The sequence below is a fragment of the Paenibacillus gallinarum genome, assembly GCF_014836635.1.
In the GTDB taxonomy this organism is placed as follows: Bacteria; Bacillota; Bacilli; order Paenibacillales; family Paenibacillaceae; genus Paenibacillus; species Paenibacillus gallinarum.
Window position 1 is genome coordinate 57,672 of the sequence record NZ_JACSQL010000007.1, and the last position, 114,996, is coordinate 172,667.

A 114,996-nucleotide genomic window follows, 5' to 3' on the forward strand; every position below is an offset into this window, starting at 1 on the left:
GCAAACTTATAAGAAACATGCTCGTAAAGGAGAGCAGCATTTTTAATCGAATCGACATGGGATCCCCTTCTATAAACGCTATTTATTTAGTTAGTGCAAATGTTAACACAACTCCAACTGAATTGACCATATATTGGATTCCCTAAAATTTAATTCATAAATCTTTGAAATCAACGCAAAAAGTCCCCGTAACCATGTGACGGGGAGAAAACTCAAAAATTCATTTTATTCTGGTTTATCGCTACTTTATCTTAAAAAATCCATGAACATCAGCATTTCATCTGAATAATTGGATTTATTAGATTCTTAGCAGTAGTCTATCCGAATCGGGTTGATTAATTGATAATCACTCAAAAAATCTTCGACTTCTTCCATGGATTTCAATCCATTTTGACAAACAAAAGTCCCTGCGATATGTAAATCAGAATCTATGAAGGCAACCCCCTCATTTACTTCGAATACATCATTTTCAATAAGATAGATAAAAGGTGCTTGTGGTGTAAAGTGAATGAGTACACTGTAGAGACTTGGGTCTGTGCTTTGTTCTGTATATTTTGACGTTTCAAGGCCTTGAGATTCATTCCATAGCCCTTGATTTTCATATTCATCTTTCGATTCATTCCTTCCAAATATCCTTCCAACCATAAAAATCCCTCTATTCTAATTGATTTTTTCTTTTTAATAAATGAATCAATATCTAAACACCACGAATCCAATAAATGTTTCTTTCTTTAACAATAATTCTCTAATAATAAACTCCGTTATCATTTGCTATCTATAAATAATCCACACTATAAAGCATTAATAACAACCCAACAATACACATGATCCACGAAGCGAGTGAGCTTGAACTCTTCGACACCTGATTTTGGATGAACTTTAAAGGCTTCTGCATTACTGAACCTAATAACATATATAACATGTACAAAATGAATGGCGGGAGTACCATGACTACATTATAAGCGAACAGTAATGGGAGCCACTCATACCATACCAAACCTGAATTAGTCATAAGAGCAATGGCAGTGAAATAAGGAAGAGCTGTCCCCACTTCTACAAGTGACGTTGTAACACCTAGAGCAATCATTGTCGAATTCGTTTTGGTTATTGGACTTGTATAGGAAGACTTCTTTCTTTTCGGAACATAAAAACTCCAAATAAACAAAATCCCACCTACAATAAATAGCATCCAACTGACCACGCGATTCTGTAAGAACGTAGAGAACACTTCGAAAAAGAATCCAAATCCTAACTTGATTGCCACACCTGCGCTAAAATAAAATCCAATGACTGTAAATAAATATACCATTAATTTTAAGCCTACTTTTTTCTTTTCAGTTAGAAGTAAATATACAGTGATCCCTATTGTGGCAGGACTAAGGGTATCGAGTAGGGATAATCCACCGATCATGAGTAACAGTTCAGTGTTCATGTGTGCCCTCCCTCCTCGGTACTTGTTTGTTCAACGCTAGATATAAAAATTCCGTAAGCCTGGTCCATATATTCAAGGACTTCCGATTTAATGGGGTATAACCCCAGTTGTTCAGACGCTAATGGATTTTTTCGCATTTCCCATAACTTATCGATAAAGGCGTCTTGACCTCCATACTCCTCTTCTTGTTTCTCCAGCATTCTCCGAATAACATTTTGCACACAAGGTGATGATAACGGTTCCTTACACGTATAGTATTTCGTTATTAGGCCAACAAGGGCTATCCATTCCATAGACTCAGGATTGCCCGCACTCATTTTCGGCAGTTTAGTCCATAGACCCAGTTCAGCATCCGTAAATGTCGATTTTCTATATTGATCAAGTCCTCTTTTATCTTGCAAAGATAACTTAATCAGTTGTTGAATTGCTTTTTCCTGATTCCCTTCTTCGACGGCAATGCCACTTACTAACGCACGTAAGGTTTGCTCCATTTCATTTAACCTTGATTGCTCTTCCAAAATAAATGTTAACTGATTGGCTAACCCATCACTCCAATTCCACTCAGGATCAGTTAACATCTCTTTAATATCTGAAAGTCGATACCCCATGTTTTTATAAAATTGAATTTGCTGAAGCTTTTGTAGATCTCCCTCTGTATATAGCCGATGTCCGCCTTCCGTTTTGGAGGAAGATACCAAAAGTCCAATTTGTTCATAGTAACGCAGCGTTCTCACTGTAATATTTGTTTGCTCTGCTAAGTTTTTTATATGTATCATTTTCCTATGCCTCCAAACTTCAGTTTACTTCCTACTCATCATGAAATTAATTAGATACCCTGCTCCAAGACCGATACATACTGCTGGCAGCGGGTGATCAATAAAAAGACCAATTCCTGCACCGATAATTACACATCCATATATAATCATGTCTTCTTTCTTCATGTTCCCATCCCCTTTTATTAAGCGGTTTCTATTCAAGGATTATCAATAGTGCCATTATAATGAATGACGTTACGTCACTTTCAAGCTTTTATTTCGAATATGGTCAAAAGCTAACCTATGAAAGAAAATGTGTTAACAATCAAGTGGTCGTTTGACTATCCAAGATAATTGGTTGAAATCTTTCGTCAACCTAATAACAAAAAAGCGCCTCAGGATTAATTTCCTGCGACGCTTCATATTCGGTATTCTTTTTATCATATGAGGAAAATTAAAATCTCGTTAAATTCAGTGAAGAGTCAAGGACTCGAAGTGAACGCTTTAGCTGCATAATATCTTCATAGATCGAAGGGAATTCAGGCAACGCAGGCATGTCCATAACTGGTTTTTTGTTATTTTCAATTGATTCCGCAAGCACTGCAAAACCATGTTGATACTTCTCAATTCGATCACTTGAAACATGATTAATATTGTTATCATTACGAGACGCAGCTAATAACATGTAGCCAAGATGTAAACTATCACCTACAGCAGGCCATAAAATGGTGGTTCGTGCATTTCTTCTCATCGATTCAGCAAAAGCATTATCATACACGAGTCTCAGCTGAATGAGCGCATTTTGAAGCTTTTCTTCGATTGATTTTCTAACCTCTATACTTTCACAGTTTAAAATGGCAACTAAAAGCTCACCTTCTCTTTCTACCGCCTCTTTAAAAACAGAAGGTAATCTTTTCGAAGCCGTTTTCCTCCATAACCAGGTAATGCCGACCATAGCTACCGCACTTCCTATGATAATATCAACGATCCGCGCAGAAATGAAATATTCGCTTGTCAATTCTGGTTGTAAAGTCGAACCGATTAACAAAGTGCTCGGTGTAATAAAGATAACAGCTAATGAATAATTCCGACCATAGATTAGCTCGACAACGAACTGCAGACTGGCTAGTATTAACGGAACCGCTACGTATTGAGGGTGCAGCCATAATAAGATGGCTCCTACAATAATTCCGATGATGGTACCCAAAGAGCGCTGTATACCTCTATGAAGACTCGCCACATACGTTGCTCCGCCCATAACCGATGCGCTTGATAAAGGTACCCAGTAAGACCGGTCGAAATGAAAGCCATATGCAATCGCAGCTGAAATAACAAGTATGATTCCGTATCGAAGCGCGATAAAAGGAGCATTGGATCCAGATGTAAACACATTTTTCAATAGTACGCGAAATCCTGTTTTTGTTTTGTAGTCCTTAGGATCTGTTTTATAATCAATTGCGTTTGTTGAGCTTATCTCAAAAGCAACTTTAATGTTAAGATACAGGTTTTTTAATGAAAGATTTAATTCGTCTTCAAATGTTGGTACTGCAAAACCTACTTCGTTCTCTTTTCCAAGCAACTGATCACCTATGATTTGTAAAGCACTGCTGAGTTGTTCCTCTACTTCATGTTTTGGCATTAAGGAGATATCAAGTATGGAAAGGAATATCTCTCTTGCCTGTGTATTAAGAACTCTTAATTTCTCTGTGTATGGTTTGTCTTTTCGTCCGAACCACTTCGAATTCATTAATGTACGATCCGCCTGTTGCATGAGAGAGGCCGTTTGGTGCTGCAGATCCGTAAACTGCGCGGTCCCCACGGCAGACAGTAGATTTGCCAGACTATAATATACCGCAGAACTTGCTTTACTCTCCGTACGGTGCGGATTCATAATTACCCCAGCCATACCTACCATCCAAGCAAACATTCCGCCAAGAAATAGAATGAGACTATTATGCAAAATCACATTCAGATTCGCTGTCATGGAGGTACCTACTGCATACGCAAGAACAAAGAACATTCCGCTCGGTCCCGTGATCTGAAAAAGAGTAAACATAAGGGTAGATAATCCCCCTACGATACCGAACATAAGCACCGTTAAAATTGTATTGTAAGAGCATAATGCTCCTAGCGCAAAGGAAACTGCCAATCCAAGAGCAACCCAAAATAATCGAACAGCACGCTGTGCGTAGGTCTCATTAGATACATATAAAAAAGTGAATCCTCCTATAGAAGCCAAGATTCCTAAGGCAGGATTCCCCATTAATACGCCCAGCAGGGCTGGTGTACCGACACTAATTGCAGAGCCTACTCCTCTAAACCAGTTCAAAGGAATAGGCTTTATTTGAAAAGCTTCTTTGTACATGGGTCTCTTTGGGAACGTGTGTTTAGCACGCCGCCGAGAGCTATAAGCATTATGATTATTCATCTTGTCTACCTCGATTCAAAACTATATATCCATATCGTTCGTTGCATTTTTCTCAATCTGTTGAAGTACTTTAGTAAAAATCGTTAATTCTTCATTTGATATTCCTTCTAGAACTTGTTCGAATAGATGTTCCAAATGAACATAGACTTCATTTCTTAGGCCTGTTCCTTTTTCAGTAATAAATATGAAGTAGGAGCGCCGATCTGTGTGATTCGTTTTGCGAATAATGAATTGACCTCGTTCCAATATATCTAGGATCTTCGCCAACGTTGCGGGATCCTTGTCTGCGATGGAGGCGAGTTCTTTTTGTTTAATACCATCATTTTCATACACTCTTTTTAGTACGGTCCATTGCTCCGGTGTAATAGAATAACTTTTCAGATGTCCTGTTAAAAAACGAAGTAAGGATCTACTGGTTTTCGTTATGGAGTACCCGTACATTTCTTCTGTGCTGAGATTCATCTGCAACCTCCCTTTCTAATTCGTATGTATACAAATAATATGTATGCTAATTAATTATAGTTAAAATATTAATAAAGTTCAATCCTTCTTCAAAAAACACATTTAGCCCCCTTGATCCTTCAAGGGAGCTAGTAATTGCAAACAGGAGTAATGTGCCTTCATTACATAAATAATTTCATCAGTTTGACGCCGCTGATCGGGCCTTATTCCCTGCTTCCATCCGCCCTCTGAAAGCCAATACCAAAATCATGGCGGCAACAGAAAGAAGTGTGCAGATCGTAAACATCGTTGAATACGAGCTGCTTTGCACAACAAGTCCCATTACAAGTCCGCCTAGAGAGAAGCCCAAATCATATGAGGACATAAAAATGCCCATAAGCACATATCTGGATTCAGAGGGGAGCACAAAAGACAAATAGGTAGTTAATGTCGGGTAGAGAAATGCCACGGCAAAACCGCTGAGTACCGCGGACAGGTAAACTAGGGCTCCTATCGTCTCCATTAGTGCGAGTAGCTGGGTTCCCAGTGCAGCACATAACAGCAGACCCGCTATTAGCCAGGTGTTCCAGCTGCCGTCTGACGGGATTTTTTTACGCAGAATGAATCTGCATAGAATCACAATGAGCCCCTGAATCGTTAAAAACACTCCCGCACTCGCTTCCCCGATCGATACCATGTACAGCGGAAGAAAGGTCGCAGTTGCCCCAAATACACACGAAGCAAACAACATGACAACACTACTAACTAACAGTGGGGTGCTGTGCCAGATACTGCCGAACGAACGCATCATGTCCCTCAGCGTATATGATTTGTTTTGCACCGTACTTTGCGGCAAATCCACCTTGTGTCCAATGATAAGCGGGAAAATTGCTAGACCGATCATCAGCACAGTAAACCAGATGTTGTTTGCATCTTCCCAAATTTGAATAGCAAGTATGGGGATGACCAGAGAAGGAACCATCGTAAACAAGGTATACATCGACAGACCTTGTGCCCGGTCTTTATCCTCCAGCTTTTCTACAATCCCTGCCTGCATTGTCATGGAGAAAAACGCAGTAGCCACACCCTGCAGTGCCCGTAGCCAAAGATACATTTCCACTCCAGAGACGATAAACAATAGCAGCGTTGAAGCATGTAAGATCAGCAGCCATTTCATCACACGAAGCGGCCCATATTTCCCTAGAAGCCCCGCCGCAAACGGTCTTAGGAGCATACATGTAAACATGTACGCCCCCATCATCAGACCAATTTCAGCCTGGTTTAATCCCGCAGCCTCACTCCGCAAGGGAAGAATAATAGTCAGCGCCGAATTCGCAGCGAAAAACAAAAAAGCTAACATATAAAACCGGATAAAAGAAAAAGATACCGGATTTAATTTTCCATTGGTAGTTACAGAAGAATTCAAAACATCGTCCCCACTTTCTTTATCTAGCAGTCAATCCACAGACATAACTGTGATTGGTTTTCACCGTTTATGGCAAACCAGTCATCACTTCTGCTAGGATAGCATAATTTAACTACTTAAATGAATTGGAGGAAAATCCAGCGAACGTCCCATAATTACTAAAATATAAATTTTAGGATACTACCAAAGATTCGTCTGCGAATGTAACAGCAAAAAATCCGCTGATCATTTTAGCGAGATCAGCGGATTAATAATTCGATTATATTACATTATTCTTTTAGTTGAACTCCGTTATAAGAGGATCATCGTTTCAGCTAAATAAACGCTGAAGTTCTTCTACTTCAAGACGGGTTACGGGCTGATAACTTGGACTTTTCACATATTGAAGGAAGCTGTATAACAACTGTCTGCCTTCCAATGTAGTCAGTAATTGTTCAACATTTAAGGCCCCCATAAGAACTCTTCCATTCAAAACACGGCACTCCATCAACATTCCCAGTTTATGGTTTCTCTCAAAATTATCAATGGTTTGAACCAGAGGATTCAAATCTTTTTCCAAGTGATCCAGAATAATAGACGATGACTGGGAGACAATACTCCACCACGGATAAGTCGAATATTCGTCTGTGGCAAAGTGCTCAAATATAGGATGGTCTTTTTGGATTAGCAATCCCATGGTTCCAACAGCAACCTCCTTGTTCATACTCTCAGAGATAGAGCGAAACATTGGATAGGACCAAAAATCAGTACAATAGAACCCTTGAACCGCATTCTTTATGTGATCAGGCGACGGGAAAAGCATGATATCTTCTCCTCGCTCAAGCAGTTCTAAGGCTTTCTCTGAAATCTCGGTAAACAGGTGCACCCCTTTCCAGTCTACTTCCAGCCCATTCGGGTAGATCCAAAGCTCATAGGTCTTGTAAATATCTGTATCCGGAATGGACAATCGCAGGATCACTTTTGTCATGGTCGAGACATCCGGCATACGTATGCTAAGATCAGTTAGAACCATATAATGCTCATCATGACTTGAAGGTATTTTCGTATTACCGTCCGCTAGATTGTTACCTTCACATTGCAACTCCCATTTGAGGTCAAGTCCATCTAAAGCCTTTTTCCTAAAGTAACTCAGTTCAATTCGAGCCTCGAAGAGTTCGTCAGCTTCATAGTTATATTTGGAGAACCTCGCTAAAAGAACAGCGTCTGAACAGAAAGTTCTCCACTCCTCAGGTGTAATCATTCCCTTTGAATCCATAAAAGCATCTAGTATGCCTACTAACGCAGTTCCCTGCCCGCTAAAATCTTGTAGATCAAGCAGCTGGAACCCGGCAAGGCGTTTAGAACGAAAAGCTGCTTCCAGCTCTTCTTTGTAACATGCTACAGCCAGCTTACCGGAAGCTGTGAAATATTTAGCTGCTAGATGCCCCAACCCCTTGGATTCTAAACGTTCGCGGAATATCTCGAAATTTTTTGCTTTTAGTGAACCTGTATACTTATCGATCTCCTCAAAATTGGGGAAAGTGGCATACTGACCTATTTCATGTGAAATGACAGGTACACGGGAAACGAGTTGCTCACTTCCAGCTTCAGCGGTAACGGTTTTGAAACCTGTGCCATATTGAATCTGAATTTCTTGTCCTTCCGTCTTATTGGAATCGTCTGAAACGCTGTCTTGCTCCGGAAAAATATTCGAGTCATAGTCTTTCAAAGTGTTTGGTAAATCTGTTTGCACATGTCCAAGAGGGGCATCACACATCGCATACGAGCCTCTGAACAAGCGATCTGTAGAAAACCGTACTCCGCAAAAAAATTCACTTTCATCCAAGATGTCTGGAGCAAACTGAAAGTTATTGGATCCTTCTGTATATAAATGACGGCTGTCATGCTCTTTATAAGCTTTTAATATCGAATTCAGTTTGTCTTTACTTCCCCACAGTTCATTCCCCATGGACATCATTACGAACGAAGGATGGTTGCCAAAAGCCTGCAACATTGCATAGCCCTCACTAATCAAGTAATCCTGCTCCGCTTCATTATGTGAATCAGAGGATTCATCTGTGATCGTTCCCCAAAATGGAAGCTCAGGCTCCATATAAATTCCGAGAAGGTCCGCAGCGATAAATGCAGCTTCGGGAGGACAACAGGTATGAAAGCGGTAGTGATTAATCCCATAGGATTTGGAGATGCCAAGAATACGAATCCATTCATCGACGTCTGTTGGTGCAAAACCGGTAAGCGGAAAGATCAACCCATCATTCTTGCCGCGAAGAAATGTTTTATGCCCATTGATCGAAAACTTGTCACCTTCCGCTTTAAATTCTCGTAACCCTGTTATCATTTCTTCGGAATCGAGCGTCCTCCCACTGGAATCTTGTAGACAAATATGGAGTTTGTAGACGTGAGGTTCATCGTCACTCCATAACAATGCGTCTTTACCTAGTTCGTATGTAAAGTGCAGATCATTTGAGTCGGGGGTGAATATTTGCTCCCCTGGCGTATGAACTGAACTATTATTTATACTATGAGTTGATACAATGATGCGAATCCCTTGCGGATCGCCTGCAAGTTCTGCCTTGATATCAAATGAGCGGTGAGCAAGATTAGGATACACTTGGACATTTTTTAGAAAAACACGTTCATAAAATTGTAGTTCCATCTTCCCAGTAATCCCGTTCCAATTAGTCTGTGTATCTTCTGATGTAAGGTGTCCACCCTTTGTTGGATAATTGGTATTGTCTACCCGAATCGTAATCTTGTGTGTTCCTGCGGTTAGTCCTGATGCAATTTCGTAACGATGAGGCGTATTCAAGCTGTTTTGTGTCCCCCATAGTACTCCATCGATCCAGAGGGTTGTTACTCTTGTTCTTTCCAGATGAAGATAACAACGTTTACCAGCCAAGTGATCCGGAATAACAATTTCTCTTGAAAACCAAGCGTAACCCTCAAATAAATACTCGTCAGTTAAAGATCCGACTAAAGCCACATCATTTTTTCTTCCTTTTTTTGCATGAGAAGTAGTGTTAGGCAAGGAAATGGTGTCTGTGTATGTGGTTAAGAGCCCGTTATCGGTCTTTTTTTCATCCAGATGTAAACTCCAGGTTCCCTCCAGATTCATTTTAGTTAGCATAATGCTGTCTCCTTTTAAAGTTCATTTGTTTATGTATGTAATCGCTTTCTAAATAGGTGTTAGATTATCAAATTCCATCTTAATTATAAACTTAGTTCGTATAAAGCTTGCTTTTTTCGGGATTCATCTTTATCAATGTAACTGATCTAACTAGAAAAAGGAACAGAAATAAAACGCTTCTGCTCCTCCTTAATTTAAGAGTGGTTCGCAAGATTTAGCAACTCACTTACGGTCAAGAACCGATATCCATCAAGAGCAAGCTCTTCCACTAGTATCTGGACAGCCTCAATCGTTTGAGAACGCTCACCATATCCGTCATGAAATATCAAAATGCTGCCATTTTCGATGGTTGGTCTTGTATGATCCAAAATATAATCGACACCGGGCTGCTCCCAATCTTTTGCCCCACCGTTCACTGTACCAATCGCGGTGTATCCAAACTCCCCAGCAAGTGCGAGGATATCCTCATTAACAGAAAAGTACGGAGGTCTGAAATTCATTACAGGCTTTCCTGTTAATCGGCGAATTCTCTCATCCGCCTTTTGCAATTCTGCCCGCACTTCCTCTAGCTTTAGTGTGGTTAGATCAGGATGAGAGTAGGTATGATTCGCGATCTCATGCCCAGCAGTATGAACTTCTCTTGCAACATCCTCAAATGCATCCATCTCCTGACCGATCATAAAAAATGTCGCTTTGCCATTAACGTCATGAAATAGGTCCAGCAGTTGTTTTGTATAAAGCGGATGAGGTCCATCGTCGAACGTAAAGGCAACCACTTTTTCCTGTGTAGACACCTTATGTACTATAGATAGCTTGGTCATAACTAGTCCTCCAACTTTTTTGGTTATATTATCGAATCCATTTCATAACTCATATAGATATTCTCGCTTCAAAAGGTCTTATCCTTTAACAGCGCCAGCAATCATACTTTGCTGTACTTGTCTATTGAGCACCAAGTAAATAATAACCGTCGGGAGAGTAGTGATCATAAGTCCTGCTCCAATAATTCCCCACTGTGTGATATAAGTCCCTACCATAGACATCATCCCAACCGTAAGGGTCTGATAAGATTCTTTGTTAATGAACGTTACCGCAAACATAAGCTCATTCCAGCAGGATAGGAACGTAAATATCGCCACTGTGGCGATGGCAGGGCGTACGAGCGGTAATATAATGGAGAAGAAGGTTCTATAAATTCCGCTGCCATCCATGACCGCCGATTCTTCCATCTCCCTCGGGATCCCTTTATAGAAGCTGCCCAGTATGAATACCGCCATAGGGATTCCAAAAGCTACATACGGTATAATCAAGGACCAATAAGTGTTTAATAAATGCAGATTCTTCAGTACCATAAAGAGCGGCAGAAGCGTCGCCTGAATCGGTACCATCATTCCGAGAAGGATGATTGTCATCGTTAAACTGCTGAGTTTCCAGTTCATTCTTGTGATCGCATAACCCGTCATAGAGGAAAGAATCAGAACAAGAAGGATCGAAACAGAAGTTACAAGTACACTGTTGAAAAAGTAAGTTAACACATGACCGTCTGATAGAGCCTTCGAGTAGTTACTCCATAGAAATTTGTCAGGCAGTCCCAAAACATCTCCGCTGTATATTTCACTATTATCTTTCAGGGAGAAAAAGGCCAGCCAGATCAGGGGATAGATCTGTACAATAGCAACAACAATTAAAAAAGCCTGTATTATTATGTTCCTAATAAATGTCGTTTTCTTTCGCAATCGTACTTCTGCTGTTCTCATTTTTCTCCCTCCTATTCTATCTTGAAAAATTTATTGATAAGAACAGTTACTACTAAACATTCCAAAATGATAAAGACGGAAATAGCACTTCCGTAACCATATTGGTACGTTCCGAAAATGGTCGTGTACATCAAGGTGCTCGGCACTTCAGTTGAGAAAAGCGGACCGCCTCCTGTCAGTACATAAATCAGATCAAACACCTTAAAGGCGCCAATGACCGAAAAGACGAGGCAAACTTTAAGAATGGGTTTCATTAGCGGTATGGTAATAGAAAAAGCAGTCCGCATGCGAGAAGCCCCGTCCATTTTGGCAGCCTCAAATATATCTTGCGAAATTGACTTCGCTCCGGCATACATTAACAACATGTGATAACCCATATACTGCCACAAGGTAGGTATAAACGATGCAACAAGCGCTGTATCCTTCTGCCCGAGCCAGTCTTGTGCCAAAGACGAAAGACCAACGTTCTCGAGCATTGTATTTAAAAGACCATAGTCGGCATTATAAATTTTGGACCACAGCTGCGCGACGACAACCGTCGAAATCAGTACCGGCAAGAAATATACGGTTCGGTAAAAGCCCTCTCCTTTGACAGATGATGCCAGGATCAGTGCAAGTAAAAGAGAGATAGGCAGCTGAATGAAAATAGATGCTGCCGCAAACAACAATGAGTTTTTTATGGATTTTAATGCTCGCGAATCCTGAAACATCTGAGTATAATTGTCCAGTCCAATAAAAGTACCTTTGGAGATGCCATTCCAATCCAATAAACTGTAATATGCGGAGACAACGATCGGAATTAATACAATGGTACAGAATATGAGAAGGGTAGGCAGGACAAATATCATAATGGCCTTCTTGTTAGAAAACACCGAATTCATGATGATCGTTCTCCTCTCAAAGATGTGGTCAGGGACAGTCCCTGACCACATCTCATTTGGGTTTATTCACGGATCAAAGTGTTAGTTCTGTTGGTTTAAGCTGTGCCATCTGTTTGCAGAATTCTTCCGGAGTGATGTCTTCTGCCAAGAGTTGAGCGATTAAGTTTTTGTGTGTTTCTGCAGAATCTGCTGGGAGAATATTGTCCCACCATGCAATAAACGATGTTGCTGTTTTCATGATATCTGCTGCAGAGGTGTCGAGTGTGGAAAGGCTCGAAGTATCCAGTCCATCAATATTCCAGCTAGGAAGTCCTGCGCCGGCAAGATAGCCTTGTGTTCCAAGTTGCTCGCTCAAATACATCAAGAACTCAACTGCTTCTTTGGGATGCTTCGTGGTGTTGCTGACATAAAAACCGTCTACGGCTCCGCCGAATATTTCCGTGCTTTTACCTTTGCCGTCTTCAAAAGTTGGGAAAGGGATCACTTGGACGTTACCTTTAACCGCCGAAGACGGATCTTCGATGCCAGCATTAACCCAGTTGGCTTGGAACATCATAGCTCCATTCCCTGCGTTGAACGCGCCTAGCATTTCATCATAACTCATGCTGAACATACTGCTGTTGAAGGCTCCTGCCTTAGCCAGTTCTTGCATTTTGGTTGCGGCCGCCACAAAATCGGGAGAGTCCCATTTGGATGGATCTTTAAATGCCTCGACCACGGCTTCATTTCCAGCCTGGCGCATCGCAATAATGTCATACCAGTACATGCCCGGCCAGCGGTCCTTTTCTCCAATAAGAGCCGGCGTAATGTCCGCCGCCTTCAATTTCTCTACGGCATCGAGTAGTTCCGTATAAGTCGTCGGAACTTTGGCACCCGCTTTGTCAAACAGCTCGGTATTCACGTATAGATTGGCAATGTGCGTATAAACCGGCAGGGTATATATTTTCCCATCCACTTCAATGGCTTCCGCCATACCCGGTCCCATCTTCGACTTAATGTCATCTGTTAAGTAACTGGATATCTCTAGAACATTGCCTGATTCGATATAAGGCTGCATAAAACTGCCGCCTCCCATACCGTAAAAAAGATCAGGTGCTTCGCCTGCGGCGAGTGAAGTTTTTACTTTCGTTTTATACTGCTCACCTGTCGTTCCCGACCGATCAATCTGGATATCTGGGTGTTCGCTATTCCATTTCTCGATGATCTCAGGTAACAGCTTCGCTGACGGATCGGTATTTCCTACGGACTGATCCCACAGCGTCAGCTTTATGGAACCGCTTGCATCTTTATCTGCCGATTTACCTTCGGATGAGTCGGAAGAGCAGGCAGCCAGGCTGCCTGCGATCCCCATTGCCAGAACGAGGCTCATTGACTTTTTTAATAACGCTTTCATTTTTTGACCTCCCTAAGTGTTTTTACGCTTCTAAAGGACATTATAGGGAAGCTCCCCTGTTTACTCCATTCAAAATACGCACATTCCCTTTTAAAATTCGAACATCTTTTCCTTCATAATTTACCGATTCGATATTCGTTCATAGACCTTCCCATCGTTTTCTTGAATAAGACACTGAAATAATGCGGATCTATGATACCCACCCTTTCTCCTATTTCGTATCCTTTTAAATCGGTCGTTTTCAGCAGATGCTCCGCTCTTTTCATGCGAATATCTGTAAGATACTCGACAAACGTCTGACCGGTTTCCTTCTTCATAAGTCTTCCCAAGTGTCCTGGGCTGATAAAAAATACAGCAGCGGTGCTTGCAAGTCCCACGTTAGGATCCCTCATATGATTCTCTAAGTACGCTTTCACCTGACTGATCAGATTACCTGCTTTGGCCTGATTTTCCATGTTAATTGTATTTGAAACGGTAAGAACGTAACTTTCGAGTATTCTTTTTAGTTCTGGCAGATTATCCGCCGTCAGAATGGAAACGAGTGTCTCTGTATTCAGCGTATGCTCGTCCTCAATCCCCCGCTCCATCGCTGCGCGCTGGCACTCCGTAATCACATCCATGGCCGCCGTGCGGAACTTCGCTTTACTGGAAAATGAAACGTCAAATATTTGTGTTAACATCTGCGCCGCTCGTTCTGTCGAACCGACGCTGATATAGAATTGCAACTGCTGAAGAAGCTCGGGCTTAGACCGGTAATGATCTTCCCTGCCCTCAATGATATCTTCGAAGCAGACCACCTGATTATGACCTACAAAAACTTTGTAATGAAGTGCCCTGTTAGCTTCTTGATAACCCAGATGCGCTTCTTGGATATTGCCACGCTTTCTCCCGATTCCGATGTTTAGGAAGCATGGAAGTGAATCAATGAGAATTAATTTAAGGGACTCACAATCGTCGACAAGATCACCGCCCTCGCTAAATGAAATAATCACCATTCGGTCCTGGGCTTCCGATAATATAATTACTTCTGAATCCTGCGAAAAAAATGCCTCAATACGATTTCTGCACTCCATTCCCAGCAGAATCAGTTGTTCCTCCGTCTGTTCCTCTGAGGATGAAGAGATTTCTATAACAGCTACCTGGTATGCTGCTCTGCGGTTGAACATAGGAAATGTAAAGTATTCGGCTTTTTCATAAATTTCTTCTATAGAAAGAGTGCCTTTAAGCCATTGATATAAAAATTTTTCTCTGAGATATGGAAAATTGTTCTCCAGTTCTTGCTTCAGCTTCTCCAGTTCTAGATCACGTCTACGTTCTTCATCAATTTTACGTTTTAACTGTTCGGTAACATGGAGTAAATCGGAAGCTCGAATCGGTTTTAGAATAAAGTCTGAAATTCCAATTTTAATACTCTGTTGTGCGTATTCAAATTCATCATGACCAGTAACGACGACAATTTTAATATCCGGATACTTTTTTAGCACCCTGCTGCTAAACTCAATTCCGTTAATATACGGCATGTAAATATCCGTGAAAATGATATCAGGTCTATGTTTATCCACCATATCCAGGGCTTCCTGAGCATTTGAAGCTTCGCCTACGATTATCAGACCTTGCTCTTCCCAATTAATGCGCATCCTAAGGAGATTGCGAATCAAATATTCATCATCCACAATCAAAACCTTCAGTTTTCCCATGAGGTATCTACTCCATTCGGTATAGTTAGGGTAATATGAGTTCCCTTCCCCGGTACGCTGTTAATATGTATACAATCCTTATTCCCATAAAATATACGCAATCGTTCCATTGTTCCCCATAGACCAAAGCTCTTGATTTGTCCCTTTCTCTCCGTATTCAGAATTTCATCAATCTCTTCTTTAGACATGCCAATCCCATCATCAGATATGGTTATTGTCACTATACCCTCCGTACTTCGTGAGCTGATTCGGATCGTACCTTTTGTTCCACTGGGCCTTATACCATGATAGAGCGAATTTTCAACCAATGGCTGTATAATCAGTTTTGGAATCGGGGACTGACAGCTGTTTTTGTCTACATCAAATTGTGCCTCAAACACATCTTGATAACGTACCTCCTGAATTTTCAAATAATTACGAACCATCTCTATTTCTTCGCCGACCGTGATTACCTCTCGTCCTTTGCTAACACTCAAGCGGTAATAGCTTCCTAATGCTTCAACCAGCTCGCATACCTGTTCGTTTAATCCTGACATGGCCAGTGAAGATACGGAATCCAGCGTGTTATATAAAAAATGTGGTTTAATTTGAGACTGGAGTGCATTTAGTTCCGCCTTTCGAATTGTTTTTTGTTCTTCCATCATGTGCTTTAGCAGTTGATCAATTTTTTCTATCATGTGGTTATATCCGTTATAAAGCTGTTCAAATTCATAACTATTGAGTTCTAAGTTTATTTTCATAAAGTTACCGCTTTGCGCCCTGTTCATGGAACGAAGAAGCTTGTGAATTGGATTAATAATACTGCGTGAAATGATAAATGAGCTCAAAAAGAAGATCGTTCCATTAACCACCAGCAGAATCAACGCCAGAAGTACAAGCGATTTATTGGTAGACTTCGTAGTATTGTGCGGTGTGATGCTTACAAATTTCCATTGATTCTCCCCACCCGAAACATACGAAGTCGTATATTCCTGTGAATGTAAACTCATTGTAAGGACTCCTGATCTGTTTTGCTGGAATTGCTGTTCTAATCTCTCTTTGTTTGTCGCAAGAATTTCTTTAAAGACCGCATCACTTTGATCTTCAGCGGAATCAGCTACAATGATCTCATTGTTTTCATCTAAAATAGCAATTTCAAGTAGGTTTTGACGAAGCAAATTAGAATAGGCCTGTACAAATGCATCATCTTTAATATTAATAACAAGAATTCCAAGGCGAGATGTATTGTCTATGTCCCGAATCAAACGAATGAATGATACGAAGTTTCCATCAGAATCACCCTCTGAAAAGGTTCCGCTGCCATTTAATCTCAGCATATACTTTCCTTTATTTTGTACCACTTGCTCATACCATGGAGCATCGTCTAAGTTTACTCCCGTAAAATTTGGTAATTCCTCTGTCCCTACCGAGAAACGATGGCCTGAATTATCAAAAATATGAACAGAATCAATCACTGGAACCGCTTGCATAAGATTATACAAATATGCGCTGACTTTAGACTGGATTTGAAGGTTGGAATATACATTTCCTTGCCTTAACAAGCTTTGAAGGTTAGGATCTGAAAATATCATTTTGGAATAGTTATTTACGTTTTCGATCATTAAATCAACGTTTGCCTGTATAGAAGTAATCGTTTGCAGCGATGCTTCATTTACTTTTTTCTGAGCTGAATTTGTAGTTATTTGATACAAGACCAAATAACTGAAACCCACCGTAATTAAAATGACTAGAAAATAAGAAAAGGATATTTTAAAAGCTAATTTTCTAGGCTTGTGGTGAAATAAAGATTTTATACTTCTTATCATCTGATTTGTCACTATTAGATCCCCCGCCTCTTTGTTATATCTCGCCTTTTTAAATATAATCTGAATCAACTACATAGCACATTATGAGATTGATTCATTATCAAAATAATAAGAAAAAAGCCGCCATTAGCGACTTTATTTTGTATGTATTAAGATAAACAACCTTTTAAATAAATACGATCTAATTCAGTCTCTAATCACGCATTATCTCTACATTCGTCACCCTATCTTTTTCGTCAAAATCAAACACAAGCCACTCACTATCAATAGAAATGAATCCACGCTCGTTGCCAAGATAATACACCGACCGATCAGGTGCTTGGAAATAGGTAGTTTCCGTTTCTTTGCCAAGTATAGATTCTAACGATAATGCATCCATACCAACAAAGTCGTATTCTTCAAGCAGGTCATCTACCATCCAAACGCGGTTTTCCGGCTCAGCTACCCAATTAACCATCGTAAAATGAGATTTTTGCTCATGCACCCATAATTGATACACAGCACCCGTGAAAATAGTTACGCATATTACCAGTGCTACATGGGTGCCCCAACTACCTGCTTTCCGATTAACCATATATAACGCAATCAATAAGATAAAAGGCAGTACTATACCGGTTATACTGACCATATTAAAGCTGCTATGCATCAATTGAATCCAGCAATAATAACCCGCGAATAAGACAATGAATAAAAACACATATACTCTCCACATCATTTTCACAGCGAAGCCCACCTTTATAAGTTCAGATCTTTGAGCTAGGAACAGTATAAGCAAGATGATCATATCATCGTGAACCTTTTATTATAAAAATAGCGCTTATGGTCTTCTTATATAGTAATGAAGGAATTCTAATGTTCGAAGACCACAAACGCATATTCAGCTCAATGCTCATACCTCTATGAACATCAGCCTTTCTTCAAAGATTCTTTCACTCGTTCTTGTACTGCTTCTCTTACTGGTTCTTTCAATGACTCAGCAAGATTCTCCTCTTTTTGCACTTTTGCCTGCTGCTTAAGTACACTCGCTTCCTCGGATTCCTCTGCCGCCTGTGCTTTTCTTACTTTATGAAGCACTTCCTTCCCTGGAAGGAAATGCTGTGTTCGTATGTAGCGGATTGTTTTGGTTTTGACTCTCATGACAATCGAATGTGTCTCCGCTCGGTCATCAGCAAGATATCTCACTCCGCCAAGGATTTCACCAGGCGTAACTCCTGTAGCCGCAAAAATGACATCGTCCTTGCCGATCATGTCCTCCATCGTAAGCACTCGATAAGGATCTGCAATTCCCATCTTCAAGCAGCGCTGAAATTCATCCGCATTAGCAGGCATGAGTCTTCCTTGGATTTCTCCACCAAGGCAAGATAACGCAGCTGCCGCAAGTACTCCCTCGGGTGCTCCTCCTGAACCCACGTAGATATCAATGCCTGCTTCGGGAAATGCGGGTGCCATGGCTCCCGCCACATCACCGTCGCTCAAAAATTTAATTCGCACGCCCACTTTTCGCAGCGTCTTAATAATGCTTTCATGACGATCGCGATCCAAGATCATGACGGTCAGGTCAGATATATTCTTGTTTAACTCTGCAGCGGCTTTGCGAATGGTCACATCAATGGGATCCTCAATACTCACTTTTCCTACGAGTGCAGGACCAACAGCGAGCTTTTCCATGTACATATCAGGCGCATGAAGCAGATTTCCTTTATTCGCAACTGCGATAACGGAGAGTGCGTTGTTAAGGCCCTTCGCTACAATTTCTGTTCCTTCCAGAGGATCGACAGCAACGTCCACTTCAGGTCCCTCACTGTTCCCAACCTCTTCGCCAATGTAAAGCATGGGCGCTTCGTCCATTTCACCTTCTCCAATAACTACGGTTCCCTTAATAGATACAGAATCGAACATGGCGCGCATCGCCAAAGTCGCTGCCTCATCCGCACTGTTCTTATCACCTCTACCCATCCAAGGAGCTGAAGCCAGTGCTGCTAGTTCTGTTACCCTAACGATCTCAAGCGCCAATTCACGTTCCACTTATCTACACACCCTTTCACCCGTTTGAGACTTATGATAATAGAAGTAGAATCATAAATCTACCAATATGTTCCTTATTTTGCATTTAAATGGATGAATATTGGATGAATATTTCTTCATACTTTTTTAATATATTTATCTGTTTTCAGAATCACGATACCTCTTGATCTTTAAAATCCAATTCTAAACTGCTTACTTTTATGTAAATAGTTTAATAATAATAGACAGCTAAACTTATTCATTCTTCAGGAGGTTACTATGTATACAGAATTGGAAGGCAAAACAGTCATCATTACAGGTGCATCTACAGGATTAGGAAAAGCAATGGCACTAAGATTCGGCCAAGAAAAAGCAAATGTGGTCATTAATTATCATAGCAAAGAAGAAAACGTGAAAGAGATCATTCAAGAAATTGCCCAAAATGGAGGTCGTGCGATTAGCCAGAAAGGCGACGTTTCTAAAGAAGAGGATATAAAGGCACTTATTCAAAGTGCACACGAAAGCTTTGGATCAGTTGATATTTGGGTCAATAATGCGGGAATTGAGAATGAAGTTCCGTCCGAAAAAATGACACTAGAGAACTGGAAAGAAGTAATTGATGTAAATCTGACCGGTACATTTTTAGGATGTCGTGAAGCAATCAATTACATGCTGGATCATAAAATAAAAGGTAAAATAATTAACATATCTAGTGTTCACGAGCAAATTCCATGGCCTCATTTTGTCCATTACGCAACTAGCAAAGGCGGTGTCAAATTAATGACCGAAACGCTAGCACTAGAATTTGCACCTAAAGGCATCCGAATTAATAATATCGCGCCAGGTGCTATAGAAACCCCTATCAATGCGGTGAAGTTTGCAGATCCAGAATCGAGAGCTGCTGTTCAGGATCTGATACCGATAGGTTATATTGGGAAGCCGGAAGAAATTGCATCCGTGGCAGCTTGGCTAGCTTCGAATGAATCAAGTTATGTCACCGGTACTACCATTTTTGCTGACGGAGGAATGACGAAGTACCCTTCCTTCCAAGGCGGTAACGGTTAAGTTAACGTTAATGGATTCCATTTTAACGCACATAATTCACATAATTCACATGAAAAGCTCTACAGAATAGATAGATATATAACTTGATCTTCCTTCGAGTTGTATTCTTATAGAAGTGAGATTTGCTCATAACAGTTGGAAAGTATATGTGGGGTACGAATAATAACTATTAGTAGTTATTCGTACTCTTTTTTATTCTATCTTTATCGATCAGTTCCTCGTCAATTATTTTTTCTGCTTCTCTTTCTATACTATCAAATCTTTGTAAGACACCATTACCATCTATTCCTGTAAAATAAGTTCCTAGGTAGCTTTGTTTTCTTTTTTGCTCATTACTAATCCTCCAACCAAATTTCATCTTCATAGAACACCTACTTGCAACCTTTGTAATTATAAGTGTTTAATAGAATAACAAAGACCATTTGGGGCTTCTATATAACTTAAAAAATATGTTATGATCGTTGAATAAGGAGAGGATTTTATGCGTAAAAAGAAAACTTGGATCATCCTTCTAACTTGTTTCGTTGTGCTTTTCTTCGGAGGAAAGTGGGTATATAATACCGTCATCCATACGGCTGCTAATCAAATATCGGCAGAGCTTGCTAAGCCGGAAGTAGAACAAGCAATTAATCAATTAAAAGAACAATATTTAACAGGTGACTCCAAAAATATAACAAACGATTTAAAAGATATAATAAATAATGATACCAATGATATAACGAAAGATGATACGAAAGATACAACAAAAAATAGTACGAAAGAAAACTCAGTTGAGTCCTCAGATAAAGAGGATACGGTGTTTAAAAGTCAAGATGAAGCTTTAAAATTCGTTGTCAGCCGAGTATCCGTATCCGATATAAAATATGTCAAGGAGATCGCATCTGAAGGGCTGACCGAAGAAAACAAAGAGAAACTTCAAAATATGGCGCTTGAGAATTTCACAGTTGAAGAAATTGAGGCTGTACTCGAAGCGTTACAATAAAAATTCATACGAAGTGATACCAAGTCAAAAATTAAATGAGCAGATAAAAAGCAACCACACCTTAATAAAGTGGTTGCTTTTTACGTTTACTTTTGTAGCTTTTTATAAGATATATAATGTTACCGAATGGAGTTCATTAATATATACTCACGATCCAAGGGGTTATTATCTGAGAATAAATCCGGATTTGTTTCGAGCATTTCAGTGATGATGTTGGCAACCTTAGCTGCATCGCAAACCCTAACAACGGCATCTCCAAGCTGTCCCTTATACATCGCACCGTTATTTTCAAGAACCTCATCTACTTTCCAAAAATGCTCTGACCACGATAACCCACAATGTCTGCGGGACGGTACAGGAATTTCGGTTCCATCGGGTAAAACGGTGTAAAGCATCTCATGGGCATCCGTTAATCTGCCTGGTATGTCCACCCACTCTTCTACTCCATGAATAAAGGTGTTGCGTTTTAAATCGACCCCAACTAATAATATGGTCGCCTTTCGGTCGAGCAATTTCCCCCAGGCGGAACCTCTAGCACATGGAGTATCAAAACGATGATCGTCCTTAGTGAATTCTATAGCATCCTGACCTAATGCGGCCACCGAATGAGTGGGATGTAAGGAACGCACGACATCTTGCCGTTTGCGGAAGAGATCAGGCAGGATTCCAACGCAGGAAGGTGACTGTTCAACGTTAAATCTTGGATTATCTCCATTTATGTAAGACCATGTGTGGGTAGGCAACACCAATAGACCATCCTTCATATACTCTGTAAACGCATCCAAAGCTGTGTCCGCACCGCCCTCGACCGGCCCGATACTTTTCATCGAAGAATGTATCAACAACGTACCTTTCCTATCAATGTTCAGCTGTTCTAATTGTCCCATTAAACTTTCTACCGTGTACATATTTATCCCCCTCTCTGTGGGCTATTATATCAAACTTGCAGTACGGCGGTAATCTTTACTTAGGACACATAACCGAATCCTAGGATCGTAAATCGCTTATTTTCCTGTTTATCTTCCATTCTAATCTCAACCGTATGCTCGTCAGTGTCCTGTTCATCGTATAGTAAAATGGCATTACAGTGGGTCCAATTCACCTTATGGGGATCTGCTGTCCTCACCCGTTTACCATTGACCCATATACTTGCACATCCAAAATCGGCACTTCCCGAGTCCTTAAAAACCATGATAAGCCGTTTGCTTCGTATGGTCATCTTAAAATAGTGTTTGTCTGATGTGCCCCCATGCATCCAATTATTAGGGAATAATATGGTACCAAACGAGTGATCATCCATCTCTGCCTTTTGCAGATCGGTATCAATCTCCTGAAATCCACCCTCATCAATTACAGCAATACGGTCGCCATTCAGGCGATCCAGCAGTTTTATGCCTACAAAATCATTTCCAATCAATGGAGGCTTCTCATTTGTGTAATCTTCTTTGTCAGGAGTAGACCGGTCGACCTCTTCAAATAACTTTCCTAGACAATCGCTCATGATCTTATGCCCTGCATTCGTTGGGTGATAAATATCGTAGAAAAATTGCTTTTTAGAAATGACCTTTCCTTGTTCCTCGGTCCATTGAAACTGATCTACTACGGCATCCTTCACACTGACCATAGGCAGATGATAATGCCAGCCGACAGGAGCGAGCCGATCTTGAAGATTCCAGTCGCTCTCAAACACACTGAACAATAAGATGACCGCTGGCTTGTTCTCTGCACCAAGTGCTTTGAGCACAAGACTCTCGTAACAATTCCCTTTTGTCTCATCGTCAGCATCATTAACAGCAAACTCTATGATCACGATATCCGGATTGGCCCTGCCATCTCGCAGAACATCACGTTCATAACGGACGATCCCAAGCTCTGAGGATGTACCGCCTACTCCTGCTTTGATCAAGCGAATGGAACTCCCATCTTCTCCAGCGAACATACGCTTAAATAGATCATATGATCGATAAGCATAACAATTTAGATGAAGCGGTTCAGCTCCCGCTCCGTGAGTAATTGAACCCCCAATGAAAGCCATTGTGACAGGCTCGCCACGTCTCGCTTTATCAATCGCCTTTTTCAATCTATAAGTATTGCCTTTGTTTAAAAGCGACTTATCTATCATATTACGATAGGCTAGTGATTTGAAATCAATTGGAGGCTCATCCGAAGATGGAGGAACTTGATGCGGATCGCGCGGTGCTGTCGGACCCTTGGCTTCATTCATCGATCCCGGTGTAGGGTTAAACATGAATCATCATCCTTTCGCTTTCATCTTCAAAAGAGAGCTTCTAAGTAGCATAGAGGTTCTTCAGTATGCCGAATTTTTACGTTCACCGCATCATTGTAGCTCTTATTTCCAGTTACATCTACCTGTCAATAATGGTTGAATGATGAATCTACCACATATCAATAATTAGACAGGTTGTTGTCTTCTCTTGCTTGATTGTAAACTCCTTTTGTAAACGCATACAATATTCGATTATCTAATTGCTTTGTACTCCAAAATGACGTCACTGGATAATCACAGAATGGAGGTGATCTTACATATTCAAGCAGCTAGTCTTACTTACTGTCGAACGCAAAATATCATGAAGGAGTTGACTTATTAATGCAGAGGAGAACAATGATCTGGACAGTAAAATACTTATTGGTAGTAACCCTTATAATTTCATTATTGCTGAACGGACAAGTGGCAAATGCATGGGCAGGTGTGCCTGCATCTAAGCTTCATGTTAGTGGGAACCAGCTGGTAAACAGCAGTGGCCAAGCGGTTTTATTAAATGGATGGCATCAACCAGGGGGCTCTTACTGGACTTACCAGGGTAGTAATTACTATTTAGATCGCAACGGTGGCAACCGTCATGCGGCGATTTTAGAATATTTAAAGGATATTACGAATACATTTACCGACACTTCTCCGAAATATGGAAACAGCCATGGATGGTATATGAATCAGGTCCGCCTATTTATCGACAAAGAAGATATGGGTGATGTTGCAGCAGGCACATACAATTTTGCTGGTGCACAAGCATTTACGCAAAATGTCCTTATCCCTTATATCGAATATGCCAAGACTAGAGGCGTTTATGTAACGATTGGACTCGATTTCACACTGAAAGACAATCAAGCAACCACGCAAGCAAATCTCGATAAATTCAATCAAATCTGGGGCTACCTCGCCTCTGAGCCGAAGATTAAAAGCGCAGATAATGTGATGTTTGAACTCGTTAATGAACCCGTTCTGTCATATGCTAACGGAAAATGGGGAGGTCATCCCAGCCAATCTGATTTTGTAGCACACTGGGGCGCACTTAATGACTTTCAAAATTCGATGATCTCGACAATCCGAAGCAAAGGTGCAGATAATGTGATATGGGCGGCAGGCTTAGGCTGGGATCAGTACTATCAGCTGTGTGCATCTCACCCACTAACGGATCCACTGAACAACATTGGGTATTCTGTTCATTGGTATCCAGGCTACGGTGCCAAAGATGACTATACAACCTTGCAACAGCAATGGGATACCAATATCAAGCCTTGTGCTGATAATTATCCAATTAACATTACAGAGACGACTTGGTTCAAAACACTTCCTGGAGACTCTTCCTATTGGGAGCTATTCAATGGTTCAAATGAAGGTTTTGGCAAAAACTCAAAAGCGATCTTCACGACTGCAGGAAATGTGAGTATTGCGGTTCATATGAACGGATTTTTGCTGGGCACAGGCCCAAGAAGTACTTTTGCGGACCCAACGGCTGGTTTGTTGTATGACGGAAATACTTCTCGGGATGGCATGGCCCGCTTCATTTTCGAATGGTATTATGAGCGTGCGCAGATGAACCCTTGGAATGGGATCTGGAACGGAATTACATCCGGAAACACATATAAACTAGTGAATCGAGCTTCCGGTAAAGCCATTGACGTGCCAGGAGGACAAAACACAAATGGACTACAGCTTCAGCAGTGGCCTGATAATAATGCAACAGCACAGCGCTGGGTGGTGCAGGACCTAGGCACTTACAACAACTATTACAAACTCGGAAGTGTAAGTTCATCCGATAATAAAGTCATGGATGTACGAAATGGAACGAAAAACAACGGGGAAGCGATTCAGTTATGGGAGGACTTAGGCAATACCGCGCAACAGTTCAGATTAATTAAGCTAAGCAGCGGTTATTGGAGTATCCTTAATGTGAATAGCAATAAGGCTGTAGAGGTAGTTGGGTCCTCAACGGCTGACGGAGCAAAGTTGCAGCAAAATCTTTATCGTGGCAATCTTAATCAACAATGGCAATTAATTAAAGTAGATTGAGGAAATGATTTGGTTTGTAAAGATCACACAATGGAAAACGTAAATAAATACAAAGAAAATAACCGGAACCGAACCCCAGTTCCGGTTATTTTTCTATTTTACCTAATAGGCTTTACGCACCCATTCGAGAAATAAACAACTGATGTAACTCACTTCTCTTTTTTTAGTATCCAAACTCCATAGGGTTCCGTTTGTATGGCACCCGTCTGCTTGGAACCAGAGAGTAGCTCTTCCGCCTCAGCGCTCAGTATAATTTCAGCCGGTTCTCCACTGTAATTGAGAAGGAATACCAGTTCTTCCTCTGCATCTGCACGAACAGCCACTTCTACAGTAGAGGGAGCTTGGCACCATCCAGCTAATGGAGATTTCACAGGCAATCGCCCTATAAGTTCACTTGCTAATGCTAAATCAAACGCTGCACCCCAATAGTAGACAAGTCCCTTACCTATGCGATTGACGGTCAAAGCCGGCTTCCCATCATAATAGCTTGATGAATAGTGTGCTAATACCTCTACCGTATCGGATTGAACACGTAAGATGTCGTTGAAGTTTGGAGCTGTAAAATCAATATCTTGATCTGTAAACTTCACTGATACGGGTGATGCAGTTCCATTTACCATAGTGAAATCCTCAACATGTATGCCACACATCTCGGCTACTGGGCCTGGAAGCGGCTGCATGCGGCAGTGTCCGAATTCATTTTTATACCCTGTTCGGCAGCCGAATATAACAATCCCGCCACCCTCTACATATTTCTGTAACATCGCAGCTGTGCTGTCCCGTAGAATTGCTGGATGTGGGTAGATCAGTACTTTGTATTTGGACAACTCCGATTGTTGTTCTGACTCCATACCTGGCCGGATCATAAAGATATCAACAGGAATATGTCCGTATTGCAGAGCTTTATACCAGCTAAGCTCACTTTGCTTGGTCAAAGGACCATGCCACTGATCCAGCTCCCCATCCCATTCATTATCATAATCACGAACTAAAGCAACTTCTGCCACATTATGTTTACCTACAATTCGTTGTCCAACCTTTTGCAGCTCTTGTCCAATATGACTTGCTTCCGCTACCCGGCGATTCGGCTGATTGTGATAATCATTGATCCCATGCCAGTAAATTTCCGTACCGAACGTTGCCGTTCTCCAGCGGAAATACAAGATCATGTCCGCTCCATGAGCGATGCTTTGGTAAGTCCATAATCGCATTTGCCCCGGCAATGGAGATGGCATCTCCATTTTGTTCACCCATCCCCCAGGTCCAGATTGTTGCTCCATCACGCAAAAGTTCGGTGACATGGATCTGACGTTGCTTAAAGACAAGCTCCACTTACGGTCCAGTAACGGCTTATCTCCAAGGTCCGGATAAATGGTGCTGAACTGAGGATAGGAATCATAAGAAAAGAAATCAAGCAGGTCATCTGTCATCTGATGGCTGTCCAAATGTCCAAACACACCATTTGTTGTCACCCAATGATTAGGTGCTTCTGTTCGGAGTATATCTGCCTGCAGTTTTGCAAATGAGATCGTATTATCGGAAATAAACCGTTTTTCATCCAAAGCTTGATGCGGATTCGGTGAACCAGATACCGTGGGACGAGTAAGATACACCTGTTCCCAACTGGTATACGTTTGGTTCCAAAATACAGTACCCCATGCGGAGTTGAGCTGCTCTAGCGTATCATATTTTTTCTGCAGCCACTGACGAAATGCAAGATGATCTGCTTCCGAGTAGAAAACATTAATCTCGCAGTTGAACTCGTTATCGATCTGCCAGCCTACAATGGCCGGGTGATCTTTATAGTGTTGTGCCATCTTTCTAGTGATTCGTTCACAAAGTTCCAAATACACGGGACTGCTGTAGTTATAGTGCCTTCTCTGTCCATGTTGGTATGTAACCCCTTCCATAGATACGTTCAGTACCTCAGGATACTTATGAGTAAGCCATGCGGGCGGTGTAGCTGTCGGGGTTCCCATAATTACTTTTATACCGCTTATAGCTGCCTGTTCTAGAAAATCGTCAAACATCGTAAATTCAAACTTACCTTCCTCTGGTTCAAAGATGGACCAAGCAAATTCGCCAATTCGAATGATACTAAATCCCATCTCTTTCATTCTTCTTAGGTCGTCTGTCCAAAGTGATTTGTCCCATTGTTCTGGATAATAACAAGCACCTAGGTGAAAGCGTTTTAACGATAAAGTTTTGGTCATGGTACATTTCTCCCTCGCTAGAAGTCGTGATGCTAATCTTTGCTTTTTTACCTGTTCTTTGCAATACATAGATTACCATATCTAAAATTTATTGTTTTGACTATTAAACCTTTCTTATCGAGTCTTTCCACATAAGATCTGCAGGGGGCAGTTCTTCACTAATCGACATATAAATACGGTCAATCCTGAGTTCGGACTTTCTCGCAAGGATTGAAAATAAATGATCCCCCATCGTCAGTTCCAAATCGGAGATGTAGCACCAGTAATATAATTGAGCCGTGTTATAAGTATGAAGTTTCCCTTTACTTAGCTGCTCAGATAATGGTTTCACAATGCCGTCCAACGACAAATAACAAGAATCCGATTGATCATTATAATGACGAAGAAGCAGCCAAATATGATACGTTCCAGGAGTATGAATCCGTATTTGGTAGTTCATAGCTGGAGCAATCTTCGGATCTTCCCATAGGATACCAGGTTTAGGAACATGCATAGCAAGCCCCGTTCTGCCATTGGTTTCGGCCTGTAAGTGACTCCAAGAAAGAGCAGTCCCGTCCATACTTGACGTGAGATAAGCATTTTCTGAATTTTCTAACACATACTCCACCTCGATCGCAACAACACCATTTGTTTCTAGAAATTTTCCTGCACCAAATTCTTTAATTATATCTTTTCTAGAATCTAGATTAACACGGTTAGCATAGCGCTTCTTACCAAGTGATGCCTGCGGTATATTTACACCTTTCAAGAAAACATTGTGAATCGTTTTGTAAAAATCTCTCGTTGCATATAGTACATTCGGAAGAGGTACTTCACTCTCTTTTGTCTTATACAACTCATTACATAAGCGCTCAACTTCATTCCACTCTACGTCAGGGGATTCGAAACCATGTTCAGAAACCGGTATGTGATTATACCAACTGGTAATCGGACCTAAATTGGATGCGATATTCGGCTCGTCTGTATAGAGTACCATCTTGCTGATCGTTACATAATGATCAACCATATACAGCTTTAAAACATGCATACCTGCAGACAAGTAAGGGAGTTTAACCACCATTTTTTCTCCATTATTAAAGACGGATTCCTTCCAGTTCCCCATCCATTCATCACGGGTTTTTGATTCGACTATAATAGGCTCGGCATCATCTATTCCAATTTCAAACCGAATTCTCCCTGTAGAATGTAATGTGAGAAATCGATGTATCTCTAGTGCGAACTCTCCGCTCTCTTTTAATAAAATGTCGTATCCTAAAAAAGGATGTTTCTTCACCTCTCCATCAAGTGGTTGTAAGCTTGCGTTCCAAGCCATCACCGCTGCACCTTCATATCTTCCGATCCCCGGAACGGTCACCCAGCCGCACTTTAGCTCGGTATCAGTCTCACCGTGATGGTGATGGTATGAAGCTGCGGGAATAGCAATATAACCATCGGCTTCTATATATCCGCTGAACCCTTGCGGAACTTCTACATGTTCTTCTATTAGAACGCGTACCGAACGAACTGTCCCCTCCTTAAGGTTTTGGACGGTAATGAGTCCAGTCTTGCCCGCATGCTTCATGGGATCATTCACTGACACCAAGATTCTCTTCTCGGTTTGGATCGATCCTTCTTTTTCGGAAATTGAAATAAAGTCGGCTCCTTCGGTTATCTCGATTTGAAAAGGAAGCTTTCCTTCTCCTAGATTACCTATCTCAAACCATTTTTGTCTTCGTCCATAGATGGAGAAATGCAGCACATCCTCTTCATTCCATAGATGGATGCTCATGCCGGTTCCCGATATTTTTAATGCAGGTTTTCGCGCAGGATACATGGCAGTTGGTGGAGGAGGAAAGCTTTCAGGTGTGAGAATGCCTTCCCATTTACCACTGCTCATTTTTTTGTTATAAAAATGAAGCATGCCTCGCTTGTAATCCATCATTTTTTTGGAAAGTTCGACATAGTGATCTGCTGCCTGCATGTTTCCACGATCATACGAAAGGACACTCCGATCCGCATAATAGAATTCATGATTGGTATAATAGGAAGCGTGTATTTTCATTAGAAACAGTTGGAAAAATGCGTCTCGCTCTCCCTGTGGAAGACGATACAGAATGTTGTTTCCCCGTCTAAAGATATCCTCAAGCTTCATTAATCTACGGCCTGCTTCATCACCAAGTACGGTTTGTGAAAAGACATTAGAATTCATATGTTCAATTTTTCGTACATTCGTTACCTGTGCAAAAATTTCATATAATTCAGCTGCTTCCGCACCGTGATTTCCGGTAAAATTAGCGTTAATCCAGTGTTCAGTAAACTGTAATGCATTTTTTGTTAATGCCTTATCTTTGCCTGCTTCCCAGCCATATCGCAAGAAAAACTCCATATCCTGTTCAAGAGGCTTCAGCCCCCCTACATTTAGAATCCATAGTTTCCGTATTCCAGACTCATATGACTTTTTCAGCTCATTCCCCGTGTGAGCCAAAGGAATTGAATTTATAAATAGATAGCTCATTGCGGTTCCTGGAGTAGCCCAGTACGAATTATGGTAATATAACCCGTTTCCGCCCGTTCGTTTGCGTTCTGCTTCATTCGGATACCTGCGCACATGACCAAAGTTATCATTTGCCCATATTAAGGTCACGTTATCAGGTAACTCAAGTCCCCGATCATAAAGATTCAATACTTCTTTGTAAGGAATAAAGGTTTGTAACGAATGTTGTTCCCTTTCCTGACCAATGACGTCTCTAATGATTTCCCTTTGATTTTGAATGACTTCCCCTAGCAAAGAAACTCTCGCTTCTGTCTTCTCATCCTCGTTCATCGATTGATCTTCATCGATTGCCTGAGTATGAAAACCGGAATCGTGGATTCCGCGCATGCCAACGGTATAACACACTTCATAACTTTTGTTATTCTCGACGCTTTCACGCCAGTACTCTTCCAAGATCTCACGATTTTGTCCCTCGATAGAATAATCGTATACAGCATCCGTATAGCCTTTTGCCTCGAGCCAAGGTTCCCATTCGTTTTGATTACTGCGAAGCAGCATATCGCAATGCGATGTCCCTACCACAATCCCCATACGATCCGCGAGTGCTGCATTTTCGGGATTTTCATTAAAATAATTCACATGCATGGCTGGCCAGATGAAATTTGCTTTTAAACGGAGTAGCAGTTCAAAAATAGGTTGGTAGGTAGCTGGACCGATCGTACCATCCGAAGTATGAAGCTTAGCCCACTCATCCAGCTCTTCCTCATCATTTAAGAAGATTCCCCTGTACTTCACAGAAGGCCAATCTGCTTTTGAAAAATCAAGTGGCAGATGGAATGCATCTTTTGTTTTTACGGGAACATCTGCAAAGTAATACCATGGGGATACACCGATCGCCTCACATAGATCATAGATTCCAAAAACGGTACCTCGTCTATCCGTTCCTATGATATAGAATACGCCGTCTACTACTTCTTGAAGGAAAGCTTCCCAGTGATATGAACCATCTTCTTGCTTCATCTTATCAAGTGAAACCCCTTTTTCTAGTAGATAAGTTAGCAAGGACTGATTATTTGCAAGAGTACCAATCACGATACTGCCCTGTTCTATTTCTTTCGTAATGACGGCTTTACAGCCGCATGCCCTGTCTATATCTCGGGTTACATTTTTAACAGCAAGATGCACTGCACCATTTTCCGTATCAGAAACATAAACCATTACGGATTGATTTCTTTTCAATAATTCAAATTGATTGATCATTCCTTGGTTTGACTTCAAGATTGTGCCCCTCCTCCTATTCCACCCTTGGTAGCTAAACTATACCTGAATACCAAGCAATTATCTTTTAGTATTTTGCCATATTAAGGATTTGTTATATTATATTGCTATATAGAACGGAGGCTGAGCGATGAGTCCAGATTTGTTTCAATCGCATCCGCTATTTTCAATTGAATATGTAGTTCATGACAAGAGCCACGTGATGTCTAATGAGCATTACCACAATGCTTATGAACTCTATTTTCTAGAAGAAGGTTATCATCAGATGTTAACTAACGATTCCATTTATGACGTAACCATGCATGATGTTGCTCTATTTAAACCCAATTCTTTTCATCGAAGTTATAGAAATCAAGCTTGTGCTAGAACATGTCTTTATTTTACAGAGCGTTTTTTACATTTGTATTTTACGGAAAGATCCATAAATTCTTTATTAGGATGCTTCGATAAAGACATCATCTCACTGAACAAAGACGTATTTCCCAAGGTAAAAAAACAATTGTTGTTATTAGAGAAAGAAAACATCGATGACACGAACAATCGCATTTTTGTATATCTAGCTGATCTGTTAACTCTGTTGAATGATCATAAAAGTTCACTAAAAACTGATCAAACATCCAAGGACACTAACTTTGCGCAAATCCTTTCATATATCAATCAAAACTACAACAAGATAACGAAAATTGAGGAGATTGCAGAGCAGTTTTACATATCTAAATATTATTTATGTCATCGCTTTAAAGAAACGACCGGTCTTACTTTAATTCAATATATCAATAACATTAAAATTCAACATGCATGTAACCTGCTTATAAACACGAAATCATCCATTTTGGAGATCGGAATCGCATGTGGCTTTAATTCTTCCATGTACTTTTGTAGAGTCTTCAAACAAGCTTTATTCATGACACCAAGTGAATTTAGAAAACAAGCTACATAATGATGGTCAAGAACGGATTAGGACACCAACGTATCAAATAAATCACTCTAAAGTTTTAAAATTTGTACCTCTACAACAAAAAAATCCGCGCTCGGCACGAATTCCTCTTGAGATACACATTGTAAAATGGGGTTACATTATATCAACTTAAAAGACTCAGGATATCCCGCCATGTATGTAATCATTTCTTCGTTGATTTCCCATTTAAACGCTGCACTCAAAACGGGATCATGAAAAAAAGATTCTACTATCGTACGGTTTAAGTCGGTGTTATAGATGACATGACTGGTTTCATTATTCTGCTGTATGTTTATAATTATTTCCGTGGTTGCAAAGTTAATCTGTTGAAAACGGATTTCTTTTCGGTCAGGAAATCTATTGGATGTAAAATAAATATTCAAATGATCTATGTCGTAAACTAAGCTGAAAGCTGTATCCTCTCTTTCAATAGACTGAAGGACGTCATAAACAAATGAGACATCCGCTCTTGAATTTTCCAGTAATTCTGCAGCACGAGTGAATCGTTTCATAGAATTTATTTCATAATCGCTCCGTTCCTTTCTCCACTTTTCTTCAGGATCTTTAAACATCCTAAAGGCTTCTAAATATGGAGTATTAGCCATCACTTTTACAGGGAGACTTTCTTCAGAATATATTGATAACTTTCCATTTAAAAATTCGAATATTGCGCATTTTCCCGTTCTATCACAGATCATATAGTGGAGACGAGACAGCGGATTTACGATCTGAGTACATGTCGCTTTATTCTTTGCTTCTTCAACGGTTGCACAGGTATCAAGCATCAATTGAATCCATTGCAACTCACCGATGACAGGGAGATCTTTTGGTTCAGGATAACTTGATTCCCAGAGTGTTGTCTGTTCCACCACAAGACCCGCTTCATTCATTCCACCGTTTGGAAATTCTTTACTTACTTGTGAAACCGTCACACTGCCGTACTTAGAGACCCACTCCATCGGACGATCTGGCGGCATAATCATAGCTGTTTTGTGAACCCCTCTTTTATTTGTGAAAAAGTAAGCTCCATCATAAGGAACATCCTGGTTTTTACCGAGCAATCTCACTCCATATTGGTTTACAAAGACAGCGGTACTCATAAGCTCACCTTACTTCCTAAGTTTATTAGACAACTCATCCATTCTTCCTGACTCTAATTCATCAATAACCATATCTAATATATTTCCTGCTCTTTCATCACCTTTTTCCAATATGGTTGCCATTCTAGTAAGGCGAAGTTGATCCCTGTACTCTTGTTCGAGTTGCTTCTTTTTCTCCAAGAAAGGCCCGATGTCTTCTTCGCTCACTTCTTCCGCCTTAAGTTTTGTGAGTTTCTGATCTAATAACAACTTGTGCAGCTCGATTCTAGAGATAGGTGTAAGCGGCTTTACGAAGTACTGATGATCTATAAGTATGGTTTCTTCCACCCCAAAATAATTGCTGAGAAGTCGGACTCTTTCCTGTGGAATGGGTCTTCTTTTTTTGATCCAATCCGAGAATTGCTGTGGTGTAATGTTTAGTTCGCGGCCAATGCCAGAATAGGATTGATCGTTAATCATCACTAAATATTCCAAGACGGTTTTAGTAATTAAATTTTTCAAAGGAGCCTCCTTGACATAAATTATGTCAATAATATATACGATGACATAATTTATGTCAATATTTAGTATTTAAACGAAGGAAATGGTAAATAAAATATTATAAGAGCGTATGAAAAAAACAGTAGTCGGATACTTGACTACTGTTGCATTATTTAATCATTTATTTTGTTTATTGAGTTAGCATTTCTGGTTAGTTCATATATTGGCTCAATCGGGTAAACTTAAATCCCAATTTATCTTTACTTCTTATTCTTTTCATCCTAGTATTTAGAAGCTACTAATTATTGCGTTCCTGTATAAATGACCTTCAGGGAGATACAGAGGGGAATCAGGCTCATCCTGAAAGGCACCATGTATTTTATTCTCGCCTTCATTAGCTACAACAACAAATATGGTTTCATCTTCTCTATCCTTAACCCAATCTCCCACTTTTAAAGTGGACAAATTCGGGTCGGTAATAGCTACATTTATATTCTCCTCTGTCCAAGTTACGCCTTGATCTGTGCTAATCGTACACAGTTTGAAACGCGGCTTGTGTCGATGTTCATTTAGAAAAGAAAATAAATCTTCCCCAAAGATCCTCCCGACTTCATTGTCGTTCTGTTCGTTAACAAGACTACTATTTCGTACCTTTGCAGCAGCCCTGCGTTTTATTCTCCGTGCTTTTCGTTTATCTACTTTATGTATACTCATTGTTGTCTAAGCTCCTCTAAAGAATTAAAATAATCAACACCTATTAAAAACGTATTGTTGCTTCTGGCACGATATCACCTGTATTTTTGAGCCTAACTGCAACTTTATCATTATATTTGTCAACATTAAGCCAGCCGATAAAATCATCTGGACCATAGACATTTACATAATCAGCAAATGATATCTCTCCATCACTTTCCACAAATTCTGTATATATTCTAAATGGGTGATTTCCTTCGATCGTACTCATCCAGCTTCCAAACTCTTGTTGTAACTCCTCTAAATTAGTACCAATCTCATCGATTACATTATAGTAAAATGGATCCTCATGTATCATAATTGCAATAATCATAATAGTAATCACCTCAAGTCAGTTTTAGGATTTTCATTCCCTCAATTAATCCGGGAGCCAGGGTTACTCGGTGTAAAAAGAAATCCATTAACTCTTCATACGTAAGTAGCGCGATATACCTACTATGCTTATTTAGCAGTTCTTCATCATTCTCTTTAATTTCGATCTCAATAATTTCTATCGTGTTATTATAAAAATGATGTCTTTCCCCTCTTTCATGATATCCAATGGAAGCTACCGCATAAATAGTTTTCAAATCTTGAAGATCACAATTCGAAAGAACTTGTTTTAGCATCGATTTTTTGTTTGTAATATTTATGTTCTGTTGAACATTAGAACTTTGTTCTTGTGAAAACAAGACTTCTGATTGTCTATAAATATCAATGAGCTGATTAATAATTCCAACATTTTTTTGTGCGATCAGATACATTATCTTTTTTCATCTCCTTGCAGGAAGTTTATTCTCATCTTGTTTCTGATCTTCACTTTGGTAGATTAATATAAATGGTATTCTTATCTGACTGCCACTTGACCTCGGCTCCTAACGTTTCAGAAAGGAAGCGAAGAGGAACCATTGTCACGTAATTCACACTTATTGGTTTCAACTCGCCCGTTAAAGTCTCACCGTTCAGTTTCATTCCTTCGGAAGAAGTATTAATTTCAATCGTAATATCGTCTTTTTTCACCACACCCTTGAAGTTACCTTGATTCCATTCAATGGTAGCGCCTAGCGGTTCGAATACTCCTCGTAGCGGTACATAGCTAACATTGTTAATAATGATCGGTGGAATGACTAAACTTAGTGTTTCTCCTTTCATGACAACATTTATAGGAGCATTAACAGGTTTCGGTTCAGATGGCTCTCCAAGTTCCATGGTCCATTTCATAACTGTCCCGTTTTTGAGAAGTGCGTAATGACCACTAAACTGGCTGCTTGCCAGATCCACTGCATCATTGATCCCCTTAACTTGTAAAGCTTTGTAAGAAGGCCCATCCCAGTAACTGTCCCATGTCCATACTGTACCGTCTTTTTTAATGATGCTAATAAAAGAAGAACTGCTACCGCCGACAATCTGACGAGCATTTTCTGCCCTCTGGACTTTTACCGGAATTAGCAATTCCCCCGGAGTAGGAAACTGCTTTGAGTTGTTCCATGTCCATACGGTTCCATCTGTTTGTATAGCTGCTCCCCTCTGTCGAGATGTAGCAATTGCCGTATATTCCTGTGCTCCGTTTATTGCTGTTGGATTTCTTAATTTGTCTGAGTTCGTGTCATATAGCCTCGTCCCCCATACATGTACTTTCCCTCGATTATCCAGCATCATCGCCGATCCATTACCAACCGAAATTTCCAAACCAGAAGAAAGTCCTTCAACCTTAACGGGTTTATTGGAAGGGGGATTTACTCGATCTGTCTTTCCCCATTGCCACACTGTACCGTCTTCTAGCAACGCAAGGCTCTGATTACTTTCAGCGGCAATCGCCTTCACATTTACTAACTCTTTTATCTGTACAGGTTCTAATGCTTTGTCATAAGATGTAATCCCAATACCAAGCTGTCCATCTTCATTTGATCCCGTTGCCCAGACTGTGCCATCGTTTTTCAAGATCAGTGTATGTCTAGATCCGCTTGCAATATCTTTCGCGTTGTCGATCTTCATCTGAACAGGAGACGTAGATGGAACCGTGTATCCGTTTCCGAGCAACCCGCTATTTCGAAAACCACCCCATGCCCAGACCGTACCATCTTTTTTGATCGCATAAACTGCCCTCTCTCCTCCAGAGATTGCTACGACATCCGACAATATCTTCTCATTGTTACCTGATAGATCTGAAGCATAGAGGTTCGCGGGCATTAACAAAGTAACCACCGCTATCAGTCCGCTCAATATTGCTGTTTTAAAAGTTCCACGCCTCATCATACCCATTCCCCTTCCTGTAACTTTTAGTTGCCTTTTAGCCCATTAATCTAAAAAACTATAATTAACCACCAGATCTTCGGATAACATAAGTGCATATATACATGCCCAGTAACTTCTCTATAAAAGTTAACGACCTAGAATAAGAGAATGTTTCAAATAATATACAATCAGTAATAAAAAAAGAGCACCTCCCTATGATGGGTTACGGATGAGGTGAAAACCTCAATCCCCATCTGGAGAATGCTCTAATATGAAGTTTAAGAGGGAATCAATGACAGATATCCCCCTTAAACGATTCTAAATCCATGGCTGTCTAACTTATGTCTGTTGCTCTGTAATATATGTTTTGATTGCAGGAGGTTCGTAAGTATGGAATAGTTGAAGCAGTTCACCTATATCCTCTGTAGATATCGCCATTCCTCGGTATTTTTCCTGTAGAAAACCCTCTTTCACCATATGATCAAATAGGGTTAACAGCGGATCATAATATCGATTCACATTGAGAAAACCAAAGGGTTTTTGATGCAGTCCTAATTGAGCCCATGTAAAAATCTCAAAGAACTCTTCTAGAGTACCTGGACCGCCTGGTAACATGATAAATCCATCTGCTAGTTCAGCCATTTTCGCTTTTCTATCATGCATGGATTCTACTACAATGAGTTCTGTTAAACCTTTGTGAGATTTCTCTCTTTCTTCTAGAAATCTAGGCATGATACCAGTAACATGACCCCCGTTTTCTAAGACTGCATCTGCTACTGCTCCCATAACCCCTACACTGGCTCCTCCATACACTAGACCAATGTTATGTCTCGCTAACTCTTCTCCTAATCTCTTAGCTGCCTCCTTATACTCCATACTTGTTCCGTCGCTTGATCCACAAAATACAGCTATTTTTCTCATTTAACACTCCCCCTTATTACAGATTATTCCAATATTATCTTATGACCTTTTCCATTATTAGTGATGTTGATCGAAAAATTGTTTTTGCTGGCGGCGCAAGTTTCGCATCTTGGAGGTATGGTATAGGACTTCTTACTCCACTTCCATTGAATGTACTTTTTGCATCAGATTTATCGAAGAGAGAATTCCAACAATGATCACGATCAGTGCAATTAAATATAAAGTTCCAATGTTTAATGTCGCATTTACTAGAATGTTGCACATCAATGATCCAAGAAGAACGGCTGATACAATCGTAGTTGGGACTGATTTTTTATTAAATCCGATGGCAACTGCAATAATACCGATACTTGCAGATATAAAAGCCATAACAATTGTTGTTTTAAGAGCGAGAAGCATGAATGCCACAGTAAATGGTTCGTTTACGAGGGGTATAAATCTTTCTGTAACTCCAAATATGGTGAAAATAAGCACATCGCTAATGATTAATGAAAGAATCGTGAATATACTCACAACGCTTAATTTGGAAAGAAATATCTTTTTTCTGCTGACTGGATATGAGAACAGCAATAGAGGGCGTTTTCCGGAATAATCATCGATAATAAACTTGGAGTACATCACAGCCGATAAGACACAAAAAGCAGCCATATTGAGTACTGCGAATAAAGGAATAAGGTTGTTATAACCGATAAACAATTGCATGTCCTTATCATCAGGTTCAAGTTGGGGTAAATAAGCAAAAAGATACAGAATTCCTAACATGGATAATGCAATAATGATACTCGGCGTTACATATGTACGGACATGGTTTCTCTCTAATTCCAGCTTAATAAGCTTAAGCATCAACATCTCTCCCCATCATGATCGCCATAAAATAATCCTCAAGTCCTTTCGGAAATTTTGCTTTTATATCTGACATGGAAACCTCTCGAACTACGGTTCCATCAACAATAACACCGATGGTATCGGCAATATGCTCAATCACGGTCAGGATATGACTGGAGATAAGTATGGTCATATTCTCGCTCTTCACTAGGTCAAGGAATAGTTCACGCATTTCTCTAATCCCCATCGGATCAAGACCATTAATCGGTTCATCCAAAATCAACAATTGAGGTTTATGGGCGATAGCTCTCGCAATTGCTAATCGTTGACGCATGCCGAGAGAAAACTTGGAAACAGGCTGAGTACCTGTCTTTTTTAGTCCAACCATTGATAAGTAAGAACTTATATCTGTCGTATCCGCACCCATATATGCCAGATGGATTTCTAGATTTTTTGTAGCAGATAGATGCTCATAGAAGATAGGGATATCAATCAAGGTACCTATGTTTTGCAGAATTTCATTTCGTTGCTGTACCGTATCTTTCCCTAAAACAAGTGCTTCTCCCATAGTAGGTGTTAGGAGACCGGATAGCATTTTAAATACTGTTGTTTTTCCTGCTCCATTGGCCCCTAAGAATCCATAAATTGTTCCTTTTTGTACGGACATGTTACAGTTCTTAATAATATCGTTACCACCAAACGTTTTCGTTAAATTTTCTACTTTTACAGCCAGAGTATTATTCACGAGTTTCCCCTCCTTCACAACTTTAAAAGGATAGCTCTATACATTGATCAGAACTACCCTTTATTTGATACCGTATTATGCATCCTCTTTATGTAAGATTAGAACAACGTTAGAGTTCGTCCCCCAGGAATTTCAACAGGCTGTTCGTCGAGCAGCACCCATACACTCTGAGCAGAAGGGTTAAAGACCAAATGTTGATCTGCTGAAAACCTTAAATTCTTGTATGCCTTCACATAATCAACGATCTCTATATTTGTGGCGTACCATATATCGTCTCGCCCACCAATATACTCGCAAAACTGTTCCATGACTTCCCAATTGTCTTTATCATCAAATTCGTAACTATGACCCCATACATACATCAGGTTAATATTCTTTGGAGGCAGTGATACAAACGTTTCGGCATGTTGCATCAGATTCTGATTGTGGTGACAGGTCGCTTTCCACTCCAAAAAGTTTTCTGGAAGTTGGTATCCGCCCGTTGTCTGTACAACCCTTGCATATTCGATTCCGAAAATAGGTAACATTTCAATGATCTCCTGGCTGTACGAACCATTAGGATAAGACATTCCTCTAACCGGATACCCAAATAGCCGCTCCAAATTTTTTCGATCGTCCATGATTTCATAGAGGACTTGCTCCTTAGGACAGCGGGCAATCGAAGGATGGGTAACAGTATGTACGGATACTTCATGACCTTGATACACTTCGAGGGACTCTTCTTCCGTCAGCCGGGCCCGATACCTTGTATCGCCAAACATCCCCGAGTTAATATGAAAGGTTCCCTTGATTCCATTCTCATTAAAGATGGAGGCCAGTCTCCTGTCAGATAGGACACCGTCGTCATAACTCATCGTGAGGGCTTTCAGTTTACCTTCCGGATAACAGCTAAGAATTTTAGGCATACAAAATACAGCTCCTTTTCATATAATATTCACCTACAAATTGTATCACATAAATAAACCATAAATTACATAATAAGGTAGAATCAAATAAGGATACTGCATAAACTTCCTTGACTACAACAAAAGTGACTCCTCTACTTTTACATTCTATGGAAGGCCACCCTTAACTGGAGTCGTTTTGTGATGACTCTAGAAAAAAACGCCTATAAGTATCAAAATAAGCGGTCCAACAAATGAAAATCCAAATACGATCGCCATAATTGCAAATGGTGTCGACAGGCCTTTCCTGATATTTAGATTATCTAGTTTTTCGTTTATTCTTTTCAGTTCTTCTAGTATTTCCTTATTCATTTCATCTGACATGCTAACCCTCCATAATATAATGATTTCATAGCAATCGGAATCTGGTACTACATTTTATTTATATCGATGTGTTCAGTTACGACTAATTTAGCAAACTTTCTTTTTCCTGACTGAATAATGTCTCCATTGTTAATTTTGACCTGCTCAAAAGGATCTAGAATCTTGATTCCGTTTATTTTAACCGCCCCTTGAACCACACTTCGCTTTGCCTCGCTATTTGACGATACAAATCCAAGTTCGATAAGCAGCTTACAGATTGAAATCTTCCCTTGTTCAAGCAGTTCTTTACACACATGCCACTCCTCTATATTTTCCGGAATCAAACGCTTCTGAAATACGGTAATAAAGTGTTCCTCTGCTTGTTCAGCCGCCTGCTCGTTATGAAACATTCGAACATAATATTTCGCTAGCTGAATTTTAGCATCCCGTGGGTGTATATCCCCACTATGTAGACCTTGCTTCAGTTTCAATAGTTCATCATTCGAAATGTGGGTACTAAGTTCAATGTATTTAATCATTAACTCGTCTGGGATGGACATGGTTTTGCCAAACATTTCATTAGGTGATTCATCAATGCCGATGTAGTTTCCGAGGCTTTTGCTCATTTTCTGGACTCCATCAAGTCCCTCCATGAGTGGCATTAGTACAGCAACTTGACTATCTTTACAACCAAATACCCCCTGCAACGTTCTACCCATTAAAACATTAAATGTTTGATCGGTTCCACCAATCTCAATATCGCTTTCAAGCGCCACCGAATCATATCCTTGCATTAATGGATAAAAAAATTCATGAATGTGAATAGGCTGGCTATTCTTATACCTTTTTGCAAAATCATCACGCTCCAGCATTCTTGCAACCGTAACGTTCGCAGCTAACTGCATTACATCTTGAAAATTCATTTTCTCAAGCCATGTGGAATTAAAATGAAATTTCGTTCGTTTTGGATCCAGTATTTTATAGACTTGCTTTTCATAGGTAGCTGCGTTTTGTTTTACATTCTGACAATTGTTTTCTTGTCTCTGATTTCCCGGTAGGGTCTCCGATTCTACCTGTAAAATCGCCTATGATGAGCTGAACTTCGTGACCCAAGTCTTGGAATTGTCTTAGCTTTTGCAGAACTACGGTGTGTCCAACATGGATATCTGGTGATGAAGGATCGAGACCGAGCTTCACCTTAAGAGGTTTTCCAGACAGGACTGATGTTGCAATCTTATGAGTCAGGGCATCCTCTGGGATGATCTCTGCGGCTCCTCGCCGGATGATACTAAGTTGCCGTTCAACCTCTCGCAGTTGTTCCTCAGAAAGCTCCTGGTTTGTTTCCATGAAAACTCCTCCTTATAATTAGAAAACAAAAAGACAACCTTCTATCCCATAAAGGGACGAGAAGATTGTCTCGCGGTACCACCCTGATTAAAGAAGCATTCCTAACTTCTTTCACTTCATTTGATTAACGGCATGAGGATGCCGGGAAAAGTTACTTAAGATTCAATCATGTTCCCTTTTCCAACTCCGGAAGTGTAATTCGGAAAGATGTCAGCACCGGTTTACACCAACCACCGGCTCTCTGGAGCATTCGTTCATCTTTCTTACTTTGGTTATAAAAACCTTTCCATCACTGTTTTGTTTGATTTTCAATTTTTACCATTTAATCATACATATAGAAGTGTGTCAACTTTGATTTATCTCCTATTTTATTCTACATAAATACATAATCTATTTCAGAGAGGCAACATCATTTTCTACATTCACTTCATTCGAAAGCACCCACATAAAATAAAGTGCCTTCGCCGCCTTTTCTCGAGTAACGTGAGCTTTCGGGTCTAATTCATTTCCGTTCATCATCTTGCCCCTAGCAATTCCTTTTTCCGATCGGATAAGCCCAAGTTCATAAGCGTCCTTCACTTTTAAAATCCACTCGGGGTTAATTTCTGAAGTATCTATCAGCTGCTCCCACGATACTAAAGGATAGTACATAGCTCCTCTGAGCGCAGGATCTAGATTTGGATCATAATTAGGATCTCCGGGTATTACGCTCGCTCCGTTATAATCCGTCATATATTTCGGCTTCACCGGGAAGCTCCTATGATATGCATCACCTAACATGGAGGCCATCATTTCTCGTGACAAATCTCCATCTTTGTATTCTGAGAATTCCTTTTTCTTTATTCCCATCAGTTTGGAAAGGCTTTCAACAAATTCTTTTACTGTTATCGTCGATTCTGGATTAAAGTTACCACGACGGTCTTTACTCATCACACCGAGTTGAATTAATTTTTCAATCTGATTGCGGTAATATGCCCCTTTACCTGTCGTTGTGTCATTCGTTATCTCAGGAAAAATCTTAGTCCAGTCCCCTGATATAGCCGCGCGCCTTACATCTCCTTGCAGATAAGACACAAGGACAGCAGCAGTCGCATCCCCTTCTTGTTCCCTATTCAAAAGCTCTGTAACGATCATTCTTGCATATTGTTTAGACATCGTTTCTTTGAAGTGAGTCCCGTCATTCTTTTTCGATGGATGTCCGTTAGCATAGCTTCCGTCACTCGTTTTACCCGGTGTTTCTCCTGCTTCAATCGACATGAACATCGCTGTTGTCGCTTCTACACCGATCTCGTTATAATAAGCTACACTTGCAGAATTAAGATCAATCAGTGTTAACTCCTTATCTTCTGCAATTCGTTTCAGAATATCAGGAAATTGCCGAGTCTTGAAGGAGTTCGTGTATACATATCCAGGACTCGCATCCCCTTTAATTCGGGACATTGGTGTTACGAGAACAGGGATCATACCCTGGGCACGAATGGCGGGCAGGTAAACCTCTTCAAGATACGATTGATACATGGCTTCCGTTGATCCTCTGCCATAACGTCTGAACTCATCCGTACTCTCATCATTATGTCCGAACTGGATAAACACATAATCGCCGGTATTTCCGCTAAGCAAAATATCATTCAATCGACCTTCTGTGTACGCATTTTTAAAAGAACGGCCACCCATAGAGTAGTTTATGATATTCACTTTGTTTAAATGAAACATAGAATCAATGACTTGGCCCCATCCGCTCATCGGGGCTTCTTCGAAGGTATAGGACTTAACAGTGGAATCGCCGAGAAGAAATACAGTAGGACGATTCCCAGGTTCATGTTTTTGAGGTGAGATAGGCTGTAATACAATTTCTTCAATACCCACCGGCGTATTTATTTTATTCGGTTCGATTTCGATATCCAGAAAATTTCGTCCGTTAACATACGTATATGTCCACTCTTTATCTTTTGCCTCGGCAGTATTTTTTATAGGGATCAGTTTGGCTGCATCCCAATAACCACCTTTCAGCAAGCGGCTGGTCTGCATACCTGATACAGATACTGTTGTGTCCGCCGCAACAGATGTAGTTTTTACATATACACGATACGCGCCGGGAGGAGCCTGAATACGAAAAGCCATACCGTAATGATTATAATTGTCCTTTTCATACTTAAGTTCTTCATAAAAACTAGGTTCTGATATAAAAAAACCTGTACCATCCGAGGTAATCTGTTCGGTATGCACTTCCCGTGCTGGCATCGCACTGGTCTGCTCTATAAAGCCATAACCCGCCGATGCGTCATATAGAGGAGCACCATGTTCTTCATCATACACAACGGCCTTGTATCCAGGCATATCTTGATTAGTAAAATTAAACTTATACTCATTTTCAAGTGATATTGGAGTCTCACCCCCTGCTAAACTCGTTACAGGACTTGCGTTCGCTACACTCGAGATCGGAACAAAAAAAGTGGTAAGTAAAATGGTGGACAGTGTCCAAATCTTGAACTTTTTCAAACAATACACTTCCTTCCTGAATTCTCGAACCTTAGCCTTGACTTTGTCTCCCCCTAATTTTTGTAAAGTTCACCACCTTAGAATACTATTTTCGACTTTGATTTAATTCTATATTTTTGAATAATTACCTTTTATCAATAATATTAGATGGGTAGAATCAACATGTCTGCTTACTGAGGAAAAGAGATCAGTCAACATCCATTTCTATGATTAGTGTCACAATAAAAAAGAGAGCGTAATGATAATTATCATTCGCCCTCTCTTATCGTAAGATCTATATGATCATCATGCCACATCTAATAATCGTACAAAGCTTTTATCACAATAAATAAGAAAAATGATCCAATTCGTATAGATTACGATATCGTTCATTTGCCATCAGTGTTTGATGGCTTCCTCTCATTTTTACGAATCCATCCTCCATAAAAATAATCTCATCCATTTGCTCCAGTCCTGTTAGGTGATGAGTAACCCATACAAGTGAACGATCTTTCAGCAAGTCGAGTATGGTATCAATCAATTTTTTCTCTGTGATCGGATCTAATCCAACGGTAGGTTCATCTAATAACACAATTGGACGATCTTGGAGCAATACACGTGCCAGAGCAATACGCTGCCTTTCTCCACCTGAGAAACGGCTCCCTGCCTCCTGCATTGATGTATGAATCCCTTGTGGAAGACTATCGATAAGACGATCAAGTCCTACCATCTGAATCACTTGATGTATTTGCTTATCATCAGCGTCTGGACATGCCAATCGTATATTATTGGCAACAGAAGTATCAAATAGATAAGGAGACTGGTTCAAAAATGAGAATAACCTATTCTGGTTTGCCTGAGCAGTAACACCATTTATAAGTACGCTGCCTTCAGATGATAAAATCGAACCCTGGATCAGCTGAAGAAGTGTTGACTTGCCTGAACCGCTTCTACCTAGAATTGCGACCTTTTTTCCTTGAGGTATTTGTAAGTTCACCTGACGAACCGCCCATTCTTTTGTATCTGGATATCGAAAGCCAACCTCCTGCAATTCAAGCATAACAGACGCCATGTTATCAAAAGGTTTTATTTCATCTGCTGTGACTTGATATTTCATTTCCTGAGCAACCATGTTTGCGTCTTGTTCCATCTGCTTGATTCGCTCGATAGACCTGCGATATTCCGGAAGTTCCATAATGGCATTACTCGTCCGAAGCAGGGTATCCATTAACGGAAAGGCAATTAAGCCAAACGCAGCAATCCATACAACGTCAAGCTTTCCTGCTTCAGCAAATGTACCTGCCCATAAAGTCATACAAATGATAACTAGACCAGATAGGCTATAAACAAACCAGTTTAGTCGCCAGTCATATCTTCTTAAATAATGATTGATACGCGCAGATGCTTGCTGTGTTCTCTTGAACTTCTCTATAAATAAGCGGGACTGCCCGCTCATAACCCAATCAGTCAATCCTAATACGGCATCGGTAAGTTCCTGATAAGAACGGCTGCGCCGATCCTTCCATTCCTGTCTTCGTTTCATTGTACTGAAAAGTGCAATACATGGAATGATAAATGCCAGAAAACCTACAAAACATCCTAATAATAAAGCGAACTTCACATCATACATTCCAAGCGCAACAATGCCAACGCCAAAGATCAAAATGGAAGAACACAAAGGAAGAAGTGCTCTCAAATATAAATTTTGAAGCCGCTCGATATCCTCTGCTAACAGCCCTAACACTCTGCCCGTACTAATACTGCGCCGAACCGTCAGCACATGGGGTTCAATTGTTTGATACATTCTTACACGCATTCGCCCAAGCACCTTTAAAATGGTACTATGGCTCAGCAACCGTTCTGCGTACTGGATAACCCCTTTACCAAATCCAAAGGTTCGGACAAGTACAATGGGTACATAGATCATAAGTATATTTTCCGGACGCAGTGCAGCTTTTGATATAAGTGCGCCTGCTGTATACATCATGGCAGCGGCACAGCCTGCGGATAATAAGGACAGAATAATGATAAGCAAAAACAACCCCGCATATTCCTTAACATAAGGAGTAACCCACGATGGATGCTCTTTACTTTTCTTTTGTATGAATCTCCGCATTTTATATGCTCACTTCCCCTTCATCCACTCCAGCGCTCCATTTTGTCTTGGTCAGCCAAGTATTAGATGTTCCGCAATCTGTAAGCTCACCGCTGTTCATAAGCCATACACATTCCATCTCTTTCATCCAATGAAGGCGATGTGTAGCAAGTAGAAGATGTTTGCCTGAAAGCAGTTTTAGTATCATTTGCTTTAGTTCCCACTCGGTTTCAATATCAAGGTGAGAGGTCGGTTCATCCAAAATAAGAATAGGTCGCTTGCTGAGCAAAGCCCGCCCTAGAGCAATCCGCTGTGCTTGTCCCCCGCTAATACTTCTGCCGCCTTCCCCAATTGGTTCATGAATACCTGAAGGCAGTGCATCAATAAGTGAACGAAGGCCTACCACATCAATTATTTCTTCCGCTTGCTCGGTAGTAGCATCTGGACAATAAAATCGCAAATTATCCAGAACCGATTGGCTAAAAATATGAGGATGCTGCGGAATAAGAGCGACTTGCTGCTGCCACAGAAGCCGTACATCTCCTTCAATTTTGATTCCATTTACCTGAAACGATCCCTCTGCTGGTTCGATTAATCCTGCCAGTAAGTGCAGCAAAGTCGTTTTTCCAGCACCGCTCATTCCGATCAAGCCTAATTTAGCTGTCTGTGCTGAAAAACTCGCTGAAATTCTATTTATTACAGGATGCTCATTCTCACCCGTAACAACTACATCTGACAACGAAATCGAAAAACCGGAGGACAAATGAAATGGATCTGAATCAAGTGGCTGAACTCTCTCCCTATGATTAGGTTCAAGCTCTGATTTCTCTTTCATATCTTTTCTATTCGAATCTAGCGTATTTAGCATATTTCTAATAGCTTGCCATGCTTCACGTCCATCAAGCGAAGCATGGTAGTCGGAACCGAGCATTCTCACAGGTAAAAACACCTCAGGAGTCAGTAAGAGAACGGTGAGCGCTGCTGTAAAACCCATAGATCCGTCAATAAGTCTGATCCCTAAACTTACTGCAACCATGGCAATAGATAACATGCTAAAGAAATCAAGAGCAAAAGATGATAAAAAAGCAACTCGTAATGTTTTCATCGTCGCTTTTCGATAATTGTCACTGACTAAGCGAATCGTTTTCCCGTGATCTTTACTTCGTCCTAAATACTTTAAGGTCTTCAGACCACGGAGTGCATCGGTATAGTGATGGGACAACACCCGGTAAGATGTCCATTGTCGCTCAGCCTGTGTTTTTGCTGCAAGGCCAAGCAGGATAAAAAATGTAACAAGAAGAGGTAAAGTAACCGTTAGAATGCCACCCGATATAAGATCAAGCTTCATGGTCCATCCCCAGAGTACGAGTGTCAAAACCATCATATCTACGAACCTAGGAATTGCGAGCTCCAGATAAGTGCGAACCTTGTCTACCCCTTCCATGACTAGCGTAATCTTCTCCGCACTGCTGCCAGAAGTGAGCCATACCTCATGTTGTCCAAATATTCCCTCAATCAGCTGTTCCCTCATTCTCTCTGTTGCTTTCTCCGCAAACCGCCCAGCTACTTTACGCTGAATCCAGACGATCGTGTATCTAGCAAAGAGACAAACCAAAAAAAGAATGAATGGCTTATAAGCCATTTCTAGTGGATGTTCTTGAAATAACACGCTGATTCCTTGGGCAAGAAACAGAGCTTGACCTATAATAGCTGCACCAAGGAGCAAAGAGATCAGTCCGAGGACAGTCAGATGGATTTTAATCCCTCGTAAAGTGAACCATGATTTATCCATTAGTGCTCCGCAAGCTCCTTCTCAGATACTCTTTTACGAAATACATAATAGCTCCAGCACTGATAACCGAGTACGAATGGAAGGAAAATAACGGCCACTATCGTCATCGATTTCAAAGTATACGGACCAGATACCGCGTTGTAGATGGTAAGATCGAAGGCACTGTCTAAAGAACTAACCATAACACGTGGAAACAGTCCAATAAACAAAGTAGCAAAAGTGAGCACAACAAGAAGGCTTGTCGCGATAAAGCTTTGTTTCTCTAGTTTTTTTCGTAAAAATAATGCAGCAAGTACAAAAATAACAGCACCTAGAATAATTGCTGCAATGAGCCAGCCGCCGCGTTTTGTATACAAATCCGTGGAGATAGAAGCAAGGAGTGCCAACACAGCAAGAAATACTGCTGTGATCGGCAGCGTAATTAGTGCATATTTACGTGAACGTTCTCTGAGTTCCCCTTCTGTACGCAGGGAAATGAAGACAAGTCCGTGAAGCAGACATAACATAACCACTGCAAGACCAGCCCATACGGTAAAGAGATTTACCAGATTTCTTCCTTCGATTGCAATATTCATATCGCTACCGATGGGTACACCTTGAACAATTCCGGCAAGAATCATACCCATTAGGAATGGTGTTGCTAAGCTTCCGATCATGATACTAATATCCCATGTTTTTTTCCATCCATTACTTGACATCTTGTGACGAAATTCAAAAGCTACTCCGCGCAAAATAAGTCCAAGAAGAATGAATGTAAAAAATAAATAATAACCGCTGAGCAGAGTAGAGTACCAATGTGGAAATGCAGCAAACATAGCTCCGACAGCGGTAATTAACCATACTTCATTTGCATCCCAGAATGGGCCAATCGTACCAATCAGCATTCTTTTTTCCGTATCATTTCGAGGCAAGAAACCAAGAGACATGCCCACACCAAAATCAAATCCTTCGAGAAAGAAAAAACCTACAAAAAGAACAGAAATCAGTAAAAACCATAAATCATTCAGTGACATGACGATCTCTCCCTTGATGTGTATATGGATCCTCTATCGTCGGTATTGCATTGGCATCCTGATAAGGACTCTTACGAGCTTCACGCACGAACAGGAATGCTAAAACACCTAGTAAGATAAGGTACAGACTCGTAAAGGAAATGACAGAGAACAGAACCTGATTACTAGTGACAGAAGTGGATACAGAGTCTTCAATTGTTAACAGACCAAAGACTGTCCAAGGTTGGCGACCAATTTCTGTCATAATCCATCCAGCAGTGTTACCGATAAACGGCAGTGCAATCGACCAAAGCATTAATTTCAGGTACCAAGGACGTGCTTGGTCGAGACGTTTGCGCATCGCAAGATAAATACCGTAAAATGAAAGCAGAATCATTGCAGTTCCGCTGGCAACCATAATTCTGAAACTCCAGAATGTTGTTCGAACAGGCGGTATGTAATCACCTGGTCCATAAGTTTCTTCATATTGTGCCTGCAGTTCATTCATTCCTTGTACGGAGCCGGAAAATTTATTGTAAGACAAGAAGCTCAGCATATAAGGAATGTTAAGTTCAAATTTATTTTCTTGATTTTCTGTATCGATCAGAGCAAATACAGTCCAAGGAGCAGGATCATCACTCGTTTCCCAAAGTGCTTCACTTGCTGCCATTTTCATAGGCTGTGTTTCAACAAGATATTGAGCTTGTCCATGACCGAACATCGCTACACACATCGAGGAAATCCCAGCGATGATAACTGCTGTAATAAATGAAGATTTAAAAAACTCCACGTCTTTTTTGCGAAGAAGTTTCCAAGCACTAATACCTGCAACCAAAAATCCACTAGTTGCAAACGCAGCAAAAATAGTATGAGGGAACTCCCACAATACTTGTCCGTTCGTAATTACTGCCCAGAAATCTGTCATTTGTGCTCTTCCGTCGATTACTTCATATCCAACGGGATGCTGCATGAAAGAATTCGCCGTCAAGATCCAGAATCCAGAGAGCATTGTCCCGATAGCTACGAGCCATATACACATCAAGTGTAGTTTCTTAGGAAGTTTATTCCATCCAAATACCCAGAGTCCGATAAATGTGGATTCCAGAAAAAAAGCAAGCAAAGCTTCAATCGCAAGCGGTGTACCAAATACATCGCCAACAAATCGCGAAAATTCCGACCAGTTCATTCCAAATTGAAATTCTTGCAAAATACCGGTTACAACTCCAAGTGCGAAGTTGATCAGAAGAAAATGTCCCCAGAATTTAGCCATTTTTTTGTACATTTCTTTTTTGCGCACAACATACATAGTTTCCATAATGGCTATCATCAAAGATAATCCAATGGATATCGGCACAAATACAAAGTGCAGAATTGTAGTTGTAGCAAACTGAATCCTTGCTAAATCAAGCACATCCATGATGTACTACTCCCTTCTAGTGTAAATAACTACAACATTATACCTAGGAGTGAAGAATCACACATGGCTCGATAGGGGGATAAGAATTGACAAATAGCTGACAATGAAATGACAACTTTGTGAAATTAATAACTTACTTTGACAGGCAGTGACCTTCATCATATCTTTTTATAAAACATGACCAAATTAAAATGCCGCTTAACTAAAATAAATCAAAAATCATAGCAGTGCCTTAGATAAGTCCTTGCTCCACAGCATACCGGGTCAGTTGGACTCTGTTTTGAACTTGAAGCTTTTGCAGTATATTCTTAAGATGATTTTTTACCGTATATTCCGAAATTTCATATCTTAAAGCAATCTCTTTATTCGTCAAACCTCTAGCCACTTCATATAAAATATCCCGCTCTCTTGAGGTAAGGTGAGTTACCGTTTCCTTTCTTTCTGTAATATGCACTTCTTTCAAAATTTCGTATGCTAGTTCTCTACTTAGAGGTGCTGCTTCATTCATTACGCAGTCTAAATATTCGAGCGAAGTGGATTGATTGAGGTTCTTAAGCAGATAACCTTGAGCCCCGTATTTAAGTGCTTCAAGCAGATTCAGCATATCATCAGATACCGTAACCAAGACGATCTTAATAAAGGGATAACGTGCTTTAATATGTCTTGTGGCTTCAAACCCATTCATTTCGGGCATTTCAATGTCCATAAGAATAAGATCTGGAAGCTTTCGTTCCACAAATTCAATAGCTTGTAAACCGCTGGTGGCTGTACCAATGACTTCAAATCTCTCCACTGATCCTAACATCTCACATATTGCGTTCCTTGCCTGTGCGTGGTCATCAACCACCAGAACTTGGGTTTTCGTGGTGTCCATTAATGGGTCCCTCTTTTTCTCTCTTTATTATTAAAAATCCAGGTGACTTCATCAAACTCGCTTAAAAGGCTGCCGTGTACCGGCAGCCTTTTATCATTTTGCTAAGTATGAACCTATTCGTCAAGAAGAAAAAGCCGCCAACAGCGACTTTTCAGCATACTATTTCTTAAGCTCACGACTGAAACCAAACATAACATTGACGATGGTTGATAAAACTTTCTTCAAGTCCTCAGGAGACAAACATCCCATCTTTTCCTTTAGATTAGATATTGGTATTGTATTCATTGTATTTAACATAACGACTGCACGATCCGCTCCTATTGCTTGACCATCCACTTCTACTTCGAGAATATGATTAGATTTCCCACGCAAAAATTGAACTGTTACGATCTCCGGTCCTTCCTCATCTTCCGTTTCCTCACGTGTCACAATTAACTGAGTTACTATATAATCACGTGTGTGCGAAAGTCCTGACCAAATTTCTCCCCGTTTAATCTTTGACATATTCATCCCTCTCTATGATGACTTTTACTTACTCATTAATTTACGTAGGAGGGAAGCATTTGTACAGTGAATTAATACCGACATTTTGAATACTCTTATCAGTCCCAAAAGATAAATATTGTTTAATTTCTGTTAAAAGAAGTGTTTTGATTGTCCATCCTTAATGTTCCAGGTTAGTTGTGATTACCTAGACTTTGTGTACCAGTCTCGTTACTCGTCCCGAACTACACGAAAACCCTGATCAGCTCCAAATCCATTCGGATCAAATTTCCCTTGAAAAGATATCTCATTGCTGTTAATATCACCTATCCAACCGCCGCCTTTCACGATACGGAAAGAGTTGCTATTTTCCTGGTCCTCATACCAGTCCCAACACCATTCTCTTACATTACCTGACATATCATAAATTTCTAACTCGTTAGGCTCCTTAAGCCCTACTTCTTTTGCCTTAGTTCCGTTATTTTCGATCGCAGGCCAGTTCCAATCACCTGATAAGTATTTATCTCCAGCGTTTCTCCAGTACCAAGCTACTTCATCTGCTTGATCACTGCCGCTATATGTGTAGCCCTTGCTCATTTTGCCCCCGCTTGCGGCGTATTCCCATTCCGCTTCTGTCGGCAGTCTGTAACCGTTAGCTCCCTCATTCACCGTAACGGTCCATTTTATGGGATCATTCTCATTCCTATTGTTCGGATCTTTTTTGCTCTTATCTATATTATAAAATGGTTTCAAATCCTCTTTTTCACTTCTTGCGTTACAATACTCTATCGCGTCATACCAGCTAACCATTTCTACTGGTAATTGTTCCCCTCTAAAATTAGAAGGATTGCTTTCCATTACTTCCACCCACTCTTTTTGAGTCACTTCATATTTACTCATATAGAAGTTTGGGATGGTTACTTCCTCGCCATAATAATTGGAGTTTTTATTTAGAAATGACCCGCCTTCCACGAGTACAAAGTTATCATTTTTCACTGACTTTTGTTGCGAACAAGCACTAATTAGAACGAATAATAATGATAAAAAGAAAATCGATCGCTTTTTCATTCGCTTATCTCCTTTTTTCCGTATAGAAAAAAAGTTATAGGCCGCATGGACCTATAACTTTCCTCCTGCAAAGCCGAAAGACTTCCTCTTTTTTCGTTATATAAACTGTAATGATATACTTTCGGTTAAAGTGTTACCATACGGTTACATTCGAACTGCCGCTGCTTTGGTAACCCTCTGTTGCTAATACCTGATATGACCAACTGCTTCCTAAATTCATCCCCACATTCTTCCATGCGTTAACATGGTTGCCAAACGTAATTGACGCGTTAACTCCGGTTGGTCTTTTGGATTGACGGACACTCCAGTACTGAGTAAATGTTTGTGTTCCGTCTATGGAAGGTGCATTGTACCTTGTTGTCGTGTAAATATCGTAAGTACCTCCATCGCTAGTCATGCTGCCTTTATAGGTTCCCGTCGGTCTATAAGTACCCCAGCTATCAACGACATAGTACTCAATTAATGAGTTCCTAGTCCATCCATAGAGGGTTAAGTATCCGTTACCCGAAGGAGCAAAGACACCCGCATTATAATTTACGGTTCGGGTCGGTGATCCGGTGGTCCAGCCTTTGCCGACAACAAAATTGCCAGTATTACTCCAGTTGACGCTGTAATTCCCTCCAGAGCCATTGACCGCATTCACGGTTCCGCCGCCATCTGTCCAATTTTGCCAATAATCGGTTGCTGCACTCGAGGTTGCTGCAAATATTCCTAAACTCATGGACACTGCAAGGATTACCGCTCCAACTTTCTTTTTCATTTTAAACATAAACTACCTCCTGGCCTATTTTTGATTCATTTTTGCTTTACAACATGCAGCAGTATCTTGGTTGTTTTTTTGTTTCGAGTAGCAACATACCTATCTCTGCCTGTGTCATCATTCTTGAACGCTTAACCACCTCCTTTACGGAAAGATTATAAGTTGAAAGCGCATACAAAACTATTGTGCAAATTAAAGGTTTTACTTTACTTTTCACTGGTAAATCAACTCAAACAGAAAAAAGCCGCCCTTTAAAGGACGGCTCTAATGATATGATTCTTATCATTTAGAAGAAGATGAATAATTACTTAATTACTACATAATCCAGGTTTACGAGTTTAGCGTAAGTTACAATTTGATCTGTAGTTAAGTTAAGAGATACAACGGTATGGTGGCCGCCGCCATTTTCGATCCAAGCTTTAACCCCATCTTGGAAGTTTGGTTTCACGTTCCAAAGTACACGAGCTACTGGAAGTTTTGGAGCCGGAGTTGTTGGTTCAAAAGCAGTAACTTCGTTGATCAAAAGCTTGTAGTGTGTACCGAAGTCAGCCATGGATACAACGACACCGTCTCCTTGTTTTCCGTCGAATACCAAACGAGCTGGATCTTCTTTATCGCCAATACCGAGCGGTGAAACGACAACTTTAGGTTTGTTGCAAGCGAGTGTTGGATCCACTTCAAGCATGTGAGATTGAAGAATGGACTCTTGTCCAGCTGTGAGTTCATAAGTGTAATCTTCCATAAAGCCTGTAGACTTATTGTGGCTCATTACTTTGAGCAAACGATCCAGTGCTGCTGTCTTCCAGTCGCCTTCTCCCGCAAAACCATATCCTTGAGCCATCAAACGTTGGACGGCAAGTCCAGGAAGCTGTTTCATTCCATGCAGATCTTCAAAGTTTGTTGTGAAAGCATTGTAGCCGCCTTGATCCAAGAAGCGTTTGATCGCGATTTCATAGCTGATTTGTACTTTTACACTTGCTTCCCAAGCTTCTTTACTGTAATTACCGTATTCAAAATCATACAATTCTGCATATTCAGCAAACAGATCATTAATTTCTTCTTCTGTAACTTCATTGATAACCTGAACAAGATCACCGATACCAAAGTAATCAACCGTCCAGCCAAATTGAATCTGCGCTTCGACCTTATCTCCTTCAGTAACCCCTACATTACGCATGTTGTCGCCAAAACGAGCAACTTTGATATGGAAGCTTTCATTGTATGCAACCGCTACGTCCATCCATTCTGCAATTTGTTTTTGCACTTCAGGACGTTCCCAGTAACCTACAACAATTTTGTTTTGTTTGTTCAGGCGAGCATTAATAAATCCGTACTCTCTGTCTCCATGAGCAGCTTGGTTGAGGTTCATGAAATCCATATCAATGGTTGCCCAAGGAATACTTTCGTTATATTGAGTTGCTAAATGAAGTAAAGGTTTTTGCAACAGTTTTGTTCCGCGAATCCACATTTTTGCTGGTGAAAAGGTATGCATCCAAGTAATTACACCGGCAACTTCATCACGATAGTTAACTTCTTTCATAATGTCTGTAATCTTATCTGCACTTACTGCTAGATCTTGCAATACGAGCGGGTAAGGAAGAACACCGCTATTATTTAATGCATCCGTCATTTCTTGAGCGTGGGCTTTCACTTCTGCTAATGCTTCTTCTCCGTATAGATGCTGTGAACCAACAACAAACCAAAATTGTTTTGTGCTAACTGTTGTCATATGAATCCTCTTTTCTATTATTTATAGTGCAATCAATTTCAAGTTAGTAATACGATGTCCTTGATTCAGTTAACTTACTTTTGTCCGTAATAAGCGTTTTTTCCATGTTTACGTAAGTAGTGTTTATCTAAAATGCGCTGCGGCAATTCCTCTGCAAAATGATTTAACTCTCTAGCAAATAAATTCATTTTCGAAACTTCTTCTAGCACAACACTATTCATTACTGCTGTTTTTGCATCTTTTCCCCAAGTAAATGGTCCGTGACCCTTAAGCAAGACACCTGGTACTGCCATAATATCGATACCGCGATTCTCAAAAGTCTCGATGATCACATGACCTGTTTCGGCTTCATAACCGCGGTCAACTTCCTCTTGTGTCAAGAATCGTGCGCAGGGAATGGAACCATAGAATGTATCTGCATGTGTAGTTCCCATGACCGGAACATCAAGTCCCGCTTGAGCCCAGACGGTTGCCCATGGTGAATGAGTATGGACAATACCACCGATTTCTGAATATTTTTTATAAAGAACGGCGTGAGTTGGCGTGTCAGAAGATGGTCTATACTCACCTTCCACGACATTGCCATCTAAATCAACAACGACCATATCACTTGCTTTCATCGTTTCATAATCAACACCGCTAGGCTTAATAACAAACAAACCGCTTTCACGATCGATGGCACTTACATTGCCCCACGTATATTTAATAAGTCCTTGTTTAGGTAGATCGAGATTGGCTTGAAACACTTCTTCTTTTAGTTGTTCTAACACCGGATTCCCTCCCCTTTTAAGCTAAGTTGTCAACAGCAGCCTGCTCAATTTCCAGACCTTTTTTGTATCGTTCGATAAATATTTCAAATCCTTTAACGTCTACTTCATCCGGATGAACTTCCTCAGCCACAACATCTTTAAAGACTTTTTGGTCCAGGAAGTCTTCTAAACTTTCGTTTGAGTCTTTATTAATCATGTAAGATGCAAGAATAGCCATTCCCCATGCGCCGCCCTCTCCAGCTGTGCTTGTCACAGATACAGGAACATTCAGTGCCGCTGCAACCATCTTCTGTCCAACGAGAGGAGTTTTAAATAAACCGCCATGAGCTAAGATGCTGTCGATTTCTACATTTTCTTTCTTCGTCAGAATGTCCATTCCGATCTTAAGGGCCCCAAATGCAGTAAAAAGATGCGTTCTCATGAAATTAGCTAAATTAAAATTACTTTCAGGGGTGCGGACAAAGAGTGGTCGTCCCTGCTCTAATCCTGTAATATTTTCGCCGGAAAAATAACCGTAGCTTAGCAGTCCGCCGCCGTCTGGGTCCGCTTCTAGTGCCTTGTTAAACATGACACTGAATAGTTTTTCCGTCTCCACTTTATGACCCATTGCTTGTGAAAATTCGCGGAACAGCCCCATCCAAGCATTGATATCGCTAGAACAGTTATTGGCATGTACCATTCCAACAGGGCTACCATTTGGAGTCGTTACCATATCAATTTCCGGATGTAATTCGGAAAGATCATTTTCTAATACAATCATCGCAAACACGGAAGTTCCTACGGAGACGTTTCCTGTGCGCTTTTTAACACTATTGGTAGCAACCATTCCTGTACCCGCATCGCCTTCAGCAGGACAAAGTGGAATACCTGGTTGTAAATTTTCTGATTTATCAAGGATTTTGGCTCCAGCCGCTGTTAATTTACCAGCTTCTTCACCAGAGACATAAACTTGAGGCAGAATATCTTGCAACTTCCAAGGATAACCTTTGGCAGAAGTAAGATCATCAAATTGTCTCATCATTGATTCGTTGTAATCTTTTGTAGATTCATCAATTGGGAAAATACCTGAGGCATCACCGATGCCGATTGTTTTATGATCTGTAAGTAAAAAGTGAATGAATCCAGCCAACGTAGTGATAAAACGAATACGAGGCACATGTTCCTCTTCATTAAGAATAGCTTGATATAAATGAGCAATACTCCAACGTTCTGGAATGTTGAATTGGAACAGATCCGTTAACTCTTTTGCTGCAGTACCAGTTGTCGCATTACGCCATGTCCGAAACGGGACAAGCAGCTGATTATTTTCATCAAATGCCATATAACCGTGCATCATTGCAGAAAATCCAATAGAACCAATCGTTTGAAGTGTAACTTCGTATTTCTTCTCTACTTCTTGCTTCATTTCGCTATAGGCTGCTTGTAGTCCACTGAGAATATCCTCTAAGTTGTACGTCCAAAACCCATCGACTAACTTGTTCTCCCACTCGTAACTACCTGAAGCAATCGTTTCAAAGTTATTCGCAATGAGGACTGCTTTGATTCGTGTGGACCCAAATTCGATACCAAGTGAAGTTTCTCCCTTAGTAATTGCTTGTTTGATATTTAGCTGGCTCATTCTTACGTTTGTCCCCTCTCAGATAACACTTTTAGAAACCTTAAAATCGAAAGAAGGCGCTTTCCTTTTGACAGATTCAGTATATTTTTTGTTCGTACATTTGTCAACAAATTTAAAAGGTATACATACAAATTAATAACGGAAGTTCCTCTTTTTTGGTATTTATGTATACATAAAGATATTATGTGACATAAAGCTACGTAGATAATATAATTGTTTTGAACTTTGTACATAAATAAGATAAAATGATTTATTTGATTAGACATAAATGAAATTTGTACTTACAACTATTTTATATAAATTTGATATATTAACTAACAACGATGAAAGAAGTGAACTTTAGTGAAACCAAAATACCAATTTATTATTGACGATATAAAAAGCAACATTCTTTCAGGCGTTTATAACGTCGGCGAACAAATTCCTACGGAGTCTGCATTACAAGAGCAGTACCAAGTTAGCCGACAGACTGTACGAAAAGCGATTTTAGAACTGTCTAACGAGGGATTTTTAAGAAGTGAAAAAGGTTCTGGTACTTATGTCAGCAACCAATATCGATCTAAATCGAATGGAAATACCAATAATAAGATCATTGGCGTCATCACGACTTATATTTCCGATTACATTTTCCCCTCCATTATCCGTGGTATTGAAGGAAGGCTTAATGAGGATAATTACTCGCTGCTATTAGCAAGTACAAATAATGATGTCGCACAAGAGAAAAAGGCATTAGAAATGATGCTCTCTTATGGGGTAGATGGTTTAATTGTTGAACCTACGAAAAGTAATCTATACAATCCCAATATTGCTTACTACCTAACATTCAAAGAACAAGATGTTCCCTTCATTATGATCAATGCTTATTATGAAGAACTCGAAGTTCCTTTCTTTTGTCTTGATGACGTACAATCTAGCTATCTAGCTACAAAAGAATTAATCTCAAGAGGACATAAAAAAATTGGGATTATCTCGAAAATGGATGACCTACAAGGTAAATATCGAATGAAGGGGTATATTAAAGCGCTGGGTGAAGCTAAATTACGGTTTCAACCTGAACAAGTGCTCTCATTTGATACAGAGTCAAAGCAGAATTTATCCGTTAACATAAAGAATTTCCTAATTGAAAATAGAGATGTGCTGACAGCTATTGTTTGTTATAACGACGAGGTAGGACTTGAAGTCGTAAATGTGTGCAGACAACTAGATATTTCGATACCGGATGAATTATCTATTATTGGTCAAGACAATTCCTATATTGCAAAAAATGCAAATATTAAACTAACTACGCTGACACACCCGCAAGAACAAATGGGACGTGATGCTGCAGATTGGGTCATTAAGAAATTACAAGGTAAAAAAGATCTTCCTACGAGCACTTATTATCAGCCAGTATTAATTGAAGGTGAGACTGTGGTGGAGAAATAGAAATTCATAATAAAGAGCTCAGTCTAAATAGACTGGGCTCTTTGGTTTATATTTTCCACAAACTTCTGCCCTGCACGTGATAATGGAACATTTTTTAGATAGCATATGCCAATATTTCTTTTGGGGATTTCCTCTTCTAGTATGATCTCGTGTAAGTCTCCTCTTTCTAAATAGTCCATTGAAAACTCTTTAATCACACAGGAAATACCCAAATTTATTTTTGTGAACTCTAATACTAAATCATGCGATCCAAGTTCAAAGACGGGAGAAAGATGATGTCCTCTTTTTTTCAAAAAATCTTCTACGTACATTCTTGAGTTCGACTTTTTCTCTAGAAAGATAAGGGGCATGTCCATTAGATATTCTAAGCTAACCGGTTTTGAAATCAGCTCTTTGTATTTCTCTCCACACACAAAAATATCTTGAATTTCCTTACAAGGAATGACCTCTAGATGATCCCCTTGAATGGGCAAATTACAGATCCCAAGATCCGCTTTTCCCGTTTTTATAAACTCGCAGATTTCCATTGTCGTTCCATTTATAATATTTAATTTGATGCCCGGGAATTCTTTGTGAAACTTCTCTAGGTAAGGGAGTAAATAATAACGAGAGATGGTATCGCCTACCCCGATTCGTAACTGGCCTGTTTTTAAGGATTTGAACTCCAGCATTTTATCTTCTGCGGCATGAATGATCCCTAGTGCAGAATTAATATGTTCATTTAACAATTTACCTTCTGTTGTTAGAACGACGCCTTTTGACGTTCGATAGAAAAGCGGAATTTCTAACTCCTTCTCAAGTTTCGTAATCGCTTGGCTCACTGCAGATTGTGTTAAAAATAGTTCTTCTGCCGCTTTAGAAAAGCTTTTATTTTGGCTGACGACATTAAATACGCGATATAGATCTAATTTTCCAATCATATTAATTCTCCTTATATCAAACATTACAAATATTAATTTTACTTATAACACTTTTCAAAGGTATAGTAAAATCATAGTGTTTAAACATTTCGTTACTAATGATACATAACGTGAACTCGGTAAAGGGGAGATTTATAATGACAAGAGCAGTGGGAACGGTTGTACGAGGACTTCGTGGTCCGATCATTAACCAAGGTGATTCTATTGAACAAATCGTAGTGGATACCGTCATAAATGCAGCAAAAAGTGAAGGATTTTCGATTGAGGATCGTGACATTGTTACCATAACTGAATCCATTGTTGCTCGTGCGCAAGGGAACTATGCGACAATCGACCATATAGCGACAGATATAAATGAAAAATTCGGTGACGAAACCGTCGGTGTCATTTTCCCAATTCTTAGCCGTAACCGATTTGCTAATTGCTTGAGAGGGATTGCAAAGGGCGCGAAGAAAGTCATCTTAATGCTAAGCTACCCTGCTGATGAAGTAGGTAATCACCTGGTAGACATCGATGAACTGGATGTAAAAGGCATTAATCCTTGGACCGATGTATTGTCAGAAGATCAGTTCCGTGAGCATTTTGGTTATAAAAAACATCCATTTACAGGTGTTGATTACATTGAATATTATAAATCTCTCATTGAAGCGGAAGGTACAACTTGTGAGGTCATCTTCTCTAATAACCCTAAAACCATTTTAGAGTATACAAAATATGTTCTAACTTGTGATATTCACTCCCGTTTCAGAACCAAACGTATTTTAACTAACAATGGTGCTGAAAAAGTATTTGGTCTTGATGATATTTTATCAAAATCAATTAATGGCAGTGGCTACAACGAAGCGTATGGTCTACTTGGATCCAATAAAGCAACGGAAGAAAGCGTGAAATTATTCCCGAATAATTGTCAACCTATCGTTGATCGTATTCAAGAGAAACTGAAAGAACTAACTGGTAAAACGGTTGAAGTCATGGTTTATGGAGATGGAGCTTTCAAAGATCCAGTCGGTAAAATTTGGGAACTTGCAGATCCTGTTGTCTCCCCTGCTTACACCGAGGGACTTAATGGTACTCCAAATGAAGTGAAACTGAAGTACTTGGCAGATAACAACTTCTCTCATCTTCGTGGTGAAGAGTTACAACAAGCAATTACTGCATTCATCCAGAATAAGAACGACGATCTCGTTGGTGAAATGGAAGCTCAAGGCACAACGCCTCGTAGACTAACCGATCTCATTGGCTCATTGTCTGATTTAACTTCAGGCAGCGGCGACAAAGGAACACCAATGATTTACATTCAAGGTTACTTCGATAACTATACAAAATAAGATAAGCACAAAAAAATGCACCTTACTAAATTCAATTTTAGTAAGGTGCATTTTTATTTTGTTTAACGTCTCTACTTGGATGTACAGATGATTATAGGTAACGAGGTGGTGAAACCTTCTTCACAAAAAATATTCCGCTAAATTGCTCAGCTGGGATAATAAATTTCCTCACTGTTCCATGCTCTAAGATTAGTGTTTTCTCAAATATCCACTTATTGTTTGGTTGTGCCGTGACATGAGAGAAATCAAGAAACGAAACAAAGGAATCGGTATGATTCATATAATCCTCTAGACTCTTTTTTGGCGCATGGCCAATTCTATAAACTGTTCTATTCAATAAATGTGCCTCTCCTTCATACATAAAGAGACCAATATAATAGGAGTCATCCATTAACTCTTTACTTATTAATGAACCCATTGGTCTGTAATTATTTGATGCTTGGTAATTTTTATAAATATGAGCATTGTGAGCCCAAATGATTATCTTTTCATTCGGATATAATTCATTACAAATCCATTCTAAGTTAGCTGCCATGATCTGATCCCGATATTTCATATAATCTTGGTAGTTATCGGTTAAATGATTTAGAAAAAGGCGTCTATTATCGAGTTCTTTCTGAATGAATGTAAAGGGCAAGTCCAAACCATTATTAATAAAATCCTTTTTCCTATTCATCAGAAGATCATGTAATTGATCTATAATCTCATTTAATTCACTTTGAATGAATTTATATTCTTGTAACGTCTCTTTGGGCACCCTCTTCCTTCTTCCTCTATATTTGCTAATACGGCCATACCAATGAGCTGTGTTCTCTTCTACTTTTTGTATATTCTGTTTAAATTCCAATGGAAAATCAATATTGATTTTATTTAAAAATGCCATCAACAAACTCTGTTTGCTGGATGGCTGAAAATCAAAACCTATAATATTAAAGTCCTCGCTAGCTTTTAATGATTGGAATAATGAATATGTTTCTTCTGTTTTCCAAAATGGAAAGACAGAATGGTCTATGAATTCATCAACTGAAAGTTCATCTTTTAGGAAGTTCGAGGTATAACATTCAGTAAGTCCGCTCTCGAATGCTATCACTTTAAATCCCATTTTATGATAGAGAAAATCAATCAATTTGGTTTTGAGAAGATTATGCTCAGCAATACCGTGACCATTTTCACCTAGCCATACAATTCGTTTATCCTTTAGGACTTGTTCTAAAAAGTGAAAATTATCCGCTTTAGATTCGGACAAGGTATCGATAAGATGAGCATGTTCCTTTACCCACTCTACTGACATGTTATATTTTCTCTTTCTTGACTGAAAAATTGTCACCCTTATCCCCCTTTCGATCAATGAATCCTGTAAAATATTTAGCTGGCTTATTTCTTTCTTACTCTTCTCCATACCAAGAAAGCCACGACAATAATTAATAATCCCATTCCAAGCACTGTCATCCATACGCCTGAGTTTAAACGATTCAATTCCCTTGTATGATCTACTTGTTGTGTAGGTGCTTTACCTTCTCCTAAAATAGCTAAATCCTCTTCTGCTTGAGCTAATACATTGGTTCGATCACAAATGATGCTTACTAACTGTTCTTTGGCACCATACATAGAAGATGGTTTCGCATAGACTAAATAATCCTCTCCTTCTTTAAATTGAATCCCACAATCACCTCCACCGCTGCCGGTACGAATGATGATTTGAGATTCTGAACCCCCCTTCCAGATCTCACTGGTTTCAAATAATACAGCATTCGATAGATATCTATTCGTTCTCTCTTCCTTTACTTCAATTACGCGTCCCGAAAAAACGGCTTCTGATCGACTGAATTCATCTTGAACACTTTTAGGCTCTACGCAAGAACAAGCATATGCATTTGAAGGTATGGAGATCGTCATGATGCTCACTAATAGACAAATTAGTAATATCAAATTCATTTTCCTTTTCATCATCATTCCCCTTTTCATATTCCGTGCCAATGTAACACCATCTACTAATCTAATTATGATCTTTAACGATCTTAACTTCATTTAAAGTCACATAATAGGTGTAATCCGAACGCATCTGAGGTCCCTCTCCGTCTTTTGGTTCACAGTCTTGCTGAATGGTGATAACAAATCCATTTCCCTTTTCTTGGCTCTCATTAACCTTGTTAAAGGTTTCTAAGTCATTTCCACAGCCAGGAACCTTATCTAGTGCCCTGCTTGTGGCAGTTTCTAAGGTAAGGTCTTGTTCAGAAACACATCCAGATAATAATACCGCTAGTAAAAATATAGAAAGTAAATTACGCATTACTCCCCTCCTTCTACTTGTATAAACGCACCATCTAATCATTTGTTCCAGCTAAACTTATCTAGCGATTAAAATTACTACCTAATCATTGCAAAAAATATACATATTTTGTTTCTGTTTTATTATAATAAGGTATATTATATGGAAGCGTTTACAACATTCTGTTTCTAAGCCTGTTTAACCACTCTTTTTCCCAGTGGATTATGATAGGTTTGGTACATTTTATTCGCTTCACATGTAAAACCAAACGAACAAAGGAGCTGGTTTACCTGATCACATCAACAATCAAAAGAATTCCCTTTCTACTCGCTTTAACAATGTTCTTCTCCACTTTAAGTTTCTTGTTTTTATCTCCTTCTGCCGTAAATGCCGCTTCTGGGGAAACGGCAAGCATCTCAGACATTTTAAAATACCAGCAGGCCGATGGCGGTTGGAAAAAGGATTATACGACAACGAGCGGAGAGTGGGCCAAGTCTACGATTGATAACAAGGCCACTTATACCGAGATTAGAAGACTTGCAGCTGAGTATCAAAAAACGAAAGATAGCAAGTATTCTGCTGCAGCGATCAAAGGAATCAATTTCTTGTTGAACATGCAATATGCAAATGGCGGCTGGCCGCAAGTGTATAACAGCTCCGGTTATCATAAACACATTACTTTTAATGACAATGCCATGATTAACGTAATGATACTGCTGGATGATGTTGCAAACAAAAAAGGAGACTTTTCCTTTATCGACAGCACTCTAGCGGGAAGATGTAAAACGGCAGTTACAAAAGGTGTAAACCTTATTTTGCAAATGCAGGTTGTTGTCAATGGAAAGCTAACGGTTTGGGGACAACAGCATGATTCAGTAACATTAAAGCCCGCTGGTGCAAGAGCGTACGAGGTTCCTTCTCTCTCCGGCCAAGAAAGTGTCGGGATTGTTAAATTCCTTAAAACTAGATCTTCTACAACTCAAATTGCTGCTTCGATCAAAGCTGCAGAAGATTGGTTTAAAGCTGTGAAAATTACTGGAATCAAAGTTGTAAAGACAAGTGATGATGTAGTCGTGACGAGTGATCCGACTGCTCCAGCAATTTGGGCACGTTTTTATGAGATAAATACAAATAAACCGATCTTTGTCGGTCGTGACGGGATTGTTAAATACAAACTCAGTGATATTGAGCAAGAAAGACGAGTAAATTACTCATGGTATGGAAATTGGCCTAATGGTCTTGGAATATATTAAGCAACATCGGTAGCAATGCGGAGTAATAAATTAAACAACCAGTCTCAGTCATAGAGGCTGGTTGTTATATTTACATATCGTTTGCTGAACAATTTCATTATTAAGCAGTGTATACACCTTTTCTTCGCCTAAAGTTATGGAATGGGGATGTACTCTCCATTAAATTGATACTGGTAGTTGTCCCCTATTCGAATATATCCGAGTATACAATGACCTCTATCCCTATATAGAACGCCGGAATAGTTTTCATTGTCTACATTACCTTCTGCAACCATAATTTGATGATCATCACAAGCTAAAACAATGCCAATATGATCATGAGAATGATCAGTTAATAATTTCTCGAAAATAACAATATCACCACGAGCCGGATCAAACTCTTCTTGATTAACGTCATAAAAAAATCTAGTTTCGGGCAGCTTTGCCCAATCTAGCAACGCTCCAACTCCGGCAAGCCGATACATATGGTTCGGATAACGAATCGGTAGTAGTAATCCCACCCGCATACAGCAGTGATATACAAATGCAGCACACCAGTTACTCTCCAGCACTTTATAAATATCAGCGTCTGGCCAATACTTGCAAATCTCTCTATAATCCTCATTTTCAGGTACGCCTATAATATTCTTCTTGGCCAAGGTTTCTGCATAATCAGCAAGCATAGAACGTCTGTCTTCCCTATGTGAATTTATTAATTTCGCATCGATATGATTAGCGGTAGCAAGCGCTTTTACTGTTTCTTCCGGCATTCCTAACTCTCTAAGTACATTTTGTAGTCTATGTATATCCGTTGTAGGAACATGTCCATCCGTATTGTGAAAGTACATCTGCAGCAAAATAGCATCTTTCAAAATTTCCTCATAGGGACCATGGCTGCGCTGTCGATCATCTTGATAAAAGATAGATCTAAGAATAATGGTCATCTCTTTATCGGTAAAGAGTTCGGAGCTGCGTAGGATGGGTCTTACAGCATCAGCACTATTGTGGCCTGGAAAGGTCTTTACTCCCGTTTTGACGAAATAGTAACTGTGAAGTAACCCCGCGATTGCAGCGATTTCCGGGTCTTGTCCTCTCCTCATAGCAAGCATTGAAGCAAAACTAGTAACCCTAGATAGTTGTGACCAAGCCTGATGTTTCTTTAAGCTGTTCTCGGCTGTAAAAAGATTCTCATAAACAAAGGAACGAATATAATCCAGCCGCTTTATTTTTTTATCACAGATCATTAATTTTACACCTCCTTGTCCCGAGTGACCAACAGAATGACGATTAGAATGTTGAACCTTATACCCCACTATATTTGGGCCTCGCTTATGCAATTTAGCTCTCCCCATTTACAACAATCATTTGCACCACCTTTCTATCATCACCCTTTAGCTTGACGTTACCGGCGAGCAGTTGTGAGGACCCATCTCCGTCTAGAAAAATGCCTTCCTGTAATTTTCCAACGGCTACACTACTCTTTATCGCAGTCCGAAACTGTTCGGCCGTACATTTGGTAGAAGAAACAATAAGGTAGATGTCTCCTGATGTATCATAAGCCATTGCACTGCGTAGCCGCTTATCGCTAGAAAACGGAAGTCGTTCTTCATTAATCGCAGCATCATACCACCTGTTATCATCCATTAGGTTCATACTTACTCCACCCTGTGCCCAGAACTTTGTCTCATCTGTAATCGTTAGATCGTCGGCACTTGCAACTCGCTGAACGTCAACCTTCTTTGTGATCCGATCATATACCATCGTTCCACGGTCGTATTTGGTGTTAAACCAGCCTGATCCATATTCTTTGACATCTCCGTTTGTAGGAATACCATCCATCACTGCAATACTAAGTAGCTGATCTTCCCAAAAGAATCCGCCATTGATTCCACTGTGTCCCGAACGCACAACGTTGTCGTTAATCGTCAGCAGCGATATATTATCTGGTTCCGTCTGCAATACGTGTAGAGTAACCCCATTATCAGTAGTTATTTGGGTATACTTCAGTCCATCCGGAGTGTCTTCTATACTAATAAAGGGCCATGCAAATACAACGCCAAGTGTTAACGTGAAAATACTAAAGAAGATCAGTAAAGAACGTCTTACAAGGGCTACCCTGTCAATCGCTTTATCTTTCAATACGCACTCCTCCTAATGATTAAGCACCTTATATTTGACATCAACCTTATGTAATCCTTCTCCTATACTTTTATATGAAAAAACAGCCGATCACATTGACCAGCTGTAATTAATTCAATATTAAACTATAAATCATTACTACATTAGTTTTGTTCTCGAATCCTATCCCGTACATCATATTGTCTTACATAACGACAGAAATAACATTCCTTATAATTAAGATATTATTGGGTCTCCCAGTAATCACCAACTAGACCTTCAATAATACTTCCGCTAGCCCACGGCATGAGACAAAACCATGTACTGGCTGGGGAACCATCACTATATTTTTCGGTAACCAGTCCTTCAGAATGACAAAACCGTTCAGACATCCATCCTTTTTTTCCGAAATCAAATTCACCATCGTAACGATTATATGTTTGACATCCCCAGCGAACGGTATCCATCAAACGCAAATATAACATAAGGATCATCACGATTTTCGGTATAATAGTATAACTCATCTACAATACTGCTGGACATGGGATGAATATGTGGATTCGCTACTGAGGTTACACTGCCCCCACTGCTAGACCAGCCGAGCGTGCTAAGCGGAGGAGTTTTCACCGGCGAATTATAACAAAATTTGAAAGTAAACTCATAACAAATAGCATCACGCATATGGTCTAGATACAGATCATCTTTCGTTAAAGCATGAAGATATCTGACTGCCCGGATGTAAGCTAAAATTCCTTCCGAATCCACAGCCTTCTCTGCATCCAATGGGGCACCGTAACATTCCATGCGTTTTACGTAAGTCTCATAATAGTGTTGTTCACTATCTTTAAGACTTTCTATATAGGACTCATCTTCAGTTAGCCAGCTGTATTAAGCCATTGCAGCCAAGCACCAAGCACCGCTAAATGCGTCATATTCAAGCCCAGCACCTGTTTTTTCTGATAGGATGGTCGGATATTCATGGTCTGAATTCTTTGTTCGTTCTAATTTATCCAGAACATCTTTAGCGAAAATCAACCAGTCATCATGAGAAATACCTTTGATTCGTTTCTCATATTCGTATGCCTTCAAAATATAAAACATGGCTTGTCCTGAAAGGTAAGCAGAATGCCCCGGTGTGCGCATACCGTCAAACCACCATCCTTTGTTACTCCATACACCATTATGGTAAGCACTATATGGGAGACCTGTCTTGGGATTAAGTGAGTTTTCAATAATATTTGTAATACAAGAAATCGCTTGCTCCCGCATAGCCTTATCTCCCAGTCGCAGAGCTGCCATAAGTACAGGTGTAGCAATGGTTAGACCATTCGTCCAACTGATAGAAATAATTTTATTATATCTCCATCCTCCTGTTTGTTTATCTTCAAATACAAAAGCAGAATAATGGCGTTCCTCGGGAAGCCAAGCATATGTAAAAATTGCACTGGATAAATCACTGGCAGCTGTTTTAATGTCGCTTCCTTCCCTTGGCTGCTGATGATAACGATAATAAATATGTTCTAGCGCTGGATTGATACCAAGTTCTGATTCAGCTTCATATTCATACAGATCTATCGTAAATTGAATCGTCTCTCCTGCCTGAATCTCAAAGCAATTGTCTTCAAGCGGCGCTCGTTCTTTGACTAGACGAGATTTAATAAAATGCAATGGTGCGTTTTCATAACCAAGCGTATACCCTACTGTCCCTCGGTCAATAGAGCATGTATATCCGCCATACTGATAAAATTCACCTGTTTTGCCTGGGTACCACTGCTGTTTCACTCCATCTTTCGTAATAAAATAAGGACTTGCACATAGTCCATAGACTTTTCCACTGTCATATACAAATGCAGCGGGATGCGACAAACGATCACTTCTTACCATCCACCAAGAAGAGGAAGGCCTTCCTGGGTTCCCTGGTCTCAGTCTTGGAAACTCATTAGGAACATTCTGCGGAGCTTCTCCCCGGTTTAAACCATACATAAATGCAGGCAGAAAAAACCGAGGTTCCACCTTTTGAAACGGCAATTCTACATGGATTACACCCTGCCAGGGATTACTTTCTTCATTGCATATTGTGATAAGTGCCTGGATCGGAAATTGTGGATTGCCTATATTTCTTTTTTTATTTATTTTTGCTGTCAGTCCGTTCTCTCGTATTTCTCTGTATTCCTTACTATCACTTGATTTACTTCTTGCGGTTATAATGAATTCCATGAGATCCTCCCATCCTCTAATCAGGAGACTGGCTCACCAATCACTCATTTTCCTGAATTGGTAAGCCAGCCATATTTTTAAGACAATTAATACTGAGCAGATACTTCAATTTTATCGATATTTGGACCTTCTGTTCCTGTCGTTACCACCTTCACTATATTATTTCCACTGTTCATAGGAACCTGTATCGTTTTTTCGCCCCATGTTCCCCAAGCTCCCGTTGTGGAGAAAGGAACGTTACTTAATACCTTTGTTCCGTTAACATAGATATCAAGATTTCTAGTGCCAGACTCCAGTCCGTACCGAATTTTTATATTTTTCGTTCCTGTCACTGCGCAGTAAATCGAATTCCACTGAAGTGCAGCGTTTGAGGCAGCACTAAAATTAACATATCCAGTTCCGCTGTATCCACTGTAGAGAGATTCGACTACAGCATCTGTCAACGTTGTACCAGACTCCGCTTCATAGGTTGTAGACTCACTTCCGCTGACACTTCCTAAATCAGCTGTAAATGTCATGACACTTCGAGCAGGCAGTTGAGCGGTAAAAGAATGATTCGTTACCGTAATATCGGTACCTGCTGCCATGCTTCTGCTGCTGTCTGTAATCCATGTAGATACTTTGGAAGCAGTTCCATTTTGTAAATTAAATTTCTGGTTTATACTTGATGTCCCCCGGTTAACCGCTACAATTATGGCCTTATTGTTACCTTTGTAGGCAGAAATGAAAACATTCGTGTCTGGATTCTTAGTGGCATCGACTCTTATATATCCAGGACGGACAAATTTCGAAAAATGAGCCATACTGTATCCGCGTTTGCTAATGGTTCCATCTTCATTCATCGGACCATATTGTCTGCGAATATACCACCATACATAGGCCTGAAAATCCGCTTCTACCATAGCCTGATGCATATGATAAGCAACATCCAGCGCCTCAGGCCAGAGATTTGCTGAGTTATTATTGCTGTTTGGGTAATACACTTCCGTCATCCAAAGATCTTTTCCTGCCCCTTTTTGTTTAAACAATGGATAGGCAAAGTCAGAAAAGTTTGTGCCATATGTGTGTGCGCCAAGAATATCCATATTAGCGAGAGCTTGCGGGTCATTCAATATGGGATCTGACATATTTTTAAGATAAGAAAATGACTCGGGAGCAATAACTTTACTCTGTATGGAGCCTGCATTCTCTTTCATAAAACGCAGTATTTCTTGAGGTGTCCACCAGGTCCAATCATGAGCATAATCCGGTTCATTTTGTACAGAGATCGCGTACAAATCCACACCGTTTTCTTTCATATAAGATACAAAATCATTTAGATGCTGTGCATATGCGGCGTATTTATCATACTTAAGCCGCTTTGCATTTGTATCTCCATTTCGATTGAAAGTCTCTATCATATCACTAGGAGGGTTCCATGGCGACGCAAAAACAATAGCTCCTTGTTCGATGGCACGTTTCGCAGTTGGTAATTCTTTGTACCAATTGTTTCTGTTTTCATCTACATAAATTCGTAGTATAGAAAAACCCAGTTGATTTACTCCGTTCCCAAACGCAGTATCTCTTTGAGCAGCAGTTAAATCGCCGATCCATACGGGGTGATTAATCCCTCCGAAGCCCCGGATGACTTGTTTTTCAGAAGAAAAATTAACATTTACATCACTTGCAGCAAATACTTTCTGATGGTCTGAAAAGGAAAATAGAAGTTGCATCACAGAAGCAAAAACAAGCAGTGCACAAATTGATTTTTTAGTAAGTGAACTCAATTTTATCATTCCCTCTCTAAATAAATTTGCGAAGTAAACTTGTTTTAATAAAAAGCAGTCCGCTCGAAGTTATAACTAGACTCCGCTCGGACTGCTTTTTTACGTGGGTTATACTATTTTACTTTTTCCAGACTTCATCAATTGCCGCTTGGAACGGTTCTTTGTATTTCTCAACAACCGTTGATACAGAAACGCCTTCTAGAATTTCACCGCCAAATTCATAATAAGGCATGCTAGGATAACCATCAATGGTATCAATTACTTTAATGCTTTCTCCCGCATTACGGGCATTGTTCAGATCGTCCTCATTACTGAACATCGTCTCGAATCTAGATTGTTTCGGATAATCGTACATGGATTCAAACTCATGCATTTTCTCATAAATATAGACGATTTGATCAGGATTTTCGATAGCACTTGGAACGGTTAAATAGTTAGGTATGGTGTTGTGAGAGTGATATCCGGTAGCACTTGGTCCTTTAGGGAACGGCAAGAATCCGATATCATAATCCGGCATATCTTTTGCGAAATTTTCTATTTCATAATCACTGCTCGCAACCATTAAAGTATTACCTTGACGGAAAAACTGTCCTGGTTCAGTCCAGTCTCCTCCTTCTGTCGGTCTTGCAACGGACTCCGTAGCAAGTGTAGACAAGAAGTTTAATACTTCTAATGTTTTTGGATCCTCCAGATTTTGTTTATCACCATCAACCAAGTTAGCTTCATTTGCGGCCATAGCCTGAACAAGAATAGAAGCAGTAGCTAGCCCCCAAATATCCAATTTCCCGTCATTGTTGGAATCTTTGTTCGCTTCTTTAGCGACCTGTATAAAGGTTTCCCAATTCCAGTTGTCATCGTTAACATAATCTTGTAATGGCTTCATTCCTAACTGATTCATCAACGTACGATTGTAAAAAACACCGGAAGAAGCTCCATTAATTCCTGTTCTAAATCCGTAGCCTCTTCCTTCAAATTGCGAGTATTCGTTCGTGTACTGCTGAATAAACACCTTTTCGTTCTTGGTGTATTCATCTACCGGGTGGAATAAATCCTGCTTAACCAGTGTCGGAATCATCCAAGGTCTAGCTACCCTGATAATATCTCCGAGAGGTTCGCCGGCTACGAGCGATGCAGTTACTTTATCTTGATATTCGCCAAAATCGACTACAACATATTCGATTTTAAAATTATGTTTTTCCATTAACGCATCCAAGTTTTTCTTCACTTCAATACTGTCTGGGTTGTCTTCCTTTACCGATTCATCGTACCAAGATACCCATTTAAGTGTCCGGCCGCCCATGTCAAAATCCATTTCAGGTGTCCCGGTGGCTTCTTCCTCTTCTACTGCTGCTTCGTTATCTTTGTTCGTAGCTTCTGTTCCCGTTTCAGTACTTACTTTTTCCGGTTCTGGTTCAGAAGCCGTGCCTCCGCCAGCACTGCTGCATGCTACGATGAACACAAGCAGAAAACAACAAAGCAGCATTCCCATTTTACGCATCCACATGTTTATCCCCCCTATAATTGACAACCTCAAGATATAGCGCTTTCATTTCTTGATTCTATAGCCCATTTCAACGCATCAGCTATATAGTCATTCCAAAAATCCCATGTATGAGCACCTGAAGTTTCGACATATGTATGATCGACATCTTCGCTCAATAAAAATTGATGCAACCGCTGGTTGACATGAAGTAAAAAATCTTCCGTTCCACAAGCCAAGTACATTCGCGGTATATCTAACTCTTCTTTTTTAAGACAGCGGATCAGCTCCTCCGGATCTTTATCACTTCCAAGAACAAGACTGAGATCGCCAAATACACTTTTGTAATAATCGTAACTAGCGATTCCATTGTGAACGTCTGGTCGCATATCAGGTAATGAGTATGGCAACAACGCTGACGATAAGGCAATAATCCCTCCAAAATGCTCAGCATACTTCAGTCCATTACGTATGGCACCATATCCGCCCATTGATAGCCCGCCGATAAAGGTATCCTCTCGCTCAGATGATATCGGGAACATACGCCGAGTAAATTGTACGAGTTCACGTCCAATATATTCCCCAAGCCATTCTTCTCTCTCTTCATTATCGAGATAGAACTTATTCTCTCCCGCAGGCATAAACACGGCCACATGATGTCGTTCGGAAAGTTCTCGTATCCTCGAATAACTAAGCCAATCCGTATGGCTTCCGCAATAACCATGAAGTAAATACAAGGATTTCAGACCCTTTATGTTCTCTTTTGAACCCGAATTCTCCTCTGACGTTTGATCAAGTGGCAACAATGCATTGAAAGTCACCTCTCTTTTCATACACTTCGAAAAGAAGTTGATTTGCATTACAGCCATATATTCGCTCCTTTCATGAATAGATATCATTAAAATTCAGCAATATTCACAAGTCTTTTATCCGTCTATCTTGTAATCCCTATCCTATTATCTTAGGATTGCACAGCATCAATTACATCCCAATAGGAAGCTTTCGGATTATGCTGTGTATCAAAGAGAAACGGCCAGTTTTTACGATTACGGACAGGAAAATGATCCAGCCAGGTGTAATCATCCGCGGCGCCCCAAAAAGTAACGGAAGTGATGTGATCACTGTACTCCTTAAATAATCGGAAGAATTGTGCATAACGCTCAGCTTGAAGTTCAAGCATCTCTTCCGTTGGTGCAGTGAGATCCGTCCTCTTATCTTCATGAGCAAATAGAGAGACGTCCATTTCCGTAATATGAAGCTTCATTCCGAGACTCGCATATCGTTCAATTGCTTCCCTTATGTGATCCAGCGTCGGATGTAACAGGTTCCAGTGTGCTTGCAGACCAACGCCATGAATTGGAACCCCTTGTTCTATCAGCGACTTAACAAGTGTATATATTTTTTCTCGCTTTTCAGGTACAGATTCGTTGTAATCGTTATAGAACAAGAGCGCATCCGGGTCCGCTTTATGTGCATATTCGAATGCTTTTGCAATAAAGTCTTCACCGATCATATCAAGCCATTTAGACTTACGCAGTATTTGTTCGCCACTGTCTGATACGGCTTCGTTTACAACATCCCAGGCATAAATACTTCCTTTGTAGCGTCCAACTACCTCATCGATGTGAGATTTCATTCTTGTGAGTAAGGTTTCCCGGTCAGCTCTGCCTCCCGAATGATTCTCGAATACCCAATCCGGAGTTTGATTATGCCACACAAGGGTATGACCTCTGACTGCCATGTTGTTCTCCATTGCAAAAGCAACTAGCTGATCTGCTTTTTCAAATGTATACCTTCCCTCCTCTGGCTGAACTCTTTCAAATTTCATTTCATTCTCTGCTGTTACACTATTGAAGTGCTGTGACAACAGATCTTTTTGTGTAATTAATGACATCGGATTAACAGCCGCTCCAATGTGAAACAGTTCTCTATAAACCTCATGGAGCTTTGGTATGGCTACTTTCTGATCGACTGTCTGATCTGCCAATTTTGCTGACCCCCTCTATACTCATTCAGAATTGGATGACTGGCGCAGTAGGTGGATTGTTCTCCTCAAAAGCTTAGCTTTTGCTATTATTTACAACAACCTGTTAAACGGTAGTATTTCTAAGCACAAATGAGTGAGATCCATACTTTCACAGGTTTTTTTAATTGCTATGATCTTCTATCCCAATAAGATAGGTTTCATTTGCCAGTGTATCGAAACGAATCACATCTCCCATCCTTACCGTTTCGATGTTTGTCCCCGTTTCTGTCCTAACCGTTAAATGATGTCCTTCACTTCGAACTCGGCATACTGCGCTGAATTTTGTACGGATGACAGCCTGCAGAAGAATGGTGTCTTTCCATTGAATAGTAACTTCGAATCCTCCCCGTGCCCGCAGACCGGAAACCGTTCCTGATGTCCATGCTTGCGGCAAGGCAGGAAGCAAATCAATGATCCCTTCATGGCTTTGCAGTAACATCTCCGCAATACCGGCTGTCCCGCCAAAGTTCCCGTCAATTTGAAATGGGGGATGGTTATCAAGCAGATTCGGCAGTGTTGAATCACGTAATAGGGCGGAAATATTACGATAAGCTTCCTCTCCATCGCGGAGTCTTGCCCACATATTGATGATCCAAGCCCGGCTCCATCCCGTATGTCCTCCACCAAAAGAAAGCCTGCGATGTAACGTCGCACGAGCGGCCTCAGACCATTCTGGCGTACTTCCCGGAGTGATCCTGGAGCCGGGATGAAGTGCAAATAGATGAGAGATATGCCGGTGACCAGGCTCCACTTCTTCATAGTCTTCCATCCATTCCTGCAGCTGTCCGTGACGACCGATTTCCGGCTGAGGCAGACATGATCGCACGTTACGAAACCGTTCACGCAGTGCATGATCGATATCTAGCAGCTCAGTTGCTTCAATACACGCCCCAAATAAATGGTCAAGGATTTGGCTGTCCATGGAAGGGGCGATACATAGTGCACCTGTCTCACCACTTGGTAGACGATATTTGTTTTCTGGCGAGACAGATGGGGATGTCACTAGCTTTCCATCCGAAGTTTCTGTCAGATAATCCAGAAAGAAGACCGCTGACTCCTTCATTGTTTCATATGATTTTAAGAGAAAAGCTCGGTCTAATGTATAGCGATAATGCTCCCATAGATGGAGACATAACCACGCCGCTCCCATAGGCCAGATCGTCGAAGATATCCAAATGTCTTGAGGTGCCGTATCTCCCCACAGATCCGTATTATGATGAGCAACAAATCCACCGCAGCCGTACATTTGGCGCGCTGTCACCCTTCCATTTGGACGCATCTTCTCTATCAAATCAAATAAAGGCTCGTGACATTCAGCTAGATTGCACATTTCTGCCGGCCAGTAATTCATTTGAGTATTAATGTTAATCGTATATTTGGAATCCCATGGCGGCGTAAAATGTTCATTCCAGACCCCTTGCAAATTGGCAGGCAATGAACCCGGTCTACTACTTGAAATAAGCAAGTAGCGCCCGTATTGAAAATAGAGCTCTACTAAACCAAGATCCTCCATTCCTTGCTGAAGTGCAGCCATTCGCACATCCGTAGGCCGGTTGTCAGCAGGTTCACCTGCTTTGGCAAACGTTAGGGAGACTCGCTTGAACAAACGTTGATAGTCAGCAATGTGCATTAGCCGCAGTTGTTCAAAACCTTTCTGTTTCGCTTCTCTCACCGTATTCCGACAATAGGATTCTGGGTTCTCATATCGATAGGTTGTTCCAGCTGAGACGAGAATGACCGCTTCATCTGCTTGATCGACGAGAAGAAACTCCCCGCATTTCCTGACCTCTCCCCCGCTGATCTGTACTTCGACGACTGAACATATTTGAATTCCGTCCGGACCTCCGGTGCCGGCTTTCATGATAAGCCGGCCTTCTGCTTCCGTATGTAGACTATCAATGAATCTTTGTCGTCCCCGTGTAAACCGGAGTCTGAACGATACCGCTCTTGTTTGATCAGCTTTGATTCGCACGGCAATGACCTCATCAGGAAAACTCGCCAAATGCTCTCTTTCGTAACGTATGCCACGCCATTCATAATGTACGGTAGATATACTGTGCTCAAGGTCAAGCTCTCTCCGGTAATTGACAACTTCCGATTCATCATGACCAAATTCGATAGTAAGATCACCCAGCGGTTCATAGTGGCGCTGGCTCTCCGGCGTTCCGGGTAAGGACATCGCAGCCAGTTTCTCAGCTTCGCTAAGACGTCCCTCATGAAGCAACTCGCGAATCTTCGGAAGATGATGGAGCGCATCGGAATTGTTACGGTCCATTGGTCCTCCAGACCATACGGAATCTTCATTCAATTGGATTCGTTCCACGCGAGTCCGTCCGAAGATCATAGCTCCGAGCTTTCCGCTTCCGATCGGCAATGCTTCGTTCCAGCTATCCGCAGCTTTTTCATACCAAAGTTTCAGCGTTCCATTCATCGATTCGTACCCCTTTCATCATGAGGATTAGATGATTTCTTGAAGCTGTTTCTGGCTGTGAGAATCTAACATCCGCCAATCCTTGATTTCACATCGTTTTCCATTCATATCTGTTATAATAATCCAGCCTTCTCCTGGATATAGAAGATGTTCATGGAGATTTCGCATCACCATTCGAGTCGGTCCTAAGTTCGTTTGTAACTCCCATAGCCATAAACCGGATTTGTTTTTCACACTGTCTATGCGTGTCACTTTTGGCAAGAAGTAACGAAGTTCAAGCTCTTCTTTCAGTACGCACGCACTTTCCTTGTCCAGCTCCTCAATCTCGCGGACAATACCAAGTTCTTCGTCCTCAGCATTTCGGATGGAGATATAGGAAGAATCATATTGAAATGGGAAACAGCGATAGACGATAAGTTCATCGTAATATTTCTCATTCACCGTCCCCTGTATGACCCCTCCCTTGTTTCTCGAGAGGTTAATATCCTGCTGTCTTAGCAGCCGAATATCATAATGTTCAGCCATTCACGCCCACTCCCCTAATCTGTGACATTTCTTTCTGTGCATCGACTAATTTTCGGTATACCCCATCCGGTTGGTTGAGCAGCTGCTCATGTGTTCCGACTTCGGCAATCTTGCCTCGGTCCAGGACGACCAGTCGATCAGCATTTCGCAGTGTTGACAGACGGTGAGCAATAGCAAACGTAGTTCTGCCTTGCACGAGTCGATTGATTGCTTCTTGAATTTGTCTTTCCGTCTCTGTATCAACAGAGGCCGTAGCTTCGTCTAAAATAAGGATTCGCGGATCATGAATAATTGCTCGTGCGATCGCGATCCGCTGTTTTTCTCCGCCAGACAGCTTATGTCCTCTTTCTCCTACTCTTGTATCGTAGCCATCTGGCAATCTAACAACAAAATCATGTGCGTTTGCGATTTTTGCCGCACGCATGACTTCTTCAGGCGTTGCATCTTGTTTGGAATAGGCGATATTATCTGAAATTGAGCCATCGAACAAAAAAGTTTCCTGTAATACGACGCCGATCTGTCTTCGAAGATCATGCTGACTAATCTGCCGAATGGGTACACCGTCAATACGTATCGTTCCTTCGTCCGTATCATAGAACCGGCATATTAAGTTAATAAATGTTGACTTTCCTGCACCTGAATGACCGACTAGTCCAATCATCTCTCCAGCTTTCACTTGTAAGCTTACGTCTTTTAGTACAGGATGATGCTTTTCATAACCATAGGTCACTTGTTCAAAATCTACGTCGCCTATGATCGTTTTTATCGGTACGGGATTACTGGCTTCAGGTACTTCAGACGGTGTATCCATAATCTCAAATATACGATGAGCTGCCGTGAATGCATTGCTCGCCCAGCTTACCATCTGGCTGATCCATTGCAGCGGCCCGAATAACATCCCAAGATAAGCAACGAGCGCCAAAAGTACACCTAGCTGAATTTCGTTTCCGAGGACCTTTCCCCCTCCGTAATACCAAATCAGCAGTGTCCCCACTCCAGCTATGAGCTGGAAAGCAGGAAAAATAAACTGCCAAAGTCCTTCCGTTTTAATATTATTTCGAACAACTTCCAGATTGGCATGATCATAACGTGTCATCTCTTCATTTTCACGTCCAAATGCTTTCACCACCCGGATACCTTGCATGGATTCTCCAACCATCGTGTTAAGACGGAAAATGGATCGCCACTGCTGGTATAACCTTCGGCCAATCTTAGGCCAGATGGTAACAGATACAATAATGATGAAAGGAACGGGCAGCAAAGCGAGCAAGGACAGTTGCCAATCCAAACTGAAAATAATGACGCAAATCGCTGCGATCCGCAGCATCTCGCCACTGACATACATCACACCATCTGTCATGAACTGGCGCATGGATTCTGCATCACTATTAACTCGGCCGATAAACTGGGAGGTTTGTCTTCTATCAAAATAGGCGAGTGACAACCTCATAAGAGAACTATAAATATCATTACGAATATCGCCCATCAGCTTCGAGCCAACCCAAATGCCGATATAACCACGGACGGTTTGCATTAAGGTCATCATAATGGTTGTTGTTCCGAGCGCTAATACGAAAAAGAGAAGTGTCGAGACCGCAGCCTTCGGCTGAAGCACATCGTCAATAATTAGTTTTATTAGATATGGCGGTGCTAGTTCTACAAGTGTTGTAAGGATTAGCAAAATAGCCGCTATAGCCATCCTTAATCGATAGGGTTTCGCGTAACGGAGTATTCTTGCAGCTGCCTGACCTTTATTCATACAAAACTGGCAAACCTGTGTCCCCTCGCTAAGTGGGAATTCGCATGTTGGACAGTGCCGCGGCAGATCTTTCTCTGAAATCATCGGGATCGTCTCTTCTTTAACAAGCGCTTCAATCAGCTTCGCTGCGAAACCAAATATGGATGAAAGTTCAGCTGTGTACCTACCAATTGCAATAGGTCCTTCCTTCGTATCAACAAGCAGTGTACCTCCGCCGATTCCTTTTGCGGTTCTCGCTTTACTGATTTCTGACAAAGATATGATTTGTTCCGGTAAATCCCCCGTTCCCCACAAGTAGATCACATCGTCTGTCACTACAATCCATTGCTCACCAAAACTACCGCTTCGAAGCAGGTCCGTTTTTGCGCTAAACAGCACTTCTCCCGTTAATTGCTCCGAAATATACTTCGGAATCTGATCATAATAGGACATAGCACCCTCCACATAAGAATGATTATTTATTTACACCCGTGGTTCTGAACAAGTAAAAGCGCCTTGCACAAGCTCTTAGAGTGGCAAGACGCTTTCTTTCGAAATGATTTTATTGAACTATCCGACAATACCTGTTCGTTCAATACTTTCAACAAAGTAACGCTGAACGAATAAATAAATGATAATAAGCGGTAAAATCGCAAGCAGAATGCCCGTATCCTGCACCATACTCAAGTAGAATGGATCCGCTTTTGAAGCATCGCCTCCTGAGAGTTCGATTGCCAGATTATAAGGCAGTGAAGACAATTGGGTCGACATGACCTTGCTTGAAGTCAAATACGTTGTTGTAAAGAAGCTATCATTCCACTGCCAAACAAAAGAGAACAGAAGTGTCGTAACAATAGCGGGAACGGCATTTGGTAACATGATTCGAATAAATGTTTTACCTACACCTGCACCATCGATATAGGCCGCTTCTTCCACCTCTTTAGGAACACCTCTAAAGAACTGACGGAAAATAAAGATGTATAATCCAGCCTTAAGTGAATTTGCTGTTACTGATGTCAAAATAAACGGCCAATACGTGTTAAGCAAATTAATAGATTTTCCACCTGTAAATAATGGAATAATCCCCATAAGATTAAAATCTTTTAAGTTTAGATAGATAGGAATTAGAATCGTTGTCGGCGGAACGAGGATCGTCAAGATCACTCCAGCAAATAACAGATTGCTTCCCTTAAACTTCAGACGGGCAAAACCATACCCAGCAAATGCACATGAAATCGCTGTCAGAATCGTCGTGGTTGCGGATAATGCGAATGTATTCAGTAAGGTCTCCCAATAATCCATAATCTGAATGGCATTAATGAAATTATCAAGCGTGAAATTCTGTGGGATCCACACCACAATTGGGGAATACAAGTCGTTCTGATGCTTAATTGCCGTTGATATTTTTTGAAGTATCGGAAACAAAATGACAAATGACAATCCTATAATTAGTGTAAACCGGACGATTACCCATAACCATTTCTTCCAATTGTCGAGTGATATAAACCGGGAAAAGATCATCCTTACCCACCTTCTTCCTAATCCTGATAAAAGACTTTTCTAGATACGAGATACGTGCTGATCAACAGGATAATGGCTATCGCCACAAAATAAATCCAAGCCATTGCCGAGCTAAGACCAAAATTGAAATTCACGAAACCCGTGTTACGAATTAGATCCGTAAGCGCATTACGAGAGAAGGAATCGATAATTGTATAAATCATATTTACCAGGATGATCGGACTAACCATGGGAAATGTAATTTTCCAAAAAGCTTCATATCCTGTAGCACCCTCGATCTTCGATGCTTCGTACAACTGGGGCGATATGGTCTGAATGGCTGCCAGAAAAATGAGGATCTGAACTCCGGATTGGCTGACAATCTGATAAATTCGGTCCACAGCTCCCGTCAAATAATCAACGATGGTTTCACTGACACCCGCCTGAAGCATCATATTCGAAAGTTCAAAACTGCTAAACCCTCTTAGGATACCTGAGCTCTGACTTTGATCATTGATCGCTTGAACCAGACTTGAGCTCTCTAAACTCAGAATGATACCGGAAGACAAAATTACTGGTAAGAAAAAAACCGATCTGGCTACCGAACGTAAAGCAAATTTCTGATTCAAGAGAACTGCTAGGAACAAGCTGAAGATGACAATCAGCGGCACATTGACCACCATATTAATGATCGCTTCCGTCAATGTACGGTTAAAGCTCGTATTGACCGTTACTGCTTCGATATAATTCTTCATTCCAGCAAACGTTATGGAGATCCCCGATGAATTTGCTTCTACATTGCTGAAACTGTATCTGAGTGAAGATAACAACGGGACCAAAAAGAAGAAAATGAAACCCAATGCCCATGGCAAGACATAGATGAATCCCCAAAATGCTTTTTGTTGTGCGTAAGTTCGTTCTTTCAATCCAAGTTTCATTAAGGTCTTCATAAATCTGCACCACCCGTCACATAACTCTCGGCTTCGATTGTTCGCCCGTCGAATGTAACGGCAGAGCGATTATAATTCACAATAATAAATAAGCCATTCTCATATTCTGTCCGAAACACACCGTCAGCAAGTTTCTCATGATGAGTAATGCTTTCATTCTTCACGTTCTTCAGGATTGCATTGACTTCACGGTAGATATCGGAAGCCTCATCGATCCATAGTTTGTAATTCACGGCATATAAATGACTATCTTCTGAATCTTTTACTTTGTAGTTAGGTTCGTGAATCCATTCAAAATATACATTAGCCCCATATTCCAAACTTTTTAAAATATATGGCTTCACATCAGTGTACGTTGATAGATTATAAGGATCGCCGGTGTAATCGATGTATCCACGCACGACCATTTGATAGAATGGAATTTCTTCGTCTTCAATCTTAAACTTACTGCTCGTCATCGGTGCGTTCATAATGTCCGTAAGGTATGGAAGTGTATAAGCATTTCCGCCCTCTGCCAAAACATCGATCCCCGATTCTTTTACTTTTTCAAGCGATTGTATGGATAACTGCTCAGATTCTATCCGATCAATCAGTTTATTTTTACGAAAATCACTATTAAGTACATCTGCCAGATCTCTGAGTGAGATACCGCCTGTGTCATATTTCTGAAATTCCTTTAGTAAGTCGTCCATATATGCATTTGCTGTCTTTGGAGAAATAATGGACGAAGGTAGTCTGCTGGAATCTCGGCGCCCCATAGCTACATCGAGAGGATACAGCGTTGCAGGATCCCCTTTCAGCGTTCTTGACGCTTCTTTTGCTTTATTAAAGCTAGAATCTGAATTGGCCATTAAAACGGCGACGTCCGGAAATAATGAAATGTTCTGCTCTTTTGCAAACAAAGCGAATGATTTCATTCCTGCCTTCCCGCCAATTGCCTGATCAACCGAGATTTTATCGGGTACCTTATGATTGAGTCCTTCGTTAAACCATCCTGCATATCTCAGCTTAATATCACGGATTTCACGTTCTTGTAATTCAGTAATAATGTCTTTAGCTTGCTCGAACGTAGTTAAAGGTTCTAAGGCCTGATAAGGAATACCGGCAAAATGCTTTTGTTTTGAAATACTGCCAATCAGTTGAAGATAAAACGGAATATTGTCCGAATTCTGTTCGGATTGTTCTTTTTGTGGAAGACCATTGTTCTGATCTAGATATTGTTGATAATAAGCTGCCATTCCTGAATAGGAGGCTTGATTGCCGCCAAGGAACGCATACCGAATAGTAAAGTCGGTCGCCATCGGACGCTCTTGAAATGAAGGAATGGATCGTTGTTGTCCGTTCGCATCCAAGGTTAAGTCTCTCTTATTCAGTACGGTAAAGCTTGGGTATACATAGTTGTAACTGTTTACCTTGCCGCTAATATCCGCATTAACCGTCGCTGCGGGTGCTCCTTCTTCAATAATACCGAGGAATGCAGAGTTTTCCCGCAAAATGCCGAATACCGGTAATCTTATGGCTTCCGTACTTAACGCATCTTCCGTGCGATCCATGGTTTTATCTGTACCATAGACCGGCTGTTGATAAGCAGGATACTGCGTTTTTCCATTGTTAAAATGAATGAGCGCACCCGATCCGTCCGGTACGAATAGAGAACCTTCCTCCTGTGAACTTCCTGCTCCAAAGTAACTAAGAAGGGACAGCGTTCCGAGAGGATACTTTGCTGGATATTCAATTCGATCCGCAGGTACTCTTGCTACAAGGCTGTCACCGTCTAGCGTGTACTCAATAGTAGCAAGAAACAATCGAGGTTCTGGTTTGGTTTGATCTAAGTTGTTTTCTTCAATATCGATGGCAAGCTCTTCTTCCGTATACCCTGCCTCTTCAAATGCTTTGAGTGCTCGTTCGAGCTGAAGACCTTTCAATGCACCATCATTACGGACATAAACTCCGTTATCACTTTCTTCCGTGTATACCAGCATAAGTGCCCGCTGATTTGTTTTATCTAATTTAGCGAGAAGCCCTTCATAGCGCGTTTTACTTATCTTTTGGGGCATATCCTCAGCTGACTTGGCACTTGTCCCGAATTGATAATTTATTCTTACTCCATTCTCAATCGGTTCAAAATTAACTTGCTTATGCATCACTGCATCTGTATACGAGTTAACCGCATTCACTTGACCAAATGAATTGTAATATTGAAGCTTCAGCTGCGCAGATAACTCACTTTTATTAACACCGGCGGCCAAAGGATCCGTATCTCGGTCAGAAGGATTGCTGTACCAAATTTCACCACTGGTTTTATGAATGACCGCCACCGATCCAGACTGATCGTCTACAAGCAATCTTAATGCATCATTTTCGGCAACTCCCTTCATATTCGCTGCGCGGGAATCGGTGAAGGCAGCTATCAGCGGCTTACCCTGATCAAATATTTTCGTCTCGGTCTCCGTTTGATTTGCGCTGACCAGATCAGCGGAATTCGTACCTGAACAACTGCTAAGAAGCAGGCAGCAAACGAGGCCTATACCAATAAGTGCTTTTTTGGAATTCATATTCATCTCTCTCCCTCCTTCCCTAACTCCTCATAACCAGTTCTTGATAGATGACGGATATGAAGGCCACAATTTGCTGAACCAGACTGAAAAACAGCATACCGATAAAGGCCATAAACCCCATTGCAACAACCGTTAGCAGCATAATGCCAATTGTTTTTGCAGGAGTAAATTGATGTACGGTCATGTTCCCTACGAATAGCAGGAATAGAAACCATAGGATAGCAAGCGCATTGGAAAAATAATAAAAAGTGGCTTCTTGTAAGGAAATAATGTTACTCAGCCAAATCCAAGGAAAGTTAATGATAACAAGGGGGAGTAAGGCATAACATGTCGATGTAAAGATTTCAACAAATTTTCCTTCTCCATCCATAAGCGTAGTCAGTGACCAGTTGGCAACGCACCAAAATAGTACCGGAACAATGATATATACGACTTCCAAAAGACTATTCATGTCCTTTGGATTATACAAATTGACCAAAATACCACTGTACTGTGTGCTTAAAATATTCGTAATCACCAGAAAAAACAGAATGAAGTAAGAGATAATCAAATTCTTTTTCTGGCTTTGTTCATATTTCAAATCCCAAAATCCGTTAAATGGGTGTACGATGAGCTGGAACGGGAATGTTACGAGTTCTTTATTCAAGCAGACACACCTCTTTTTCTCCGCACAGATTTTCGGTAAATACGAGTTCCCATGAAGGTCACTACAGTCACGACGAGTAAAGTCATGATCGTACCGAAATAATCTCGTAACAATTCTTTGCGGTAAAGCAGGAACGACTTGGAGTAATTAGCCAGATCCATACTTCGATCAAAATAACTCATTGCATCTTTATAATCCCCTTGCCGAAGCAGCGCTTTACCGATTCCAGAGTAAGCAAATTCTAAATTTGCGTTCATATTTATCGTTTCATTAAATAACTCAAAAGCTTTCTCTTCATCACCACTATAATAGCTGCGTACAGCTTCATTAAGTGTTCTTCCATAAGCAGTCGTACGGAATAAAGTGATCTCACCCAATGCTTTATCAAGCACGATAAATTCATCACCTACACGTTCGATCGCTGTCGGTGTTTTAAATTCACCAAGCAGGTTACCGATACCGCCAAAGATGTACATTAAATGTCCATCCCCGTTATATGTGAAAATTCTTCCGCGCTTCGAATCTAGCACGCTATACATTTCACTATCGGAAACTTCAATATCAATCAATCGGGAAGGACCCGCATCTACCGTATAATTAATATCGCCTTGGGGGTTGAAATAACCGGTTCGCCGCAAGATATCATTGCCTTGTGCGTTCAGTTTTTTAATATTGTCTCCCCACTGATCCCCGTTGGTCGCATAGATAAAACCTTCATTATCAATGTCAAGATTCGTAAATTCCGTAGGTGTGTACATGATCATCTGACTACGCTGAGCTTGTGTGGAGATTCGCTTCCAAAAATAATCGATAGGATCGATTTTCACTCGGTTTGCTCCAATAAAAGAAGTGAATACTCCCTCGGCATTAAATTCCATAAATCCGTCAAATACACCCGTCGACATGACATATAATCGCTGTGCATTATCCATTACAACACGTACGGGCTGAAACTGAAAATTCGCTTGCAGCAAATCGGACTCTGGTGCCCCAATCACTTTCACTAATCGAAAATCCTGGTCCAGATGAACAATTCGGTTATTTCCTGTATCCGCTATGATTACATGATTCTGATCTGTAACGAATAACCCTTGAGGATTGGAAAAGGTATCCTCCACTCCATCATGATCGAAAGAGGTGATCGTAACCGCATCGGTGAAACGATTGTTTAGTACAACAACTCGGTTGTTACCTGAATCAAGTACATAAATCTGCTGATCACTCGATACATGCAGATCACTCGGTTCTTTTAAAGGTCCTACGCCAAGATCAGATCCGGTATACAACTCGGTTGCCTGATAGGCTGCAGGCGCTTCAACGGTCTCTCCCCAAAAAGAATAATTATAAGAAGCTCCATCACCAGCTGCATTTATTACTCCCCCGCCCAGCGTAACACCAAGCATGAAGCAGATTGCTGATAGGAGCAGCTTCTTTCCTTTCGATTTCGTCTTCCGCATCGTGCAAGGCTCCCTTCTAATCCTTCATACCTGATGTCGCCATTGTCTGCATAACACTGCTCTGGGAAATAATGAAGAGCGTAATTGGAACTATCATCAGCAGCAGTGCAACGGCTGCTCCGACACCTGCTCTGGCAATACCGCCTTGTATAATCTGACCGAGTGCATAATGAAGTGTCTTCAAATTTTCGCTGTAGATAAAACTTCCTCCGTCTGATCCCCATAGTGCTGGAAATTGCAAAATCATAAGTGTAAGCCATGCAGGCTTCACATTCGGCATGATGATACTCCAAAAAATACGATATTCACTTGCTCCGTCAATCTTTGCTGCTTCAATAAGAGCATCCGGAATTTGTTCCATGAACTGCTTCATTAAGAACAAGCCAAGCGGAAAAGCAAGAGATGGAATAATGATGGATGCATGTGTATTAATCCAGCCAAGCCATGACATAACCATGTAATTGGGAATGGATGTAACATGTGCAGAGAACATCAAAGATAGAATAACGATGGAAAACAATATTTTCGAACCGAAAAATCGGTGCTTCGCCAGCGGATAAGCAGCAGCAGAAGCGAGTAAAATATGACCCACTGTGCCAATAATGGTAATCAGTAGTGTATTAGCGATATACCTTGTTAAAGGTACCCACGAATTTCCCATTAAGGACACCAAGTCATAGAAATTATCCATCGTTGGATTGATTACAAAGAAACGCGGTGGAAAAATGAACAACTCATCCAGCGGTTTAAATGCGTTATTGATGGCATAAATAAGCGGTAATGCCATGAATGCACCAAATAGTGCCAGGATGATGAACAACATAATGTTGACAGGTAAGGAACGATTGAGTTTCTTCGGTGTCCGAAAAATATTCTTCATTTTTAATACCACGTTTACTCTCCCACCTTTCTAAGGAGTCTCTGTGTCAGCTTGTTGGAGCCAATCATTAAGAAGAACAGAACGGTTGCGATCGCTGAAGCATAACCCATCTCAAACCGGATGGTGCCATAGTCCATCAAATGCGTCACGACGGTATGAGCTGCATAGTTAACACTTGGGAAGCCTGCTAGTGCAATGGAAATATCTGCAACAGCAAAGGAAGCTGTGATTTGCATGACCGCCCCAAACATCAGTTGAGGTTTCATCGAAGGCAGGGTAATGTACCACAATTCCTGCCACCGATTCTTAATACCGTCTACTGCTCCCGCTTCAACGAGCGTTTTGTCAATCGTCTGCAGCCCCGCAATAAACGCGAGGAAACTCGTGCCTAGACTGAGCCATAACTGAACGATCATTACAATGGCAAGAATATACTTCTCATCAAGCAGCCACTGAATTGGTTCTAGAATAAATCCGGCTTTCATTAGGAACCCATTTAAATAACCGTAACTATCTCCAGAAAAAATGATGAGCCATATAAAGAACACATTCCCAGAAATCGAAGGCGCATAAAAAATGAGAGTCATGAACGCTCGGACCTTAGGTGATAACTCATTAATGATCCATGCAAATATAAAACAGGCTATATAACTGACTGGACCTGTTATGACAGCAAACAGTAATGTGTTCTTTAAGGCAATCATGAAGATATCATCGTTCAAAAACAGTCTGGCGTAGTTCTGCCAACCGACAAATCGCGGAAACTCCAACATGTTGAAATAGAAAAAACTGAGACCAAATGACAATGCGACAGGTATTACCGTAAATAAGAAAAAGATGATCATGTATGGACTCATTAACAAGTAAAAATGTTTGCTTCGATGAAATTCTTTTTTGATTCGAAACATTCGGCTTGGCCGTATTGGATGGACGGCTTCTTTTATTGGTTGAACATTCGTCTTTGTCTGCACCTTTTCCCCACCCCCTTATTCGTAAGGCAAATTAAATTCCTTTCGCTTGATCTCGATTTCATCATTGATGTAAAGGATATAATCTGAGAATGCTTCCCGTGGATTCTGATTCGCGTTCACTACTTTACGGAAGGCATTATCCAGATGCCTGCCTGTAAAATAACCGCCAGGTACTTGCGGAATCCCTTGTACCCATTTCCACTGACTTTCCAGATTGTTATAATCCTTCACAGGCCAAGGAAGTTCTTCCAATGCTTCTGTATTGGCCGTCGGGTACCTTGCCGCCTCTCCCATCAGTCCTTCCATCTCTCTGCCGTAACTAATTTGAACATCTTTATTTGTCCACCATTTCATAAATTCCCAGGCTGATTCTTTATCGTCGGCATTATTCAGCATCATAACTCCTGTTGTATGACTTGCTACCTCGTGGTTTACCGATCCATCTGCAAGTTCAGATCCGGGTACTATCGTGAAATCCCAAAGTCCTTTTATTTCAGGCGCCATAACGGTCAGCATATTGTAGGTGGTGTAATCGGCAATACCGATTGGCATTTCACCTGTCCGGAATCGGTTAGGGAAATCCGCTTGTAACGGGAACTTATAACTGGTATAGAATTGCGTCCATTTTTTAAATGCATCCATCGAAATATCGGAATCAAGCGTGCTGCGCATCCCGTTATCTTGATAGAATTCCCCTCCATTTTGGTACAAGAGCATCGAAAAAGTCGCATTAGGCACAAGACTTGCATTCGATGATTCCAGAGGTAAGTAGAATTCCATATTATGTTTTTGAAGCACGGAGATCATATTGTATATGTCTTTCCAAGTTTTTGGAGGCTCAAGTTCCAGTTCTTTCAAAATGTCTTTGCGATAAAACAACATAGGGAATGTCTGTTGCTCTGGGAGTGCATATACCCCTTCATCGTACATATACGGCGTTAGTCCACTTTCACGAAACCGCGCTGCAACATCTTCATAATCTTCAAATTGAGTTAGATCCGCAGCAGCTCCCCGCATTGCATAATTCACTGGGAGGTCTTCACCAATCTGCATCGCAATGTCCGGTCCTTCATCTGCAAGAGTAGCCGGCAGCAAGATGTTGGAAGGAACAAGTCTAAGATTTACAGAGATGTCCGTCTCCGGAGTGAACGTATCATCGATTAATGCCTTCAGCACCTGAGCCTGATCTCGTCCGGTGGTTACCCATACATCAAGGGAACGGTTACCTTCAGCAATATTACCGATGCTGTCGTAATCCTCCGTATAGGAAGCGATATAAGCACCAATCTCGTGTTTTATTTCTTCAAAAAAAGTAGCTTCCGCTCTTGGCAATTTGGTGTCAGGTGACGAAACAACCATATAATCAAGAGAAAGCGGTTGTTCGCGTACGGTCAAAATCCATGTTCCAAGTCCGCCGACATTGATTTTGAATGAATCCAGCCGCTGAGCTACGGTCTCAGGACGCTGCACCATTTCTTTCAGCTGATATACCATCGCATAAAGAATAGCAACCTTATCACTCTTTTCTCCTGTCACTTTCTCTAGATAATCTGCTACATTTTGAATCGTCTCTGCTTGCTGTTCGAATACTTCTATCATATCTGGGATCCGCTTCTGGAGTTGATAATCACGATAAGGATCCGGTGTATTCGACGTAATCATCAGTATTTTTCGGTACATCTCATTCAGTTCCAGCACACTTGATTCAATCGTTCTCAGCAGCGGAGCAATTTCACCAAGGGATACCGTCATACGAATGTGGTGTTTCCCTTTTGTTAAGTGGAATAAATAAGGCTCATCTCCACCAAGGACGTTCATCTGCCAATCACGATGAAATTTGAATCGAATTCGTTTCATTTCTTGAAATGGGTATTCCCCATCAATCATTAAGCTTCTTGTAGCATATATTCCGCGAAGCTGATCCTGTTTTTCCTTCAGCGCAATCTGATACAATCCGTCCTCAGGAACTTCGATTTCCCATTCAATCCATTGACCTGGGAGTTTCCAGTTCGTACCGCCGATCGAATTGATTCGGATTTTAGATACATCATATGGAATTACGGTTGGACTCGAGCGGTCTGATATCGGGGCTAAAGTTGGGGAAGACTTATAGGCCGCATCCTCAGCTTGAATCAGCATGTATTGTTCCTTTACTGGCGTTAGTCCAGCGGAGGCATATTCACTGCTTACCTGTTCATACGTTTTCTGTCCTGACTGCTGATACAATTCGATATAATCAATCGCCATCGGTTCTCTTAATGCGGTTAAAGAAATTTCTTGTTCACCGGATTCAAAATAAAACGAAAACGGTTCGTCATAATAACCTTCTCGATCCGTTAAAGTTCCATGTTGCCATGAAGGTTTTTCAACTTGTCTTGGACGAAGATCATTATTTCGATCATCCTGCTGAATTTCATCCATTTTATTTCCCCAGATTCGGTCAAATAAAAGAATTTCCGCACCCTTGAACGGAATCTCTCCGTTAATCTCTAATTGCCTCTCAATAGCCGAACTTTTTCCTTCGATTGGATAGTAATGTACTCTGACGTTATATAAACCTGCTTCCTCAATAGGCACAGACCAGGATATCATTCCTTCTTCCGGTGTTAAGACAGCAGTTCCATCAAGTTCATATGGATGGTCTGCTATTTCGAATTCGCCGCCCGTAGCGTTTGCATAACTTTCCCCTTCAATTCGGATTACACGGTCAGGTCTTGCCGCACGAGTATGACGTTCCAGGTATGCGGAATAACCGTTTTCATCGTCAGAACTCACGACCGCTTCAAAATCAGAAATCGGTTCCATCTTTTCGCTGGCCATGATGGATTTCAAAGGATAAAAAGAGCCTATAAATACGGCGCATAAACTACAAACGAGCAATGAAATGGCCCATCGTTTCTTTTGGATGTTCAACGCTTTCTCCCCTCCAGCTGCATGACGTAATAAATTGATCCACAGCCCCTCTAAACTAAGCTTAAAGGGGCTGGTAGGGATCAATATCTAACGTTTAATTGCCGTATACTTCGTCAATCGCTGCTTGAAAAGTTGCTTTGTACTTCTCAATTACGGTTGAGACAGAAACTCCGCTATTCAGCTCTCCTTGAAAATCATAAAATTTCAGATTTGGAAACGTATGATGATCGAGCACGATCATATTCGGTGCAACCATTTTTGCATTGTTCAGATCTTCTTCATTTGAGAATACGGTTTCATATGAACTTTGATCTGGGTAATCATATGCGGAATCGATATCGTTAATCTTTTCCCATATATACATTAACTGCTCCGGATTCTCTACAGATTTTGGAATGGTAAGTGCTTGAAAAAGTGCCTCTGCAGAATGGTACTCGGTTGCACTTGGTCCTTTAGGGAAAGGGACGAAGCCTAAATCATAGTCAGGCATATCCGTTTTCAAACCGTTAAGTTCATGTAGTGCACCGGCGTACATTAAAGTATTTCCTTGACGAACAAACTGACCTGGTTCAGTCCAGTCTCCACCCTCTGTTGGTCTTGCGACTTGCTCATTAGCGATACGGTTAACAAAGTTAAGAGCCTCCACTGTCGCAGGATCATCCAGATTCTGTTTTTCGCCTTTGGTAAGTGAAGTATTATTTGAATACAAAGCTTGCTCTAAAAGAGAATTATTTGCCAAACCCCATGTATCCAGCTTGCCATCGTTATTCGTATCTCTGTTCGCCTCTTTAGCAACTTGAATAAAAGTATCCCAATTCCAATTGTCTTCATTTACGTAATCTTGAAGCGGTTTAATACCGAGTTGGTTCATAAGAGTGCGGTTGTAAAAAATCCCCACAACTAGATTTGCCTGATTCTCAGTAAATCCGTACCCTCTGCCTTCGTAAGTGTAGTATTCATTCGTTACCTTTTGATTAAAGGCAACAGGGTTCTTCGTATATTCATCGATAGGCCAAAGCAAATCCTGTTTAACCAGAGTCGGAACCGCATAAGTCTTACCAAGACGAACAATATCTCCAAGAGGCTCGCCTGCAAGCAGCGACGCTGTCACCTTTTCTTGATACTCACCATAATCAACAGCCACATACTCAACTTTAAAATTATGCTTTTCCATTAATGCCTCGAGGTTTTTCTTACGCTGAATATTATCTGGGTTATCCTCACCGATCGTCATATCCCACCACGAAACAATTTTGATTGTTCTGCCACCCATATCAAAATCCATTTCCGGGGTGCTGTATACACCCTCCTCATCTGTGTTGTCAACTGCATCCTCGCCACTGTTTACCTCGCCGACATTTTCCGTTGGTGTAACATCCGTGTTGGCCTCTTTCTCGTTGCCTGAACCGCTGCTACAAGCTACAAGCAACACCATTATCATGAACAACACAATGATCATTTTACTGATCCGCATGATTCAATCCCCCTCTTGATTTGTGAGCACAATCAAAGTGTAGCGCTTACATAATAAGGCAAACAACCTGCGATATACGTGTTTTAATACCCCTCAAAATATAGGTACCCATGCAGCGGCCATTCGTAATGTAAGAAGAAGTAAACAAAAGTTAGATAAATAAAGATATGCACATTGAGAACTTTCTTTTATTTTCACATAATGAAAGCGTAATCATTTTTAGATAGAGAGGATCACATGATTCATAAATAATTACATGGGGGGACTATGATTATGTTTAAGATCCTGTTCGTTGATTTACATCATCATTGGGATGCCAATAGGCAAGATACCTTTGATTGGAGTAATCTGGGATTTACTATAGAAGATTACACGAATGAACCCGATTCTGCTTTATCTCTCCTCAAATCGAAATGTTATTCTCTGCTGATGATCGATATTGTAAAATGCCCTGAACAAGGGATTACACTATGCAAGCATGTACGTACAATAAGTCCCGTTCCCATAATTCTCATTAGCGATAGTACTGACTTTCAGCTTGCCCGAAAAGCAATGCAATATCAGGTCAGCGACTATTTACCTGCCCCTGTTTCTAGTGAAGATATGACAACATGTCTACAGCTCATGAATCGAAAATTAGATGTATTAAAAACGGAAAATGAGGGGGCGAATTATGATATAGCGGATGATTCAGAAGAATCCGTTATTGATAAAGTGAAAGAATATGTGACAGAATCTCTTGGACAGAATATCACCTTAAAGGAAATATCGAGTTCTTTACATTTTAACTATTCGTATCTCGGACAAAAATTTAAATATCACGAGAATATGACCTTTAATGCCTATTTGTTGCAGCAACGCATGGAAAAAGCGAAGCTGCTCCTTGAAAAGACCGAAATGAAAGTATATGAAATTGCAAATGAAGTCGGATATTATGAAATGGATTGGTTTTATAAAAAATTCAAGTTATACACGGGTGTGAGTGCCAACGAATATCGAAAAATGAAAATGGTCACCGCGTAAAAATGGTTGAACCCTGCCTGTCTCCATACAAAATAGCCGCTTACTTATCTTTAAGTAAGCGGCTATTTTCGCAGATATCAAAGTACCATTAGGAACCATACCTCTTTCCTGATTTAACCAGACAATTTTGTCTCTTTAGGAGGGTAAAGAACAATCCGCCCCTCCTCCATTTCAACACGAACTTTATTACTGTCCTTAAATTCTTCTGCATCGAGGTACCCCGCTGGGATCTGAAGCCTCCCCGCCTTGTCAATAACAGCATATTCAATATGACTGTCTGACATCTTTTGCTTTTCCTCTGCATCCAATATAGCAAGTTCTTCCGAATAAGAGGTCCGCCGAATCATTTCTGCTGATGTCTTACCATCACGAATTTGCACGACCCGATCTACCTTCTGGGCTAAGTGCGGATCATGCGTAACAATGACGACCGTTAGACCCGTTGAACGGTTAAGCGAGCGAAATAGATCCAGCACTTGGTCCGATGTAGTCGTATCAAGTGACCCGGTAGGCTCATCTGCCAGCAGTAAACGCGGGTTATTAGCAAGTGCAATGGCGATTGCTACCCGCTGCTGTTCACCACCTGACAGCTCGCTTAAGCGGTTTTTCATCCGCTTCTCCAGTCCAACCGCGGTAAGCAGTTCTATTGCACGCGCCCGGCTCCGCTTGCCGTGCAGCAGCATCGGCAGTTCAACATTCTCTATGGCTGATAAATACGGAATCAGGTTACGTGAATTATTTTGCCATACGAACCCTACCGTCTCTCGTTTATAAACCTTTAAATCTTTCTCTGTAAAAGAAAGCATGTCTTTACCATCTACAAATAACTTGCCTGCTGAAGGCTTATCGAGCCCGCCAAGCATATTGAGCAGCGTAGACTTACCGCTGCCTGAATTGCCGATGATTGCCATTAACTCGCCATCTTCTATCGTCATATCGAGTCCTTGAAGCGCAACGACTTCAAGTTCGGCCGTTTTATATATTTTCACGAGTCCTTCGCAATAAATCAAGGCTTACTCCTCTCCCAGTCTCAACGCCTCGGCAATTCGGGTTCGTGATAAACGGAAACTGATTACGGTCAGTCCAATGATCAGCATACTTCCGATAATACCGTACAATTGTAAATAGTCGCTGAGCTGATATGTGATTTGAAAAGGTGGTACCTGATCTGTTGTTGCAAATGACATTTCAAACAAAGGAACAAATCGTTCGCTTGTTACATTACCGATCATAACTCCTATGAGGACCGCAGCTACTGAAGTTAACATCTGCTCGCTGACAAGCATACCGATGATGTGCCGAAAAGGCATTCCCATCGCCCTGAGCACTCCATATTGGAGCGATCTTCCGGCTAATGTCAGTGTCCAGAACAGCAGAAAACCAAAGAAACAAATAAGCATAGAAATGACGAATCCTAGAGTCATCACTCCATTGATAGCCATACGGAAAGGGTCATTCACGGAACGAACCAGCTCTTGCGTCGCGTCCCGAAGGCTTGTAACCGGTACCTTACGCTGTTCCAACTGCGTATAGATATCTTGGCTGGACACCCCGTCCTTCAGCTTGAGCCATACTTCATATGGCTCAATGGCCAGTCTATTCTGAATGGTGCTTATATGTCCGACAATCAGAAAGGGGTCTGTCCCCTTGCCTTCTGTGTCACGACTAATAGCAAGTGGATTCCAACTCGGCCAGTAATTGATGATGCCATAGACGGTAAGTGGAATTTGATCGAGTCCATCCCAAGCAACACCAATGGTATCACCCGGTTCAAGCTTCGCTTTATCCGCGAGCGAACGTGAGATGAGAACCGCTTTCGGATTTGGGGCGATGAGATTTAGATAGCTGTTCATTGGATAATCCATTAATCCGTTCTTCATCCATGCCGTATTTCCAAATTCCTGTGTATTAATGCCCATGAGTTCTACCTTCCCTGATGTGCCGCTCTCTTTTGCACTAAAACGCGCTTCTTCTTTACGAAATACTTTAGCTACTGACTCTGCACCTTCCAGTTCTTCAAATGGGGTGAAAGGAGGTTCCGTATACTGCACACGTCTTTGTTCGGTAAATTCACTGTTCGCCGAACCCGTCTGAGCTGCTGAAGCCACATTTACAGGTGGTAGTGCATTACTTTCCCATTTTGACGTTATTACGATATCTGTTCCTACGGAATATCGAATTTTGCTATCTAGATTATCGTTAATCGTTCGAGCCGCATTTGCGCTGAATATACCTGTTGCGACGGTCATGATCAGAAACACATTGATCGTTAAATATTGTCCGGAAGAGCGGCTAATCTGCACGAGTGAGCTATAAAGCGGCGGAGACCACCATTTTTTCCCTGATACATAAATGATGCGAATCAGCCAAGGATATACCCGTAGCACAAGGAGTCCTCCGCCGAGAATGAATAATGCAGGAATCAAAAACACGAGTGGATCCATTTGAAGTGATTCTGAATCCAGTGCCAGCCGCTTTAAGTCAGCCTGTCGTTTATTGAAATTATAAAGCAGATACAATGAGATCCCGACTAAAAGGAAATCGATTCCCGCCTTATACCAGAACGGGGTATGACCCAGCCGGGCACTCTGCTGCTTATGGCTAACGATACTTACTTTTGAAGCAAGAAACGCAGGAATTAAAATAAGCAAAATGGCGCCTGCCACAGCAATGACGGCAATTCGATAAGCATCACTTGATAAGCTGATTTCGAGAGCGGAACGCTGAACAAACTCGAGGAACCCGTTAGAAGCGCCAAGTATTTTAGTGAACCACACCCCAAGTATAGGTCCTACAGCCAGTGCACTGATGCCAAGAAGTGTACTTTCGAGAACGTAAATACACATGATCTGAAAACGACTGGCACCTCTGCTTCGCAGTACAGCGATTTCCGTCTTCTGCCGATCAATAATAAGATTCGCGGACATATATATGTAGAATGCTAACATCATCATAACGGGGACATAGAGAGACAACATCATTAAATCCAGCCTCTTTTGTTTTCCCTGATACGATGCTACCGTCTCGGTCGCTGGGATATTTACTTCTTCCACTCCAAGTTTCCCACGAAAATAACGTTTCACGTCCGTAGCTGCTTTGGTGAACTGCCCTGTTTTCTCTACCGTTAGCTGTTCGTAATTCAAGGCAAAACGCCACTCTAGTTCGGTAAGGCGGGCCTTTCCACCTTCGATAAATTCACGCTTAAATTGCTCGAAAGGAATAAGAAAACCATTCTCTTCGTCAGTTGTCAAATAGGGAAGATATGGGTCTGCAACCGGATCCGTTTCGATCAAACCAACAGGAATTACACGGAATGTACTTCGATCTGCTTCCGGCGATACCATTAAAAGTTCATCGCCAAGTCCGCGTTTTACTGCTAGCAGAAACTTCTGTGTCACAAGCGCTTCGAATACCCCATCTTGCCGGTCCACCGGCATACGTCCCTCAGTCAGCTTCACCCGTTTTTCCATATCAGATAAAGACTTGAATATCCCTGTTGTTTTCTGTATCTGCTTTTCCTGGTCAGAAGCGTCGGCTCCATATACTTTCATCTTATGAGTCATCCGCTGCTGGTAGAAAGACATCGCATCGATTCCTGTTCGATCCGGGATACTTGCAGCAAATTGATCAGCACGAGAGATCGCATCGATCGTCTTCTCATCCATTACAGAAGAAGATACACTTGTACTGATGCGCATAAACCCAGGATATACACCGCTCTGATGCTGGATCTCCTGCAATTCCTTGGTCAATGTCCGCTGCAAAATGGCATCTGAATAGAGCGGCATAGAACTAAACAACGCCACACATATGGTTAGGCCAAACCACAAATTTAGCTGCAGCCATTTGTTACTAGCCATTTTGCGAAGGATCATCGTCCACAAAGCCATATGATCACCCCCTCCTTCCTGTCCTGAAAGTAGATACAAATCTTAATTATTCAAGATAACTTGCTGAGTTTCTTCCAGACCTTTCACAACCTCCACCTGTGTAGGTGTTGTAAGTCCAAGTTCCACATCGATTTCTTTACGCTGGTCACCTTCAGCTACCTGAACATAACTGCGACCCATGTAAGAGCGAATAGCAGACCTTGGAAGAAGGATTACGTTCTCACGGCTTTGTAATTTAATTGTGAGTTCTGCGCTGTGACCAATTTTCACATCGCTTGGTGCATCTTTCATGCCGATAATGATGGTCACCGAATTTCGCTCCGACTTTGCTTCATCCGTCGTCTGAGGTGCTTCAGCAGGGGATTGTAACACCGTACCTTCATAATCCTTACCTTTGTATTTCAAACCTACCGGCATTCCGGTTTGGATTGATAGTAGATCTTTGGAATCAGAAGCGGTATAAATAAGCTTCATATCAGAAGGATCAGCAACCGTAATTATCGTTTGATAAGCGCTTACAATATCACCTGTGTTTAGTGATTCCGTAAAGGTAACAATACCTGAGATCGGAGCATAAATTCTTGCTGAAGCCAGTTTTTTCTCCATATTGTCCAGCTGCAATTCCTCTCGCTCCATATCAATTTCACGCAGCCGGAGTTCCGTTTTAATAACACCGGATTGCTGAGCCTCTTTATACAATAATCTCGCACGCTCAAGGTTCAATTTTTGTAAACGGATTTGAAGATCGAGATCGTCTGTTTCAAGCTCCGCCAGTAGTTCACCAGTCTTTACCTCTTCTCCAACTTTTGCCTTCATAGACTTTAGACGTCCTCCGTTTTCTTTAAAGAACAGCGTCGCTGAGCTTGCCGAAACAAAATTGGCCGTTCCTCTTAAAGAAGTCTCGATATTGCCACGGGCCGCCTCCACAATATCAAGCTCTTCCTCGGCAGGCTGAACAAGCGGCGGCTGAAGACTTTCGTCTTCAACAGGAAGAAGAGAACAGCCCGTAAGAGTAAGCATGGCAGCTAGAAGAATGCTTACCTTTACATTTGGTTTTCTTTTATACGAACGATGATGCTTGTATCGATTAGGGTACAATTTTGCCATCCTCCAATGCAATAACATAGTCAGCAAGCTCCATGATCCCCGGATCGTGTGTTGTTAAGACAATCGTCATTCCTGAATCTTGCACTAGATCCCGAAATACACGCATCACCTGCAGACCCATCTTGCTGTCCAGCTCAGCCGTGGGTTCATCAGCAATTAGAATTGCAGGCTCATGTGCGATCGCTCTTGCGATCGCCACGCGCTGCTGCTCACCGCCCGATAATTCCATAGGACGATGTTTCATTCTATCCTTCATACCCACTCGCTCAAGCGCTCGTTCTGCAGCTTCTTGATTTCCTTTAACCGACTCGCCTGCAATGCGAAGACCAAATTCAACATTTTCGTAAGCTGACATAAGTGGAATCAGCCCAAACGATTGAAAGACGAGTCCAATTTCTTTACGGCGAAGTTTGCTTCTTTCTGCTTCTGACAGCCCGGTAATTTGTTGTCCCTGTAGAATGACAGTTCCTTCTGTCGGTTCATCTAGCGCAGCAAGTATATTCAGAAGCGTTGTTTTCCCTGACCCTGATCTTCCTTGCAGTGCCACCATGCTGCGAGCGGGCACAGATAGATGAATATTATCTAGTGCAGTAACCATCGTATTCCCCCGCCCAAACCTTCGGTACACACCGACGGCCTCAAGAATCAGATCACCGTAAGTCTTCCTATCCTGCTCTCTATATGGCATGAGGCACCCCCTCTTTAAACTAACGAATGAATTGCCATGCACCTAATTGAAACAGTTCTTTCTCTGATTCACCTCTAAAAACAAAATAAATATCATGGATCCCTTTCACATTTGAAATTTCTGTACTGATTACCTCCCACCGCTCCACGTCTTCTGTATGCGGTACGACAAGGGCTCCTAGTAATTCACCGTTTGGAGTATCCATCCGAATTTCAATTTCGCCTGCACTTGTTCCAACAACCCAAGCTTCGATGGAGGAAGCACCTTCAGAAAAGTCTGCATTCGCTGCTGCGATCCAATCACCATCATGTATATTAGAAATGACAAGTTTATCGGAATGCCCGTCTTCATCTACCACAGTAAAAGGACGGACGTTTATTCCTGCATTCCATGCCATGGTCACTGCATCAACAATATGAAATGGATTTAGCATTTTAATTGGGTCTACACCCTTTAAATCTGCCGTAATCTCTTTCATATCCCCGTTTTCAGTGAACTCGACTTGATTAAGATGTGTTGAACGGTATCCTTTAGGAACACCCATTGCAGCAGATAAAGTCTGAGCATGATAAGCGATATACCATGTGTCTTTAAATGAGAAGATGGCATGGTGATTATTACCGCCTACGCCAAAAAAATGACCTGGGTTTTTCAAAATCGTATTTTGATATGTCCAAGGCCCCATCGGGTGATCACTCGTCATATAAGCAATCTCTCCCGCCGGTGGACTTCCTTCAGGACGTTCTCCCGGATAGAAATTAGAACAATACGTGTAGTAGTACACCCCATTATATTTATGGATACCCGCAGACTCGAACATGAATGGAGCTTCGATTACTTTTGCCTCGCCAACAACACTAATCATATCTTCACCGAGCTGAATCACACGGGCGGTATTTGGCATCTCAGGTTTTCCTTCTGGTATACCTCCTCCATAGTACAGGTACCCTGTTCCATCTTCATCGACCAGAACAGCAGGATCAAATAACCAAGTCACACCTGCAGTTGCTGGCATTTCCCGGGATATAAGCGGTTTGCCGATAGGGTCCACCCAAGGCCCAGTCGGGCTATCACTTGTCAATACACCAATTCCGCTTGCATTATTAGCAAAGTATAAGAAAAATTCGTCCTTCCCGTTCCGTTTCTTATGAGCTGCAGCTGGTGCCCACGATTGTGTCGCCCATTTTGCAGCACCTTCTACTCCCGCCGTCTTAATTGTGCCGTGATCTGTCCAATTGATCAGGTCATCAGAAGAAATTACAGAAAGTGTATTGATTGTCCCATACGTATTCTCTTTCACATTCCCTTCAGTATCGTGCTCCAGTACATCGTGAGTATTGTATAAATACACCCGTTCCTTATACACCAGTGCGTAGGGATCTGCACCAAATTTATGGGATACGACAGGGTTTCCATTCCGAGGCAGCTTGCCAACCGCCTTAGCCTGTGAGTCATCACTGAACTTTATTCCTTCAACCGTGACACCATTTACCTCATTCTTCCTATCTTCATATAAGCTTAATTCCTCTTTCATTGCTTTCTTCAACTCCTCGTTAAGTAATCATATTTTCAAATTACGATCTGAATATAATGTGCGATCGGATTGAATACTTCCTGCTTAGTCTCTTTAAAAAGTGTATCGCTTACATTTACGGGCAACAACCTGCCGAATCGTATATCCAGTACCTGTCTATTTCTAGTCCTACAGCACAACAAAAAGCCCGCAGCATCTCATGTCTGCAGACTTTTTCAGAAGGTGTATCACCTTTTTAACTATTACGGGCAACAGCCGACTCTTTGTACAAACTGTCTCGAAACTCTTGCGGCGTTATGCCGGTCATCTTTTTAAAGAAGCGTGTAAATGAATGGGCTGCTTCGTAGCCCACGGATATAGAAACATCCCGTACTTTTAATTCATGATTACGAAGTAGCTCCTTCGCTTTCCGAGTTCTACATTTATCAATATACTCTGATAGATTAATGCCATATTCTTGTTTGAAGAATCTAGATAAATAGGATGGGTTGAAAAAGTGAAGCTCTGCTAACCTTACTAATGAGAGATCCTCGTTCAAATTTTCCTCAATATACTGACAGATATGTTCGATTACCTGAGTAGCACGGTCTCGTTCGTCTTTATTTTTAAATTGAAAAATCATTTCAGCAATCTTCTCAAGATACAAAAAACCTTCTTTCATCGAGGCATGTCCATCGAGCTGCATCAATTTATTGATGTTACCCATTTGGCTATGTAGTCCCATCCGGTTAATATGTGAAAATAGAACAAGAGCGGCTGCGTAATATCCTTCAAGTGCTTTTTGAACTGAGCCGCTTGTCTGCAGCAAGGTAACTGTCAATTCATTTAACTCATCCATAAACTCCGTAGCTTTTCCGCTTTCCAAATGTGCCTCTAATCGTTCAATTCGATGACTTATATAAGAAACATCCTTAAGAACAAGATCATCTGATGCCTCAGTTCGGTCTACTAAAATCATAGAAATGCCGTTTCCAATCTTCAACTGTTGCAATTGCCGAAGTCTATCATATTGGGATGTTACTTGTGTCCAATCGCATGCCCTGCCGCTTAGCGTAAAATTGAGCGTCAAGCTTAGTGAAGACTGACACGCTTCTTGAATGAGCTCAAGTGTTCCCTCCATAAAGCGAACGAGATGAAAAGAATCTTGTTCCTCATAACTGGGTTGAAGCAACCACAATAGGTCCCCATGCTTATCTATCGTTCCTATACTGCTGCTTTTCTCGAACATAAATGAATCCCAGATCATTCTGACCGAAGTGAGAAGTCTGCTTTTTTCTAAGTAACCGGTTCCCTCAGCAAAAAACAATCGACCAAGCGCTAATATAACAGGAGCATTTGGATCTAAAGCAATCCCAAGTTCTTTAAAATCTTCGGCTAGAAAATCTGCACGATCCATGACGACGTGACTTTCTTGAAGCAACTGTCTAATATAGTCCCCCTGTGCCATGAGCTGAAGAGTACCTATCTGTTCTTGAGATTTTTCAATCAATTGACGGGTTTGAATATCCTGATCTAGTTCCTGGACGACTTCAAGTACCGTCTGGGTTACCTTCTCGTACCCTTCTGTTTTTAGTAAATATCGTGCATTTGGCAGCTGAATAGCTTGATAGGCATAATCGAATTCACTAAAACCGGTCAGAAAGACAATTTTACATCTTGGCCAGTGTGTTAGGATTTCTTGACTCATGTCCAAACCGCTCATTCCGGGCATGCGGATGTCCGTAAGTACAATATCAATCCGGCTCCTGGACATCCATTTCAAAGCCTCTTTAGCAGAATACGCTTTATAAATATCCAGCATTTCTGGCTTGAATCGTTGCAGTACTTCATATAATCCATCTGTAATAATCTCTTCATCATCCACAATTAAGAGCCTATACAATCGATCTCCTCCTCCGTCTTGATTCGGATAAGCACTTCAAGACCATTCAGCTTACTTTTCGATAAAAACAAACCACTCCCTTCGCCAAACGTAAGTACAAGACGCCGATGAATATTGATCATTCCCGTTATTTCATAAGAGTCGGCTGTATGACTAAGACGTTCGCGAAGTGATTCAAGTTCCGAATCCGTAATTGCATTTCCGTTATCCTCAATGCGAATTAATATTTCATGCGGGTTCTTCTCGAAAGAGACATGAAGGATTCCATCCTCCTCCATCTTCTCAAGGCTATGCTCGTAGGCATTTTCGATAATCGGTTGGACAATCAAACGTGGTACCCGTATACTTTCCATTTCTTTTGGCAGCTCATCAAAAAAGATAGTAATACGTCTTGAGAATCGTAAATTTTGGATTTCAGTATACGTTCGTGAATGTTTTATTTCCTCTGACAACGCAACATAGTCTTCTCCGTTACGAGTAATAAAGCGGAAGTATTCCCCCAGCATATTTGTAAATTTCTCAATTCGATCTGCATCACCCATTCTTGAGAGCGTATTCAAAATAAAGAAACTGTTATATAGAAAATGTGGATTGATTTGAGATTGCAGCTGTTTCAGCTCCGCTTTTTGCATCATCATTTTTTGTTTGAAATCCTGATCAATGAGGGTTTGCAATTTACTTAGCATATGATTAAAACGAGTATATAAATAACCAAACTCATCTTTACGTTCATGTTCGATGGGGCTGTCTAATGAGCCGCCTTCCATACGCTTAAACCCTTGAATAAGTTTTAACAACGGTTGATGAATAATTCGGTACGAAGAGTAAGAAAAAACGACGATAGCAAGAAAGGATGTCATGATGAATATCCACGCCCATTTAGAAAATGTACTCAGCGGCCGCTTTACTGTTTCTTCAGGTAAATACATAGCTACAGACAGTCCTGTTGCATCCGAATACACTTTATTCATTTGAAACTTCTTGTTTTTCAGCTTCATTACAACGGCATCATTACTTGAAGGGGAATTTCTTATAAAATCTTGAATGGCTAGATCTGCATCCTTATCCGTGCTGAGCACGAACCCAGCTGATTCTGACAATAACAAAGAACCACTTTCCGGATATAGGTTTACTTGTTCCAAGGACTTTAGCAGTTTCTCAACATCAAGCTCAATTTGAACCGTGAACAGTGGCTCCGCTCCTTTTCTTCCGCTTTCTTTAGAACCGTTAAGATATATCGAATTACTCCATTTGATCAATCGATGGTCACTTTCTTTAGCGCCGGAACGGAAGAAATAATATTGGATGAGATCCAAATCCTGAATGGCTTCTGCTGTAGATAACGTTTTGTTGATCGACCGAATATGAATGTAAATATCTTTAATATAGGGGCTGCTGTTCTGAACAGAGGTCATCCGTTGAAGCAATCTGCTTAATTCTGATCTTTTATCCGCATTATCAATGAAATCCCATGTTACAGAAAGTGTATTCAGCCCGCTATCTTCCACCATATCGAACAACTGAAGCTCAATCCATTCCACTTCCCGATCAAGTGTACCTAAGTAATAATTCAATTGCTTTGAAGTCGCTCTTGATATGTCCTCACTTGCATTCTTGTAACTCCACTGATAGAGATACAAACCCAATAAAATGATCGGAATAACAACGAAGAGGTACGTAAACACCAAACGTACAAATATTGAATTACGTAGGGAAACAGCAGGAAATTTAAACAAACAAATGCCTCCGATACTGCGAGATGATAAATATTCTAATTAAGAAGACATCTTATTTTCTCAGTCAAATCCTCTCCTTTTAAGTATGAGAAGCTATGGTTTTTGTTCTAAAAACCACTGATTGACTTCTTCTGTTATCTGATCACCGCCTAGCTTCTTCCACTGCTCGACAAAACGGTCAAACTCTTCAATAGACCTGCCGAGTATAATGTCCATATATACTTGAAGTTGAATTTCATTCAAAATGGACTGTTTTTCGATCATGGTTTCCGTTGTAGTACCTACAAAGCTCTCGTACAATAATTGATTATTTTTTTCGTAACGATCAATGATGGCCAGAGCACCTTGTTTTCCATATGTTCGTTCCCAGCCCCATCCAATTTCGATGTTACCGCTTCCAGATAGATACGTAATGATATTTTTCTGGATTGCTTTGGCTTCTTCATTCAGTTTAGAATAGTCCCCTGTAATGCGGGCTTCCTTCAATTGTTGAAAAGCCTCCATGTTTTTCCTTGCTGGATAGGGTGTTATAGGAGAAAGCTGCCACACGGGATAGGGAGAACTATAGTATTTTTCATATTCTGCAGTGTCCCCCCAGTTCTTTTCTAAATGTAAGTTGAACATCTTAATGATCGCTTCCGGATGCTCGACTCCTTTTTTCACAGCGATAAAACGAGTCGTGTTGAACTTTAGCGGTACCTTTGGTGCTTCTCCGGAAACAGAGACGATAGGAAACGCTCGCCAATCCGCATTTGAATCACTCTCACGGCTCACTTGAACAAGAAACGACCCCCACTGTTCTCCGTATAACATTCCTATTTTGCCCTTGGCCACTTGTTCTTTGACTTTGATCCCATTCTTCATGGCAAATTCACTATCCAAATATCCATTACGATACATATTTTGCAGTGACAACAAAGCCGATTTTACTTCAGGCTGAGTACCTCCATACGTAAGTTTTCCTGAATTATCATGAATCCACATCATTGGGAAAGCATTATAACCTGCCATAAAAGAGGTGAGCCCCATAACGGGATCCCATAAATATTGAGTTGCTGCCAGCCCAAATGTGTCATTTTGGCCATTTTGATCAGGGTCTCGCTCTGTAAACGCTTTCGAAACTGCGATCAGTTCATCCATCGTCTGTGGTGGTTTCAGATTCAGTCTTTCAAGCCAATCGGTACGAATCCAAAGTACCTGTGCAGTCTCAATAGAAGAATTCGTTTCGGGAATGCCCATCAATTTTCTATCTATGGTGGCTGCTTCAAAAGGTCCTGATCCTTCTTGGCTCAAAATTTCTTTGGTGAGCGGAGTCGCATACGTATCAAATACGTTCGTCAAATCTTGAATATATCCAGCGTTACTTAACAGCCTCAACTGCTCAGCATCCACTCGTACCACATCAGGAATATTACCTGAAGAGAGATCAACACTAAATTTTTGTGCGTATAAGTCTCCTTTAGCGGTCCAATCATACGTAATTTGGATTCCTAAAACTTCTTCGTAAAGTTGACTCCAGGTGTTATCGTTTAATGTTTGTCCTGGCAAACTTCTAATTAGTTCATCAAGCTGAGCACTCGTTTCTCTTACAAAAGAGACCTTGATGGGCGGGTCGTACTTTCTTAATCCCACCTCTTCATACTCAAGTCTTGTCGTATTTTCATCTGCAAGCGGATCAAAAACTTTGTTTGCTTCGTTGTTAGGACTGCAGGCATATAGTAACTGAAAACTAAGGAACACTGTAAGCGCAATATTCATCTTATTCATTACGCATAACCGCACGGACAGACCCCACTTCACTAGTTATATAGAAATGACGAGTTGCATTATGATAATTATCAAGAACGGATTTGTCATAAGCAAGATGCATATTTCTATTTTGTTACCATCTCTTTACATTTTCCTTTGATTATCGCATAGGTTTTCTTTGTCTACAATGGACCTTATTTTATGATATAAAAAAACCGGAGGTCAGTTTCTTCTTTTACAGAAGTTACTTTCGCTCCGGTTCACATTTATCTGTTTTGAACTCTGACTTCTTACTTCTTATTTATTGGGATGGATATGCTCTTATTATGTTTTTCGATATAATCAAATTCGTCTAGCAAGAGGAAATCTGGTTTGTCTGATGTTTTGAAGGAATACGTCTGCTCCCATAAGATATTACCGTTTTTCAAATCCCATGGACGGGAATCAGAAATGGAAGATACGGGAATTACTTTTCCGCCTGCTTGCACGGATAGATTGTCTGTTTTTAGGAACGTGAATTGTTTTCTAGCGATGACGACATCATAACCTGTATCGGTTTTTGTTACGCTTCGAATCCATATTTTTTCACTGCCTAATTTAATAGATTGATCTGATGGAGAAGCAAGAGAGATCGGTTCTTCTACTTTTTGCTTTCCAGGAAAATTGGCAAGTACAAGTTCAATGGTTTCTACTTTATCGGTAGGAATCACATCATATTCTAGAACAAATACAGGATCGACCAAAACCCCCTTTTCGGTCACACTTTCTGAACGCCCTTCCCATTGTTTTACTTCTATTCCATTAACATATAGTTTTGTATTACCTGAAAATCTAGGTGAACCTTCAATATCCAATTCATAATGCCCCTTCACGATTGTTGAAGTTGGTGAAGCAGTGATGGAGTCATAGTGGACAGCTCCCTGATCCACAGTAACAGATTTAGAAATCTCCTCTTTAATAATACTCTTCATCGCTTTATTGGCTTCGTATTTGAAGGAGATCGGATAAGCTACCTTTTCCTCATTATCCGGCCAATCTATAAATGTAACGGTTAATGTTCTAGAGAAGGGACTAACAGGCTCGAATTTATATACTCCCTTGAAATAAGTCTCGTCTTCGTCATTTCTATAAGTCTTGCCCCCTCCCTGCCAATCGGAATCAGTCAAGAAACCTTTAATATTATATGCAGAGTAACGATCTGAACCGTTATCAGTATATATAGAGCCATCAGGACGATCTATAGTGTAATACAATAAAAATGCGTTATCGTCTGCAATAACCCCGTCAATGGTAATAACCGTGCCATCATCTAGTGTTGTGCTTTTGTTGACCGTTTGTCCGTATCCTTTCTCCTCTACTTCACTAAAGCTAAGAGAACTTAGCTCCATTTTATTAAGTAACATCCCCCCGTAGTAAGCAAATGCAGAATAATGATATGTTCCAAAAATCAAGAGGAGCGCTGCAGCGGATGAGGCAAACCATGTCATTGCTTTATTTCTTTTCTTTTTCTTAACAGCAACATGTTCAAGTGTACTCCGAAGTCTACTCTCAAGTTCTGACGGAGCCTTTATCATATGTGAGGTCTGTTTGTGTTTTTCTAATTGTTCCTCGATTATTGTCATCACGCTCACCTCCGATCATGAGTTTTAATTTCTTCATTCCTACTGAAATTCTTGATTTGGTTGTGCCAAGCGGAACACCGGTCATGTCCGCGATCGTCTGATAGGCAAGATCATGAACATAACGAAGTTCAATGGCTTCTCGTTGCGGGCCATCTAAATGAGATAGCAACACCTGCATGTCCAATTCTGATTCCGTATCGCGATAAGGTGAGTCATCAGTAAATACTGAATATGCTGAATCCTCATCTTCCTCAAGTGACAGATAACGTTCCTTTTTGCGTAGTAAAGTTTTACATCGATTTACAAGAATGGTTTTGCTCCAGCTGTAGAATGCTTCTCCTTTATGCAGTTGATCGATCTTTTCATAGAGTGTAACGATCATATCTTCCATTGCATCCATCGCATCATGTTCGTTCCCCATGTATGTATAGGCTAGACGATAATAAGCGTCCTGATCAGCTAGGATTAGTTCTAATAACGCTTCTTTATTTCCTTTTTTGGCTTGTTTGACAAGACGGCTTATTTTCATGTTCTCCCCCCTTTCATAGATAAGAGATTGCAAAAGCTGTAAAAGTTCATTTAACACAAAAATACTTTCGATTTTCTTATTCGGAAGAAAAAATGGCTTTCTCCAATTAAGATGCAGAGACATGTTCCGACAAACGAAAAACCAGCCCTTCCACTGAAAGATAGGGACTGGTTATTGAAAGATTGCTTTAAATAAAACGATAACAGCATTGAATATATAGACTATAATCGTAATTCCTACTGTATTGAAAAATACGTTCTTCCAATTTATTTTCACATCTTTTTTCATAAATTCAAGTATGATAACAAAACAGAACATGGATAAGGTTACTCCGATAAGCCCATATTCATTAACAATAAGAAAATCTCGGAAATCAAGCTCAGCCACAATTTCAGCACCTCTCGTTCTATTTTACATTATTATCCATATTAATCTATTTAACTCCATCCGTCTATGTATTGCTTGTCATTTTTCCTTAGAAAATATATGTTCTTCAAGTTTATTCCCCTTGTTCTATGTTAGCGCTTACAGAATATTCTGTTATAATCGGGTTATGCGCAGAGGTGCACATCTGCGCATAACTCCCGTGGTACCGACGTAAGGTCGGACCAAACAACCTACACTAGAAAGGGTGGAATTTATTGAAAAAAGTTTTGGGTTTGTTTCTGTCTTTTGCCATGCTCTCGATGTTTTATGTTGCTCAGCCCGTTTCGGTGTCAGCCGCATCCCCAATTGTAGTCAGCACAACAATTATCGTGCCCGAAGGCCAAACTTTTGACGGCAGCGGAAAAACTTATGTAGCTAATCCGAGTACCCTGGGAGATGGCGGACAGGGAGAGAACCAGAAACCAATCTTTAGACTTGAGAAAAATGCAACGCTGAAGAATGTAATCATTGGCGCTCCTGGCGCTGACGGGGTACATTGTTATGGAAACGCTACAATATCTAATGTTACGTGGCAGGATGTAGGCGAGGATGCACTAACACTGAAAGCCTCAGGCACGGTCAATATTACAGGCGGCGGTGCATATAAAGCTTACGACAAAGTGTTCCAGGCCAATGCATCCGGGACCATTAACATTAAGAACTTTAGAGCTGATGACATCGGTAAGCTGGCACGTCAGAACGGAGGATCTTCTTATGCAGTGAATTTCACACTGGATAGTTCCAACATTTCAAATGTGAAGGACTCGATTTTCCGTACGGACAGCAGCAGCAGTGCCGCAAAAATCACCAACACACGCTATTCTAAAGTACCTACCCTGTTTAAAGGTTTTGCCTCTGGTAAAACTACGCAATCAGGTAATACCCAATATTGAAACAGGTATGATGCCTATTAACACTCCAGACCCATTCACTTGAAGCATTCTGAGAATGCTCACTTTCAATGGATAGCTATATTCGTTTTTTCATCTGAGGGTATATGTTTTTTCTTATTATTTTCTTGCGAATTAACAAACAAAGGGTAAGGAGAGATTCCCTCCTGCCCTTTGTTTGTATTAAACGAAAATTATAACTCATTAATAAAAAACAATACGTTTCCATAGTGACTCATAAACCTTTTATAATCCATAGTTTCCTTTAAAATAACGATCGCTGGATAAGCATTCACTTTGTGTTGTTTTAATGCTGCAAAAACTTCCTTCTGTTCAGTGCAATAAAACTTACCATCCTTATACTGAATAATTAGCGGGGGCAAATCCGATACGTTGTCTTCTGCTTCATTTGCATATTTCTTGTCTAACACGATTCCATCAAGCTGGATGAGACGCAAAGGGAATTTTACAACGCCAAAATATAGATGTTCTTCTCTTGTAAATTCATCGATATTCGAAGTGACTTTCTGGGTAAGGAGTAAATAACACTGGATCCATTCTTCAAGCATCCCGATACTTGCATATTTTACGGCTGATCCTACAGTGGGAGCATAAGTCATATTTCTATCCGTTTTCTTTGAGTAGATAATTTTCTTAATCGAATCCAAGGATAAAAAATATTCGTCTGCAAGATCTGAAACCGACAATCCACTTGCGTACTTATTGCGGATCATTATATTACGCCTTTGCAATCGATCTCGGTAACCAGACATTTCGCCCCAAGCTCTTTTTTCCTCTCCTGTAGGAATATAGAGAAGTTTCCCAGCCGCATATTTCTGAATTTCTCTTACTAACTTTTCAGGTAAAATATCACTAGCATTTTCGTATTTCATAACTTCTCCCTTTACAGAGCGTATATACGATCTTTCAGTTCACTGATTGATTTAATAATGGAGATGCAGGACCCTGTGTCATCAATTGATGCATGCCACCGCAATACATCGATCCCCTTGTAATACGCCATACATAAAAATCTTTCCTTAAAATCTGGAATGACGATGTCCCTTTTTTTGCAATAATCGACTAAGCGTTCTGGAATCTTCAAGTAAGGTTTATTTAAGTCCATGATCGCAAAATCTAAGAGGAAATCACAAATTCCAGATCTGCTCCAGTCGGGAAACCCAACCATAGTCTTTCCATCCGTAATCGTATTTTCGAAAAAGGTATTATTATTAACTAAATAACGTTTTCCTTCACAGTAATCAATTCTGCTAATCATTTCCTTTAAGTATTTCTCTACGAAGTCACGCTCGATCATCGTTGTATCGTATAGTTCCTTCCAGTTATACCAATACCCTTCTTTATCTTCTGCAAAGGTGCCAATCAGATATTCCCTGCAGGTGCTATACTCTGTTTTACAATTCTCATTAAACTCACCATAGCCCTCTACTCCCGTTAAACTAGCTGCACTCACCTTGAAAATTTCGTCAAAAAACAACTCATAGCATTCTGCAAATTGATATGGGTTTAATAAATCTGCAACAAATCCATTTGGTGTCATATTAACTTGATCAGGAAGCATGGACTTAATGATATCGTCTTTACTCATACTTATTTTTCCTCCTAATTAAAATGGTACACTCATCAGTTGCGCATCTGATATAGCGTAATGATAGCACTCGCAAACTACGTGATATAGGTAATGAATAGGTTTACTCAACGTTACACTAACCGAAAAGATCCCCAGCCAAAGTGAAAGGAAGCCTCTTCGAAGTATTCTTCAAAATGTACGCTACAATAAAATAAAGAAGGCAGCACTCGTGATGAGTGGCTACCTTCTTTAAACGTAATGTTAGTATCTAACTGAGTAATAATATGCTCAGTATAATGGTAGATCGGAACACTATTTCAACTGATCGACTAACAGCTCCGCATGATGAATTAAATTCAGTTTCGCCTTATCGCTAATGGTGTCTTTACCGTCTCGTTTAGTCAGTTGCGAGATGTATTTCTCAAGAAAAGACGATGCTTGCTTGAGATCTTTCTTGTCAAAATGATGACGTGCCTGCTTAAGTGAATTCGTTGTCTGATTCACCACGGCACCACCGAGTTCTCCTTGTTCGACATACGTGCCATGGTGCTGTTCAAGAACATTCAGTAATCCGGGAATGAACACATTTGGAATGTTCACTTTACTAAAATCGGTATCCGAAGCAAAGTAGTAACTAGTGTATACAGGCTGATTATAGCCTGTATTTTGCGTAGCTACTCCCGCCCGGTACTGAGGATCATGCAAGAGCGTATGCAGCTTGCGCTCTGTTACTTCCGTATTCGTATATATACGAATGGCGCTGCTGTCCACCGTGCGGACAAGCATTTCTTCCCGCCAATCACCAAACACATCCGCTACAAGGGATGGTGTACCCTTCGTGTGATTATTCGTGCGTGTACCTTCCGCAGTCAGTACAGTCCCTTTTTTCCAATCATCAATTGTCGGTGTATTCTCCAGTGCTCCGTTGATGATTTGGGTCGTCATATCCTTCGACCATTTGATGCTCATGTTCGTACCCGGCATCTTGTCACTGATCTTTTCACCTTGAGCGGTGTAGACGCCAACGGCCCAGGTTTCGAGCCCTGGATGATCTGGATCAATATCACCAATCATGCCGCGTCCGGTATCTTTTCCAGTGTAACCGCCATAGATGACTTCTCCGGTCTTTGCGTCTCTTAGTGCATAACCATAAGGGGCATAAGGTCCACCTTCGTGCACCATGTATACTTCCAGCCCTTCCCGCGTTGGATCAATATTGGCTACATGCAGTGCATCACCATGACCTAAGTTGGCAATTGCCCCAGGGTTAGCGCTTGTGGGAGGCATAACCGCGGAAGAATTGGACAACACAGACCCATCGTGGTCAATCGTCGTTGATCCATATACTATTTCCTGCTTACCGTCTCCATCTACATCCGCTACGCTGAGCGAATGTGCTCCTTGAGTCGTAATTTGGCCGTATTCGGGATCAGTACCAGGTCTTCCGTGTGGACCATCTCTGAACGGATTCGTCATTGGGGCCCAGCCGCTGTCTACATACCAATATTCATTCAGATTAGTTCCATCCCAGTTATAAGAAACTAAAGTTGTTCGAGTATAGTAACCCCTTGCAAATACAGCATAAGGTTGCTGTCCATCCAGATATGCGACGCCAGATAAAAACCGATCCACCCTGTTTCCGGGCTCTATACGGTTCATCGCATAATCACCCCAGCGCAGTCCATCATCGGTACGACCCGGTTTATAACGGATTGTTTTCAACTCTTGTCCCGTTGCTCCCTCGAACACAGTCAAGTACTCTGGACCAGATAAAATAAACCCTTCGAACTCACGAAATTTATTCCGATTCGCATCCTTGGATGGAGCAAACACGTCCATGAAATAATCCGTCAACTGTTCCGCATCAGTACGAGATAGAGGATATTCATACTTCGTTTCGATACCGAAAGCCTCTTCGAGGGTTTGCGGCCAGCTTCCATTACGTACTTCCTCGTAGTCATGCCAGTCCATAAACATGTCCACCATGTGCTCATAATATCCTTCTCTGCTCACTCGATAATCATCTTCATTTGTATATCCTGCAGCTAGATTTTCGTCCAGCATCGTAATGTATTCTTCGGAAGTGACCTCTCCTTGTTTATTATAATGAAGGATTTTAGTTCCCGGTGCTGTTTTAAACATAAGCTCTGCCTTGCCGTCACCATCAAAATCATAAACCAGGAACTGCGTATAATGCGCTCCTGAGCGAATATTAACACCCAGGTCGATTCGGTAAAGCAATTCTCCTGTAAGCGTATAGGCATCAACGTAGGTATTTCCGGTATATCCCACTTGAGAGACGTCTTTAGCATTGCTCGGGTCCCATTTTACAAAATACTCTAGTTGTCCGTCCCCATCCACATCCCCTACGCTCATATCATTTGCAGAGTAACTATAAGTTTCACCGGCTGGCGTGATCCCATCAGCAGGCTTCTGTATCGGAAGATCATAATATCCATTATTCCAAGGCGTAACGGAGTTGCTCTGATCCACCTCTTTTCCATTAGACACTGCACAGACGTAGTAAGAGGAACCTGCTACGCCTGCAGGGTCAAGAAAATTCGTACTGTTTGTCACTTCACCTACAAATTTGCCGTCCCGATATACATGAAAATCTGTACCTGTTAGCCCGGTTTCACTGCTTACCGATACCTCTTGAGCGAGCAACCTCCAACTCAAAAAGTTACCTTCTCCTGTTTTTACCGCAATAAGTCCTCGGTCCAAATACTCCATCTGAATGCGGTTTTCCATATTCTGATGCCCCTTTCCGCTTATGTTCTGTGCTGCAGAAGCAAAGCCTCCCGTACTTAAAAGGACAGCACTTATTCCAGCTGCAGCGGCTTTTTTCCATATATGAAGCTTGTTCGTAGCTTTTGGCATGAAAGCACTCCTTTTTCACATTATGGTCACGCTTACATATTAGATTCTATCAATCTAGCAAATTATTTATTCCCCCCTTTTCATCAATTTTCATATTAAATCAGATTATAAACTTGCCTCCTCCCTGTCGCCATTCACATATCAGTGTTTCTTGTTCATATATCAGAGGAGTTCGGTATTTTGGCTCATTCGCTCCACTTGTTTTGCTGCGCAAAGCCAAAAGTCGCTCACGATCCAAAAACCTCACCAGGCACCTACTAATCTTCACTTGTTTAACACAAGTTCTGCTTAAACTCTCAAAACTGGAATGACGAGTACCATAACTGAAATAACGAGTATGAATAACGAGTATTGAATTGCGAGTTTGAATTGCGAGTTTGAATTGCGAGTTTGAATTGCGAGTTTGAATAGCAAGTTTGAATAGCAAGTTTGAATAGCAAGTTTGAATAGCAAGTTTGAATAGCAAGTTTGAATAGCAAGTTTGAATAGC

Annotated in this window: 93 protein-coding genes, 1 pseudogene and 1 other annotated feature (1 of these 95 cut by a window edge); of the genes and pseudogenes, 9 read left to right on the forward strand and 85 right to left on the reverse strand. The window is 40.9% G+C overall.

The features are described 5' to 3' along the window. The 17 genes from H9647_RS15370 to glpX all read right to left on the reverse strand — a co-directional run. On the reverse strand, nucleotides 1-58 hold the start of the coding sequence (locus H9647_RS15370; RefSeq protein WP_191801486.1) for a sensor histidine kinase. Its footprint begins 1,427 nt before the window's first position; the window shows 58 of its 1,485 coding nt (coding positions 1-58); it begins with the start codon at nucleotides 56-58; the stop codon falls past the left edge of the window. 248 nt (nucleotides 59-306) lie between these two features. Further along, entirely contained in the window at nucleotides 307-645 is a 339-nt protein-coding gene (locus H9647_RS15375) for a hypothetical protein (RefSeq protein ID WP_191801488.1), read from the reverse strand. Between the two features lie 130 nt (nucleotides 646-775). Next, nucleotides 776-1,432: a GAP family protein gene (locus H9647_RS15380; RefSeq protein ID WP_191801490.1), complete on the reverse strand. Its 657-nt coding sequence runs from the start codon at nucleotides 1,430-1,432 to the stop codon at nucleotides 776-778. Further along, nucleotides 1,429-2,208 carry a MerR family transcriptional regulator gene (locus tag H9647_RS15385; RefSeq protein ID WP_191801492.1) on the reverse strand — a complete coding sequence of 260 codons (780 nt, stop codon included), beginning with the start codon at nucleotides 2,206-2,208 and terminating at the stop codon, nucleotides 1,429-1,431. Before H9647_RS15385 ends, H9647_RS15380 begins: the two co-directional genes overlap by 4 nt. A 24-nt stretch (nucleotides 2,209-2,232) precedes the next feature. Next, a complete protein-coding gene (locus tag H9647_RS15390) occupies nucleotides 2,233-2,373 on the reverse strand; it encodes a hypothetical protein (protein WP_191801494.1) in 141 nt (46 codons plus the stop codon). A gap of 268 nt (nucleotides 2,374-2,641) precedes the next feature. Then, nucleotides 2,642-4,615 (reverse strand): FUSC family protein, encoded by a 1,974-nt coding sequence (locus H9647_RS15395; RefSeq protein ID WP_191801496.1) that lies wholly within the window; start codon nucleotides 4,613-4,615, stop codon nucleotides 2,642-2,644. Nucleotides 4,616-4,636: 21 nt separating this feature from the next. Beyond that, on the reverse strand, nucleotides 4,637-5,077 hold the full coding sequence (locus H9647_RS15400; RefSeq protein WP_191801498.1) for a MarR family winged helix-turn-helix transcriptional regulator: 441 nt from the start codon (nucleotides 5,075-5,077) through the stop codon (nucleotides 4,637-4,639). Between the two features lie 178 nt (nucleotides 5,078-5,255). Further along, nucleotides 5,256-6,482 (reverse strand): staphylopine family metallophore export MFS transporter CntE, encoded by a 1,227-nt coding sequence (gene cntE, locus H9647_RS15405; protein ID WP_225229323.1) that lies wholly within the window; start codon nucleotides 6,480-6,482, stop codon nucleotides 5,256-5,258. Nucleotides 6,483-6,792: 310 nt separating this feature from the next. Beyond that, nucleotides 6,793-9,609 carry a glycoside hydrolase family 2 TIM barrel-domain containing protein gene (locus tag H9647_RS15410; RefSeq protein ID WP_191801500.1) on the reverse strand — a complete coding sequence of 939 codons (2,817 nt, stop codon included), beginning with the start codon at nucleotides 9,607-9,609 and terminating at the stop codon, nucleotides 6,793-6,795. Between the two features lie 194 nt (nucleotides 9,610-9,803). Further along, nucleotides 9,804-10,430, reverse strand: a complete 627-nt coding sequence (locus H9647_RS15415; protein ID WP_191801502.1) for a polysaccharide deacetylase family protein — start codon at nucleotides 10,428-10,430, stop codon at nucleotides 9,804-9,806. A 78-nt stretch (nucleotides 10,431-10,508) separates the two neighbouring features. Then, entirely contained in the window at nucleotides 10,509-11,366 is an 858-nt protein-coding gene (locus H9647_RS15420) for a carbohydrate ABC transporter permease (protein WP_191801504.1), read from the reverse strand. Nucleotides 11,367-11,377: 11 nt separating this feature from the next. Further along, the gene (locus H9647_RS15425; RefSeq protein ID WP_191801505.1) at nucleotides 11,378-12,247 is read right to left on the reverse strand and encodes a carbohydrate ABC transporter permease; all 870 of its coding nucleotides are present in this window, start codon (nucleotides 12,245-12,247) and stop codon (nucleotides 11,378-11,380) included. Between the two features lie 73 nt (nucleotides 12,248-12,320). Further along, nucleotides 12,321-13,616: an extracellular solute-binding protein gene (locus H9647_RS15430; protein WP_225229324.1), complete on the reverse strand. Its 1,296-nt coding sequence runs from the start codon at nucleotides 13,614-13,616 to the stop codon at nucleotides 12,321-12,323. Nucleotides 13,617-13,753: 137 nt separating this feature from the next. Further along, nucleotides 13,754-15,337: a response regulator gene (locus H9647_RS15435; protein WP_191801510.1), complete on the reverse strand. Its 1,584-nt coding sequence runs from the start codon at nucleotides 15,335-15,337 to the stop codon at nucleotides 13,754-13,756. After that, nucleotides 15,325-17,154 carry a cache domain-containing sensor histidine kinase gene (locus H9647_RS15440; RefSeq protein ID WP_318245323.1) on the reverse strand — a complete coding sequence of 610 codons (1,830 nt, stop codon included), beginning with the start codon at nucleotides 17,152-17,154 and terminating at the stop codon, nucleotides 15,325-15,327. Before H9647_RS15440 ends, H9647_RS15435 begins: the two co-directional genes overlap by 13 nt. Nucleotides 17,155-17,335: 181 nt before the next feature. Further along, nucleotides 17,336-17,863: a hypothetical protein gene (locus H9647_RS15445; RefSeq protein WP_191801512.1), complete on the reverse strand. Its 528-nt coding sequence runs from the start codon at nucleotides 17,861-17,863 to the stop codon at nucleotides 17,336-17,338. A gap of 185 nt (nucleotides 17,864-18,048) precedes the next feature. After that, a complete protein-coding gene (gene glpX / locus H9647_RS15450; protein ID WP_318245324.1) occupies nucleotides 18,049-19,167 on the reverse strand; it encodes a class II fructose-bisphosphatase in 1,119 nt (372 codons plus the stop codon). A 258-nt stretch (nucleotides 19,168-19,425) separates the two neighbouring features. Between glpX and H9647_RS15455 the strand changes: the two genes are divergently transcribed. After that, the gene (locus tag H9647_RS15455) at nucleotides 19,426-20,211 is read left to right on the forward strand and encodes a glucose-1-dehydrogenase (protein WP_191801513.1); all 786 of its coding nucleotides are present in this window, start codon (nucleotides 19,426-19,428) and stop codon (nucleotides 20,209-20,211) included. A gap of 169 nt (nucleotides 20,212-20,380) precedes the next feature. On the opposite strand, the gene H9647_RS15460 is transcribed toward H9647_RS15455, so the two are convergent. Beyond that, on the reverse strand, nucleotides 20,381-20,569 hold the full coding sequence (locus H9647_RS15460; RefSeq protein ID WP_191801515.1) for a hypothetical protein: 189 nt from the start codon (nucleotides 20,567-20,569) through the stop codon (nucleotides 20,381-20,383). Between the two features lie 123 nt (nucleotides 20,570-20,692). Between H9647_RS15460 and H9647_RS15465 the strand changes: the two genes are divergently transcribed. Then, complete coding sequence (locus tag H9647_RS15465; protein ID WP_191801517.1) at nucleotides 20,693-21,193, forward strand: hypothetical protein; 501 nt, start codon at nucleotides 20,693-20,695, stop codon at nucleotides 21,191-21,193. A gap of 119 nt (nucleotides 21,194-21,312) precedes the next feature. Here H9647_RS15465 and H9647_RS15470 read toward each other — a convergent pair whose 3' ends face one another. Then, nucleotides 21,313-22,101, reverse strand: a complete 789-nt coding sequence (locus tag H9647_RS15470; RefSeq protein ID WP_191801519.1) for an AAC(3) family N-acetyltransferase — start codon at nucleotides 22,099-22,101, stop codon at nucleotides 21,313-21,315. 59 nt (nucleotides 22,102-22,160) lie between these two features. After that, complete coding sequence (locus tag H9647_RS15475; protein WP_191801521.1) at nucleotides 22,161-23,441, reverse strand: SGNH/GDSL hydrolase family protein; 1,281 nt, start codon at nucleotides 23,439-23,441, stop codon at nucleotides 22,161-22,163. Between the two features lie 360 nt (nucleotides 23,442-23,801). Here H9647_RS15475 and H9647_RS15480 point away from each other — a divergent pair, with 360 nt between their 5' ends. Continuing rightward, nucleotides 23,802-25,505 (forward strand): RICIN domain-containing protein, encoded by a 1,704-nt coding sequence (locus H9647_RS15480; protein WP_191801523.1) that lies wholly within the window; start codon nucleotides 23,802-23,804, stop codon nucleotides 25,503-25,505. A 149-nt stretch (nucleotides 25,506-25,654) separates the two neighbouring features. Here H9647_RS15480 and H9647_RS15485 read toward each other — a convergent pair whose 3' ends face one another. Both H9647_RS15485 and H9647_RS15490 read right to left on the reverse strand, forming a co-directional pair. Continuing rightward, nucleotides 25,655-27,718: a beta-galactosidase gene (locus tag H9647_RS15485; protein WP_191801525.1), complete on the reverse strand. Its 2,064-nt coding sequence runs from the start codon at nucleotides 27,716-27,718 to the stop codon at nucleotides 25,655-25,657. Nucleotides 27,719-27,821: 103 nt separating this feature from the next. Further along, entirely contained in the window at nucleotides 27,822-31,469 is a 3,648-nt protein-coding gene (locus H9647_RS15490) for a glycosyl hydrolase 115 family protein (RefSeq protein WP_191801527.1), read from the reverse strand. A 130-nt stretch (nucleotides 31,470-31,599) separates the two neighbouring features. On the opposite strand from H9647_RS15490, the gene H9647_RS15495 reads away from it, so the two are divergent. Continuing rightward, the gene (locus H9647_RS15495; RefSeq protein ID WP_191801529.1) at nucleotides 31,600-32,409 is read left to right on the forward strand and encodes an AraC family transcriptional regulator; all 810 of its coding nucleotides are present in this window, start codon (nucleotides 31,600-31,602) and stop codon (nucleotides 32,407-32,409) included. Between the two features lie 137 nt (nucleotides 32,410-32,546). On the opposite strand, the gene H9647_RS15500 is transcribed toward H9647_RS15495, so the two are convergent. From H9647_RS15500 to H9647_RS15615, 24 genes and pseudogenes are all read right to left on the reverse strand, one after another. Further along, nucleotides 32,547-33,527, reverse strand: coding sequence for a linear amide C-N hydrolase (locus H9647_RS15500; protein WP_191801531.1), 981 nt, complete (start codon nucleotides 33,525-33,527; stop codon nucleotides 32,547-32,549). A gap of 9 nt (nucleotides 33,528-33,536) precedes the next feature. Beyond that, nucleotides 33,537-34,028 (reverse strand): helix-turn-helix domain-containing protein, encoded by a 492-nt coding sequence (locus H9647_RS15505; protein WP_225229325.1) that lies wholly within the window; start codon nucleotides 34,026-34,028, stop codon nucleotides 33,537-33,539. A gap of 267 nt (nucleotides 34,029-34,295) precedes the next feature. Next, nucleotides 34,296-34,721: a hypothetical protein gene (locus tag H9647_RS15510; protein WP_191801533.1), complete on the reverse strand. Its 426-nt coding sequence runs from the start codon at nucleotides 34,719-34,721 to the stop codon at nucleotides 34,296-34,298. A gap of 43 nt (nucleotides 34,722-34,764) precedes the next feature. After that, nucleotides 34,765-35,073, reverse strand: coding sequence for a hypothetical protein (locus tag H9647_RS15515; RefSeq protein ID WP_191801535.1), 309 nt, complete (start codon nucleotides 35,071-35,073; stop codon nucleotides 34,765-34,767). A 13-nt stretch (nucleotides 35,074-35,086) separates the two neighbouring features. Then, on the reverse strand, nucleotides 35,087-35,503 hold the full coding sequence (locus tag H9647_RS15520) for a hypothetical protein (protein ID WP_191801537.1): 417 nt from the start codon (nucleotides 35,501-35,503) through the stop codon (nucleotides 35,087-35,089). Between the two features lie 52 nt (nucleotides 35,504-35,555). Then, the gene (locus H9647_RS15525; protein ID WP_191801539.1) at nucleotides 35,556-36,962 is read right to left on the reverse strand and encodes a stalk domain-containing protein; all 1,407 of its coding nucleotides are present in this window, start codon (nucleotides 36,960-36,962) and stop codon (nucleotides 35,556-35,558) included. A gap of 351 nt (nucleotides 36,963-37,313) precedes the next feature. Next, nucleotides 37,314-37,895 carry an LOG family protein gene (locus tag H9647_RS15530; RefSeq protein WP_191801541.1) on the reverse strand — a complete coding sequence of 194 codons (582 nt, stop codon included), beginning with the start codon at nucleotides 37,893-37,895 and terminating at the stop codon, nucleotides 37,314-37,316. Nucleotides 37,896-38,027: 132 nt separating this feature from the next. Next, nucleotides 38,028-38,738, reverse strand: a complete 711-nt coding sequence (locus H9647_RS15535; protein ID WP_191801544.1) for an ABC transporter permease — start codon at nucleotides 38,736-38,738, stop codon at nucleotides 38,028-38,030. Continuing rightward, a complete protein-coding gene (locus H9647_RS15540) occupies nucleotides 38,731-39,465 on the reverse strand; it encodes an ABC transporter ATP-binding protein (protein ID WP_191801546.1) in 735 nt (244 codons plus the stop codon). The genes H9647_RS15535 and H9647_RS15540 overlap by 8 nt, the downstream gene beginning before the upstream one ends. A gap of 98 nt (nucleotides 39,466-39,563) precedes the next feature. Then, a complete protein-coding gene (locus H9647_RS15545) occupies nucleotides 39,564-40,370 on the reverse strand; it encodes a polysaccharide deacetylase family protein (RefSeq protein WP_191801548.1) in 807 nt (268 codons plus the stop codon). Between the two features lie 189 nt (nucleotides 40,371-40,559). Beyond that, complete coding sequence (locus H9647_RS15550) at nucleotides 40,560-40,733, reverse strand: hypothetical protein (protein WP_191801550.1); 174 nt, start codon at nucleotides 40,731-40,733, stop codon at nucleotides 40,560-40,562. Nucleotides 40,734-40,780: 47 nt separating this feature from the next. Continuing rightward, nucleotides 40,781-42,059: pseudogene (gene tyrS / locus H9647_RS15555) on the reverse strand (tyrosine--tRNA ligase). A 49-nt stretch (nucleotides 42,060-42,108) separates the two neighbouring features. After that, nucleotides 42,109-42,347: a binding site (T-box leader), on the reverse strand. A gap of 102 nt (nucleotides 42,348-42,449) precedes the next feature. After that, entirely contained in the window at nucleotides 42,450-44,567 is a 2,118-nt protein-coding gene (locus H9647_RS15560; protein WP_404822633.1) for a GDSL-type esterase/lipase family protein, read from the reverse strand. 310 nt (nucleotides 44,568-44,877) lie between these two features. Next, entirely contained in the window at nucleotides 44,878-46,653 is a 1,776-nt protein-coding gene (gene cydC / locus H9647_RS15565; RefSeq protein ID WP_191801554.1) for a thiol reductant ABC exporter subunit CydC, read from the reverse strand. Between the two features lies 1 nt (nucleotide 46,654). Further along, complete coding sequence (cydD, locus tag H9647_RS15570; protein WP_191801556.1) at nucleotides 46,655-48,424, reverse strand: thiol reductant ABC exporter subunit CydD; 1,770 nt, start codon at nucleotides 48,422-48,424, stop codon at nucleotides 46,655-46,657. Continuing rightward, nucleotides 48,424-49,437 carry a cytochrome d ubiquinol oxidase subunit II gene (cydB, locus tag H9647_RS15575; protein WP_191801558.1) on the reverse strand — a complete coding sequence of 338 codons (1,014 nt, stop codon included), beginning with the start codon at nucleotides 49,435-49,437 and terminating at the stop codon, nucleotides 48,424-48,426. The genes cydD and cydB overlap by 1 nt, the downstream gene beginning before the upstream one ends. Beyond that, the gene (locus tag H9647_RS15580; protein ID WP_191801560.1) at nucleotides 49,424-50,833 is read right to left on the reverse strand and encodes a cytochrome ubiquinol oxidase subunit I; all 1,410 of its coding nucleotides are present in this window, start codon (nucleotides 50,831-50,833) and stop codon (nucleotides 49,424-49,426) included. Before H9647_RS15580 ends, cydB begins: the two co-directional genes overlap by 14 nt. A 232-nt stretch (nucleotides 50,834-51,065) precedes the next feature. Continuing rightward, the gene (locus H9647_RS15585; protein WP_191801562.1) at nucleotides 51,066-51,707 is read right to left on the reverse strand and encodes a response regulator; all 642 of its coding nucleotides are present in this window, start codon (nucleotides 51,705-51,707) and stop codon (nucleotides 51,066-51,068) included. A gap of 159 nt (nucleotides 51,708-51,866) precedes the next feature. After that, the gene (locus H9647_RS15590) at nucleotides 51,867-52,211 is read right to left on the reverse strand and encodes a type II toxin-antitoxin system PemK/MazF family toxin (RefSeq protein ID WP_191801564.1); all 345 of its coding nucleotides are present in this window, start codon (nucleotides 52,209-52,211) and stop codon (nucleotides 51,867-51,869) included. A 210-nt stretch (nucleotides 52,212-52,421) separates the two neighbouring features. Continuing rightward, nucleotides 52,422-53,258 (reverse strand): formylglycine-generating enzyme family protein, encoded by an 837-nt coding sequence (locus H9647_RS15595; protein ID WP_191801578.1) that lies wholly within the window; start codon nucleotides 53,256-53,258, stop codon nucleotides 52,422-52,424. A gap of 133 nt (nucleotides 53,259-53,391) precedes the next feature. After that, nucleotides 53,392-54,027, reverse strand: coding sequence for a glycoside hydrolase family 11 protein (locus tag H9647_RS15600; protein ID WP_191801580.1), 636 nt, complete (start codon nucleotides 54,025-54,027; stop codon nucleotides 53,392-53,394). A gap of 295 nt (nucleotides 54,028-54,322) precedes the next feature. Continuing rightward, nucleotides 54,323-55,747: an L-arabinose isomerase gene (gene araA / locus H9647_RS15605; protein WP_191801582.1), complete on the reverse strand. Its 1,425-nt coding sequence runs from the start codon at nucleotides 55,745-55,747 to the stop codon at nucleotides 54,323-54,325. 74 nt (nucleotides 55,748-55,821) lie between these two features. Further along, nucleotides 55,822-56,517: an L-ribulose-5-phosphate 4-epimerase gene (locus H9647_RS15610; RefSeq protein ID WP_191801584.1), complete on the reverse strand. Its 696-nt coding sequence runs from the start codon at nucleotides 56,515-56,517 to the stop codon at nucleotides 55,822-55,824. 16 nt (nucleotides 56,518-56,533) lie between these two features. Beyond that, the gene (locus tag H9647_RS15615) at nucleotides 56,534-58,135 is read right to left on the reverse strand and encodes a xylulokinase (RefSeq protein WP_191801586.1); all 1,602 of its coding nucleotides are present in this window, start codon (nucleotides 58,133-58,135) and stop codon (nucleotides 56,534-56,536) included. A gap of 342 nt (nucleotides 58,136-58,477) precedes the next feature. Between H9647_RS15615 and H9647_RS15620 the strand changes: the two genes are divergently transcribed. Then, on the forward strand, nucleotides 58,478-59,560 hold the full coding sequence (locus H9647_RS15620) for a GntR family transcriptional regulator (RefSeq protein WP_191801588.1): 1,083 nt from the start codon (nucleotides 58,478-58,480) through the stop codon (nucleotides 59,558-59,560). A 23-nt stretch (nucleotides 59,561-59,583) separates the two neighbouring features. Here the strand turns inward: H9647_RS15620 and H9647_RS15625 are convergent, their stop codons facing one another. Continuing rightward, nucleotides 59,584-60,480 carry a LysR family transcriptional regulator gene (locus H9647_RS15625; protein WP_191801590.1) on the reverse strand — a complete coding sequence of 299 codons (897 nt, stop codon included), beginning with the start codon at nucleotides 60,478-60,480 and terminating at the stop codon, nucleotides 59,584-59,586. Between the two features lie 137 nt (nucleotides 60,481-60,617). Here H9647_RS15625 and H9647_RS15630 point away from each other — a divergent pair, with 137 nt between their 5' ends. Next, nucleotides 60,618-61,808 (forward strand): coenzyme F420-0:L-glutamate ligase, encoded by a 1,191-nt coding sequence (locus tag H9647_RS15630; RefSeq protein ID WP_191801592.1) that lies wholly within the window; start codon nucleotides 60,618-60,620, stop codon nucleotides 61,806-61,808. A 91-nt stretch (nucleotides 61,809-61,899) separates the two neighbouring features. Here the strand turns inward: H9647_RS15630 and H9647_RS15635 are convergent, their stop codons facing one another. The 3 genes from H9647_RS15635 to H9647_RS15645 all read right to left on the reverse strand — a co-directional run bounded on the left by H9647_RS15635 (nucleotide 61,900) and on the right by H9647_RS15645 (nucleotide 64,098). Beyond that, nucleotides 61,900-63,261: an erythromycin esterase family protein gene (locus tag H9647_RS15635; protein WP_191801594.1), complete on the reverse strand. Its 1,362-nt coding sequence runs from the start codon at nucleotides 63,259-63,261 to the stop codon at nucleotides 61,900-61,902. Further along, nucleotides 63,183-63,743, reverse strand: a complete 561-nt coding sequence (locus H9647_RS15640; RefSeq protein WP_225229326.1) for a hypothetical protein — start codon at nucleotides 63,741-63,743, stop codon at nucleotides 63,183-63,185. The genes H9647_RS15635 and H9647_RS15640 overlap by 79 nt, the downstream gene beginning before the upstream one ends. Nucleotides 63,744-63,804: 61 nt before the next feature. Beyond that, the gene (locus H9647_RS15645) at nucleotides 63,805-64,098 is read right to left on the reverse strand and encodes a hypothetical protein (RefSeq protein ID WP_191801598.1); all 294 of its coding nucleotides are present in this window, start codon (nucleotides 64,096-64,098) and stop codon (nucleotides 63,805-63,807) included. A 203-nt stretch (nucleotides 64,099-64,301) separates the two neighbouring features. On the opposite strand from H9647_RS15645, the gene pelA reads away from it, so the two are divergent. Further along, nucleotides 64,302-65,330 carry a pectate lyase gene (gene pelA, locus H9647_RS15650; RefSeq protein ID WP_225229327.1) on the forward strand — a complete coding sequence of 343 codons (1,029 nt, stop codon included), beginning with the start codon at nucleotides 64,302-64,304 and terminating at the stop codon, nucleotides 65,328-65,330. 134 nt (nucleotides 65,331-65,464) lie between these two features. On the opposite strand, the gene H9647_RS15655 is transcribed toward pelA, so the two are convergent. From H9647_RS15655 to H9647_RS15745, 21 genes are all read right to left on the reverse strand, one after another. Continuing rightward, entirely contained in the window at nucleotides 65,465-66,553 is a 1,089-nt protein-coding gene (locus tag H9647_RS15655) for a CHAP domain-containing protein (protein ID WP_191801600.1), read from the reverse strand. Nucleotides 66,554-66,647: 94 nt separating this feature from the next. Further along, nucleotides 66,648-67,448, reverse strand: a complete 801-nt coding sequence (locus H9647_RS15660) for a hypothetical protein (protein ID WP_191801602.1) — start codon at nucleotides 67,446-67,448, stop codon at nucleotides 66,648-66,650. 224 nt (nucleotides 67,449-67,672) lie between these two features. Next, a complete protein-coding gene (locus tag H9647_RS25815; protein WP_225229328.1) occupies nucleotides 67,673-67,894 on the reverse strand; it encodes a hypothetical protein in 222 nt (73 codons plus the stop codon). Next, complete coding sequence (locus H9647_RS25820; RefSeq protein ID WP_225229329.1) at nucleotides 67,860-68,231, reverse strand: hypothetical protein; 372 nt, start codon at nucleotides 68,229-68,231, stop codon at nucleotides 67,860-67,862. Before H9647_RS25820 ends, H9647_RS25815 begins: the two co-directional genes overlap by 35 nt. An 84-nt stretch (nucleotides 68,232-68,315) precedes the next feature. Then, complete coding sequence (locus H9647_RS15665; RefSeq protein WP_225229330.1) at nucleotides 68,316-69,644, reverse strand: hypothetical protein; 1,329 nt, start codon at nucleotides 69,642-69,644, stop codon at nucleotides 68,316-68,318. Nucleotides 69,645-69,730: 86 nt separating this feature from the next. Further along, nucleotides 69,731-71,419, reverse strand: a complete 1,689-nt coding sequence (locus H9647_RS15670; RefSeq protein WP_191801604.1) for a carbohydrate-binding protein — start codon at nucleotides 71,417-71,419, stop codon at nucleotides 69,731-69,733. Nucleotides 71,420-71,528: 109 nt separating this feature from the next. Beyond that, complete coding sequence (locus H9647_RS15675) at nucleotides 71,529-72,914, reverse strand: ABC transporter substrate-binding protein (protein ID WP_191801614.1); 1,386 nt, start codon at nucleotides 72,912-72,914, stop codon at nucleotides 71,529-71,531. 26 nt (nucleotides 72,915-72,940) lie between these two features. Then, a complete protein-coding gene (locus H9647_RS15680) occupies nucleotides 72,941-73,759 on the reverse strand; it encodes an alpha/beta hydrolase (protein ID WP_191801616.1) in 819 nt (272 codons plus the stop codon). A 92-nt stretch (nucleotides 73,760-73,851) separates the two neighbouring features. Beyond that, the gene (locus tag H9647_RS15685; protein WP_225229331.1) at nucleotides 73,852-74,877 is read right to left on the reverse strand and encodes an endo-1,4-beta-xylanase; all 1,026 of its coding nucleotides are present in this window, start codon (nucleotides 74,875-74,877) and stop codon (nucleotides 73,852-73,854) included. A gap of 160 nt (nucleotides 74,878-75,037) precedes the next feature. Beyond that, on the reverse strand, nucleotides 75,038-77,347 hold the full coding sequence (locus H9647_RS15690; RefSeq protein ID WP_191801618.1) for a glycoside hydrolase family 95 protein: 2,310 nt from the start codon (nucleotides 77,345-77,347) through the stop codon (nucleotides 75,038-75,040). Between the two features lie 27 nt (nucleotides 77,348-77,374). Beyond that, nucleotides 77,375-77,872 (reverse strand): DUF1854 domain-containing protein, encoded by a 498-nt coding sequence (locus H9647_RS15695; protein ID WP_191801620.1) that lies wholly within the window; start codon nucleotides 77,870-77,872, stop codon nucleotides 77,375-77,377. After that, the gene (locus H9647_RS15700; RefSeq protein WP_191801622.1) at nucleotides 77,865-80,063 is read right to left on the reverse strand and encodes an ABC transporter ATP-binding protein; all 2,199 of its coding nucleotides are present in this window, start codon (nucleotides 80,061-80,063) and stop codon (nucleotides 77,865-77,867) included. Before H9647_RS15700 ends, H9647_RS15695 begins: the two co-directional genes overlap by 8 nt. Nucleotides 80,064-80,180: 117 nt before the next feature. Then, nucleotides 80,181-81,131 carry a carbohydrate ABC transporter permease gene (locus H9647_RS15705; RefSeq protein WP_191801624.1) on the reverse strand — a complete coding sequence of 317 codons (951 nt, stop codon included), beginning with the start codon at nucleotides 81,129-81,131 and terminating at the stop codon, nucleotides 80,181-80,183. Between the two features lie 17 nt (nucleotides 81,132-81,148). Further along, nucleotides 81,149-82,060, reverse strand: a complete 912-nt coding sequence (locus H9647_RS15710) for a carbohydrate ABC transporter permease (protein WP_191801626.1) — start codon at nucleotides 82,058-82,060, stop codon at nucleotides 81,149-81,151. Beyond that, nucleotides 82,057-84,621, reverse strand: a complete 2,565-nt coding sequence (locus H9647_RS15715; protein WP_225229332.1) for a DUF5696 domain-containing protein — start codon at nucleotides 84,619-84,621, stop codon at nucleotides 82,057-82,059. Before H9647_RS15715 ends, H9647_RS15710 begins: the two co-directional genes overlap by 4 nt. Nucleotides 84,622-84,637: 16 nt before the next feature. Next, nucleotides 84,638-85,264, reverse strand: a complete 627-nt coding sequence (locus tag H9647_RS15720; RefSeq protein ID WP_191801628.1) for a YIP1 family protein — start codon at nucleotides 85,262-85,264, stop codon at nucleotides 84,638-84,640. Then, complete coding sequence (locus tag H9647_RS15725; RefSeq protein WP_191801630.1) at nucleotides 85,261-86,721, reverse strand: hypothetical protein; 1,461 nt, start codon at nucleotides 86,719-86,721, stop codon at nucleotides 85,261-85,263. Before H9647_RS15725 ends, H9647_RS15720 begins: the two co-directional genes overlap by 4 nt. 16 nt (nucleotides 86,722-86,737) lie before the next feature. Next, a complete protein-coding gene (locus H9647_RS15730; protein WP_191801632.1) occupies nucleotides 86,738-87,601 on the reverse strand; it encodes a carbohydrate ABC transporter permease in 864 nt (287 codons plus the stop codon). Between the two features lie 14 nt (nucleotides 87,602-87,615). Next, nucleotides 87,616-88,509 carry a carbohydrate ABC transporter permease gene (locus H9647_RS15735; protein WP_191801827.1) on the reverse strand — a complete coding sequence of 298 codons (894 nt, stop codon included), beginning with the start codon at nucleotides 88,507-88,509 and terminating at the stop codon, nucleotides 87,616-87,618. 78 nt (nucleotides 88,510-88,587) lie between these two features. Beyond that, nucleotides 88,588-91,485, reverse strand: a complete 2,898-nt coding sequence (locus H9647_RS15740; RefSeq protein ID WP_191801634.1) for an extracellular solute-binding protein — start codon at nucleotides 91,483-91,485, stop codon at nucleotides 88,588-88,590. Between the two features lie 94 nt (nucleotides 91,486-91,579). Continuing rightward, on the reverse strand, nucleotides 91,580-92,959 hold the full coding sequence (locus H9647_RS15745; RefSeq protein WP_191801643.1) for an ABC transporter substrate-binding protein: 1,380 nt from the start codon (nucleotides 92,957-92,959) through the stop codon (nucleotides 91,580-91,582). A 273-nt stretch (nucleotides 92,960-93,232) separates the two neighbouring features. Between H9647_RS15745 and H9647_RS15750 the strand changes: the two genes are divergently transcribed. After that, on the forward strand, nucleotides 93,233-93,982 hold the full coding sequence (locus H9647_RS15750) for a response regulator transcription factor (RefSeq protein ID WP_191801645.1): 750 nt from the start codon (nucleotides 93,233-93,235) through the stop codon (nucleotides 93,980-93,982). 113 nt (nucleotides 93,983-94,095) lie between these two features. On the opposite strand, the gene H9647_RS15755 is transcribed toward H9647_RS15750, so the two are convergent. The 11 genes from H9647_RS15755 to H9647_RS15805 all read right to left on the reverse strand — a co-directional run bounded on the left by H9647_RS15755 (nucleotide 94,096) and on the right by H9647_RS15805 (nucleotide 109,106). Beyond that, complete coding sequence (locus H9647_RS15755) at nucleotides 94,096-94,992, reverse strand: ABC transporter ATP-binding protein (protein ID WP_191801648.1); 897 nt, start codon at nucleotides 94,990-94,992, stop codon at nucleotides 94,096-94,098. A gap of 3 nt (nucleotides 94,993-94,995) precedes the next feature. Continuing rightward, nucleotides 94,996-97,872 (reverse strand): ABC transporter permease, encoded by a 2,877-nt coding sequence (locus H9647_RS15760; protein ID WP_191801649.1) that lies wholly within the window; start codon nucleotides 97,870-97,872, stop codon nucleotides 94,996-94,998. 42 nt (nucleotides 97,873-97,914) lie between these two features. Next, nucleotides 97,915-98,979 (reverse strand): efflux RND transporter periplasmic adaptor subunit, encoded by a 1,065-nt coding sequence (locus H9647_RS15765; RefSeq protein ID WP_191801650.1) that lies wholly within the window; start codon nucleotides 98,977-98,979, stop codon nucleotides 97,915-97,917. Next, nucleotides 98,960-99,667 (reverse strand): ABC transporter ATP-binding protein, encoded by a 708-nt coding sequence (locus H9647_RS15770; RefSeq protein WP_191801651.1) that lies wholly within the window; start codon nucleotides 99,665-99,667, stop codon nucleotides 98,960-98,962. Before H9647_RS15770 ends, H9647_RS15765 begins: the two co-directional genes overlap by 20 nt. 19 nt (nucleotides 99,668-99,686) lie before the next feature. Then, entirely contained in the window at nucleotides 99,687-101,201 is a 1,515-nt protein-coding gene (locus tag H9647_RS15775) for a glycoside hydrolase family 43 protein (protein ID WP_191801652.1), read from the reverse strand. A gap of 235 nt (nucleotides 101,202-101,436) precedes the next feature. Beyond that, nucleotides 101,437-103,083 carry a response regulator transcription factor gene (locus H9647_RS15780; protein ID WP_191801653.1) on the reverse strand — a complete coding sequence of 549 codons (1,647 nt, stop codon included), beginning with the start codon at nucleotides 103,081-103,083 and terminating at the stop codon, nucleotides 101,437-101,439. After that, nucleotides 103,068-104,819, reverse strand: coding sequence for a sensor histidine kinase (locus tag H9647_RS15785; RefSeq protein WP_191801654.1), 1,752 nt, complete (start codon nucleotides 104,817-104,819; stop codon nucleotides 103,068-103,070). The genes H9647_RS15780 and H9647_RS15785 overlap by 16 nt, the downstream gene beginning before the upstream one ends. A 93-nt stretch (nucleotides 104,820-104,912) precedes the next feature. Further along, entirely contained in the window at nucleotides 104,913-106,586 is a 1,674-nt protein-coding gene (locus H9647_RS15790) for an extracellular solute-binding protein (RefSeq protein WP_225229333.1), read from the reverse strand. A 272-nt stretch (nucleotides 106,587-106,858) separates the two neighbouring features. Continuing rightward, the gene (locus H9647_RS15795) at nucleotides 106,859-108,190 is read right to left on the reverse strand and encodes a DUF4179 domain-containing protein (RefSeq protein ID WP_191801655.1); all 1,332 of its coding nucleotides are present in this window, start codon (nucleotides 108,188-108,190) and stop codon (nucleotides 106,859-106,861) included. Further along, entirely contained in the window at nucleotides 108,117-108,719 is a 603-nt protein-coding gene (locus H9647_RS15800) for an RNA polymerase sigma factor (RefSeq protein ID WP_191801657.1), read from the reverse strand. The genes H9647_RS15795 and H9647_RS15800 overlap by 74 nt, the downstream gene beginning before the upstream one ends. A gap of 171 nt (nucleotides 108,720-108,890) precedes the next feature. Next, nucleotides 108,891-109,106, reverse strand: a complete 216-nt coding sequence (locus tag H9647_RS15805; protein ID WP_191801659.1) for a hypothetical protein — start codon at nucleotides 109,104-109,106, stop codon at nucleotides 108,891-108,893. Nucleotides 109,107-109,360: 254 nt separating this feature from the next. Here H9647_RS15805 and H9647_RS15810 point away from each other — a divergent pair, with 254 nt between their 5' ends. Further along, nucleotides 109,361-110,038, forward strand: a complete 678-nt coding sequence (locus H9647_RS15810; RefSeq protein ID WP_225229334.1) for a pectate lyase — start codon at nucleotides 109,361-109,363, stop codon at nucleotides 110,036-110,038. Nucleotides 110,039-110,229: 191 nt separating this feature from the next. Here the strand turns inward: H9647_RS15810 and H9647_RS26200 are convergent, their stop codons facing one another. From H9647_RS26200 to H9647_RS15825, 3 genes are all read right to left on the reverse strand, one after another. Next, nucleotides 110,230-110,928 carry a CD3324 family protein gene (locus tag H9647_RS26200; RefSeq protein WP_318245325.1) on the reverse strand — a complete coding sequence of 233 codons (699 nt, stop codon included), beginning with the start codon at nucleotides 110,926-110,928 and terminating at the stop codon, nucleotides 110,230-110,232. A gap of 11 nt (nucleotides 110,929-110,939) precedes the next feature. Further along, complete coding sequence (locus tag H9647_RS15820) at nucleotides 110,940-111,644, reverse strand: hypothetical protein (protein ID WP_191801661.1); 705 nt, start codon at nucleotides 111,642-111,644, stop codon at nucleotides 110,940-110,942. A gap of 294 nt (nucleotides 111,645-111,938) precedes the next feature. Further along, complete coding sequence (locus tag H9647_RS15825) at nucleotides 111,939-114,506, reverse strand: rhamnogalacturonan lyase (RefSeq protein WP_191801663.1); 2,568 nt, start codon at nucleotides 114,504-114,506, stop codon at nucleotides 111,939-111,941. Nucleotides 114,507-114,996 lie beyond the last annotated feature (490 nt).

Coding starts and splice junctions, on each gene's coding strand:
- H9647_RS15375 (WP_191801488.1), bottom strand. CDS start 645: ATGGTTGGAAGGATATTTGGAAGGAATGAATCGAAAGATGAATATGAA.
- H9647_RS15380 (WP_191801490.1), bottom strand. CDS start 1,432: ATGAACACTGAACTGTTACTCATGATCGGTGGATTATCCCTACTCGAT.
- H9647_RS15385 (WP_191801492.1), bottom strand. CDS start 2,208: ATGATACATATAAAAAACTTAGCAGAGCAAACAAATATTACAGTGAGA.
- H9647_RS15390 (WP_191801494.1), bottom strand. CDS start 2,373: ATGAAGAAAGAAGACATGATTATATATGGATGTGTAATTATCGGTGCA.
- H9647_RS15395 (WP_191801496.1), bottom strand. CDS start 4,615: ATGAATAATCATAATGCTTATAGCTCTCGGCGGCGTGCTAAACACACG.
- H9647_RS15400 (WP_191801498.1), bottom strand. CDS start 5,077: ATGAATCTCAGCACAGAAGAAATGTACGGGTACTCCATAACGAAAACC.
- H9647_RS15410 (WP_191801500.1), bottom strand. CDS start 9,609: ATGCTAACTAAAATGAATCTGGAGGGAACCTGGAGTTTACATCTGGAT.
- H9647_RS15415 (WP_191801502.1), bottom strand. CDS start 10,430: ATGACCAAGCTATCTATAGTACATAAGGTGTCTACACAGGAAAAAGTG.
- H9647_RS15420 (WP_191801504.1), bottom strand. CDS start 11,366: ATGAGAACAGCAGAAGTACGATTGCGAAAGAAAACGACATTTATTAGG.
- H9647_RS15425 (WP_191801505.1), bottom strand. CDS start 12,247: ATGAATTCGGTGTTTTCTAACAAGAAGGCCATTATGATATTTGTCCTG.
- H9647_RS15430 (WP_225229324.1), bottom strand. CDS start 13,616: ATGAGCCTCGTTCTGGCAATGGGGATCGCAGGCAGCCTGGCTGCCTGC.
- H9647_RS15435 (WP_191801510.1), bottom strand. CDS start 15,337: ATGGGAAAACTGAAGGTTTTGATTGTGGATGATGAATATTTGATTCGC.
- H9647_RS15455 (WP_191801513.1), top strand. CDS start 19,426: ATGTATACAGAATTGGAAGGCAAAACAGTCATCATTACAGGTGCATCT.
- H9647_RS15460 (WP_191801515.1), bottom strand. CDS start 20,569: ATGAAATTTGGTTGGAGGATTAGTAATGAGCAAAAAAGAAAACAAAGC.
- H9647_RS15465 (WP_191801517.1), top strand. CDS start 20,693: ATGCGTAAAAAGAAAACTTGGATCATCCTTCTAACTTGTTTCGTTGTG.
- H9647_RS15470 (WP_191801519.1), bottom strand. CDS start 22,101: ATGTACACGGTAGAAAGTTTAATGGGACAATTAGAACAGCTGAACATT.
- H9647_RS15475 (WP_191801521.1), bottom strand. CDS start 23,441: ATGTTTAACCCTACACCGGGATCGATGAATGAAGCCAAGGGTCCGACA.
- H9647_RS15480 (WP_191801523.1), top strand. CDS start 23,802: ATGCAGAGGAGAACAATGATCTGGACAGTAAAATACTTATTGGTAGTA.
- H9647_RS15485 (WP_191801525.1), bottom strand. CDS start 27,718: ATGACCAAAACTTTATCGTTAAAACGCTTTCACCTAGGTGCTTGTTAT.
- H9647_RS15495 (WP_191801529.1), top strand. CDS start 31,600: ATGAGTCCAGATTTGTTTCAATCGCATCCGCTATTTTCAATTGAATAT.
- H9647_RS15500 (WP_191801531.1), bottom strand. CDS start 33,527: ATGAGTACCGCTGTCTTTGTAAACCAATATGGAGTGAGATTGCTCGGT.
- H9647_RS15510 (WP_191801533.1), bottom strand. CDS start 34,721: ATGAGTATACATAAAGTAGATAAACGAAAAGCACGGAGAATAAAACGC.
- H9647_RS15515 (WP_191801535.1), bottom strand. CDS start 35,073: ATGATTATTGCAATTATGATACATGAGGATCCATTTTACTATAATGTA.
- H9647_RS15520 (WP_191801537.1), bottom strand. CDS start 35,503: ATGTATCTGATCGCACAAAAAAATGTTGGAATTATTAATCAGCTCATT.
- H9647_RS15530 (WP_191801541.1), bottom strand. CDS start 37,895: ATGAGAAAAATAGCTGTATTTTGTGGATCAAGCGACGGAACAAGTATG.
- H9647_RS15535 (WP_191801544.1), bottom strand. CDS start 38,738: ATGCTTAAGCTTATTAAGCTGGAATTAGAGAGAAACCATGTCCGTACA.
- H9647_RS15545 (WP_191801548.1), bottom strand. CDS start 40,370: ATGCCTAAAATTCTTAGCTGTTATCCGGAAGGTAAACTGAAAGCCCTC.
- H9647_RS15550 (WP_191801550.1), bottom strand. CDS start 40,733: ATGTCAGATGAAATGAATAAGGAAATACTAGAAGAACTGAAAAGAATA.
- cydC (WP_191801554.1), bottom strand. CDS start 46,653: ATGCGGAGATTCATACAAAAGAAAAGTAAAGAGCATCCATCGTGGGTT.
- cydD (WP_191801556.1), bottom strand. CDS start 48,424: ATGGATAAATCATGGTTCACTTTACGAGGGATTAAAATCCATCTGACT.
- cydB (WP_191801558.1), bottom strand. CDS start 49,437: ATGTCACTGAATGATTTATGGTTTTTACTGATTTCTGTTCTTTTTGTA.
- H9647_RS15580 (WP_191801560.1), bottom strand. CDS start 50,833: ATGGATGTGCTTGATTTAGCAAGGATTCAGTTTGCTACAACTACAATT.
- H9647_RS15585 (WP_191801562.1), bottom strand. CDS start 51,707: ATGGACACCACGAAAACCCAAGTTCTGGTGGTTGATGACCACGCACAG.
- H9647_RS15590 (WP_191801564.1), bottom strand. CDS start 52,211: ATGTCAAAGATTAAACGGGGAGAAATTTGGTCAGGACTTTCGCACACA.
- H9647_RS15595 (WP_191801578.1), bottom strand. CDS start 53,258: ATGAAAAAGCGATCGATTTTCTTTTTATCATTATTATTCGTTCTAATT.
- H9647_RS15600 (WP_191801580.1), bottom strand. CDS start 54,027: ATGTTTAAAATGAAAAAGAAAGTTGGAGCGGTAATCCTTGCAGTGTCC.
- araA (WP_191801582.1), bottom strand. CDS start 55,747: ATGACAACAGTTAGCACAAAACAATTTTGGTTTGTTGTTGGTTCACAG.
- H9647_RS15615 (WP_191801586.1), bottom strand. CDS start 58,135: ATGAGCCAGCTAAATATCAAACAAGCAATTACTAAGGGAGAAACTTCA.
- H9647_RS15625 (WP_191801590.1), bottom strand. CDS start 60,480: ATGATTGGAAAATTAGATCTATATCGCGTATTTAATGTCGTCAGCCAA.
- H9647_RS15630 (WP_191801592.1), top strand. CDS start 60,618: ATGACAAGAGCAGTGGGAACGGTTGTACGAGGACTTCGTGGTCCGATC.
- H9647_RS15635 (WP_191801594.1), bottom strand. CDS start 63,261: ATGGATGACAGTGCTTGGAATGGGATTATTAATTATTGTCGTGGCTTT.
- H9647_RS15640 (WP_225229326.1), bottom strand. CDS start 63,743: ATGAATTTGATATTACTAATTTGTCTATTAGTGAGCATCATGACGATC.
- H9647_RS15645 (WP_191801598.1), bottom strand. CDS start 64,098: ATGCGTAATTTACTTTCTATATTTTTACTAGCGGTATTATTATCTGGA.
- pelA (WP_225229327.1), top strand. CDS start 64,302: ATGATAGGTTTGGTACATTTTATTCGCTTCACATGTAAAACCAAACGA.
- H9647_RS15655 (WP_191801600.1), bottom strand. CDS start 66,553: ATGATCTGTGATAAAAAAATAAAGCGGCTGGATTATATTCGTTCCTTT.
- H9647_RS25815 (WP_225229328.1), bottom strand. CDS start 67,894: ATGGATACCGTTCGCTGGGGATGTCAAACATATAATCGTTACGATGGT.
- H9647_RS25820 (WP_225229329.1), bottom strand. CDS start 68,231: ATGGAATGTTACGGTGCCCCATTGGATGCAGAGAAGGCTGTGGATTCG.
- H9647_RS15665 (WP_225229330.1), bottom strand. CDS start 69,644: ATGGAATTCATTATAACCGCAAGAAGTAAATCAAGTGATAGTAAGGAA.
- H9647_RS15670 (WP_191801604.1), bottom strand. CDS start 71,419: ATGATAAAATTGAGTTCACTTACTAAAAAATCAATTTGTGCACTGCTT.
- H9647_RS15675 (WP_191801614.1), bottom strand. CDS start 72,914: ATGTGGATGCGTAAAATGGGAATGCTGCTTTGTTGTTTTCTGCTTGTG.
- H9647_RS15680 (WP_191801616.1), bottom strand. CDS start 73,759: ATGGCTGTAATGCAAATCAACTTCTTTTCGAAGTGTATGAAAAGAGAG.
- H9647_RS15690 (WP_191801618.1), bottom strand. CDS start 77,347: ATGAATGGAACGCTGAAACTTTGGTATGAAAAAGCTGCGGATAGCTGG.
- H9647_RS15695 (WP_191801620.1), bottom strand. CDS start 77,872: ATGGCTGAACATTATGATATTCGGCTGCTAAGACAGCAGGATATTAAC.
- H9647_RS15700 (WP_191801622.1), bottom strand. CDS start 80,063: ATGTCCTATTATGATCAGATTCCGAAGTATATTTCGGAGCAATTAACG.
- H9647_RS15705 (WP_191801624.1), bottom strand. CDS start 81,131: ATGATCTTTTCCCGGTTTATATCACTCGACAATTGGAAGAAATGGTTA.
- H9647_RS15710 (WP_191801626.1), bottom strand. CDS start 82,060: ATGAAGACCTTAATGAAACTTGGATTGAAAGAACGAACTTACGCACAA.
- H9647_RS15715 (WP_225229332.1), bottom strand. CDS start 84,621: ATGAATATGAATTCCAAAAAAGCACTTATTGGTATAGGCCTCGTTTGC.
- H9647_RS15725 (WP_191801630.1), bottom strand. CDS start 86,721: ATGCGGAAGACGAAATCGAAAGGAAAGAAGCTGCTCCTATCAGCAATC.
- H9647_RS15730 (WP_191801632.1), bottom strand. CDS start 87,601: ATGAAGAATATTTTTCGGACACCGAAGAAACTCAATCGTTCCTTACCT.
- H9647_RS15735 (WP_191801827.1), bottom strand. CDS start 88,509: ATGTTTCGAATCAAAAAAGAATTTCATCGAAGCAAACATTTTTACTTG.
- H9647_RS15745 (WP_191801643.1), bottom strand. CDS start 92,959: ATGCGGATCAGTAAAATGATCATTGTGTTGTTCATGATAATGGTGTTG.
- H9647_RS15750 (WP_191801645.1), top strand. CDS start 93,233: ATGTTTAAGATCCTGTTCGTTGATTTACATCATCATTGGGATGCCAAT.
- H9647_RS15760 (WP_191801649.1), bottom strand. CDS start 97,872: ATGGCTTTGTGGACGATGATCCTTCGCAAAATGGCTAGTAACAAATGG.
- H9647_RS15765 (WP_191801650.1), bottom strand. CDS start 98,979: ATGGCAAAATTGTACCCTAATCGATACAAGCATCATCGTTCGTATAAA.
- H9647_RS15770 (WP_191801651.1), bottom strand. CDS start 99,667: ATGCCATATAGAGAGCAGGATAGGAAGACTTACGGTGATCTGATTCTT.
- H9647_RS15775 (WP_191801652.1), bottom strand. CDS start 101,201: ATGAAAGAGGAATTAAGCTTATATGAAGATAGGAAGAATGAGGTAAAT.
- H9647_RS15790 (WP_225229333.1), bottom strand. CDS start 106,586: ATGAATAAGATGAATATTGCGCTTACAGTGTTCCTTAGTTTTCAGTTA.
- H9647_RS15795 (WP_191801655.1), bottom strand. CDS start 108,190: ATGACAATAATCGAGGAACAATTAGAAAAACACAAACAGACCTCACAT.
- H9647_RS15800 (WP_191801657.1), bottom strand. CDS start 108,719: ATGAAAATAAGCCGTCTTGTCAAACAAGCCAAAAAAGGAAATAAAGAA.
- H9647_RS26200 (WP_318245325.1), bottom strand. CDS start 110,928: ATGAAATACGAAAATGCTAGTGATATTTTACCTGAAAAGTTAGTAAGA.
- H9647_RS15820 (WP_191801661.1), bottom strand. CDS start 111,644: ATGAGTAAAGACGATATCATTAAGTCCATGCTTCCTGATCAAGTTAAT.
- H9647_RS15825 (WP_191801663.1), bottom strand. CDS start 114,506: ATGCCAAAAGCTACGAACAAGCTTCATATATGGAAAAAAGCCGCTGCA.